The following is a 109,861-nucleotide window of genomic DNA, read 5'->3' as shown; positions in this document are numbered from 1 at the left end:
GTCCCGTGCAAATTGGGCGGGTTGATAGGCCTCATCGCTCAGCCGCTTCAGCCTGAGACCCTGCGCCCGCGTCATCTGCTCGCCGAGAAAAACCCTGGCGTCGTATTTACCTTGAACCTGCATCTGCGTTCTCCGTTCTGAAATCGTGACTTGACTATATGTTCTTATTTTGTTCTAACAAGCCATGGACAACAGAATTAATGAAATTCGACGTAAAATCAGAGTCTTGAGGCTCGAAATGGCCGACGTCGAGGCGTCGGTGCGCGATCTCGTCGAGCGCGGCTGCGACTGCACGGAAAGGGCCCTGGCGCAGATGGATCTGCGCCGGAGAATCAACCTCCTGATCGGCGAATGGAAGGCAGCTGGCGGCAGCGACGTTCTGCCTGACGTCCGCGACCGGGTGCGCCTTCGTCCCGCGAAGACGGGCAATCCCGTGCGCGCGAGCGGGCCCCGCTGATCAGGGAGCGCGGCGGAGGAGGAGCTGGACGCGCACCGGATTTGAAACTGCGCCCGAGTCCCAAGAGAAAGGGCCCCGCAACGGGCGGGGCCCTCGATGGATTTCCAGGGAGTGGCCTATTTGGTGTTGGTCATGCCGCCTTTGTTCGTCATGGTACCGCCCTGATCGGAGCCGGGGCCGGAGCCGCCTTGGCCGGAAGGATCAGCGCCCTTGGAAGACTTGGTGTTGGCGCCGGTGGTCTGCGACGATGACATCGAGGATCCATGCTTGGCCTTGTGTGACTTGGCCTGCACGGCGAACGGCGCGGCGGCAAGGCCGGTTGCCAACATTACGGCGAGAGCGAGCTTGGTCGTCTTCATGCGGGAAACTCCCTGAGTTAATTTGACGCAGGCAGCCAACCGCTCTTCGCCGCAGGAGTTCCCGACAAAGCATCTCCCGCGGGTCACGCGCGCTTCAAGATTGCTTGTCCTCCTCAATGATGAACACGACGCCGGTGAGCGTCGCACCGATCGCGAACGTCGTCACCAAGGTGAGAGTGAAGACCAGAATGGCCTGGCTTCCGCCGTTATTGAGCAGGTTGGCCACGGCTGGATTGGACAGGACGAGCATGAGGCTGAAGGTGAGGCCGAGGGCCGCGCCCATCATTGCATGCGTCATCAGCTTGATAAGTCCGCTGGCAGAGATCAGCTCAGACGACTTCTTCGTGCGCATGGGAGTGCATCCCGAATTGGCATGCAAACACCCGCGTGCTTGTCCGGTTCCATTCGGTTGAAATAATTGTCATCGCCCGCTTCATCCGACGTTCATGCCGGGCTTGCGAGGATGAGTGCCATCAAAACGGGAACATGGATATGGGTAAGGTCGTCTTTCTTTACCGCTCGCTGGCCTATCGCAACGCGGCTGCGGACATCCTGCGCAAGGCCCGCAGGCTCCCGCGCGGAGCAGAGCGAAGCGCGGCGCGCCGCTACGCCAGGGCCCTGCGCGATCTCGCCCGGACGGAAGCCTGGCTGGAAGGGCGGGTTCCGCGCGAACCGCGGATGGCCCAGCGCATGACGAGCGCAGTGTCCGGTTAACCGGATGCGCGCTGCAATTCTGCGGAGCCGCCGGTGTCGAACTTGCCGGGTCCGGCGGTGGCCGTCCTGCGCGTCAGCGGCACCTCCAGGCGGCACAACAGACCTTCGGCGCGCCAATCGAACTGCGCCTGTCCGCCAAGCTGGGACTCGACGCTCGCAAGCAGGCTTCGCGTTCCGAAGCCGCGAGATTTCGGTGCCATGACCAGCGGACCGCCGGATTCCTCCCAGCTCAGCGTGAGCAGCTCGTCCTCGACCTGCCAATCGATTGCAAGCCGCCCCGATCGAGTCGAGAGTGCGCCATACTTGGCCGAGTTGGTGAAGAGCTCGTGGAGCGCGAGCGCCAGCGTCTGGGCCGTCGCCGGCAGCAACTGAACTTCGGGACCGGCCAATCTGATCTGGTCGCCGAGCGAATAGGGCGCAAGCTCCTCGTCGATCAGCCTCGAGAGCTCGGCGCCCTCCCAGCTCGACAGCGACAGGATGGTGTGCACGCGCGCCAGTGCATTGATGCGTCCCTCGACGGCGTTGACATAGTCCTTGACCTCGTCCGCCCGGGTGAGGCGCACGATCGACTGCGCCAGCGCCAGCGCGTTCTTGGCGCGATGATCGACTTCCCGCGCCAGGAGATTCTGCCGTTCCTCGGCGCGCTTGCGCTCGGTAATATCGACGGTGACGCCGCTGACGCGCACCACGCGCCCGCTCTCGTCGACCGTCGCCGCCGCCGTGCCGACGCACCAGCGTACCTCGCCGTCGGGCCGCACGATGCGGAACTCAGTTTCATAGGCGCGCGTGCCCTTGTTGAATTCGGCGATCGCCTTGCGCAACTGATCGACGTCATCGGGATGCAACAGCGCCTGGACGTTGGCCGGATTGACCTCGAAGCTCTCGGGGCCGACGCCGAAGATGCGGTATTGCCCCTCGTCCCACATCCAATCGCCGCTGATCCAGTCCCAGTCCCAGGATCCCATCTTGCCGGCAGCGATCGCCATGCTGCGCCGCTGCTCGCTCTCGCGCAGCTTCGCGGTGGAGCTCTCCAGTTCCGCAGTGCGTGCGCGGACGCGGTCCTCGAGCTCGTGGTTCAGCCGTTCGAGCTCGCGCGTCTTGCGGTAGAGTTCGGCAAATACCTTGATCTTCGCGCGCAGCACCTCCGGCACGACCGGCACCGGCACGTAATCGACCGCGCCCATCTCATAGCCGCGCAACCGGTCGATGTCGCTGACCTGGATGGCCGAGATGAAGATCATGGCGGTCTTCTGGAAACGCGGATGCTCGCGGATCATCGCGGCGAGCTCGAAGCCGTCGAGCTCGGGCATGCAGACGTCGACCAGGATCACCGCGATCTCGGTCTTGAGCAGCACCTCCAGCGCCTCTCGCCCCGAGGAGGCGATCACGAGGTTCTCGCCGAGATCCTTCAGGATCACCTCATAGGCGAGCAGCTTGGCCGGCTGATCGTCGACGAGCAGGATGTTGACCTTTTCGTGGTCCATATGCGGGCCCAACTCAGCGGTGCAGCCACATGCGGATCGCAAGCAGCAATTGGTCGGTGTTGACCGGCTTGGCGAGATAATCGGACGCGCCGGCTTCGAGGCATTTCTCCCGGTCGCCCTTCATCGCCTTGGCGGTCAGCGCAATGATCGGAAGACGGGCGAAGGCCGGGTTCTCGCGGATCACGCCGATGGTCTGATAGCCATCCATCTGCGGCATCATGATGTCCATCAGCACGATCGCGATCTCCGGATTGGATTCGACCAGTGTCACAGCCTCGCTGCCGGTCGTGGCCGTCAGCACTTTCATGCCGCGCCGTTCCAGCACACTCGACAGGGCGAATATGTTGCGGGCGTCGTCGTCGACGAGCAGGGCGGTCTTGCCGATCAAGTCCTCGTCGGAACTGTTCAGCTTCTCCAGCATACGCTGCTTCTCGATCGGCAGCTCCGTGATCACGCGGTGCAGGAACAGCGCGGTTTCGTCGAGCAGGCGTTCCGGCGATTCCACGCCCTTGACCACGATGCTGCGCGCCATGGTGTGGAGTTCCGCGTCCTCCTCCGCCGAAAGCTCGCGGCCGGTGAAGACCACGACCGGGATGTTCGACAGTCGCTCGTCGTTGCGGATGTGGTCCAGCACCTCGAAGCCGCTCATGTCGGGCAGCCGGAGATCGAGCACCACGCAGTCACACGGCTGCTCGCGCAGCGTCGAAAGTGCCTCCGCGCCGGTGGCCGTCGACACGATCTCGATGTCGTCATGGTACAGCAGCTCGCGGATCGAAAGCTGCTCGGCCTCGTTGTCCTCGACGATCAGCAGCCGCTTGCGCCGCGGCCGCGCATATTCCTTGATTTGCGTCAGCGCGGCTGAGACGCCTTCAGGCGTGGTCGGCTTGTTGACGAATGAGAACGCGCCCCGCGCCAGCGCATGCTGGCGGTCCTCGTCGAGCGTGATGATCTGCACGGGGATGTGGCGGGTCAACGGATTGTGCTTGAGCTGGCTCAGCACGGTCCAGCCGAGCATGTCGGGCAGGAACACGTCGAGCGAGACTGCTCTCGGCTGATACTGCTTGGCGAGCTCCAGCGCCTCCGCGCCCCGTGCAGCGACCAGAACCTTGAATCCCTTGTCGCGCGCGAGGTCGACCAGCACACGCGCGTAATGCGGGTCGTCCTCGACGATCAGGAGGATGCTGTCGCCAGGCTCGAGGTTCAAGCGGTCGTCGGGAAGCTGCTCGATGACGCGCTGCTGCTCCGGCGCGGCCGGCTGCAGCGCAGGCGTCTGGCTGTATTGCTGCGGCGCCGGCGCGGCCCGCGGCGCGAGCGTCGGGCCGGAATATTTCAAGGGCAGATAGAGCGTGAAGGACGAGCCCTTGCCCGGTGTGCTGCGGAGATGGATCTCGCCTCCGAGCAGGCTCGCGAGTTCGCGGCTGATCGCCAGCCCGAGGCCGGTGCCGCCGTATTTCCGGCTGGTGCCGGCATCCGCCTGCTGGAACGCCTCGAAGATCAGCTTCTGCTTCTCCAGGGGAATGCCGATGCCGGTATCGGACACTTCGAACGCGATCACCGCCGGCGCGGAGTTCAGCACCGGGTGATCCGTCCCCCAGCCGCCGATCGCGCCGGCGACCTTCAGGCGCACTTCGCCTTCGGCGGTAAACTTGAAGGCGTTGGAGAGCAGGTTCTTCAGGACCTGTTGCAGGCGCTTGGAGTCGGTGACGATACTGCGTGGCAGGTTCGGATCGACGTCGATCTTGAACGACAGATTGCGGTTGTCCGCCTCGTGCCGGAACGGGCGGCCGACTGTCTCGAGCAGGTTCGCGGTCAGGATCTCCTCGGCGTCGACCGTGACCGTGCCGGACTCGATCTTGGAGAGATCGAGAATGTCGCTGATGAGGTTGAGCAGGTCGGTGCCGGCGCCGTGGATGGTGCGGGCAAATTCGACCTGCTTGGCCGAAAGGTTGCCGTCCGGGTTGTCGCTGAGCTGCTGTCCGAGGATCAGGATCGAATTCAGCGGCGTGCGCAGCTCGTGGCTCATGTTGGCGAGGAACTCGGACTTGTATTTCGAGGTCAGCGCAAGCTCGGTCGCCTTCTCCTCGAGCGCGCGGCGAGCCTGCTCGATCTCCTGGTTCTTGCGTTCCACCTCGACGTTGCGTTCGGCGAGCTGCTGCGCCTTCTGCTCGAGCTGGTCGTTGGTCTGCTGCAATTCGCGCTGCTGGGTCTGCAGCTCGCCGGCGAGCTGCTGTGACTGCTTGAGCAGGCCTTCGGTCTGCATCGTCGCCTCGATCGAGTTCAGAACGATGCCGATGGAGTCGGTGAGCTGTTCCAGGAACGTCATCTGCGACGTCGTGAAGGAGACGAGGGAGGCGAGCTCGATCACGGCCTTGACCTGGCCTTCGAACAGGACCGGCAGCACGACGAGGTTTTTCGGTGCGACGCGGAACAGCGCCGAGTTGATCGGCACCACGTCGGACGGAATGTCCGAGACCATGCGCGGCCGCTTGTCGAGGGCGCACTGGCCGATCAGGCCTTCGCCGAACTGGAGCACGCGCTGATAGGGATAGATGCCGTCGCTGGCGTAGGATGCGAGCAGCAGCAGCTGGGAATTGTCCTCGTTCTCGACCTGGTAGATCACGCCGGTATGGGCGTTGACCAGCGGCGACAGCTCGGTGAGCAGCAGCCGGCCGACAGTGGTGAGATCGCGCTGGCCCTGGAGCATGTTGGTGAACTTGGCGAGGTTGGTCTTCAACCAGTCCTGCTCGGTGTTCACGTCCGTCGTCAGACGGAGATTCGTGATCATCGTGTTGATGTTGTCTTTCAGCTCCGCGACTTCGCCGCGGGCGTCGACCTGGATCGATCGCGTCAGGTCGCCCTTGGTCACGGCGGTCGCCACTTCCGCGATGGCGCGCACCTGAGAGGTGAGGTTGGCAGCCAGAAGGTTCACGTTGCCGGTGAGATCCTTCCAGGTGCCGGCGGCGCCCGGCACGTTGGCCTGGCCGCCGAGCCGGCCTTCGACGCCCACCTCGCGCGCAACCGACGTCACCTGGTCGGCGAAGGTCGCGAGCGTCTCGGTCATGTTGTTGATGGTGTCGGCGAGGGCCGCGACCTCGCCCTTCGATTTGACGGTGAGATTCTGCTTCAGATCGCCGTTGGCGACGGCCGTGACGACCTTGACGATGCCGCGCACCTGCTCGGTGAGGTTGGCCGCCATGAAGTTCACGGTGTCGGTGAGGTCCTTCCAGGTGCCGGCGACGCCTGGCACCTGGGCCTGGCCGCCGAGCTTGCCCTCGGTGCCGACCTCGCGCGCCACGCGCGTGACTTCGCCGGCGAAGGCGTTGAGCTGGTCCACCATGGTGTTGATGGTGTTCTTGAGCTCGAGGATTTCGCCCTTGACGTCGACGGTGATCTTGCGGGAGAGGTCGCCGCGCGCCACGGCGGTGGTCACTTCGGCGATGTTGCGGACCTGCGTGGTGAGGTTCGCCGCCAGGAGGTTGACGTTGTCGGTGAGGTCCTTCCAGGTGCCGCCGACGCCGGGCACGACGGCCTGACCGCCGAGCCGGCCTTCGGTGCCGACCTCACGCGCCACGCGCGTGACTTCGGCGGCGAAGGAGCGGAGCTGCTCGACCATGGTGTTCAGCGTGTCCTTCAGGAGAAGGATCTCGCCGCGCACGTCCACCGTGATCTTCTTCGAGAGGTCGCCGCCGGCGATCGCGGTCGCGACCTCGGCGATGTTGCGGACCTGGGCCGTCAGGTTCGAGGCCATGAAGTTGACGTTGTCCGTGAGGTCCTTCCAGGTGCCGGCGACGCCGGGCACTTCGGCCTGGCCGCCGAGCTTGCCTTCGGTGCCGACCTCGCGCGCCACGCGCGTGACTTCGCCGGCGAAGGCGTTGAGCTGGTCCACCATGGTGTTGATGGTGTTCTTCAGCTCGAGGATTTCGCCCTTCACGTCCACGGTGATCTTGCGGGACAAGTCGCCGCGCGCCACGGCGGTCGTCACTTCGGCGATGTTGCGGACCTGGGCGGTGAGGTTGCCCGCCATCGAATTGACGCTGTCGGTGAGATCCTTCCAGGTGCCGGCGACGCCGGGCACGTTGGCCTGACCGCCGAGGCGCCCTTCGGTGCCGACCTCGCGCGCCACGCGCGTCACCTCGCCCGCGAAGCGGTTGAGCTGGTCGACCATCGTGTTCAGCGTGTCCTTGAGCTGAAGGATCTCGCCGCGCACGTCGACGGTGATCTTGCGCGACAGGTCGCCGCCGGCGATCGCGGTCGCCACTTCGGCGATGTTGCGGACCTGGGCGGTGAGGTTGCCCGCCATCGAGTTCACGCTGTCGGTCAAGTCCTTCCAGGTGCCTGCAACGCCGGGCACGCCGGCCTGGCCGCCGAGCTTGCCGTCGGTGCCGACCTCGCGCGCGACGCGCGTGACTTCACCGGCAAAGGCGTTGAGCTGGTCGACCATCGTGTTCAGCGTTTCCTTCAGCTGAAGGATCTCGCCCGACACGTTCACCGTGATCTTCTTCGACAGATCGCCCTTGGCGACCGCAGTTGCGACCTCGGCGATGTTGCGGACCTGGCCTGTGAGGTTCGAGGCCATCGAGTTGACGCTGTCGGTGAGGTCCTTCCAGGTGCCGCCGACGCCGCGCACGACGGCCTGACCGCCGAGCTTGCCCTCGGTGCCGACCTCGCGGGCGACGCGCGTGACTTCGCCGGCGAAGGCGTTGAGCTGGTCCACCATGGTGTTGATGGTATCTTTCAGCTCCAGAATTTCGCCACGCACGTCCACGGTGATCTTCTTCGACAGGTCGCCACCGGCGACCGCCGTCGTCACCTCCGCGATGTTGCGGACCTGCGCAGTCAGGTTGGAGGCCATCGAGTTGACGCTCTCGGTGAGGTCCTTCCAGGTGCCGGCGACGCCGAGCACGTTGGCCTGGCCGCCGAGCCGCCCTTCGGTGCCGACCTCGCGCGCGACGCGCGTGACCTCGCCGGCAAAGGCGTTGAGCTGGTCGACCATGGTGTTGAGCGTCTCCTTCAGCTGAAGGATCTCGCCGGAGACGTTCACCGTGATCTTCTTCGACAGGTCGCCGCTCGCGATCGCGGTGGCGACGTCGGCGATGTTGCGGACCTGCGCCGTCAGGTTCGAGGCCATGAAGTTGACGTTGTCGGTGAGGTCCTTCCAGGTGCCGGCCACGCCGGGCACCTGGGCCTGGCCGCCGAGCTTGCCCTCGGTGCCGACCTCGCGCGCGACGCGCGTCACTTCCGAGGCGAACGAGTTGAGCTGGTCCACCATCGTGTTGATGGTGTCCTTCAGCTCCAGGATCTCGCCGCGCACGTCCACCGTGATCTTGCGCGACAAGTCGCCGCGCGCCACGGCGGTCGTCACGTTGGCGATGTTGCGCACCTGTGCGGTCAGGTTGCCGCACATCGCGTTGACGCTGTCGGTCAGGTCCTTCCAGGTGCCGGCGACGCCCGGCACGATCGCCTGGCCGCCGAGCTTGCCGTCGGTGCCGACCTCGCGGGCGACGCGCGTCACTTCCGAGGCGAAGGAGCGGAGCTGGTCCACCATCGTGTTGATGGCTTCCTTGAGCTGCAGGATCTCGCCACGGACGTCGACCGTGATCTTCTTCGACAAGTCGCCGTTGGCGACCGCGATCGTCACCTCGGCGATGTTGCGAACCTGGTTGGTCAGGTTGTTCGCCATCGAGTTGACGCTCTCGGTCAGGTCCTTCCAGACGCCGGTCACCTCGGGCACCTGGGCCTGACCACCGAGCTTGCCCTCGGTGCCGACCTCGCGCGCCACGCGCGTCACCTCGGAGGTGAACACGCCGAGCTGCTTGATCATGGTGTTGACGATGTTCGCCGACTGCAAAAACTCGCCGCCGAGCGGACGGCCATCGACGTCGAGCTTGACGGTCTGGAGCAGGTCACCTTGTGCGACGGCGGCGACCGCGCGCGTCACCTCGCGCGTCGGCCACAGCAGGTCGTCGATCAGCGTGTTGACCGAACCTTCCATGTCGGCCCAGGAGCCTGAGGCGAGGCCGAACTTGACGCGCTGGCGGGTCTTGCCCTCGCGGCCCACCACCTGGCCGACCAGCTCGAGCTGCTGCGCCATGCGCTGGTTGGCGGCGATGATTTCGTTGAGAGTGTCGGCGATCTTGCCGTCGATACCGAGGTAGTCGCCGCTCATGCGCACCGAAAAGTCACCGCTGCGCATGGCCTGCAAGGCGAGCAACAGTTCCGCCCGGGAATCCGACTCCGACGTACCGTTGGTTTTGGGCTTTGGGACGCGACGACCGGAGCCTGATGCAGTTCCGGGATCGAGGTCGCTCATACTGATTCCCCCGCAGGCGTTCGCCGAATCCGCGGCACGACGCGTTTGGTCGAAATGAAATAGAGCGTCAGCCAAATTCGAAATCAAGCGCCAAGGTGCGGCGCGAGGAATTGGAACCCGCTTTGCTCAGCCCGATGGAATTAACAATGATCCGCCGAATTGGTTCCACGCCCAGAAGGATGTCCTGGTGGGAGCCGCCGCTCTGCTCGTCCCTTGCCCGGCATTCCATCCTTCGGAACGGAGCACCGAGCCCTAAGGTTAACCCGCCGAGAAGAACGGCTATGAAAGCAGGACTGGCCGTCGTCGCCATTACTGTGTTTGCCGCGGGATCGGCTCTGGCACAGGGCGGTGCGCCCAGCGGGCGCGGGGCCGTGACTGGCGATCCCGCCGCAAGCTCCGCCAGCCCGCGGGCGGAAACACCGACCACCGGAACGGCCAGCCAGTCGAATCCAAGCGGCAGCGGCACGTCATCTTCGCGCGGCAAGGACGACAATGGCGATGCGGGTCGGGACAAGATGCCGGAGAGTGATCGCACCGTACGGCCGCAGAGCCAGCAACGTCATCCTAACGACAAGTAGAAACGGCTACTTGTCCGCCATGGTACGCTCGGCGTCCCTGACCTGCGAGCGCAACATCGGGAGCTGTTCGCGCGCGAACGCTGCGAGCGCTGCATTGTCGGGCGCCTTCAGATAGCGCTCGAGCAGTCCGATGACCGATTCATACTCGGGAATCTGCGCGGCATAGAAACTCCTGACGTAGGTCGGACCATCCGACATCTCGGGCTCGACCAGGCTCGCGGTCGAGGATGTCGCCTTGCCGACGCGCGGCTCTGCGCCAATGGCCTCCTGGACCTTCTTCAGGCCCTTGTCGCGCTTGGCCGCTTCCTCGGCGCGCAGGGCAGCGAGGTTCTTGACCTCTGCATTGCCCTTGAGGTCGGTATTCTCGAGAAGACCCTGTTGAAATCGGCTGAAATTGTAGACGCCGCTGATAACCTCAATCGCGGTCGGTGGCCGTTCGCCGGGCTTTCGCTCGCCGGTGCTGTCGGCAAGCGCCGCAGTGTTGATGAACGCCAGGATGAGGACGGCAAGAACTCGCATCGGTATCAATGATGAACGGCTTGCGAAGTTCCCTGACCATTACGATCCGGTAAGCGGGTTGCGGCGCAAGAGTTCCGTCCCCACGTCATCCACATGAAACAGTCTGACATCTTCAGGGATAACGCCGACAATTGTCTTCAGCTTGCCGAGCGAGCCGAGGGACAACCCGCCCATAAGCGCTATTCGCGCATGGCCGACGCCTGGACGGCACTCGCCGACGAGCAGGATTGGCTCGACGGCGAAGTCCCGCCCGTTGCGGTCCGCGCTCCTCCAAAGCGGAAGGCGTGAGACGCTCGTTCTCGTGAATCTGCGTGTGAGACCGCTCACGGAAGGCAAGCGACCGATCTGCGACCATCCGGGAACATTCGATCGCGTCGATTTCCAGTTCAGAAGGAGGTTTTGGCGATGGCTCCACGTCTGGCTCTTCTTTCCCTCATTCTCGCCTTTGGCGTCTCGGTCGCATTCGCAACGGTGACGACGTTGCGGCAGGTGCATCTCGAGAACGCATCTGCCGCGATCCACGCGGTGCGCAGTTAGCGCTGTACCGGAACATTCGACGCCGCGGTGCGTAGGCGTTCCGAGACACCAGAACAAGCGAGAACCCCACCATGGCCCATTCCGACCAAGGCATCGTCAAGGACAAGCGCGGGGAGGAGCAGCCGCGCGACAAGGAGCGTGCACAGTCCGTGCACAAGACGAACCCGAAAGGTTCGCCTTCGCGTGAAGCGACGCGCGATCCCAAGCTGAACGACAATAGCAAGACGCCAGGCTCCGGCGTAATGCCGGACGGCTCTAGCGACGCGACAGGTTAATTCTCACGGAACGAATCCCCGCGGGAAGAGTCGACGGATTGCTTCCGGTTGTCATGCCCCCGGTGCGCCGGAAGCAATCTCCAAGGACGGCCCTGGCACCCACCGTGCCAGGGCCGTTTCCTATGGGCAGAGGGCCTTCTGTGCGTGCGTCAGCCGCTGGTGCCGCTCTCTGGATCTCCCTGAGTATGTCCGTCAGGTCCGCGACCGAGCACGCCAAAGCTGCTTGACTTCACGCCCACGGCGGCATCGACGCCGACGGCTGTCAGTCCGAACCTGAGGAGTTCGCGGACTGCGGCCGCCCGCGTCGGCATTCGGTGCTTGAACCGGAAATCGTCGATGGCGGCCAACTCTTCCGGCGAGAGCATGACCTGAAGGCGCTCGGCGCGAAGGTCGTTCATGGCGATCACGCAAATTGAGTAAGTTGAGTAGTTTACTCAACGAACAAAGCTGGCGGGAGTTCCGCCAGAGTCGGCAAAGTCTCTCAATGAGTAAAAATACACAGTAAAATCAATAAGTTAATTTTGGAAACATATCCTGCCATGGCGCATTCTTCTCGAAAGGGAGGAGAGGCCATGACGGACGAAGTCACGTTACCTCGCAAGCTTTCCGAAGAGCCGGAAGCGTCCAAGGAAGCGTCCAAGCCGGTGCGGCCAAGCCACCAGAAGATCATCGATCAGGTCGAGCGCTGGGCCAACAGCCCGGGGCTCCAGCCGCCGCAATCGCAGACGTCGACGACGGCGAAAGCGGGCTAGTTCAGGGCTTCACGAAGCGGGAGCCCTCCGCCGATGGCGAGTGGGTACCGCGACTGTGCGAGACGATGCGAAGCTTGCGCCTAAGCCACCAGGCCGTCACGGAAACGCTGACCCAGACCGTCAACGCGGCGATGAAACCGAGTGCGACGCTTGTACCGACGGTGGCATGGAAGACGACAGCGAACGCCGCGAGGCCGATGCCGCCGAGTGCTGCGCCTGCGGCATCGAGCGCTGCGGCCTTCTGTCCGCGACGCCGCCCGTTCAGCCCGGCCTTCTCCTTGGCGTGACGCTCATGGCTTTCGATCAGCGTCGCGCTGGCACAGAAGATGGCCGGAAGTGCAAGAAAGAGCCCGCCGACAGAAACGCCGAAATGCGAGCCGATAACTCCCGCGAGCACCGTCGCGCAGCCGCCGAGCAGGAAGCGAACGGCGTATTCGTACCACCGCGTCTGTTTCAGTGCCGATGACGACAGCTTCACCAGCATCAGGCGGCACCTCCCAAACCCGCGAGCAGACCGAAGGCAACCCCGAGCCATACGACAAATGCAAGGACCGTCGCGGGGAGCGCGCCGAGACGGATCCTCATCAGGAGATGGCAGACGACGAGGCTGTAGCAGGCGAGCGCGATGGCGCCATAGATCATCGTCCAGCTCGCGGCCGCGGCATATTGCGGGCCGTGCTGGACCACGGCGATGCCAAGGGTGGCCAGCGCGACCGACGGAGCTGCGCCGAGAAGCCCGGCAAAGCTCTTTGGCCGCAGCATGTCACCGAGGATTGCAAAGATGGATACGATCAGCCCGCCGGCGACGAAGCGCACGAGATATTCCGTCATGGCCGTACCCGCGAGGCTTCGGTCCGCTGCTGCGGTGATTTCGCCAGCGTGAACCGTCTGAACAGTCGCTCGATGACGATGCCGAGCGCGAAGCCTGCCACCACGTCGCTGATCCAGTGCGCCAGCAGCGCCACGCGCGTCAGCGACAACGCCACGGCGAGCGAGCGTGCCACGCGGCGCGAGGCCGGTGGCAACAGGCCGGCCGCCGAGGCGAGGGCGCCCATATGCACGGCGTGACCGGAGGGAAACGCGTCGTGGGGGCGTCCCGAACAAGGAATACCGTGCCGGTGGCCGCTCACGGTCAGCCGGTCAGGCCTCGTCTGGTCGAATACGGATTTCAAGAGATGCGGCACTATCGCCGTCACCAGCGATACCATCAGGACGTGATCGGCAACGGGACGCCGCTGCGGATGCAGGAGGCAGGTGTAGAGCCATCCGGCAGCAGCGAGCGCGAGCAGCACATGCTCGTCGGCGCCCCAGGTCATTGCCTGGGCGGTCTGCTCGAGGCCTGAGTTGGTATTGCGTGCGATCTCGTTGGCGATCGCCGTATCGATCCGGGTGGGGTTCACTGTTACGAGCGCCATCGCTCCGCCGGCGAGTTTTCCTCCATGACAGTTTTGTAAAGCCCGGAGAGAAAGAAGGTTCCTGAACTCTCACGGGGCCTTAGCCCGCCGCGCCGCAACTACGGTTGTCCGAAGCCGCCGGCGGCGCCAAAGACCTGTCCCGTCGCATAGCTTGCATCGGCGGCGGCAAGCTGCACGTAGATCGACGCGAGCTCGACAGGCTGGCCGGGACGGCCGAGCGGTGTCATGCCGCCGAATTTTTCGAGCTTGTCCATCGTGGCACCGCCGGAGACCTGAAGCGGCGTCCAGATCGGTCCGGGCGCGACGGCATTGCAGCGTTTCCTTGCGCTGCTGAGGACGCCAGCGAAGCCGCCGCGAGTGTCGCGCTCGCGGCGTGGACGACGTGCCGGCGGGACAGCGAGGTTTTGCCGTGGTTCGACATCATGCTCTCCGCGATGTTCGAACCTCAATGCGCGGAGACGGTCGTCGTTGCCAAGCGAAGGATGCCGGACGCGCCGGCGTCCTTCAGCAATGCGTTACTTGGTTTGACCGACGCTCGGCGCCTTGCCGAGCTCCTTGGCCATGTCGAGGTGGTGCTTCAGTGCCGGCAGGGTCTTGCCGGCCCAATCCTTGAGCGCGGCACTATCGCCGCCCTTGGCATAGCGTTCGAACAGGGAGACGGCGTCCTCATGCGCGCTGACCTGATAGGAATTGTAGTCCGAGCTGAAGTCCTTGCCGGAGGCGTTCTTGAGCTTGTCGAGCTTGCTCTGATGGGAGCTGTCGAGCGCGGTCGGTAGCGTCGCCTGCAACTTGCTGTCGTTGACAAGCCCCTTGAGCTCGGTGCTGGTCTTGGTGTGATCGGTCACCATCTGTTGGGCGAAGCTCTTTTCCTGCGCGTTGCCCTTTTGCTGGGCGAGCTTGCTCGATTCGATCTCGAACATGTCGCTGATCGCCACCTGCTTGACGAAGTCGGCAGTGGATGGCGCGACGCCGAGCGCCGAGTTGACGCCGGTCTTCTCGCCGAGCGACTGGGCGAGCCCGGGGCCCGCGAGAGCCACGCAGGCAAGTGCGATGATGGTTCGCTTCATGGTCAGATCCCTCCGATAAGTCGCGCGGCCGTTTGCCGGCGAATGTGCGCCGACCAACACGTCGCAACAGCCGAGGTTCCTAATCACCGGCCCGCAGGACGGCGACCGGTCCGCGGATTGAGCGGATCGGTCGCCTTTCGCCGCAGCCGCTCCGGAAGGAAAGGCTCCGCCGGCGTGGGGGTCGCATCAGCGCGTACGTCCGCGTGGTGCTGCGCCCGCTCATGCGGCGTGCGATTGTCGTTGATCTGCCGCTTGACGTCGAGGCCCCCGACCGGATCGTTGACGCCGTGCTGGATGTCGCGGAAGTCACTCATTGTTCACCTCATTGCTTCCCGGGCAGGATCGATTCGAACATCTGGCGCGCCGCACCCTTGATCATCCCGCTCTCGTTCGGATCGCCCTTCATCAGGGCGAGCGAGAAATTCTTCGCCTGCTGGAGCGTGATGTGCGGCGGCAGCGGCGGCACCTCGGGATCGGTTTTCACCTCCAGCACGACCGGCATCTCGCTCGCCAACGCCTGCTCCCAGGCCGGGCCGAGCAGCTGTGGGCTGTCGACGAAGACGCCGGTGAGGCCGATCAGCTCGGCGAAGCGCGAATAGGAGACATCGGGAATGCGCTGCGAAGCCTCGAATTTGGGATCGCCGTTGATGATGCGTTGCTCCCAGGTGACCTGGTTGAGGTCTTCGTTGTTGAAGACGCAGACGATGAAGCGCGGATCCCGCCACGTGCGCCAGTATTTCGCCGCCGTGATCAGTTCGGCCATGTTGTTCATCTGCATCGCGCCATCGCCGACCAGCGCGATCACCGGCCGGTCCGGCTGGGCGTATTTCGCGGCGAGCGCATAAGGAACCGCGGCGCCCATCGAGGCGAGACCGCCGGACAGCGAAGCCGTCATGCCGCGCCGCATCTTCAGGTCCCGCGCGAACCAGTTGGCACACGAGCCGGAATCGCTGGTGATGATGGCGCGGTCGGGCAGGCGCGGGGACAGTTCCCAGGCGACGAGCTGCGGGTTGACGGGCGCCGCGGGCTGATGTGCGCGGTCATCCAGCGTCTTCCACCATCTCGCAACATCGTCTTCAATGCCCCGGCGCCAGGCGTCGTCAGCCCTGGGCGCGAGTCGCGGCAGCAATGCGCGCAGCGTCTCGGCGGCGTCGCCGACGAGACCGACGTCCATGGGAAAGCGAATCGACAGCATGCTGGCGTCGATATCGATCTGCACGCCGCGCGCGATGCCTTCCTTGGGCAGGAATTCGGCGTAGGGAAAGGCCGAGCCGACCATCAGCAGCGTGTCGCACTCCATCATCATGTTGTAGCTGGGCTCGGTGCCGAGCAGGCCGATCGAGCCTGTGACCCACGGCAGGTCGTCGGGCAGCGCGGCCTTGCCGAGCAGTGCCTTGGCGCAGCCGGCCGACAGCCGCTCGGCAACCGCGATCACCTCGTCGGTGGCGTGAAGCGCGCCAGCGCCGACGAGCATCGCGACCTTCTTGCCGGCGTTGAGCACCTCCGCGGCGCGGTCGAGATCGGCCTCACGCGGCGTGATGCTGGGTGGGCTATAGCCAATGCCGGAATGCAACGTGCCGTGTTCACGGGGCGGATCCTCGTAAGGCTCCTCCTGCAGGTCGTTTGGCAGGATGATCACGGTCGGAGTCCGCCGCGCCAGCGCAATCCGCACCGCCCGGTCGATCAGGTGCCGCACTTGCGCAGGCGAGGATGCCTGCATGACGTAGGCGCCGGCAACGTCCTTGAACATCGAGAGAAGATCGAGTTCCTGCTGATAGTGGCCGCCGAGGGCGTTGCGCGACTGCTGGCCGACAATCGCCAGCACCGGCTGGTGATCGAGCAGCGCATCGTAGAGCCCGGTGACGAGATGCGAGGCGCCGGGGCCGGAGGTCGCGATGCAGACGCCGAGCTCGCCCGAGAATTTTGCGTAGGCGGTCGCCATGAAGGCTGCCATTTCCTCATGCCGCGACTGCACGAAGCCGATCTTGCCGCCGGCCCGGTTCATCGCGCCGAACACGCCGTTGATGCCGTCGCCGGGATAGCCGAAGATGTGGCGCACGCCCCATTGATGCAGACGCTGGACGATGAAGTCGGAGACGGTCTGGGACATTGCGTGTGGCCCTTGATTTGTCTGGTGCATGAAACTCAGAGAACGGCTCGTTTGGTGCGATGTTCCTGACCGCTCGCGGAACATGCACCGGAACGATCCCGTGCCTATCCGGTTGGTTTTGCACGTGGCCGAGTGGAGAATTGCGATGTTGAACCAAGACGAACTGGATCGCAGTGAGACGGGCCGTTTGATCGGCAGCGACAAGGTTGAGGGAACATCGGTCTATGGCGCCGATCGCAACCGGATCGGTTCGATCGAACGCGTGATGATCGACAAGATCAGTGGCAAGGTTTCCTACGCCGTGCTCGGCTTTGGTGGATTCCTGGGACTGGGCAACGACCACTATCCGTTGCCTTGGCAGTCGCTGAAATACGACACCGAGCTTGGCGGTTATGTCACCGGCATCACCACCAAGGAGCTGGAAGGCGCGCCCAAATATGGCTCACGAAGCGATTGGAACTGGAGCGATGACGCGGCCGTGCGTGGTATCAACTCCTATTACGGCGTCCCCTTGGCTTGACGTTTCAGGAAAGGGAGATCGATGAGCAAGGAACGGCCCAACGACGATCCCCGGAAGCAGAACGACTGGGGTTCGCATCGACAGACGGACAAGCCCTGGAAGGGCAACCCGGAGAAGGAGCAGGGATCGGACAACGTCAAACCCGATCTCGAGAAGTGGCACGAGGCGAAGACGCACTGAAGGTGCGTGCGCCCCATGGCAACCCAGTGAGCAAGCGCGGCGTCCATGGTGCCGGGCTGCTCCTTTGAGCCGTGCGATCACCAATGACAGCGCTGCTGTTGCAGGGCGGGGCGACGAGCGCGGCCGGCCGCTGCTGCACGAGCACAAGATCTGCGGCAAGCTGTTCGATCCCGTGATGGTGTGCTCGGAATGCGGCGAGCCGCTGCACGCCAAGCAGGCGCATGTGCATGCGGGGCCGGGGCGGGACCAGGCGGTGGGGTGAGAAGGTGCGGGATAGCGAACAGGGCTCTTCGTCCAGCGTGTCCCACTTCATGGTGCGGTCTCCGGCGACAGTCAGTCCAAAAAAGGAGCTGACATTAAGAGTCAATGCAGTACCGAAACAATGCTCCCAATCTTCCCTTGAGTTTGACAGTTCTATTTCAGAACTATAGTCTTCGGCACACTGCCCGCCGCATGCCCATAGCGGCTCACCGGAGGAGGCGACCTTGCCCAAGCGAAACGCCACAGCGGCCGTCATCGGGGCCGGCGATTTCATCGGCTCCGAAATCGCCAGGAAGTTTGCCGCCGAGGGGTTCTCGATCTTCGCCGGCCGCCGCAATGGCGACAAGCTCTCGCCATTGGTGCAAGATATCGAAGCCGCCGGCGGTGACATCCACGCGCGCTCGCTCGATGCGCGGAAGGAGGATGAAGTCATCGCCTTCCTCGATGACGCCGACAAGCACGCGCCGCTGGAAGTCTGCATCTTCAATGTCGGCGCCAACGTCAATTTTCCGATCCTCGACACCACCGAGCGCGTGTTCCGGAAAGTGTGGGAGATGGCCTGCTATTCCGGCTTCCTTGCGGGGCGCGAGGCGGCGCGGCTCATGCTGCCGCGCGGCGGCGGCAACATCTTCTTCACTGGCGCCACCGCCTCCTTGCGCGGCGGCAGCGGCTATGCCGCCTTCGCCAGCGCCAAGTTCGGCCTGCGCGCGGTGGCGCAGGCGATGGCGCGCGAGCTCGGGCCGGAGAACATCCACGTCGCCCATCTCATCATCGATTCCGGGGTCGACACCGAATGGGTCCGGCAGCGCAGGCGCGAAGCACTCGGGCCGAATGCGCTCGACAATCCCGATCTGTTGATGCCGCCGTCGTCGGTCGCGAACGCCTATTGGCAGCTCTACCAGCAGCCGAAGAGCGCCTGGACCTTCGAGATGGAGATCCGCCCGTTCGGAGAGAAATGGTGACCGCGGTGCAAAAGTCCGGCTAGACTGATCTCAACATCAAGCAAATTCCGGGAGGTACTTAAGTGAAGACCGCGATCACCGAACTGTTCGGCATCGAGCACCCCATCATTCAGGGCGGCATGCATTTCGTCGGCTTTGCCGAACTGGCCGCCGCCGTCTCCAATGCCGGCGGGCTCGGCATCATCACCGGTCTCACGCAGAAGACGCCGGAATTGCTCGCGAAGGAGATCGCGCGCTGCCGCGACTTGACCGACAAGCCGTTCGGCGTGAACCTCACCTTCCTGCCGACCTTCTCGGCGCCGCCCTATCCCGAGTACATTGCGGCCATCGTCGAAGGTGGCATCAGGGCGGTGGAGACCGCAGGCCGTAGCCCGGAAGCCTACATGCCGGCCCTGAAGGCGGCCGGCATCAAGGTCATCCACAAATGCACCTCGGTGCGCCATTCCCTGAAAGCCGAACGCATCGGCTGCGATGCCGTCAGCGTCGACGGTTTCGAGTGTGGCGGACATCCCGGCGAGGACGACATTCCCAACATGATCCTGCTGCCGCGCGCGGCGGAGGAGCTGAAGATCCCGTTCGTCGCCTCCGGCGGCATGGCCGATGGACGCAGCCTGGTCGCAGCGCTCGCGCTGGGCGCGGCGGGCATGAACATGGGTACACGTTTCATCGCCACCAAGGAAGCTCCGGTGCATCAGAACGTGAAGAATGCGCTCGTCGCGGCGTCCGAGCTCGACACCCGCCTGATCATGCGGAGCTTGCGCAACACCGAGCGCGTGCTGAAGAACGCCAATGTCGACCGCCTGCTCGAGATCGAGCGCGAGAAGGGCGACAAGCTCACGATCGACGACATCCACGATCAGGTCGCGGGCGTCTATCCCAGGATCATGCTGGACGGCCAGATGGACGCCGGCGCCTGGAGCTGCGGCATGGTCGCAGGCCTGATCCACGACATCCCATCCTGCAAGGAGCTGATCGATCGCATCATGGCAGAGGCGGAGACCATCATCCGCAGCCGTCTGATCGGGTTCCTGGACGGGACGGGAGCGGCGCGAAAGGTCGCCTGACACCGTCAAACTTCTTAACCACGGCGGCATTGGACCGCTGGAATTGCGCGCGGCGCCTCCTAAATAGGGGTAAATTACCCCTTTAATGAATCAATTTCAGGAGGCGTCCGTGGTCCTGAAAAACGTTCCCTTCGCAATTGCCTTTGCCCTTGTGATCGCAGGGGGCGGCATTGCGCGCGCTGACGACTACAAGCCCGGCGAATATCTCGGCCTCGATCTCTCCAAGGCCGTCCTGTCGCCGAAGCGTCTCGGGCCGGAGACGCGCTTCGCGCCGGTGGCACTCGAAGCGCGCGGCGGCAACGAGGCGCAGGCTCGAGTTGAGCCTGTCGACGTGCCGAAGAAGGTTGCTGCCGAGCGCGTTCGTGTTGCCGAGCCAAAGGCCGCTCATACCAGGAGCGCACAGGCGCGCGGCGCGTCCCGTGCGAAGCTTGCGCGCCGCCACGGCAATCCGCTCGACGCGCAGGCAATGGATACCCGCATCCAGACCTGGCCATGCCGCTCCGGCGGTATCTGCAACTGGAAGCGTTAGTCGAGGCCAAAGCCGTCATCGCCGCGTCGCAAAACCGTAGGCGCGGAGTCAAGAAACCGTAAGCTGGGAGTTAAGGAGCGCAGGCACCTTTCGTCGTGATTCGACGAAGGTTTCCTGAATGGCAACGCTCCGCGCTCCGCGCGCATGGACCCGGCGGCAGTTCCTGGTCCGCTCCGCCTCCAGCCTCGCGATCGCCTCGCTTGCGAAGCCCTCCATCAGTCGTGCCGTCGACCGCCCGCAGATCGCGGGCGGGATCCAGTCCGGCGACGCCTCGGAGGGCTCGGCCGTGATCTGGGCGCGCGCCGACCGGCCTGCGCGGATGCAGGTGGAGTGCTCGACCGTCGAGAGCTTCAAAACGATCATTGCGTCGGCTTCCGGCGATGCGCTGCCCGACGCTGATCTCACCTCAAAACTGCTGCTGACGGATCTGGCACCGGGCCAGGATATCTTCTACCGCGTGTGCTTCGACGACATTGCCACTGGTGTCGCCGGCGAAAGCCGGCTCGGCCATTTCCGCACGGCGCCGATTGCGGGCCAGTCGATATCGTTCCTGTGGTCCGGCGATACCGCGGGGCAGGGCTGGGGCATCGACGTCTCGCGCGGCGGCTATCGCAGCTATCGCACCATGCTCGACAACCGGCCAGATTTCTTCATCCACTCCGGCGACCACATCTATGCCGACTGCCCGATTCCTTCCGAGTTGAAACTGCCGAACGGCGAGACCTGGCGCAATGTCGTGACCGAGGAAAAGTCCGAAGTCGCGCATACCCTGGCGCAGTTCCGCGGCAATTACAAATACAACCACCTCGACGAACACTTCCGTGCCTTCCACGCCGAGGTGCCGATGTTCGCGCAATGGGACGATCATGAGGTCACCAACGACTGGTCACCGATCGGAAGTCATGATGATGCCGGTTACGCGGATGACGGCACCCCGCGCCTGGTCGCGCGCGCCCGCCGCGCCTTCTTCGACTTCATGCCGATCCGCGACATCGGCGCGCGGCAGGGCCGGGTCTATCGCAAGATCGCCTACGGCCCGCTGCTCGACGTCTTCATGATCGACATGCGCAGTTTTCGCGACGAGACCTGGAACAAGGGCGATGACCATCGCGGCTGGATCCTCGGAACCGAGCAGCTCGCCTGGCTCAAGCGGGAGCTCGTCGCCTCGCGCGCAACCTGGAAGGTCATCGCGGCCGACTTGCCGATCGGCCTGATCAGCCTGGACGCCGTCGCGCTCGGCAACGGGCCGCCCGACCGGCGCGAGCACGAGATCGCCGATCTGCTCTCTTCCATCAAGCGCGCCGGCATCCGCAACATCGTCTGGCTCACCGCCGACATGCACTACACCGCTGCGCACTACTACGACCCGAGCAAAGCGCAGTTCCAGGATTTCGAGCCGTTCTGGGAGTTCGTCTCCGGTCCGTTGCATGCCGGCAGCTGGGGGCCTGGCGAGCTCGACGACACCTTTGGCCCGGTCGCGATGTATCAGCAGGGCTGCAGTGCAGCGCAGGGCGAGAACCTCGCGCCATGTTTCGGACTGCAGTTCTTCGGCAGGGTCGACATCGATGGCCGTAGCGGTGTGATGACGGTGACCTTGAAGGATGTGGAAAATCGCGATCTCTGGTCGGTTGAGATCGATCCGCAACCGCAAGCGCGTCCGGCATTGGTCGCAGAGCATTCGTAGGCCGCTAACCCGATCTTGACTGGCCGCGCCACGCCTCCCGCGCTATGGTGACTATCCCGCCACCCACTCTTCATCACCGAAAAGTCTGGTCCCGCGGCTATCCTGCGGGCTGAAATGCGTCAGGAGCTGCTTCATGGACCATCTGAGAACGCAGGGCATCAGCTTGCCCAAGCTCGGCCTCGGTACCTTCCGCATGCAGGGCGATGCCTGCCGCGCCGCAGTCGAGAGCGCGCTGTCGATCGGCTACCGCCATATCGATACTGCCGAGATGTATGCCAATGAGGAGCCGATCGGCTCGGCCATCGCGTCGTCTCGCGTGCCGCGCGGCGAGCTGCACGTCACCACGAAAGTCTGGCACGAGAACCTCGCCCCTGACGCGATCCGGCGTGCGTTCGATGCCAGCCTGAAGAAGCTCAGGCTCGACCATGTCGATCTCTATCTCGTGCATTGGCCGTCGAAGGCTGCGAACTGGGGCGCGGTGTTCGAGACGCTGATGAAGCTCAAGGAGGAGGGGCGCACGCGGGCCATCGGCGTTGCCAATTTCACCACGGCGCTGCTCAAGGTCGCGGTCGAGGACATCAAGGCGCCGATCGCCTGCAACCAGGTCGAATATCACGCCATGCTCGATCAATCGAAGGTGCTGGCCTATCTCCAGGCCAAGTCGATTCCGCTCGTCGCTTATTGTCCGCTGGCGCAGGGGCGCATCGCCTCGGATCCGGTGCTGGCCGAGATCGGCGCCAGGCACGACGCGACCGCCGCGCAGGTCGCGTTGAAATGGCTGCTCGACCAGAACGGCGTCGCCGCAATCCCGAAGGCCTCGCGCCGCGAGAGCCAACAGGCCAATCTCGACGCGCTGAAGATCACGCTCGACGATTCCGACCGCAAGAAAATCGCCGCGCTGTCGAAGGACAGGCGCTGCGTCAATCCCGGCTTCGCGCCGGCGTGGGATTAGCTCGCGTGCTTGGGCAACAGAAATGGCCCCGTGAGGGGCCATTTTCATTCGCGTTGCGCATTAGTCCCAGTGATGGTGGCGGTGGCTGCGCTTGATCACGACCACTCGGTCTCCGCGATGGTGGCGATGCCAGCCGCGGTCATGGTGGTGCATACGATATTCGGCGCGGGCGCCGTGCGGACCGTGATGATGATGACCGCGCTTGATCACCACCGTCTCTGCGCTTGCCAGCGTCGGCGCCGCGATCACGAGCGCACCGAGAGCTGCAACCACATAACCAAGCTTCTTCATGATGTCCTTCTCCAAATGAATGCACATCTAAACCGTGTATTCACGCGAACGTTCCGGAGGAACGGGGAGAGAATTCTGAATGGATGTTCAGGTGAGCATGATCCGGACTCAAAGAGCCGCGTCAGGGCAAAGTGTGCGGCGGTTTCCGATCAGATCATGCCTGGGAATGACGGCTAATCGCAGCGTTGCTGCGCGGGCGTTGGTGCGCCGGTGGCGACGTACTTGCCGTCTTTGATCGTGTACTCGCCGCGCTCGCTGCGATTGTAGATCGCGCGCAGGCTGCCGTCCTTCTGCAGCAGGAGCCCGAATTCGCGCGTCTGATGCAGCGAGGGGAAGAACACCATCACGTCGAGCAGGCCCTCGGCATTGACTGTGGCCGACACCAGCTCGTTCTCGTCTTTGGCTTCGCCGAAATTGCGCCGGTACATCACCCGGCCATCCTTCCTGATCTCGTAGGTCAGGAGCGCGCCCTTGTCGCGGTCCGGCCGGGCCGCGCAGTCGACCGCCCACGAGCCGAGCAGGCCCCATTGCTCGACGGTCGCGGCCAGCGTCTCGGCACCGGCCATGGAGGTGAACGCAACCCACAGCACTACAGCCGCGATCCAGCGGTTCAAACGTCGCATCATGTCCTGAAAAACCCCGCCTCGAAGACTTCCAAAGTGTAGCATCGCGCCGGCGGCCGTTCCACGGCGGCCGGCGATCGCTCGCGAATTTGATCCGCGTCAATGAGGCAGGGCATTTCGAGGGTAGGATGGCATTCCCGAAGGCGAACGTGGATAGACCAATGCTGAATCAAGTCGTGGATTTTGCGGGCGAAGTGCTGCCGGGGAGCTGCGCCGTACCGCCTTATTCCGAAGCGGCGTTTCTGACCGAGCTGGGCGATCGCTTACGGTCCTCGCGCATGCGCTGCGATCTCTCGCGCCGCGAGCTGGCCCGCCGCTCCGGAATCTCCGAGCGCTATATCGCCCAGATCGAGGCCGGCAAGGGCAACGTCTCGATCGTCCTGTTGCTGAGGCTCGCCTCCGCGATCCACAGCAGTCAGCCGCAGGCGGCCTGACGCTTCGAGGTGACGGCCATGGGGCAGCTCGTACTCGCGGCCAAGGTCACCCATGTTCCATCACTGATGCTGTCGGAGCAGCCCGGCAGCCCGCTGCGTGCCGCGCGCGAGCCGGCGGTCAGCTCCTTGCGCGAGCTCGGCCGGCGGGCGAGAGAGCGCGGCGTCTCCTGCTTCGTGGTGTTCGATACCCACTGGCTCTCCAATTTCGGCTACCACGTCAATGCCAATGCGCAGCATCGCGGCTCGTTCACGAGCCACGAGGCGCCGCAGATGATCCAGGATCTGCGCTACGATCTGCCGGGTGATACGCGCCTCGCCGAGGCAATCGCGGGCAGGGCGGCAGATGCGGGTCTCAACGTCACCGCCCACCAGGTGGCCAGCCTCGGGCTCGAATACGGCACGATCGTGCCGATGCACTACATGAACCCGGACGGTTTTGCGAAGGTGGTCTCGGTCGCCTCGCCCCTGTTCACCTCGTTCGAGGAGAGCCGGATCCTCGGTGAAGCCACTCGCCGCGCAATCGATGAATCCGATGAACGGGTCGCCGTCCTCGCCAGCGGGTCGCTCTCGCACCGGCTTTGGCCGAACAAGAAGCTCGGCCCCGAGGCGTGGACGTCGGTCGCCAGCGAGTTCAATCGTCAGGTCGACCTGCGCGTGCTCGAGCTGTGGCAGAGCCGCCGCTATCGCGAATTCCTCGACATGCTTCCGGACTACGCCACCAAGTGCAACGGCGAGGGCGGCATGGCCGACACCATCATGCTGTTCGCCGCGCTGGGCTGGTATGACTACCGCGGCGCCGCCGAGCAGCTTTGCGACTATTTTCCATCCTCCGGGAGCGGCCAGGTCAACGTGGAATTTCACGTCGGGGCGTGAGGCAGCAGCTTCAGGCCCGCCTCTCCACATTGGCACTACGGGTAGGCACGCCGAATTCCTTGCGGCAGACCTCGGCCAGCACGGCGACGCCCTCGCGGATCTGCTGATGCGTGGGGCTTGCAAAGCACAGCCGCAGCCGCGAGCTGGAATGGCTCTTGTTGGTCGACCATTCCGGCCCCGGATTGATCGAGACGCCGGCGGCGAGCGCGGCCTGGTACAGCTTCAGCGTATCGACCTGGTCGGGCAGCTTCACCCACAGGAAGATTCCGCCCTTGGGCTCCTCGAACTCGGCCGCCGTGCCGAACTGCTCGTTGAGCGCTTCCATCAGCGTGTCGAGCTTGGTGCGCAAGGCCTTCGTCAGGGCCGGCACGTGGGTTGCAAAATGCGGCTTGCAATAGGTGGCGAGCACCATCTGCTCGAGCGCGCCGGAGCCGGCATCCGTCTTCAGCGACAGCATCCGCGACATCACCTCCCAGGGCGCGACGATGAAGCCGACGCGCAGCGCCGGCGCGATCGACTTCGAGAACGAGCCGATATGGATCACGCCGCCGTTCGGGCTCATCGCGTAGATCGCCGGCGGCCGCTGCCCTGACCACACGAGGTCGGCATAGCAATCGTCCTCGAAGATGGGGACGCCGTATTCGGCCGCGAGCCGCACCAGCTCAGTGCGCCGGCTCTCGGGCATGATGCTGCCGGTGGGGTTCTGCACCGTTGGAATTGTGTAGATGTATTTCGGGCGGATGCCGCGGCTCTTCAGGTCGGCCAGCGTCGTCGCCAGCGCGTCCATGCGCATGCCCTCCTTGTCGAGGGGAATGCCGACGACATTGACACCGAGCCGCGCCAGGCGGTTCAGCGAGCCCTGATAGCTATCCTGCTCGAAGATCACGGTGTCACCGCGCGCCAGCAGCGTGGCGTTGACGAGATCGAGCGCCTGGAGGGAGCCCGAGACGATCAGCAGATCGTCCACCGTGCAGGTGATACCGGCATCGCACTTGAGTTTCGTCACCAGGAATTCGCGCAACGGGAGGTAGCCCTGCGGACCGTGTGCCAGACCGTAAGTGGCCAGCGAGCGGCCCTCGCGCCGCAGCACCGTGTTGGTCGCTTCGATCAGCTCGTCGAGCGGCACCTGTTCGGAATCATTGTTGCCGCCGACGAAGCTGTATTTGGCAAGGCCCGTCCAGCGCGCAGAGGGGGCCGGCAGCCCTGCCGGAAACAGGGGCGCGAAATCGAAGCTGGACGTCATGGGAGCGTTCCTCGTTTTGTTCTTGTTGAGCGGCGGCTTTGCACCGGCCGCCTTACTTCTTGCCGGCCGTCCTGGTCGGGCGGCCCTGGCTGATGAAAGCGTAATGCGCATTGGCGATGCCGCCAACCATCAGGGCCTCGACCACCGGCTCGGCGATCTCGCCCGTGGCGGCCCAGTCGACCAGGAAGTTGGCCCCGGTCCCGCCGCGCACGTCATCGGTCGGAATGAAGATCGAGACGGTGGCGAGCGGCTTCAACGCGACCGGCGCGTTCAGATAGCTCTCAACCTGCTTGCCTGCGGTGTCGAAATAGGCGATGCGTTTGACGACCAGCGGCTGGGTCTCGGAGGCGTTGTGCACGCTCAAGGTCACCGAGAAGTCGACGCGCAGCTTGCCCTGGCTCATCGCGACGCTGGAATAGGCGGGCACGTAGAACCCACCGGAAACGGCGAGGTCCTCCTTCGGTAGAGCGGTGAGCGAATCGGCAAAGTTTTGTTCGATATTGACCTTGGATTGCGCGGCGAGCGAATCGGCAAAGGCGAGGGGACCTAGCAGCATGGCTGCGACGAGCGCTCTCAGCATGTGACGAATTGCTCGCTTGCCGCACCGCAACCCGCCTCTAGGGTGCGGCAAAACGGACCAATTTGGCATGCACGAGCTCATTCGCGACATCACTCTCTCTATCCTGTTTGCCTGGATGCTGGGCCTGCTCGCCCATTTCTCCCGGCAACCGCTGATCCTGGCCTACCTTATCGCCGGCTTCTGCATAGGTCCATTCGGCGCAGGCTGGGTCCATTCGCAGGAATCGATCAGCGTCATCTCCGAGCTCGGCCTGATCTTCATGCTGTTCATGATTGGGCTCGAAATCGACCTGAAGAAGATCGTGCGGGCAGGGCGGGTGATCCTGTTCGCGGCGGGCAGTCAGCTGCTCGGCGGCTGTCTGCTCGGGGGCCTGTTCTTCGTCGGCATTGGCCTGTCGCTCGGCGGCGGGCATTTTGATGCGGTCTATCTCTGCGTCGCCTGCGCGCTGTCGAGCACGGTCATCATCGTCAAGGTGCTCTACGAGAAACGCGAGCTCGACACGCTGCCGGGCCGCATCACCCTCGGCGTCCTGGTGCTCCAGGACATCTTCGCGATTCTATTCCTGGCAGTGCAGCCGAGCCTGGCCAATCTGCAGGTCAGCGTCATCCTGCTCTCGATCGGTCGCGTCGCGGTCCTGGTTGCCGCCGCGCTTCTGGTCAGCCGCTATGTGCTGCCGCGCCTGTTCCATCAGATCGCCCGGCGGCCCGAGTTGATCCTGCTCGGCGCGCTGGCCTGGTGCTTCCTCGTTGCCGAGACCGCCGAGCGGCTCTCGCTGTCGCGCGAGATGGGTGCGCTGATTGCCGGCGTGTCGCTCTCGACCTTCCCTTACGCCCTCGACGTGACCGCCAAGGTCACCACGCTGCGCGACTTCTTCATCACGCTGTTCTTCGTCGCGCTGGGGATGACCATCCCCGTGCCCGGCCTCTCGGTGATCGGACTTGCCTTGATGATCGCGGCGTTCACGGTGGTGAGCCGCCTCGTCACCACCTTCACCCCGCTCTACCTGATGAAGCAGGGCTTGCGCGCCAGCCTGTTGCCGGCGCTGAACCTCGCGCAGATCTCCGAGTTCTCGCTGGTGGTGATCCAGACCGGTATCGCCGACCACCATATCGCCGCGGAGACGGCAAATGCCGCCTCCTTCGCCTTCGTGGTGCTGGCGGTGCTCTCGACCTTCGTGATGACCCGCAGCGACGAGATCACCCGCTGGGCGATCGGTCCCCTGAAGCGGATCGGCCTGCGCGACCTCGATCACGGCAGCGGCCATGCCGAGGACGGTCACGAGGGCGGCCATGGCGAAGCCCGCCGCGTCGTCATCCTCGGCTTTTTCCGTGCCGCGAGCGCGCTGCTGGCCGAGATCGAGCGGCAGGCGCCGGTGCTGCTGGAGCAGATCACGGTGGTCGACTTCAACCCCAATGTGTACCAGACCCTGCTTTCGCGCGGCCTGCACGTGATCTACGGCGACATCAGCAATGTCGATACGCTGCTCCATGCCGGCATCGGCAAGTCCGAGATGATCATCCTCAGCGTGCCGGATTCGCTGCTGAAGGGCGCCACCAACGAGAAGCTGGTCCGCCACGTCCGCGCGCTCAATCCGACCGCCCTGATCGTCGCCACGGCCGACCTCCTGGCCGACGTCGGGGCGCTCTACGAGGCCGGCGCCAGCTACGTCACCGTGACCCGGCTCAGCGACGCCCATGAGTTGTTTACCGTGATCGAAGCCGCCCAGGCCGGCCTGCTCGCCGACAAGCGTGCCGAACTCGATCAGCGGCTCGGCGAGCGGCGCGAGGTGCTGCCCTGACGGCGTCCGGCCGCCTTCTTTGCGGGCCCTGCGCGCCTATATCCCTGGTATCTTCGGTGCAAGCCTGAAACCGCGTGGACGGGCCTGCCCCGGGGCATATGCGGTTGCGTCCAGGACACTAGCATCCGGGGCCAAGTCCAGCTAAGGCGTCCGGCTGAGCCTCCGGCCCATAACCGATAGAGATTGGGAATGCCCGATACCGTCCAGGAAGTCTTGCAGGCCTTTGCCCGGGGTGAGCTCGTGGTCGTCACCGACGACGAGGACCGCGAGGGCGAGGGCGATCTGATCGTCGCAGCCTCGCTCTGCACCGCCGACAAGATGGCCTTCATCATCCGCCATACCTCCGGCATCGTCTGCGCTCCCGTGACGACCGAGGATGCGCGCCGCCTGCGGCTCGATCCGATGGTCGCCCACAACGATTCCGCGCACACCACCGCGTTCACGGTCTCGATCGACTACAAGCCCGATGGCGGCACCGGCATCTCCGCCGAGGAGCGCGCCTCGTGCTGCCGCGCGCTCGCCAATCCCAATGTCGGCGCCAACGACTTCGCCCGGCCCGGCCACATCTTCCCGCTGATCGCAAAGGATGGCGGCGTGCTGCTGCGCTCCGGCCATACCGAGGCTGCCGTCGACCTCTGCAAGCTCTCGGGCCTGCCGCCGGTCGGCGTCATCAGCGAGCTCATGAACGACGACGGCAGCGTGATGAAGGGCGAACAGGTCGCCCGCTTCGCCGCCCAGCACAAGCTCAAGCACGTCACCATCGCGGATATGATCGCTTACCGCCAGGCGCGCGAAAAGCTGATCGAGCGGGTCTCGACCTTCGTCACCGAGAGCCCGATCGGTCCCTTGCAGGGCTATGCCTACCGCTCGCCGTTCGATTCCATCGCTCACGTCGCCTTCGTCTATAACGGCGTCGGCGACGGCAAGAACGTGCTGACGCGCTTCCACAAGCCGAACATCGTCAAGGACACCTTCACCGGTCACAAGCGCATGGCGGCCGTGCTCGAGCATTTCAAGAAATCGGGCCGCGGCGTGCTGGTTTACCTGCGCGATGGCGCGGCCGGCGTCCCCGTGGCGCCGCTGCCGGACGAGTCGTCGACGGAGGCCGACCGCAACCGACAGTGGCGCGAGGTCGGTGTCGGCGCGCAGATCTTGCGCGACCTCGGCGTCACCTCGATCCGGCATCTCACCTCCTCGGTGCACGACTACAAGGGTCTGTCGGGCTTCGGCATCGAGATCGTCGCCAACGAGCAGCTCGAAAGCTGACCAGAACGTTTCCAGGTTCAGGCCGTGGCGCGAGCCGGAATGACCGAAACCAGGATGCAATTGAACTTGTTGCCGCGGCGCTTTAGTTTGTCGGGCAATTATTGACGGAACCAGACGCGAAAGGACGTTTCATGAGCGTGCGCCCTCAGGCCAAGGACAAGCCGGCTGCGGCTTCTTTCCAGTGGGACGATCCGTTCCTGCTCGACGAGCAGCTGACCGAAGACGAGCGCATGGTGCGCGACACCGCCCGCGCCTACGCCCAGGACAAGCTGCTGCCGCGGGTCTCCAAGGCCTATCTCGAAGAGAAGACCGACCGCGAGATCTTCAATGAGATGGGCGAGCTCGGCCTGATCGGCATCACGCTGCCTGAGGAATATGGCTGCGCCAACGCGAGCTACGTGGCTTACGGCCTCGTCGCACGCGAGATCGAGCGGGTCGATTCCGGCTATCGCTCGATGAACTCGGTGCAGTCCTCGCTGGTGATGTACCCGATCTACGCTTATGGCGACGAGAACCAGCGCAAGAAGTACCTGCCGAAGCTCGCCAGCGGCGAGTGGGTCGGCTGCTTCGGCCTGACGGAGCCTGACGCCGGCTCCGATCCCGCCGGCATGAAGACCCGCGCGGAGAAGGTCTCGGACGGCTATCGCCTCACCGGCAGCAAGATGTGGATCTCGAATGCGCCGATCGCCGACGTGTTCGTGGTCTGGGCCAAGTCGGCCGCGCACGACAACCAGATCCGCGGCTTCGTGCTGGAGAAGGGCATGAAGGGCCTGTCGGCGCCGAAGATCGGCGGCAAGCTGTCCTTGCGCGCCTCGATCACCGGCGAAGTCGTGATGGACGGCGTCGTGGTTCCGGAAGACGCCCTGCTGCCCAACGTCTCCGGCCTGAAGGGCCCGTTCGGCTGCCTCAACCGCGCTCGCTACGGCATCTCCTGGGGTGCGTTGGGGGCCGCCGAGGACTGCATGCATCGCGCCCGCCAGTACACGCTCGACCGCAAGCAGTTCGGCAAGCCGCTCGCCGCGACCCAGCTGGTGCAGAAGAAGCTCGCCGACATGGAGACCGAGATCGCGCTGGGCCTGCAAGCCTCCTTGCGCGTCGGCCGCCTGATGGACGAGGGCAAGTTCGCGCCCGAGATGATCTCGATCGTCAAGCGCAACAATTGCGGCAAGGCCCTCGATATCGCCCGCACCGCCCGCGACATGCACGGCGGCAACGGCATCTCGATCGAGTACCACGTGATGCGCCACGTCCATAACCTCGAGACGGTCAACACCTATGAGGGCACCCACGACGTCCACGCCCTGATCCTGGGCCGTGCGATCACGGGCATCCAGGCGTTTTTCTGAGCCAAAGCGGCTAGGGGTGGTAGGCAAGAGAACTCGCCAAAAACTCCGTCATGGCCGGGCTCGTCCCGGCCATCCACGTTCTGGCCCAAGCGACGAACGTGGATGCCCGGCACAAGGCCGGGCATGACGAAGTCAGCAAGATATGAGCAAGCCATGTCCGACAATGACGACGTCCCGTTCAACCGCAACTTTCCGCTGAAGCCCGGCATCGTCGAGGAGGTCCGCCCCGGCGTGCGGCGTGTGCTCTGCAACAATCCGAGCCCGTTCACCTTCACCGGTACGGTCAGTTACATCGTGGGCAAGGGCAATGTTGCCATCATCGATCCCGGTCCGGACGATGAGGCGCATGCGGCTGCGCTGCTCGATGCCGTGCGCGGCGAGACGGTGAGCCATATCTTCGTCACCCACACCCATCGCGACCATTCGCCGAACACCGCGCGCATCAAGCAGGCGACAGGTGCGCCGGTCTATGCCGAAGGCCCGCATCGCGCCTCGCGCCCGCGTTTCGAGAGCGAGAAGCACAATCCGGAATCCGGCGTCGACCGCGATTTTGCGCCAGACGTCAACCTCGCACATGGCGACGTCGTCGAAGGCGACGGCTGGCGGCTCGAGGCAGTGGCGACGCCGGGCCACACGGCCAATCATCTGGCATTCGCCTGGCCCGAGCGAAAGTTCAACTTCGTCGGCGATCATGTGATGGGCTGGTCGACCTCCATTGTGGCGCCGCCCGACGGCTCGATGATCGACTACATGGATTCGCTGGACCGGCTCGCGGCACGCGAGGAGGATCTCTATTTCTCGGGCCACGGCCCCGAGATCCCCGAGGGTCAGCGCTTCGTGCGCTTCCTGATCCGTCACCGCAAGGCGCGTGAGGCCTCGATCCTGCACCGCCTCGCCAAGGGCGAGACCGACATCCCGACGATGGTCCGCGCGATCTATATCGGTATCGATCCGAGGCTGACGACGGCCGCCGGCTACTCCGTGCTGGCGCACCTCGAAGACCTGGTCGCACGCGGCGTGGTCGCGACCGATGGCGATCCCGTGATCGGCGGGACGTATCGGCTGGCCTAGGGGCGAATGGCGAATAGGGAGTGGCGAATTGTGTTTCTCCATTCGCTATTCGCCACTCGCCAATTCGCTATTTTTTCACCGTCTTCGCCGGCGCCTTGGGCGGCGCGACCGGCGTCTTCTTCACCGGCTTGAGCGCGTCGGCATCGGCGGCGGTGTTGAGATCGTCGATGAACTTCTTGATGCGCGCGGCGTTGCTGCCGAGATCGCTGTCGAAATTGCGCGAAGCGGAGCGCATGTCGACCCGGGAATCATCGCCATCCGGCACGACCCTTATCGAAACGTCCTCGCGAAAACCCATGATCGGCGTGCGCGCCACCGCCTCGATGCGGCCGATGCGGCGCGGCGGCTGCGGCGCGCGCTCGTCGATGACGATCCATTTGCGCTTGTGCACGAGCTGGAGCGCGATCGCATAGGCGCGGTCGACGGAAATCTCGAGCTCGACGGGCACGATTTCGGGATAGAAGCGGCGCTGCTGCTCCGCCGAGTAGAGGCCGGCATAGACCGCGGTGTTGGTGCCCTCGCCGGTGCGCAGCCGCGCCATCGCGTCGAAGCGCGGCGGATCGATCGGGTCGGTGGTGATGTCGTAGATCGACGGCAGCTTGCGATATTGCAGGCCGAGATAGGCGGGATAGGCGAGGATTGCCCCGTCGATCAGGAAGGCGAGCAGGATGCGCGCCATGCCCCGCGAGCCGTTCTGCCAGATCGCGGCAAAGCCCGCGAGCCCGAACAAGATCGAGAGGCCTGATATCGCGAGCCCGCCGAAGAAAGTCGCAAGCGCCGGCTTCGGCTCCAGGAAATCGAAGCGGACGACGATGACCGACACCACCACCGCCACCACCGCGAACACGGCCAGATTGCGCGCCCAGCTCGCCAGGCTGGACACGGGCTCCGACTGGTAGGGAGCGGAAAACCTGCGGGCCATCGGGTGAGCTCTGCCGGATGTTGAGGGCGGCGCCGGCCGATCTGGCGCGACGATACGCCGTTGAGACCACGGCCCGAGAGCAAATTCAAGGGAGACCGGACTGTTACTGGCCCGTCATTCCGGGATGATGCCAACGGCATCGAACCCGGAATCTCTGGATTCCCCGGTGCGCAATTGCGCACCTGAGGTCTGGTCCTTCGGACCACCCCGGAGTGACGGAGTGTGGCTTCGCGTGCTAAGCGGCCGCGTTCGGGAAGCGATAATCCTTGAACTGGTCGCGCAGCGCCGTCTTCAGGATCTTGCCGGTGGCCGTATGTGGAATACCTTCGACGAAGGCGACGTCGTCGGGCATCCACCATTTGGCGATCTTGCCGTCCATGAACTTCAGGATGTCCTCGCGTGTGGCCTGCTGGCCCTGCTTGAGCTGCACGATCAAGAGCGGCCGCTCATCCCATTTGGGATGGAATACGCCGATCACGGCGGCTTCCGCCACGGCCGGATGGCCGACTGCGAGGTTTTCGAGGTCGATCGAGGAGATCCACTCGCCGCCGGACTTGATCACGTCCTTGGAGCGGTCGGTGATCCGCATGTAGCCGTCCTCGTCGATCGTCGAGACGTCGCCGGTGTCGAAGAAGCCTTCCTCGTCGAGGATGTTGGTGTCGACGCGGTAATAGGCCTTGGCCACCGCGGGACCGGAGACCTTGAGCCGGCCGAACGTCTTGCCGTCCCAAGGCAGCTCCTTGCCGGCATCGTCGGTGATCTTCATCTGCACGGCGAAGGGCGCATAACCCTGCATCTGGAGCACGTCGAGCAGCGGCTCTCCGGTGGCATTCTGGAACGGCGGCTTCAGCGCCGCGACGCTGCCGATCGGGCTCATCTCGGTCATGCCCCAGGCGTGACGGACGTGGGAGCCCATGTCGAGGAAGGCCTTGATCATCGAGCGCGGCATCGCCGAGCCGCCGCAGATCACCATCTTCAGATCCGGCAGCTTGAGATTGTTGGCGGCCATGTGCTGGAGCAGCATCAGCCACACCGTCGGGACGCCGGCGGTGTGCGTCACCTTCTCGGTCGAGAGCAGCTCATAGACCGAGGCGCCGTCGAGCTTGGCGCCGGGCATGACCAGCTTGGTGCCCTGCGAGGGCGCGGAAAAGGCGATGCCCCAGCTGTTGGCATGGAACAGCGGAACCACCGGCAGCATTGTCTCGGACGCGCTGGTGCCGAGCGCGTCGACATTGTTGGCCATCAGCGCGTGCAACACGTTGGAGCGATGCGAATACAGCACACCCTTGGGATCGCCGGTCGTGCCGGAGGTGTAACACATCGCGGCTGCCGTGTTCTCGTCGAACTCCTTCCACTTGAATTTGCCGTCGGCCTCGGCGATCCAGTCCTCGTAGGCGACCACGTTCTTCAGCGTGGTCTCCGGCATATGCGCCTTGTCGGTGAGCACGACGTAGCGCTCCACGCTCGGCAGCTTGTCGGCGATCTTCTCCAGGATCGGAACGAAGGTGATGTCGGTCATCACGATGCGGTCCTGCGCATGATTGATGATCCAGGCGATCTGCTCCGGGAAAAGGCGAGGATTGACCGTGTGGCAGATGGCACCGATCCCCATGATGCCGTACCAGACCTCGAGATGGCGCCAGGTGTTCCAGGCGATCGTTGCGACCCGGTCGCCGAGCTTGATACCGTCGCGCTCCAGCATCTGCGAGACCTTGAGCGCGCGCTTGTGGATCTCGGCGTAGGTGGTGCGGTGGATCGGTCCCTCGACCGAGCGTGTGACCACCTCCTGCTTGCCATGAATCCTGGCGGCGTGTTCGATGATCCGGTGGCAGAGCAGGGGCCAATCTTGCATCAAACCAAGCATTCCGACGTTCCTCCGAAAAGTCGCTGGGCGCGTTGTCGCTCTCAGCATTGGGCCAAAGACTTGTCATGACTTTTAGCGTGCCGGACTTTCGCCGCAAATGGTCTTGTCGCGGCTATATGTCCGTCGGCGCGGCAATGGTTACCGCCGCGCTCGGGCTGCTGCTCGTGCCTGCCGAGAGGGCAGAGGCACGGAAATATCCTGCGCCATTCGATATCTTCGGCCTTGGTACACCACGGCCGCGCGCTGCCGCTCATGCCGCCAAGATTCCGCTGCCAAGACCGCGCCCCGAAGAGGCTCCCAAGGCACCGAGCAAGGCCTCGGACGAGGCCCCGCCGGAGGCAGGGGGAAAGTCGTCTCCAGACCAGCCGAGCGCCGACAAGCCTGCCGAGGCTGCGCCGTCACCCCAGAAACAGGCCTCAGCCTGCCGCCTCGCGCTGACAGAGGATATTGCGATCGCGCCCTCGATCCCGGACATCCGCGGCCCCGGCGCCTGCGGCGGCGAGGATCTGGTGCGGCTGGAAGCCGTCGTGCTGCCGGACAAGCGCAAGGTGACGGTCAAGCCGGCGGCCATCCTTCGCTGCGCCATGGCGTCCGCGATCGCCGATTGGCTGCGCAAGGACATGGTGCCGCTGGCCGCCAGCCTCGGCTCGCCCATCAGCGACCTCGACAATTTCGATTCCTTCGAGTGTCGCGGTCGCAACCGCGTCGCTGGCGCGCTGCTGTCCGAGCACGGCAAGGCCAATGCCATCGACATCCGCGCCATCAAGCTTGTCAATGGGCAGTCGATCGGCCTCACGGACCGCACCCTGTCGCGCGACGTTCGCGAGCGCGTGCTGCACTCGGTCTGCGCGCGCTTTTCCACCGTGCTCGGTCCTGGCTCGGACTGGTACCATGAGGACCACATCCATCTCGATCTGGCGCAGCGCCGCAACGACTACCGCATCTGCCAGTGGAACGTCTGGGATCCTCTGCCGCAGGTCGCCCCGCTCCTGCCGGCGGAACGTCCCGAGGAGGCGCCGCCGCGCGAGGTCGCGGCCAAGCCTGAGGCGAAGGAAGGCGCTGACGACGAGCCGGCGGAGAAATCGTCTTCACCTGAAGAGAAATCGCTCCCCGCCAAGAAGTCTCAATCGTCCAAGCAGGCAACAAAAAAGCGCCGGTAAAACCGGCGCCTTTTGTTGTCCAGAGATCGGAGGCGATCAGTAGCTGGCCGCCTGGCCGGTTTGGCTGTTGCCGAGCGCCAATCGCGAATTGTACGGCGAGTCGCCGTGCTTGGGCTCGAGCACCACGACGAGGGTGCCAACCTTGACGCGATCATAGAGATCGATCGCGTCCTCGTTGGTCAGGCGGATGCAGCCTGACGAGATCGAGGCGCCGATATATTCCGGCTGGTTGGTGCCGTGGATGCGGAACAGCGTGTCCTTGCCCCCCGAATAGAGGTACAGCGCGCGGGAGCCCATCGGATTGTCCGGGCCGGGGGCGACATAGGTCGGTACGCCCAGACGCGAAATTTCGCCGGGGGTGGGGTGCCAGGCCGGCCACTCGGTCTTGCTGCCCACCTTGGCGATGCCCGACCAGGCCATGGCTTCTTCGCCAACGGTGATGCCGTAGCGGATCGCCTTGCCGCCATCCAGCACGTAATAGAGGTAATGGTTGTCGGAATCGACCACGATCGAGCCCGGCGATTCCTTGCGGTGGTATTCGACGATGGCGCGGCGGAACGGCTCTGCGACCGGGGTGTTCTCGTATTTGACCTTGGCGAGCAGTTCCTTGTCCTTCGGCTTGAAGGCCTTGGTGTCGGTCGCCTCATAGTGAGTGGCCTGCATGCAGCCCGACAGCATCAGGCCGGCGGCAAAAATCCCAAACATAACTTTCAGCGACGACATGGTTTGGTTCCAATCAAAACAATACCGCACGGAAGGCTTGAGCTTGGCGCCCAAGTTCCTCGACTCCGTTAAGCCCATTATCGTTGAAATCCGCCACAATTCCAGCTCTGAAGGTCTTTTCCCGCGCTACGAGACCCTAGCTGTGGCTTTTCTGCCGCAAATTTTGCGGTGTTGTGCGGTTTTTTCGGCGAGATGCGGCGAACTGTCGATTCCGTGCCACAGTTGAGCCTCGGGTCGCCGCAAGTCCAAACGCTCCGTTAATGTAGTTGTCATCGTGAACCTGCCAGAATCGCGCTAAGGGCTGGCTGTCGCAGGATCTCTGGAGCTTTTCATGTTTTCGGTGTTTGTTCCCTCCGAGTCCGCCCTCAAGAAGGCGGTCATCGAGGATCTTGCGGCCGTGCCGGAGAACGCCGTCTGGATCGACCTCGTCAATCCGAGCGCGGCCGAGGACAAGGCCGTGGAGCGGCTCGCGGGCATCGCCATCCCGACCCGGGAAGATATGCAGGAGATCGAGATCTCCAGCCGCCTCTATATGGAGAACGGCGCGCGCTACATGACTGCGACGCTGATGTGCCATTCCGATACCGACATGCCCCGGACCACGGCGGTGACCTTCATCCTCGGCGACCACCGCCTGGTGACGGTGCGATATGACCAGCCGAAGCCGTTCGCGCTGGTCGAGGCCAAGCTCTCTCGCTCCTGCACGCCTTCCGTCACGGGCGAGATGGTGCTGATGGAGCTGCTGGATGCGGTGATCGACCGCTGCGCCGATATTCTGGAGCGTTGCGGCGCCGAGATCGATCAGGTCTCGCACGACATCTTCGAGCCCGAGAGCGCGCGCCACGGGCAGGCAAAGAGGTACTCCCAGATCCTGATCTCGATCGGCCGCAAGGGTGATTTGACCTCGAAGGTTCGCGAGAGTCTGGTGTCGATCGGTCGCGTCGTGACGTTCCTGTCCGCGGTGGTCGAGGGTGTGAAATGGTCGAAGGACATGCGCGAGCAGCTCAAGACCATGCAGCGCGACGTCGCCTCGTTGACCGACCACGCCTCCTATCTCTCCAACAAGATCACCTTCGTGCTCGACGCCATGCTCGGCGTCGTCAATCTCGAGCAGAACAACATCATCAAGCTGTTCTCGGTGATGGCCGTCGTCCTGATGCCGCCGACGCTGATCGCTTCGGTCTACGGCATGAACTTCAAGGTGATGCCGGAACTCGAATGGGTGCACGGCTATCCGATGGCGCTGGTGATGATGCTGGTCGCCGCGGTCGTCCCGTACTGGATCTTCAAATGGAAGAAGTGGCTGTAGGAGTCGTGCTCGAGCGAAGATACCTACCGAGACCTTACGCCGCTCGCGGAGACACAGTAGAACGTGTCGCAGAATAGATCGGGATTGAGGCGGTGCCGTGATGTCCGCGCCGTGCCGCAATTCCTCCGGTAAAATTTGAGCGGTGGGCTGAACGTTTGCGCGAAACTTGTCTGCGATAAGCAGTGCGTAGCCGCGAGGAACAGCCATGGTTGAGAAACACATAACGACGCCCCGCAACGTCATCGATCTGGCGAACTATCGCCAGGTCCTGGCGAGCGGCAAGGCGCCGTCGATGTCGGCACGCATGTGCCGGCACTGTGGTGCTCCGCTGCTCGATGGTGAGAACGACGACGACTGCTCGACTGCATTCAGCACGGCCGCTCCGCGGCCGCGCGAGAGGTCGCGTCGGATTCGACTCGATTGAGGAACGGAAGGTAAGGGCGATCCAGGCCTTGCGGCGGCGTTGTCTGGATCGCCTTGCTTCCCGAACGCTGGTTCCAATTCCGTCATTGCGAGGAGCTCTTGCGACGAAGCAATCCAGAGTCTTTCCACGGAAAGATTCTGGATTGCTTCGCTGCGCTCGCAATGACAGTGACGCCTACACGTGCTGGCCGCCGTTGATGTGGATCTCGGCGCCGTTGACGTAAGAGCTGGTGTCCGTGCACAGCACGTAGATGATTTTTGCCACTTCGTCGGGCGTGCCGAGGCGGTGCATCGGGATCTGCTGCTCGACGATCTTCTCGGTGCCCGGCGACAGGATCGAGGTATCGATCTCGCCCGGCGCGATCGCGTTGACGCGGACGCCGATGCGGCCGAAATCGGACGCCATCTCGCGCGTCAGCGAGGCGAGCGCCGCCTTCGAGGTGGCGTAGGCGGCGCCCGCGAAGGGGTGCACGCGCGAGCCCGCGATCGAGGTGACGTTCACGACCGAGCCCTTGGCCGCCTTCAATTCCTCGATCAGCCCGCGTGCCATCATGATCGGCGCGAAGAAGTTGACATGGAAGACATGCGTCCAGGTGTCGAGGTCGGTGTCGACCGAGCCGAGCCGGGAGCCGCCCGGGCCCTTCGGCGAGATCGCGGCGTTGTTGACCAGCGCATGCAGCGTGCCGCCCTCCAGCCGGTTGCGGATATCGGAGATCGCGCGCGCAGTGTCCTTGGGATCGCCGAGGTCGACTTGAATGTGGTCCTCGGGCCCCGCGTCCCACGGGCAGTCCTCCGGGAAAGGATGCCGCGAGCAGGTGATGACGCGCCATCCCGCCGAGGAAAAGCGGATCACGGTGGCGTGGCCGATGCCGCGGCTTGCTCCGGTCAGGAGCAGCGTGCGGCGCGGCGCATTGGACGAATGCGGCATGGACATCTTTCAGTTCGGCCCAAGGCTAAAATCAAGGCTAAAGATCAAGGCTAAGATCAAGGCTCAAGGATACATCCGCGTCTTGGACCACGGCTGGCCGGCAGCGTCACGGCGAAATTCGATGCGGTCGTGCAGGCGGAACGGGCGGTCGTGCCAGAATTCGATCCGCAGCGGCGTGATGCGCCAGCCGCTCCAGCCCTGCGGCCGCGGCACTTCGCCGATGACATATCTGGCCGCAACCTTGGCGATGGCCTGCTCGAAGGCGAAGCGGCTCTCAAGCTCTTGCGACTGCTTGCTCGCCCAGGCGCCGATCTGGGCCTGCTTGGGGCGGGTGGCGAAATAGGCGTCGGCCTCGGCTTCGGTCACCGGCGTCACGTTGCCGCGGATGCGGACCTGACGGCGCAGCGACTTCCAGTGAAACAGTAACGCTGCCTTAGGATTTGCGGCGAGTTCGCGGCCCTTCTGGCTGGCGATGTGGCTGTAGAAGACGAAACCCTCGGTATCGAAGCCCTTCATCAGCACCATGCGGACGTCCGGCAGCCCGTCAGGGTCGACGGTTGCGAGCGCCATGGCATTCGGATCGTTCGGCTCGCTCTTGGTCGCCTCGTTCAGCCAGGCCTCGAACAGCGCAAATGGCTCGTCGGCGGCGGTGAAATCACCGGATGTTAAGGGTGTCTGGTGTTTCATCGAGGTCGTGTCGGTCATGTCTGGAGTCCGAGTTGCGTCCCGCGGCCCAAAATGCGTCCTTGTCCGCTACCGCCCTATATAGGGCATGGGATCACGTTGGCCTATCGGCGATCCGGCCCTCCGGCCTCGTCGTGACGATGATTCTGATCGGGCTCGGCACCGGCGGCTGCAGCTTCTCCCGCAATGAGACGAGTGCCTACGCCAAGACTGACGACAGCGATCTCACCGGCTCGATCGCGCGGCCGGCGAGAGACGCGGCGCCCACCGAGACCGATCTCGCCTTCGCGCGCAATGCCGCCTCGGACGTCCTCAGCAAGGGCGACAAGGATTCCAGCCAGCACTGGGAGAATCCGGAGACCGGGGCGCGCGGCTCGGTGACGCCGATTGCCCAGTCCTATGCCGCCGAGGACGGACGCAGATGCCGCGACTTCCTGGCGAGCTATGTCAACGGCACCACCGAAAGCTGGCTTCAGGGCGCCGGCTGCCAAAGGAGCCGTGGCCGTTGGGAGATTCATACGCTAAAGCCGTGGCGGAGCTAAGTTCACCACGCTGCTAGTTGCAAAAATGCCACTCTCTTCCCACATGATCCGCAGGTGGGGCGGGGAGCCCTTTGAACAATTCGATTTCTTGAAGGAGACGTGACGAATGCGCGACCCCTATGAGGTCTTGGGGGTGCCGCGGAGCGCCAGCGCTGCCGCGATCAAGAGCGCCTATCGCAAGCTGGCCAAGAAGCATCATCCGGACAGCAACAAGGGTGATCCGAAGGCCGCCGAGCGCTTCGCCGAGATCAACTCGGCCAACGAGATCCTCGGCGACGAGGACAAGCGCAAGCAGTTTGACCGCGGCGAGATTGATGCCGAGGGCAAGCCGCGCTTCCAGGGTTTTCCTGGCGGCGGGGGGCCGCGCGGCCGCGCGGGTCCCGGCGGGTTCGAAAGCTATACGTTCCGTAGCGGCGGTGCGGGTGGCGGCCCGGGCGGCGGCGCGTTCGAGGATATCCTCAACAGCATGTTCGGCGGCGGGGTGCGCGGCGCCCGGCCTGGGGCCGGCGGCGGCGCCCAGTTCGAATTCGATACCGGCGGCATTGGGCTCGATCTCGATGTGAATGTCGCCATGTCCGTCTCGCTGGAAGAGTCGGCCAAGGGTGGCGAGAAGCGCGTCCGGCTGCCGACGGGCAAGGAGCTCAACGTCAAGATTCCGGCCGGCGTCACCGAGGGCCAGCAGATTCGGCTCCGGGGGCAGGGCGAGAGCGCGCAAGGCCATCCGCCCGGCGATCTCCTGATCACCATCAACATCGCGCCGCACCCGTTCTTCAAGGTCGAGGGCGCCGACCTCAGGATCGACCTGCCGGTGACGTTGTATGAGGCGGTGCTCGGCGGCAAGGTCCGCGTGCCCACCCTCGGCAATGCCGTGGAGCTTTCGGTCCCGAAGAACACCTCCAGCGGCCGGACCTTCCGCCTCAAGGGCAAGGGCTTGCCGAAATCTGGTGGAACCGGGGATCTCTTCGTGACCATCAGGATTATGCTACCGGACGGGAACGACGCCGAGCTCGAAGCATTGATGGAGAAGTGGCGGGACCACCACCCCTACAATCCGCGTAGCGGGCTCGGCTAGGGCGCTATCCGAGGCCACCTCGACGATCGGAGCATTCTCTCCCGAAAGGATGATGCTCAACTTGGGTCTGAAGCGCAGCGCGCTTCGACGCTGACTTCAAGACATGTCGGCTGTCGGGCGGGGCAGCCGTGCATAAGGTGCGGCCTCGAGAGGGGGACCAGCGCGGTACCAAAAGCCCCAATCGAGGCCGCCCGCGTCGATCGGCGGATCGAACGCTGCTCATTTTCGCGTGATCATCCGGTGCGATAATGAGACGCGCCGATGTCTTGATTCCAAATTTTCAATGACGGAATCGAGGCATCCGCGTCGCGAAGCACGTCGAGAGCGTGGCTTCGGCCATGGCGCTGCTGTCAGGTGCCGTTTTTCTCTGCCTGGTCGTACACGGCCTGCGCCACCTTGGTCAGCCGCTCGCGATCGCCGCCGCCGCTGACGACGTAGCCGACGCCGCGTTCGGCCCAGAACAGCGCTCCGTCCTTGTCCGTTCTGGCGTAGCGCATCTGCGTCGCACCATTCTCGGTCTTGGCGGTGTAAATCGTGTACCGCTCACCCGAGGCGCCCTCATACATCAGGAACGACGCCGGACCGCTCGGCCCGGGCAGAAGCCGGCCGCCGACAAGCTTCAGCCCGCTCGCCTCCAGGTTCGGAGCGAACACCGTCCAGCCGCAGCGCCGGGTCAGCCAGGCCTGGAGATGGTCACGCTCGTTGCCGCCGACTTCGACGGGATGGCGGACCTCGACGACGTAAAGGCGGTGGGCATCGAGCGCGTCTGCCGTAAGGCTCTGGAACGTGGAGGGCGCGTTGGCGGCGCCATGTGCCACCCAGCCGGCCGTGCCGCCGGCAACGAAAGCAACCAGCACGGCCGCGGCGGCGCCATAGAGCCATTGCCGCGGGCGGCGCTCCAGCCGCTCCAGCTCCAGCCGTGCCGGCACCGGCTCCTGCGCGACGGAATCGTAGCGGGCGTGCAGCATCTCGGCCATGGTCCGCCAGGATTGGACCCGCTCGGCATCGTCAGGGTGGGCGGCGAGCCAGGCCTCGACATCGGCGCGACGTTCCGCCGGCAGCTCGCCGTCGACATAGGCGTGCAGTTCGTCTTCGGTCACCGGGATATTGCGGTCGTTCATATCGATCGTCTCTGGCTCTGCGGCCCAAAAAATCGTTCGTGGCTCAACTTCGCTCGCGTCCTCGGCCGGCTGCGAGCGCACGATGTGCGATGCATCACGCTGTCCTCATTTCACCCGCCTGAGCGCCGGGCGCTCACCCTCCAGCGAGGCTTTAACGTGGGCCCGTGCGCGTGCCAGGCGCGACATCACGGTGCCGATCGGCACGCCCTGGATGTCGGCGACCTCGCGATAGCTCATGCCTTCCAGCATCACCAGGAGCAGCACCGAACGCTGTTCCTCGACGAGGGTGGCCAGCGCCTTCTCGATGTCACGTCCTTCGGCCTCGGTCCCGCTGGCATCCGGGTTGTTCTCCGTCAGCGGCATGAACTGCGGCCGCCTTGCCAGTGAGCGCCGCCGGTTCTTGTTGAGGTTGGTCAGGATCGTATAGAGCCAGCTCCTGACGTCGCCTCCGAGAAACAGGCGTTCCGAACGCAGCGCGCGCACCAATGTATCCTGCACCAGATCGTCGGCCGCATCCGCATCGCGCGTGAGCGCGCGGGCGTAGCGGCGCAACGCCGGGATCATGACTTCCACACTCTGGCGAAACGCGTTCATTGCGGTCTTGAAGTCCCAGCGTTCGGCGCGAGCGCCTCAACGATCATAACACCCGAGCGGAACGGCTATTCCGGCACTCGAAACAGCGTTAACGCCGCGTATTAGGGCTGTACCGCAGGGGAGGGCTGGTGTACCTCCAGACCTCAGCGAGAGTTCGACGGGACGTTCAAAAATGGCGCAGAATTCAGGTCTGATGCAAGGCAAGCGCGGGGTGATCCTCGGTGTTGCCAACAACCGCTCGATCGCCTGGGGCATCGCCAAGGCATGCCACGCGGCCGGCGCCGAGCTCGCCTTCACCTATCAGGGCGATGCGCTGAAGAAGCGCGTCGAGCCGCTTGCCGCCGAGATCGGCGGTCTCGTGCTCGGCCATTGTGACGTCACGGATGCCGCGACCATCGACGCTGCCTTCGCGGTGCTGAAGGAGAAGTGGGGCAAGATCGACTTCCTGGTGCACGCGATCGCCTATGGCGAGCAGCTCGACGGCCGCTACGTCGACACGACGCAGGAGAATTTTTCGAAGTCGATGCTGATCTCCTGCTATTCGTTCACCGCGGTGGCGCAGCGCGCCGAGAAGCTGATGACGGATGGCGGCTCGCTCATCACGCTCAGCTACTACGGTGCCGAGAAATGGATGCCGCATTACAACGTGATGGGCGTCGCCAAGGCGGCGCTGGAGGCCAGCGTGCGCTATCTCGCCGCCGATCTCGGCGAGAAGAACATTCGCGTCAACGCCATCTCGGCGGGACCGATCAAGACGCTCGCGGCATCCGGCATCGGCGACTTCCGCTATATCCTGAAGTGGAACGAATACAACGCGCCGATGCGGCGCAACGTCTCGACCGAAGACGTCGGCGGCAGCGCGCTGTACTTCCTCTCCGACCTCTCGCGCGGCGTCACCGGCGAGGTGCATCACGTCGATTCCGGCTATCATGTGCTCGGCATGAAACGGCCGGATGCGCCGGACATCTCGCTGGGCGGGAAGGACTAGCCCTGAGCCGGAATGCCCGTGCCCACGATCTACTTCCTTCGCCATGGCGAGACCGAGTGGAACGCGCTCGGGCGACTCCAGGGCACCAAGGACGTCCCGCTGAATGCGCGTGGCCGGGCCCAGGCCGTGCAGGCGGCCAGCATTCTGGCCGATCTGTTCAGGCGCGAGGGCAGGGACAGGGCGGCGCTGCCTTACGTGTCGAGCCCGCTCGGCCGTGCGCGGCAGACCATGGAACTCGCGCGCGAGAAGCTTGAATTGCCGGCTTCGGACTATTCGCTCGACGATCGCCTGCGTGAGATCGGCTACGGCGTCTGGGAGGGGCTGACGCTGGCCGAGAGCGAAGCCTCCGATCCGGACGTCTATGCGAGGCGCCTCGCCGACAAATGGACCGTCGCGCCCGCGGGCGGGGAGACCTACGCGGCCGTGCAGCTGCGCATGCTAGACTGGTACGAGTCGCTTCTGGTCGATACCGTCGCAGTCGCCCATGGCGGCACCTGCCGGGCTCTGATGGTGGCCCTGGGCATCGAGACCCCTGGCAGCGCTGCGGAGCTCTTTATCGAGCAGGGCGCAGTGTACGTGTTCCGCGACGGCCGGCTGGAGAAGTTTAGCTAGGCTCCTCACCGTCATTCCGGGGCGCCCGAGCGGCGAACCCGGAATCTCGAGATTCCGGGTTCGATGCTGCGCATCGTCCCGGAATGACGGGAACGGGGTTGAACGCCGTGTTCCCGGGCGCTACCACAAGTCAGCACTGACTTACGAGCTAGCGAGCAGCGATGTCCTTCAACACCTTCGGCCACATGTTCCGCGTCACCACCTTCGGCGAGAGCCACGGGGGGGCGATCGGCTGCGTGGTCGACGGCTGCCCGCCCATGATCCCGCTCACCGAGGCCGACATCCAGCGTGATCTCGATCGCCGGCGGCCGGGCCAGTCGCGCTTCACCACGCAGCGTCAGGAGCCGGATCAGGTGAAAATCCTGTCCGGCGTGATGGCGCATCCGGAGACCGGCGTACAGGTGACGACGGGCACGCCGATCGGACTCCTGATCGAGAACACCGACCAGCGCTCCAAGGACTATTCCGAGATCAAGGACAAGTTTCGTCCGGGCCATGCCGACTTCACTTATGAGGCCAAGTACGGCCTGCGCGACTATCGCGGCGGCGGCCGCTCCTCCGCACGCGAGACCGCGATGCGCGTTGCCGCCGGCGCGATCGCGCGAAAAGTCCTGCCCGATGTGAGGGTGCGCGGCGCGCTGGTGCAGATCGGCCCGCACAAGATCGATCGCGACAAGTGGGATTGGGACGAGATCGCCAAGAATCCCTTCTTCTGTCCCGACAAGGACAAGGCCGCATTCTTCGAGACCTATCTCGACGGCATCCGCAAGAGCGGATCCTCGATCGGCGCGGTGATCGAGGTCGTCGCCGACGGCGTGCCGGCAGGTCTCGGCGCGCCTATCTATGCCAAGCTCGATTCCGATCTCGCGGCCGCGATGATGAGCATCAACGCTGTGAAGGGCGTCGAGATTGGCGCCGGCTTTGGCGCGGCCGAGCTCACCGGCGAGGAGAACGCGGACGAGATGCGCACCGGCAATGACGGCACGCGCTTCCTGTCCAACCATGCCGGCGGCGTGCTGGGCGGCATCTCCACCGGACAGCCGGTAGTGGTTCGCTTCGCAGTGAAGCCGACCTCGTCGATCCTGCAGCCGCGTCTCACCGTCGATCGCAAGGGCACTGATACCGAGATTTTCACCAAGGGCCGCCACGACCCCTGCGTCGGCATCCGCGCCGTTCCCGTCGGCGAAGCCATGATGGCGTGTGTGCTGGCCGATCACCTCCTGCGAGATCGCGGGCAGGTTGGACGTTGATGTCGCCGGACTAACCCACCGCGCAGCTTGACGGGCCCACCACTTCATCCGCAAATGGGCCATGAACAATTCCGAGCTCCAGCGCGTCTGCAACTGGCTGATCGACGGCGCCTGGTCGGTTGAGCCGGCCGAGATGATCACCGAATTCTGCGAACGTCTGGTCGCGGTCGGCCTGCCGGTGTGGCGGTTCGGAATCTTCATCCGCACGCTGCATCCCGAAGTCTTCGGCCGCAACTTCATCTGGCGGCAAGGGCAGGAGTTCGAAATCGGCAGCGTCGCCTTCGAGATCCTGGAGACTCCCGAATTTGCCCGCAGCCCCCTCCGCATCGTGTTCGAGCAGGGGCTGGAGGTCAGGGGGCGCGCGAACGATCCCGATGGTAAGCGCTTTCCGTTTCTCGACGACATGCGCGCCGAGGGTGCGACCGACTATATTGCGATGCCGCTGCCGTTTCTCGATGGCTCCATCCACGCGACGAGCTGGATCACGCGGCGTCCCGGCGGCTTCAGCGACGACGACATCGCGTCGATCCGGGCCATCATCGCGCCGCTCGCGCGTGTCAGCGAGATCATCACCCTGCGCCGCACCGCGGAGATGCTGCTCGACACTTATGTCGGTAATCGCGCCGGCGCACGCATCCTCGGCGGCCAGATCCGCCGTGGTCATACCGACACCATGCAGGCGGCTATCTGGCTCTCGGACCTGCGCGGCTTCACTGCGCTGTCGGACCGGCTGCCGGCCGAGACCGTGGTCGAGATCCTCAACGGTTATTTCGACTGCCAGGTCAGCGCGATCCTCGCACATGGCGGCGAGGTTTTGAAGTTCATGGGCGACGGCTTGCTCGCGGTGTTTCCGATCGACGAATATGTCGGCGATGCCGCGCATGTCTGCACGCAGGTGCTGGAGGCGGCGCGCGAGTCCCGCGCCAGTGTCGAGGCGCTCGCCTTTCCGGTCGGCGACGTCGTCGAACGTTTCCGCTTCGGCGTCGCGCTCCACGTCGGCAACATTCTCTATGGCAATATCGGCGGCGGCAACCGCCTCGACTTCACCTGCATCGGCCCTGCCGTCAATCTCGCCGCGCGGCTGGAGAAGATCGCGAGCCGGCTCGGCCGCACGATCGTGGCCTCGGAAGGCTTTGCCAATGTCTGCCGGCACGATTGGCAGGAGCTCGGTGAATTTCCGATTGCGGGATTTTCGAAGGCGCAGCGTGTGTACGGGATTTCGGATGAAGCGCCGGCGATCATGGCCTAGCGGACAGCGCATGTGCAGCGTTCGTCCCAATCGCATCGCGCTTTAGCTGCCGCGAAGATATGACTGCTTCAGGCCCAGAGTTATGATCCTCAGAGTGATCCACAGCCTCAGCATCGCGAAGCTGAAGATGAACACGAAGTAGACCAGGTTCTTGGTGAACTGTGTCGCCGACGAGGTCTGCCAGAAGTTCCAGATCGCGCTGCGCACCGCTTCCTGCCCATAGGCGAGGGCGACGTTGATGACACCGAGCACGATCACGCTGACGCCGAGCCACACGCCGCGCCGCGCGAACTCACCGATGGCGGCGAACAATGCGATCTTGCCGTCATTGCGCTCGGCATGGACGATCATGAGGAGCACCAACGTCGCGATCAACGCGCTCCAGAATCGCCCGAGATGCGTGAACTGGTCGAAAGCAACGCCATCGAGGCCGGCCATCAGGTGAGGCGCAAACGCGACGTGGCCCGCGGCTGCGGTGCCGAGCGCGGCCGCGATCATCACCAAGGCGATCCGCCACAGAACCGAGAAGGACAGCTTCAACTGTTCGCCGAGCGTCAACTCACCGAGGGAGGATTGGCCTCCGGCCGCCTCGATCGATTGATGTGCCGTGGCAAAGAAGGCCAGCAGCACCGAAATGTCCGCGACGACAATTGCCGGCAAGGCGACCGCGCCGCCGCCAAATGCGATCACCCGCATGGCGGCTGCAAGGATCAGCCAGGGCAGGGCATGCAGCAGCCTGAACGGACCGAAAGAGGTCTCGGGGCGGGCCGGCCTGAGGTCGAGCCGTTTGCGCAGTGCGACTGTCATGTCGCCGTGGTGACACAGGAGATTGAAGCCGTGGTAGCGCGGATCTGTAAAATTGATCCGAAGTGGAAGACCGCGTCCTATTCCTCCGGCTCGGTCGTGAACAGCAGCGGATAGCCCTTGGCGCGGCCGGCGTCGGTGGCGCGCGTCGCCTTGGTCTCGGCAACATCCTTGGTGAACACCGCGACGACGCAGGCACCCAGCTTGTGCGCGGTGATCATCACCTTGTAGGCCTGATCCTCCGTCATGCGGAATTCGGCCTTCAGCACCATGGTGACGAACTCGCGCGGCGTGTAGTCGTCGTTGATCAGGATGACCTTGTGCAGCCGCGGCCGCTCGACCTTGGTCTTTGTCCTGGTTTTCGGCTTGGTGACGGTGTCGTTCATCGTTTCCTGAAACCCGGCCCTGATGAGCTCCAGCCCTCTCATCATATTGCAGGCGCCCGGGCTTCTCCAAGGTGGTCGGTGCGCCGCCATCATGTCGTTGCAGACGGGCAGGGATGCGCCGGTTGCGCTGCGCCCTACGGAAGAGCGCGAACAAACTGCATTGCGGCGATCAGCGCCCCCACGGACAGCACCACCGATGCAATCATGTAGACGGCCGAGGCGACGGTCTGACCGCGCTCGATCAGATACCAGGCATCCAGCGAGAACGTCGAGAATGTGGTGTATCCGCCACAAATCCCCACCGTCAAGAATATCCGGGCGGTCTGCGGCAGGTTCCATCTCGTCGCGAACAGCGCAGCGAAGATGCCGATCAGGAATGATCCCGTCACGTTGATGATCAGGGTGCCCCAAGGAAAGTCGGTGCCGAAAGCGCGGCCCGAACCGATTGCAACGAGGTAGCGCACGACCGCGCCGAGCGCTCCGCCGGCGGCTACAGCCAGAATGTAATGGATGTTCAACGTCTCGTTCCCTGGTTTGTGACCTGCATTATTCGTCCTTGGCCGCCGCCAGCCCGTTGCCGACCGTGAGCAGCCCGACGAGCGAGACCAGCGCGAAGCCGAGCCCTGCGAGGAACGTGCCTTGGGGACCATATGCGTCCCAAAGTGCGCCGGCGATCACGCTCGCGGCCAGCAGGGCAAGCCCGGTGAAAAGGTTGAAATAGCCGAATGCGGTGCCGCGCAGGCTCGGTGGCGCAGCGTCGGCGACGAGGGCCGAGAGCAGCCCTTGCGTCAGTCCCATATGCAGCCCCCACAGCACGACCCCGAGCGCGAGGCCGGCCAGATTCGGCAGCAGCGCCAGCGCGAGGTCGGCGCCGGCGAGGAAGACCAGACCGAGTGCGAGCAGGCCGGTCCTGCCGATCCGGTCCGACAGCACGCCGGCCGGATAGGCCGACAGGGCATAGACGATGTTCATCAGCACCAGCACCGCCGGCACCCACATGGCGCTGAGTCCGATGTTCTGTGCGCGCAAAATCAGGAAGGCCTCACTGAAGCGCGCGAGCGTGAAGACGATTCCGATCGCGACGACGCGCCAGTACACCGCTCCAAGCTGCCGCATTGCGGCGAGATTGAGCGGATTCTTCGCAGGCCCCCGGCTCGGGTCGGGCTCAGGCTCGTTCACAGCGAAGGCGATCAGTCCAAACGACAGGAACGCCGGCAGCACTGCCACCCAGAACACGATCGTAAAATTATCGACCGTCCACCACATCAGGCCGATCGCTGCGAGCGGCCCGACGAAGGCCCCGATCGTGTCGAGCGATTGCCGCAGCCCGAAACTCGCGCCGCGCAGGCCGACCGGGGCGATATCGGCGATCAGCGCATCGCGCGGCGCGCCGCGAATGCCCTTTCCGACGCGGTCGATGAAGCGCGCCGCCACCAGCCATTCGACGCTGGGCGCAAGCGGGAATAGTGGCTTGGTGAAGGCGGCCAGCCCGTAGCCGAGCGCGGCGAGCAGCTTGCGGCGACCGAGCCAGTCCGACAGCGCACCGGAGAAGATCTTCGTGATCGAGGCGGTGGCCTCCGCAATGCCTTCGATGAACCCGACGGTGAGCGTGGAGGCGCCGAGCACGGTGACGAGATAGATCGGCAGCAGCGCATGGATCATCTCGGAGGAGATGTCCATCAGCATCGAGACGAAGCCGAGCACCCAGATCCCTCTGGGCAGCGTCGTGCGCGCAGCATTCGGTGTCGGCATCGTCACGTCGTCGTCTTCTCCTGGCCTTCTCCGGCTGGCCTTCGTTACAAGGCAACAAAAAACCCGCCATCGGCGGGTATGTCCATGCTCCCGCCAAAGGCAGAGGCCTTGAGATTGCCTCTCCTCGAGCAGGAGTCATCAGCCAAGCACGGTCATCGACCGCCGGGCGGTTGTCGGGGGACTCCATCCCCATCTGTGCGACCAACCCTAGCATGGAAATCGTGCCGGACAAGTGGGCGAGCGTACACTCCAGGCTCGCCGCCGCCATTCCAGGGCTCGCGAAGCGAGAACTCCGGCGCGCCCCTTGCGCGCCTGAGAATCTCACCATTACCGCTTCGGCTGTTCGAGCCGCCCCGGATTGACGAATCCTGTGATCGCGCGTGTTCCGGCGACGCAAGCGCGGCGACACGGCGGCAGTTTCGCGCTGGCACGCAAATTCTTAACTCGAATGTGAAGCGCAAGCGATCTTCGGCCTTTGCGGCAAGGCAATTGCATGTCACCATCGCGTCATACGACGGGAGACTGCGATGCGTTTGCTGTTCTCGATCGGGGCTGTGCTGTTAGCCGGCATGTTTGCCGGAGGGGACGTCGCGGGCATCGCGGCACCGGGACCCAAATTCGAATCGCCCGAGAGTCGATCGCAATCGCAGCGGCTGGCGGCCGACAAGGACGCGCAGATGGTCGACGTCGAACTGATCCTCGCGGTCGACGTATCCTACTCCATGGACATGGACGAGCTCGCGGTCCAGCGTGAGGGCTATGCGCAGGCAATCCAGTCGAAGGAGTTCCTGCAGGCGCTGAAGTTAGGCCCGAACGGCCGGATCGCGGTGACCTATTTCGAGTGGGCGGCCTCCAGCGACCAGAAGATGATCATCCCCTGGCGCCTGGTCGACGGACCGGAGACGGCGGACGCGGTCGCCGCCGAGATCATGAAAACGCCGATCCGGCGCGCCTCGCGCACCTCGATCTCCGGTGCGATCACGTTCGCGATGCCGCTGTTCGATGAGGATCCCTATCGGGGCTTGCGCCGTGTCATCGACATTTCCGGCGACGGTCCCAACAACAATGGCGGTCCGGTCACGGTGGCGCGCGATGCCGCCCTGGAGAAGGGCATCGTCATCAACGGCCTGCCGATCATGGTCAAGGAGCCGTCCTACTCGACCATGGATATCGACAATCTCGATTTATACTATGAGGACTGCGTCATCGGAGGTCCCGGCTCCTTCGTCATCACGATCAAGGATCGCGACAAGTTCAAGGAAGCGATCCGCACCAAGCTGCTGATGGAAGTCGCCGGCCGCACGCCGGAGCGCCCCGTGATGCGCGTTGCCGACAAGGAGCCGCGCGTCAACTGCCTGATTGGCGAGAAGATCTGGTCCGACCGCTGGGGACGTTAACGTCCCGGCTGAGACCTTTTGCCCATCCCAACCGGAAGTTGAACTTAACTGCCCATTAACCGGTGCATGGCCCTAATCAGACTGTTTCCTTCCGTTTCCAGCCGGCATCCCGACATTGCTGGAGCGAACGAAAGCGGGTTTTTCCAACCTGCCTTTGAGCAAGCCATGGCCATCGTCACATCGAGCACCAACCAGATTTCGCCTGCCAACGAGCGGATGTATCGCCAGAGTGCTCTGGTCGGTGACTGGAAGGGCAATTGGGTGGGCAACAACCAGCCCGTCGGCTTCAAGGTCGTGAACATCCGCGGTGCCCGGGCGCAGGTCGAGTACACCCATAATGGTCGAACCGAGCGCGGCTTCGGCGAGGTCAAGGGCACGCTCATCACCTTTGGCGGAGTCACGGTCGGCACCAAGGACGGTAAGAGTATGGTGCTGCTGTTCTCGGTCGGCGGCGTTGGCAAGCAGACCGCGAATTTGGAGAAGCAGGAGCCGCCGGCTTCCGACAGCCGTCTCATGGGAAGCTGGGGTGGCTATTCCAGCGACAACGGCAAGAGCGCGAGCTTCAAGGTGCTCTCCGTCAACGGCAAGGAAGCGCAGGTCAGCGTCACCACCGACGGCGTCACCCGCCAGGGCACTGGCATCGTCTACAAGAACGTCATCATGTTCGGACAGACGCAGATCGCGACCGACGACGGCAAGAACGGCAAGGTCATCTACCAGGTCGGCACGAAATCCTTCGTGGTGCCGGTGACGAAGTATCCACCGGCGGATTCGTCGTCCTCCGTCGACAAGACGGCATAGCCGTTCACAGCGTCGTTCCGCCGGATCGTATCAGCGCCTTCAATTGCTGATCGACCTGCCGCAGGATCGCGCAGGCCTGTGCCAAGCCGCCATGCCCGATCAGCCGCCAGATTTTCTCGGACCGCTCCACCAGATCGGGAATCGTCAGTGGCAAGCCGGCCGTCTCCAGGAGTGCGCCCTTTTCGTTGATGAGATATCGACGGTTCAATGCAAACAGCACCTGCGCGATGCACGCGAGCGCCCTGTAGGCGCAGCCCGCGACGTGGGTCCGCTCGTTGCCAGCTGTCGCCAGTTCCGCATTGTCGATGCTGAAAAGGATTTCCCATTGAAAGCGCCGCAACAAGGCGCGGCCCAGATCCTCCGGATAGGGGAGCGCGATTGTTTTGAGACGCGCGATCAGACCTTTCGGATCGTGCAGAGGCTGACAATATGCGATCTCACCCATCCAGATTGCCGAGCAGAAGCCGTGTGGATGGCCGGGCTGGTAGGCCATGAGGACTGCACCGTTTCGGCAGTCCATCATGACGCGCTCGACGTTGTCGGCGTGACGGTACAGCAGATCGACCTTTCGTCCCTCGACCGACAGCCACGCGCCTCCGACGATCCACGGGCCCCATTCGTCATACCTCGTCACGGTCGCAGCGCCGGGATCGTCGGCGATTTCCGTCACGGCAGTCAGGAGCCGGTCCGTATCGAGCGGGCCCGCGCTAGAGCAATACAGCCCGATGTCGTAGTCGGAGGAGGGATGCGCGCTGCCCCGCGCGCGCGAGCCGCCGAGCACGACGGCCTGAACGCCCGGTACCTCGGCAAGAACGGATGTCAGGCGGGTGAGCAACGGATCGTGCGGCATCAGGTGCAGTTCCCCGGGAGACCTGCAGCCGTGACCCCGGCGCGGTCGCTCCGCTGGCATTGATGATGTTCGCGGAGTATAGTTTGCGAAATTGTTGACGGTAATCTGAATGTTCAAGCTTGCACTTTCATGTGCTCTTGCAGCTCTCGCAGTGCTCTGCCTCGGCGGAGAGCGGGTTCATGGGCAAGTCGCGCCGCTGAGATATTGGATTCCCGGCGGACCTTTCGGCCTCAGCGGGGGTGCCGGCCAGAGCTCCGACAGCTACGGCAACTTTGCGAGCTTCAATGCCGGCGATGCCGATTGGCGCACCAGTTCTGCGAACGGTTTCTTCGTCGGCAGCCAACGCGGCAATCTTGGTTTGAGCGGCTTCAGTCAGGTGGGCTCGATCGGCAATTTCAGCGCGCTCTCTTATGACAGCACGCAGTTCGGCTATAACATGAAGACTGCGGGTGGCATGCCCGTCACGTTCTTTGCCGGTTTCGACACGCTGAAGTTCGGCAACGGCATTGGCAGCTCGCTGGCGCCGCTCACCTCCAGCGCTGCACCCGGCTATGGCGGATTTGCGGGTGTTGAATTCAAGCCGACCTCCAACCTCAGCCTGTCGTTTGGGGCCGGGTTCATCCAGCAGCAATCGGGACTCATGGACAGTGACATCAACTCGTCGATGCTGCCCGGCGAGTCTCCTGCGCTGGGCGGCCTTCGGCGCTAGAACATGATAAAGCGGCTTTCCGAAAGATCATGCTCAAACAAAGATCCAAAGCGAGCTGACGGTTCGTGCAGATCTCATCGCGCTCTAGGATTGCATCACCAGCTCCGGCGGACGCCGCAGCGATCTCGGCAGATCCGGACCGGTTCCGAAACGCATCACGATATCGGGACGCCGTTCGCCGAGGCCGAGTGAGGCCCCGAATTGCTGCCTCAGCGCCGCCACCTCGACCGGCTGGTTGATGAAGGAATATTTGAGTCCCAACGCGGTCGCCTGCAATCCGAAGCGCTGGCAGGCGCGGCCGACCGCGATCCAGTGCGACTTGTCGCTGCGATCGGCAGCGAGCACGACGACGCCCGCAGAGCTGTCGAGCTCTTCGCGATATTTCTTGTTCTCCCCGCTCTCGGTGAAGAAGAGCTTGAGAAGCGGCCGCGCCACCCACGAGGGCAGCGAGGGGTTTCCGGACGCGGGCGAGAACAGCCCGTCCAAGGTCGCGAGTGCCTCCGCCTCGTTGAAGCGAATCCAGCTGACGAGCTCGCGCATGAAGGCCTTGTCGCGCATTTGCGCCGAGTTGCCTTCGAGTACGTAGTCGGTGACCCCGGCGATCGCGGTGCGTTCGGTCATCAGGATCGCCGCGACGTTGGGTTCGCGACAGGCATCCTCGAGCCGACGCAATGTCTCCGGTGCGGCCGGCCTGCCGTCGAACGCAGCACGGGTGCATTGCCTGATCGGAATCGCGGCCGCCAATGCCGATGTGCCCTGTGGGGCCTCCTCGAGCGTGATCACGATGCGGTCGCCGCCGACGGCGGCATCGGCGTGCCAGCCCAGCGTGGACGCGGCGAGGATGAGATTTTCGGCGGCACAGCCGAGACTGACGAACAGATGATGATCGTCCGGGTCGACGGCCGGACAGCGGCGTGTGAAGTCAGGTGCAATCGCGATGACGTTGCCGCGGACCGAGAAGATCCACGGCTGGGTGTTGTGGCTGTTGGCCGCGAGGGTGGCAAAGCGCACGAGCTCGCGATCCCTCGGCACGGTTTGCAGCGGAGCCCGTGACGATTTTACCTCCTCGTCATAGGTCTTCGCCGCCGCTGCGGCAGAGGGGCTGGTGATGGTCGCTGCGGAGAGCCCCAGCGACGTCGCGATGAATTGTCGTCGGTCGAGCACGAGCGTCCGCTCCGCATCTCGTGGCGCGGAACGCTTTTAGCGGCAGCGGAGGGCAGAGCGATTGACTGGTATCAAGGTTGTCGGCTCGATGCGGATTTCGCAGCCTATCGCGCAAACCGCGCCACCAGCTCGACATGCGAGGTGTGGCGGAACTGATCGACCGGCACCACCGCCTCCAGCCGATAGCCGCCGTCGATCAGCAGCCGCGCGTCGCGGGCGAAGGTCGCGGCGTTGCAGGACACCGCGATCACGACGGGCACCTTGCTCGCGGCGAGCTTCAACGCCTGCGCCTGCGCGCCCTGGCGCGGCGGGTCGAACACCACCGCGTCGAAGTCGCGCAGCTCCGGCGGCACCAGCGGGCGGCGGAACAGATCGCGCGGCTCAGCCTTGATCGGTTTCAGGCCCGGTGTGCGCGCGGCCTTCGCGAGGGCCGCGACGGCGCCGGCGTCGCTGTCATAGGCCGTGACGCGGGCCTTCTCGGCAAGCCGCAGGGCGAACGGGCCGACGCCGCAGAAGAGATCGGCGACCTCCTTGGCCTTGCCGATGCGCTCGGCGACCAGTGCGGCGAGTGCCTCTTCGCCCGCCACCGTCGCCTGCAGGAACGAGCCCGGTGGCAGCGTCACCTCCGCGCGGCCCATCTTCACCGTCGGCGGCAGGCGCTGCAGCACCAATTCGCCGTGCCGCGTCAGCCGCGCCAGGCGATGCTGCTCGGCGACGCGCGACAGCGCCGTGACCAGCGGGGTCGGCAGCGGGCCGGAGCCGCGCACGTCGACATCGAGGCCGTTGGCGGTCGCGGTGACCTGGATGTCGAGCGGCTTCGTCACCGGCATCCTGGACGTCAGCGGCTCGGCCAGCGCCCAGGCCGCGTCGAGCGCGCCGTCGAGTCCGGGATCGAGGATGGGGCAGCGATGGATCGGGATGACGTCGTGCGAGCTCGTGGCGGAGAACCCGACCTTGAGGATGTCACGCGTGCCGAACCGGCCGTGCAGCGTGATGCGCCTGCGCCCGGCGCCATGGGCGTCGACCAGCGGCGCCACCTCGCAATCAATGCCGGCCTGCGCCAGCGTTTCCACCACGATGTTGCGTTTCCAGGCGCGATACGGCTCAGTCGCCCAATGCTGGATCGCGCAGCCGCCGCAGACGCCGAAATGCGGGCAGAACGGTTCGATGCGCTCGGGGCTTGCGACATCGACCGCGAGCAGCTTGCGGCGATCGGGATGATGGCCCGGGACGTGATCGACCTCGACGGTCTCGCCGCCGAGCGTATAGGGCACGTAGACCGCATCGCCCGCGGTGAGGCAGACGCCGTCGCCGCGATGGCCGACATGGTCGATCTTGACGCGCTCAACCACGGCGCGCGCCCAGGAAGAATTCGACATTGCCGTCGCCGCCGGTGATCGGCGAGGGGAATATCTCGATGTCGGTGCAGCCGAGCGAAGCGGCAAAGGCCGCGATATCGGCGCAGATCTCCTGGTGCACGGCGGGGTCGCGGATGATCCCCTTCTTGTTGTGCTTCCGGTCCGCCTCGAATTGCGGCTTGATCAGCGCCAGCAGGCTCATCGGCGCGGCCGCGAGCGACAGCGCCACCGGCAGCACCGCCTTCAGCGAGATGAAGCTGACGTCGATCACGACGACATCGGGCCGCGCCGGCAGGCGCTTGCCCTCATAGCTGCGGATATCGGTCTCTTCCATCGACACGATCCTGGGATGATCGCGCAGCGAGGGATGCAGCTGGCTGCTGCCGACATCGATCGCGAACACCAGGCTTGCACCGTTCGCCAGCAGCACCTCGGTGAAGCCGCCGGTGGAGGCGCCGACGTCGAGGCAAACATGGTCCTCGATTTCAATCGGGTAGCGCTCCAGCGCCCCGGCGAGCTTGACGCCGCCGCGGGAGACGTAGGGATGTGCCGGCTCGGCCTGGATCATCGCGTCCTCGGCGATCGTCTCCGACGGCTTTGAAACCTGCTTGTCGTCGGCCGTGACGAGCCCGGCTTCGATCGCCGCGCGTGCCCGCGCCCGGCTCTCGAACAGGCCGCGCTCGACCAGCAGGACATCCGCGCGCTTGCGGGGAGGGGGCATCGAAACTCCGAAAGACGACTGAAGAGCTTATGTAGCGATCAATCGCGCGGCCGCCATCCGGACGCAAGCCTCGAACGCGGCGAGGTCGTGCCAGACGTCGATCGGCATCGTGGCCGGTGTTACCAGCGGGCAGCCGCGCAGCTCCAGCGCATGGATCATCATGAGATTGTCGACGAGGCCAAAGTCCTCGACTATCAGCCCCTGTGCATCGACCAGCCGGCCGTCCTCCGTGGTGACGTCCATGAAACGGCCGACACGGTCGGCATAGGCTGCGCCGTCATTGGAATAGGCGAGACAGAATTTGCCGCGGCCGGCCATGTAGCCGAGTTCGTAGACGGTACCGGGATCGGCGCCGGCGCCGCGGAACGGGGTGAGGTTGGCAATGATGGCAACCGCCTCGTCCATCATCGCCTCGTTGCCGCAAAAGATCTGCCGCGAGGCGTCGGGCGCGGCGAGGTCGATGGCGTTGTCGAGCGGATAGAGGCCGGTCAATCCGTGAGCCGCGCAGATATCGACCTTGCGCCGGCCGATCTCGACCGCGTCCGGCAGGAAAACGTCGGGGCCTGCCAGGTAGATTTTCATGGGAGCCAAAGCCGAGCAAGTTTGGATCGAGGTGCGAGCCGCGCGGCGTGCTCTGCTCCCTCCCCGCACGCGGGGGAGGGTTGGGGAGAGGGGGACTCCTCAATCGAGAACCCCCGAGAGGAAAGAGCCCTCACCCGACGCTTCGCGTCGACCTCTCCCGCAAGCGCAAGCGGGAGAGGTGAAGAAAGCGGCCGTCAGGCCAACTTCACCGTCTCGGCCTTGACGTCCTTGCCGAGCGCCTCGAACACCTTGGCGACGATGCCCTTGGCGTCGAGGCCGGCGCGGGCGTACATCGCGGCGGGCGTGTCGTGATCCTGGAACACGTCGGGCAGCACCATCGAGCGGAACTTGACCATGCCGCTGTCGAGCACGCCCTGGTCGGTCAGGAATTGCGCGACATGCGAGCCGAAGCCGCCGACCGAGCCTTCCTCGATCGTGATCAGGATCTCATGGTCGCGGGCGAGCTTGAGCACCAGCTCGGTATCCAGCGGCTTCATGAAGCGAGCATCGGCGATCGTGGTCGAGAGGCCGTGGGCGGCAAGCTCGTCGGCGGCCTTCTCGCATTCGGCGAGGCGCGTGCCGAAGGAGAGCAGGGCGATCTTGCTGCCCTGACGGATCACGCGGCCCTTGCCGATCTCGAGCGGAACGCCGACGTCAGGCATCTCGACGCCGCGGCCTTCGCCGCGCGGATAGCGCAGCGAGCTCGGACGGTCGTCGATCGCGACCTGGGTCGCCACCATGTGCACGAGCTCGGCCTCATCCGCCGCCGCCATGATCACCATGTTGGGCAGGCAGCCGAGATAGGCGTTGTCGAACGAGCCGGCATGGGTCGCGCCGTCGGCACCGACGAGGCCGGCGCGGTCGATCGCGAAGCGGACGGGCAGGCTCTGGATCGCGACGTCGTGCACGATCTGGTCGTAGCCGCGCTGCAGGAAGGTCGAGTAGATCGCGCAGAACGGCTTGTAGCCTTCGGTCGCAAGACCGGCGGCAAAGGTCACCGCGTGCTGCTCGGCAATGCCGACGTCGAAGGTGCGGTCGGGGAAGGCCTTGTTGAAGATGTCGACGCCGGTGCCCGACGGCATCGCCGCGGTGATGGCGACGATCTTGTCGTCCTTCTGCGCTTCCTTGACGAGGCTCTGGCCGAACACGTTCTGGTAGGCCGGCGCATTCGGCTTGGCCTTGGCCTGGGTGCCGGTCGCGACGTCGAACTTCACGACGGCGTGGTACTTGTCGGCGGACGCTTCCGCCGGGCCGTAGCCCTTGCCCTTCTGCGTCACGACGTGGACCAGGATCGGGCCTTCTTCCATGTCGCGGACGTTCTTGAGCACCGGCAGAAGATGGTCGAGGTTGTGGCCGTCGATCGGGCCGACATAGTAGAAGCCGAGCTCCTCGAACAGCGTGCCGCCGTCCATCATGAAGCCGCGGGAATATTCCTCGACGCGATTGGCGCGGTTGGCGAGGATCTTGGGCAGCCGCTTGTTGATCTGCTTGGCCGCATCGCGCAGCGTGCGATAGGTCTTGCCGGAATAGAGCCGCGACAGATAGGCGCTCATGGCGCCGACCGGCGGGGCGATCGACATGTCGTTGTCGTTGAGGATGACGATCAGGCGCGAGTTCATCGCACCCGCATTGTTCATGGCCTCATAGGCCATGCCGGCCGACATCGCGCCGTCACCGATCACGGCGATAACGTTGTTGGTGCCGCCGGAGAGGTCGCGCGCCACGGCCATGCCGAGGCCGGCGGAGATCGAGGTCGAGGAATGCGCCGCGCCGAACGGATCGTAGTCGCTTTCGCTGCGCTTGGTGAAGCCGGACAGGCCGCCGCCGGTGCGCAGGGTGCGGATGCGGTCGCGCCGGCCGGTGAGGATCTTGTGCGGATAGGCCTGATGGCCGACGTCCCAGATCAGCCGGTCGCGCGGCGTGTCGAACACGTAATGGATCGCAGTGGTGAGCTCGACCACGCCGAGGCCCGCGCCGAAATGACCGCCGGTCACCGAGACGGCATCGATGGTCTCCTGCCGCAGCTCGTCGGCGACCTGGCGAACCTGCTCGACCTTGAGCTTGCGCAGGTCTTCCGGCGTCCGGATGGTGTCGAGAAGCGGCGTCTTACTGTATGCGTTCACGGCGATTTCCAATTTGTCAGCGCCGGAAGGTCATTCCGGTGCGCGATGGGTTTGCACAATATCGGCGCAGCGCGAGTCCTCAAACCGTCGGAGCCACCTGCATGGGGCAAGGCCCCGTCTTCAAGCTTAGGTAAGCTTAAGTGCGCTCCGGTTCAGTCTCTGTGATCCCTGTCACTCAGATCGGCTTCGCCCGTCCCAAGCCAATTTCATTAGCAGTTTGAAGCGCTTGTCTTCGGCAATCGGTGCCTAAGCAAGGCTTGCAAAAAGCCACACTCCGCGCAGCTTTACACCAAAGCTTGGGCCAAAGCCAACCCGCCGCACCGATGAGTGGTATGCAGGTGCAACTTGCGGGCCGGATTGGTTAACCCTGGCCCGGGATGAGGGGTTCCGGCCTTGCTGGGTTCCGCGGCAGGCTTTTTTCACCTGACGGAGAGCTTTTTTGCCCTCGGCGGCCGAATCCCGAGAGGGTTTGGCATTGGCCCGCCCGCCCGAAACCACGGTGTTCGGTGGAACAGCCCCGTGCGATCGTGAAAGCGACACAGGAACCACGCCCCGCGAAGACGTTTTTGCGGGCCGCCGGTCGTCAGGCGACCGAGCGGGGAAAGTTCCCGGCTGACTTACTGGACGTCGAGCGGCGCGGTGCCGGTGGCCTGGCCGCTGGCATCGGTGGTGATCTTGTCGACGCGCGCCTCGGCCTGACGCAGCAACTCCTCGCAGCGCCGCTTCAGGGCCTCGCCGCGTTCATAGATCGTCACGGATTCTTCGAGCGGGACCTTGCCGTCTTCGAGCCGCTTCACGATCGTTTCGAGTTCCTCGATCGCGCGCTCGAAGGTGAGCCTGGAGACGTCGACTTGAGTATTTTCGGCCATATCCGTTTCCGATTGCCCGATTCGCTTGCCTTACAGTGAAGGCGGGTTTTGCGGGCTTAATGTGGCGGGCGTCCTCAGGCGCCCATCAAGGCGCCGACATGCGCCGTAACAGATTCTTTCAGTCCTTGCAGGTCATAGCCGCCCTCGAGCACCGAAACAACGCGGCCGCCTGCGGTCTTGTCGGCGAGGTCCATCAGCTTGCGCGTCACCCAGGCATAGTCCTCGGCGCGCAGGTTCAGCGAGGCCAGCGGGTCTCGGTAATGCGCGTCGAAGCCGGCGGAGATGACCACCAGCTCGGGGCTGAATTTTTCGAGCTGCGGCAGGATCAGGTTCTCGAACGCGGATCGGAATTCCGGCCCGCCGTCTTCGGAAGCGAGAGGCGCGTTGACGATGGTGTCGTGATCGCCGCGCTCGCTCTTAGCTCCGGTGCCTGGAAACAGCGGCATCTGGTGCGTCGAGCAGTACATCACGGTCGGGTCCGACCAGAAAATGTCCTGCGTGCCGTTGCCGTGATGCACGTCGAAATCGACGATGGCCGCGCGCTTGATGCCATATTTGCGCTGTGCGTGGCGCGCCGCGATGGCGACGTTGTCGAAGAAGCAGAAGCCCATCGGCTTGCCGATCTCGGCGTGATGACCGGGTGGGCGGATCGCGACGAAGGCGTTGCGGTGCTCGCCCGCCATCACCGCCTCGGTCGCCGCGACTGCGCCGCCGACGCCGCGCATCACGGCCTCCCATGTGCCCGGCGACATCGAGGTATCGCCGTCGATATAGATCTGCCCGCTGGACGGGGCGATGTGGCGCAGCTCGGTGACGTAATGCTCGTTGTGGCACAGCGTGACGAGATCGAGGTCGCCCTCGGGCGCCTCCTCTCGCACCAGGAACTGGAAACGCTCTTGCGACAGCGCTTCTTCCACCGCGCGCAGACGATCCGGCCTCTCAGGGTGTCCCGGCGGCGTGACATGGTCGAGGCAGGCCTTGTGGGAAAGGAGAAGCGTGCTCATCAGGTCGGCCTCATGGGATGCGGACTTTTGACGTCGTTGGCGCATCCAGCGCCAAAACGCAATGCAAAACCCAATCTAAGCGCTTGGCCGGGAATGGCAAAGCGCCGGCGGTTTGATCCGGATCAATTCACGCGCAGGATGCGGGTCGGCGGCAGCGGACCGACCGGCCCGTGTGCCCGGAAGAAGGCGAACAGCGCGTCCGCGTCGTAGCCGCCATATTGCGGCGCCGTGCCTTGTTTTGCGACGCTAAAGCCGTCTCCGCCGACGGCGAGGTAGTCGTTGAGCGTGACGCGGTAGCCGTTTCCAGGTTCGATCAGCCTGCCGTTGAGCGTCATCTTGGCGGGGATGACGCGCTCGCCGAATGGCTTCGATGCATCCCAAGTATAGCTGAAGCCGTTCGAGACCTGGAGAATCCGCGGTCGCTTCGGATCGAGCCATTGCTGCTCGAGCATGTCCTTGAGCTGGCTGCCCGTCAGCGTCATGGTGACGAGCCGGTTGCGGAACGGCTGGCTGGCGAAGACATCGCCGAACGTTATCGCGCCATTTTCCCTGGGAACGATGTCGGTGCGGATGCCGCCGGGATTGGTCAGCGCGATGACAGCGCTGCCATCCTTCGCGTCGCGGGTTGCGAGCAATTGCGCGTCGGCAATGATATTGCCGAGCGGGCTTTCGCCGGCCTCGTTCGGCACACGCGACAGCGTCTGCGTCACCGAGCCGGCCGGCCGGTTGGCGATCGGCGCAGACAGCTTGTCGTAGGCGTCGATCAATGCGGTCTGCTCGGGATCCTTGGCCAGCGAAGCGTTGGCGACGATCACATTCTCGGCTTTGGAGCTGACGATGTCGCGCGTTGCGGGATCGAGCTTGAGGTCGATCGCGGTGACCAGCGTGCCGTATTTGTCGCCGCTGGTGACGAGGCGCCCGTCGATATCGCAGACATAGGCGCGGTGGGTGTGGCCGCTGACCACGACGTCGACGGCACGATCGAATTTGTGGACGATGTCGACGATCGGCCCCGCAATGCCCGGACATTCATTGTAGTCGCCGGCGGGCTCGCCGCCCTGATGGATCAACACCACGATCGCTTCGACGCCACGCGCCTTCAGCTGCGGCACGAGCGCGTTCACCGTCTCGGCCTCGTCGCGGAATTCGAGCCCGGCAATGCCCGATGGCGAGACGATGCCGGCGGTCTCCCTCAAGGTCAGCCCGATGAAGGCGACGGGAACGCCGTCGAATTCCCTGATCTCGTAGGGCGGCAGCACGCTCTTGCCGGTCGTGGTCTCGATGGTGGAAGCCGCGAGATAGCGGAATTTGGCGCCCGTGAAGGGATGCGGTCCCTGGCAGCCGTCGACGGGATGGCAGCCGCCGTTCTGCATTCGCAAGAGCTCGGTTTTGCCCTCGTCGAATTCGTGATTGCCGACCGAGCTGATCGCAAGGCCCATCATCGAGAGCGACTCGATCGAAGGCTCGTCGTGGAACATCGCCGACAGGAAGGGGCTCGCGCCGATCAGATCGCCGGCGGCGACGAAGATGGTGTTCTTGTGCCCCTCGCGCAGCTGCTTCACCAGCGTCGCCATGTACTCGGCGCCGCCGGCCGCCACCGTCACCTTCTTGGTCTTGTCCTCAGGGTCATTGATGCGGATGCCGCCCGGTGGCGGGCGCAGATTGCCGTGGAAATCGTTGATCGCGAGCACGCGCAGCTCGACTGGAACGACGGTTTGGGCCGAGGCAGGGACGGCGGCGAGGACGGTCAGGATCAGGAAGACGTATCGCATGGGACAAGACTAGACGCAGCGCGCGAAGATTTCACGATGCTTTGTCGTGAACACGCGTGTCGAGACGTATGAAATCCTTGATGTCGGCGGTAAAGTCGCTGGAGCCGGCGGCGATGATCATGCAGCGGATATCGCGCGCCGCGACGCTCGCGGGTCTTGCGAAGCATCAGCCTGCATCATCTCGCAGGCGTGCCAATGCGCCGCTCAACCTTTTCGACGCCGACGTCCGATAATTTTGATGCATGGTACCCGCTGCCGTCGCGTGTCGCAACAATTGGCTACAATGTTTCATTTGAATAACCTTTGGTTGTGGTGCATGATCTCGCGCCGTTCCATGGCCGACCGCCCGATTGATGATTGCCGCAACCCGGATTGACGAATCCTCGCTGCACTATCGCGGCTGGCGTGTCGTGCTGGCCTGCTTCCTGATGGCCTTCTTCATGTTCGGCTTCGGTCTCTACGGCCAGGGCGTCTATCTTGCCGAGCTTCAGCGCGCCCACGGCTGGCCGGGCACGCTGGTCTCCGCGGCAAGTACTTTCTCGTTTCTCCTGAGCTCCGTCCTCGTAATCTTCACCGACGATCTGCTCGAGCGCATCGGGCTGCGCTCGCTGATCCTGAGCGGCCTGACGGCGCTCGGCGCTTCGACCGTGCTGCTGGCGTTGATGCAGACGCCTTGGCAGCTCTATCTCGCCTATGCGCTGATGTCGGTCGGCTGGACCGGCATGGGGACCGTGGTGATCGCGACCGTGCTCAATTCCTGGTTCGAGCGGCGCCGCGGGCTCGCGCTCAGCCTTGCCTTCAACGGCGCGACCTGCGGCGGCATCATCCTCGTCCCGCTGCTGCTGTCGCTGACCGGCAGCATCGGCTTCCGTTCCGCCATGTTGGCGGTCACGCTCGCGATGATGGTGCTGCTGTTGCCGGTGGTCGTGACCTTCATCGGCTGGCCGGCACGGATGTCACCGGCATCGGACGGAGGCCGGACCGCTGGCGGCGCGGCCGCGCCGGGCCATTCCCGCAAGGCGCTGCTCGCCAACGCGGCGTTCTGGACCATGGTGCTGCCGATCGCGATGGCGCTGCTGGCGCAGATGGGCTTCATCATCCACCAGGTGACGTTTCTCGAACCGCTGATCGGCCGCTCCGCGGCAGGGCTCGCGGTCACCATCATGGCGGCGATGGCGGTGGTCGGGCGCCTGTCGCTTGGCCTGTTCGTCGACCGGCTCGACCCGCGTCTCGCCTGCGCTGCGTCGATGACGAGCCAGGCGGCGGCGTTGTTCGTGCTTCTCCAAAGCACGAGTCCGACCGTGCTGCTGGCCTGCTGCGCCGTCTACGGCTTCTCGATCGGCAACATGATCACGTTCCCGCCCTTGATCATCCAGCGCGAGATCGGCTCTACCGCCTTTGCCGCCGCGATGGGGTTGGGCACTTCGATCAGCGGTGTCGTCAGCGCCTTTGGCCCGGGCATCGTCGGTGTCGTGCGGAGCTTGACGGGCAATTACACCACCGCGTTCGCGCTGTGCGTCGTGCTCGATCTCGTCGCGACGGGCATCGTGCTGTGGCGGCCGGGGAAGAGCGCAGCCCGAATCTCCGCAAGCTAAGGCCAGGCTAACGGGAAGGCTCGCGCAAGACATTCGAGGTCGTGGCGAGCCGATCCGACTTACCCCAGCAGCACCGCATCCGCCGCCGCGACCGATTCCGCGCTTTCCGTGACCGTGCGCTCGAGTGCGCCGGCCTGCACCGTGATGTTCTCGGCAAAGAAGCGCGCCAGCGTGACGTAGCGCGCAGCGTCCGAATTGCCGTCGGCCTTGGCGGCGAGCGCCTCGGAAGCGAGCAGGCAGCCGCCCAGCGTGGCGCCGAACTGCTGCAGATAGGGCGTCGCACCGGCGAGCGCCTCGTTCGGTGCGGAGGCAACGCGCTCCAGCAGCCATTTGCTGGTGCGCCCCAAGGCGTTCAGCGCCTCGCGCAGCTTTGCACCCGTGGTGCCGAAGCCGGGATCGTTGGAGGCCTCGACCTGGCTGACGGTCGCTGCGAGCTCGTCGAGCAGCGCCCACACCGACGCGCCGCCATGGGCTGCGAGCTTGCGCGTGACGAGATCGATCGCCTGGATGCCGTTGGTGCCCTCGTAGATCGCGGTGATGCGGGCATCGCGGTAGTGCTGAGCCGCGCCGGTCTCCTCGATGAAGCCCATGCCGCCATGCACCTGCACGCCGAGATAGGCGACCTCGTTGCCGATGTCGGTGGAATAGGCCTTGGCCATCGGCGTGAGCAGCGCCGCGCGTGCTGCCGCATCGGCGCGCACCTTCGGGTCCTTGGCGCGCGTCGAGACGTCGATCGCAACGGCGGTCGCATAGCAGATGGTGCGCGCGGCCGCGGTCTGCGCCCGCATCCGCATCAGCATGCGCTTGACGTCGGGATGCACGAAGATCGCATCGGAGCCGTCGCCCTTCTTGCCGACGGCGCGGCCCTGCTTGCGTTCCTGCGCATACGACAAGGCCTGCTGGTAGGCGCGGTCGGCAACGCCGACGCCCTCCAGGCCAACGCCGAGGCGGGCCTGGTTCATCATCGTGAACATGCAGCGCATGCCCTGGTTCTCTTCGCCGATCAAGAAGCCGATGGCGCCGCCGTGATCGCCCATGGTCATGGTGCAGGTCGGGGAGGCGTGCATGCCGAGCTTGTGTTCGACGCCGGAGGCGTAGATGTCGTTGCGCTGACCCAGCGATCCGTCGGCATTCACCATGAACTTGGGGACGAGAAAGAGCGAGATGCCCTTGGTGCCGGCGGGCGCGTCCGGCAGACGCGCCAGCACGAAATGCACGATGTTGTCGGTCATGTCGTGCTCGCCATAGGTGATGAAGATCTTGGTCCCCTTGATGCGATAGGTGCCGTCGGCCTGCCGATCAGCCCGGGTGCGCAACGCGCCGACGTCGGAGCCGGCCTGCGGCTCGGTCAGCTGCATCGTGCCGGTCCATTCGCCGGAGACGAGTTTTCCGAGATAGATTCTCTTCAGCTCGTCGCTGCCATGCGTGTCCAGCGCCTCGATCGCCGAGGCGGTCAGCAGCGGGCAGAGGCCGAAGGCGACGTTGGCGGCGCTCCAGATCTCGGTGCAGGCGGCGTTGATCGCGAGCGGCAGGCCCTGGCCGCCGAAATCTTCCGGGCCGGACACCGCGTTCCAGCCTCCCTCGGTCCAGCGCTTGTAGGCATCCGGCCAGCCGGGTGCGGTCGTGACCTCGCCGTCGCTCAGCTTGATGCCGTGCTCGTCGCCGACCTTGTTGAGCGGCGCCAGCACGTCCGAAGCGAACTTGCCGGCTTCCTCCAGCACGGCGGCCGCGAGATCGGCGTCGAAATCGCCGTAATGGCCGGCCTCCACGGCGGCCTTGAGGCCCGCGCCATGGTTGAGCGACAGTAGCATGTCAGAAATCGGCGCGCGGTAGGTCATGGCTCACTCCCGGGGGACAAATATTGACGCCGTATTCTCACGAAACGGAGGCAGTCTCAATGGTCGGAAGGTGGGCAGGGGCCGGCCGGAAACGGAGCCGGTTCGGGTCCATAGAGCATCAAGCGCGGCCGATCCCGGGCCTGCGGTATTTTGCCCCTCCAGACGGTTGAAATGCCGCCCCGCTCCCTATAGACCGGCTGCGACTGGAGAGAATCCGCGGTAGCCCGATCTTCCGCCATTCCGTCAGTCGCCTGGTGGGGCGTAGCCAAGCGGTAAGGCAGCGGATTTTGATTCCGCCATTCGGAGGTTCGATCCCTCCCGCCCCAGCCAGATCGCCCGCCCGCCTGACATCACTCGCGGGGAGCCGCGGCATGGCCCTGCGACGCATCACTGCCGCGCATGCTTCCGCGGAATGAAGCTCGCCCCCGTTGAAGCTGGAACGCGGTCATCGCGATGTCGCGCTCACATCGGGATGCGCTTTCGCAAATCCGGATCCTATCAACTCACGTACGGCTTCGCCGAGGATGTGCTGCGCGAATTCCGGCGACGCGTTGCCTCGGCGCACCGAGCGGGGCGAAACGGTCTCGTTGCTCTCTCCGATGAGCCGAATTGGCGGGCGTCTGCGCCCGGTCTCTTCGCCAGGCCGGGATCGACGTCATCATTGGCGCAGTCATTCGATCGGTATCCCGCGGCACCAATAGATTCGAGAGCTTGTTTGTTCAGCGGCGCAGAGCGCCACCGCCTGCGTGATTTCCCATTCTGTCAACTCGCAGGGGCCATCGATCTGCCGACTGCATCCCGACCATTGATCGAGATCAACGAACCGGAGGTATCCGCGCCGATGCTGAGCGTGGCCAACAGGGGCGACAAGCCCTCCTGGCGCTGAGCCATGGAGACGACGCGGAATGCAGCTCTGGCTGATACCATCCCTCTATGCCGCTGCGAGCATCGTCGCAGGCTTGTTGGTGCCGCGGCTGGAAGCCAGGTTCCTGGCGTCTAGTCTTGATCTCTCGACATCATCTGCCCAGGCGTACCTCTCGGCCGTCGCTTCCGGCATGATGGCGTTGACCGGCATCGTCTTCTCGATCGCCTTTGTGCTCGTTCAGTTCAATGCCATCGTCTACTCGCCGCGGCTGGTGGTCTGGTTCGCGCGCGACCGGCTGCTGTTTCACTCGCTGGGCATGTTCGTCGCGACCTTCATGTACAGTCTTGCGACGCTGGCCTGGGTGGATCGCCAAGGCACTCAAGGCGTTCCTTTGTTGTCCGCAATGATTGTCGGTGCCATGCTGATGGCGAGCGTCTTGATGCTTGCACAGCTGGTCCAGCGCCTGAACAACCTTCAGATCACACGCGTGCTGCAGTCGCTGGGCGATTCCGGAAGGGAGGTCATCGCAAGCACATATCAAGAAGTGCAGTCGTCGACCGCAGCAAGCGCAGGTCCCGCCCCACGGCACTCCGAGGTACCGGCGCTAGCCATCCGGCACGTCGGAAACCCGCAATCGGTGACCTCGATCGATGTTGCGAAGCTGGTCGGGCTTGGCCGCCGGATGGACGGCCTCGTCGTGCTGGAGTGCGCCGTCGGCGATACCCTGCTTGAAGGCACCGTAATCCTGCGTGTTCGCGGTGCGGCCAGCGCCGGGTTCGAGAGCCAGCTGCGCGCGTCCATCCATCTTGGCGACCAGCGGACATTCGAGCAGGATCCGAAATATGCCATGCGCCTGCTGGTCGATATCGCCATCAAGGCCCTGTCTCCAGCCATCAACGATCCGACGACGGCCGTCCAGGCCATCGACCAGATCGAAGACCTTCTGCGCCGGCTGGCCAAATGCGATCTGGAAGCCTGTCGGGCGTTCGACGAGGACGGCATTCCGAGGGTGATCTATCGAATGCCGACATGGGAGGATTACCTCGCACTCGCATTCGACGAGATCCGGCAGTTCGGATCGACGTCCATCCAGGTGATGCGTCGCCTTCGATCGGCCCTCGTCGAACTTGCCGAATGCGTCGACAGCGAGCGCGCACGAACGGTCCACGCCTATCTCGGTCATCTGGATTCCGGAATCGAACGGTCCGGCTTCGATCCGGAGGATCGCGCCGCGGCCCGCATCGAGGATCGACAGGGCCTCGGCCTGTCTCATCGCCAGGAGGAGAACGACCCGATCAGCCTCGGGGGACAGGGGCGGGCGGCATCATGAGCGCCGGCTCCTCAGGATTGACGCGCGTGAGGTTGCGGGCGCCACGCGTCGCTGCAGTAGCCTACACCGGTCTCACGCCGGGGTGGCTCGCTTGCGGCGGATTTCACATCGCCGCGGTTCTTCCCCTCGGGAATTCCTACATTGACTGGAGCGGTGTCGTCCTTCTGTTCCGGGGTCTCCTGGTGAGCATCAGCATCTGTCTCCATCGAGATGGCGGAGAGGGGCGGTCATGAGGACACTCCTTCAACGCCTCACCGGCGAAGACACAATCCAGCTGTTGATGCGCCTTGGATTGCTCGCTCTGTTGATCTTCTGGACATTCTACCTGGTCCGCCCGTTCGTGACCATACTGGTCTGGGCCCTCGTGCTTGCGGTCGCGCTCCATCCCGCCTTCGTCCTGCTCGCCAACGCTTTGGGCGGGCGCCCAAAGCTCGCGGCGGCCATCTTCACCGCAATCAATCTCGCCATCTTCATCGGCCCTGCGGCCTGGCTCGGCATGGGTGCGGCGGATGGCATCAAGGACTTCGCCGCCGAGCTGGCCGCGGGTGAACTGACAATTCCATTGCCGCCGCAGGCCCTCAAGACCTGGCCGCTGATCGGAGCGCAGCTTTACGAGCTGTGGGAGCAGGCCTCAACGAATCTTCGCTCGGCCCTGCAGCAGGTCGCGCCTTATCTGAAGCCGTTCGCCGGCACGCTGCTCGGTCTGGTGGGTGATGCTGGCGTGGGAGCCGTCAAGTTCCTGCTTTCGGTCGTCGTCGCTGGCGTCATGCTTCCCTATGGCCAGCAGCTCGTGGCCGCGGGCCGAGGCTTTCTCGCGCGGATCGTGCCCGAGCAGAGCGAGCATTTCCTGGATTTGGCGGGAGCGACCATTCGAGCGGTATCCCAAGGCGTGATCGGTATCGCGGTGGTCCAGGCGCTGCTGGCCGGTATCGGCTTCAAGCTCGCGGGCATCCCGATCGCCGGCCTGCTGGCGGTTCTGGTCCTGCTGCTCTCGATCGTGCAGGTCGGCGCAGCTCTCGTCATGATTCCCGTGATCGTCTGGATCTGGACCGACAAGGACGTCACCACCGCATTGCTGCTGACCTTCTTCCTCGGAATCGTCAGCATCCTCGACAACGTCTTGAAGCCCCTGGTGATGGGACGCGGCTTGACCACGCCGACACTCGTCATCCTGATCGGCGTGATCGGCGGAACGCTGGGGCATGGAATCATCGGTCTCTTCATCGGCCCCATCATCCTGTCGGTCGCCTGGGAGCTTGCGGTCGCCTGGATCAAGACGGACGCCGCCCAACTGCCGTCCGTCGTCGAACGTTGACTTAAATCAACGGTGGCGCCTCGCGGAAGCGCCTTCTGAATGCGTACGACAGCGAGATCGGGACATGACGATGGAAAACTTGAACCTGCCGGGTGGTCCCCTGTCCGGGGTCGTCGCCGCGGCCGTCGAATACATGGTCGATGCAGGGCAGCGGAGCGTGTTGTTTCTGGACATCATGCGCCAGCGCGGCGACCAGTATCGCGAGCACGTCGCGCAGACGGCGCCGCATGTCCTCCAATATGCCGCTGAACTGATCATCGATGGGCGCAAGCTCGACGAGCCCGTCAACTACGCGCTGGTGCGCATCATTCCACCCAAGGGGGTCGAGATCGATCTCGAACGGCGGCCGTTCATCGTGGTCGATCCGCGCGCGGGACACGGTCCGGGAATCGGCGGCTTCAAGGCGGACAGCGAGATCGGCGTTGCCATGAAAGCGGGGCATCCCTGCTACTTCATCGGCTTCCTGCCGGAGCCGATGCCGGGGCAGACCATCGAGCGCATCGCGCGCGCCGAGGCGCTGTTCATCGAGAAGGTCATCAGCCTGCATCCGAAAGCCGACGGCAAGCCCTGCGTGATCGGCAATTGCCAGGCCGGCTGGGCCGTCATGATCCTGGCGTCGCTGCGGCCTGAATTATTCGGGCCATTGATCATCGCCGGCGCGCCGCTCGCTTACTGGGCCGGTGTGCACGGCAAATATCCGATGCGTTATTCCGGCGGCCTGTTGGGAGGGAGCTGGCTGACTGCATTGACCAGCGATCTCGGCGCCGGAAAGTTCGATGGCGCCTGGCTGGTGCAGAACTTCGAGAACCAGAATCCATCCAACACGCTCTGGACCAAGCAATACAACGTCTATTCCAAGGTCGATACCGAGGCCGATCGCTACCTGGATTTCGAGCGCTGGTGGGGTGGGCACGTCAACCTGAACGCCGAGGAGATCCAGTTCATCGTCGATGAGCTCTTCATCGGCAACAATCTCGCGGCCGGCAAGATCGAGATGTCGGACGGGCAGAAGGTCGATCTGCGCAATATCAGGTCGCCGATCGTGGTGTTCTGCTCCAAGGGCGACAATGTCACGCCGCCGCAGCAGGCACTGGACTGGATTCTCGATTGCTATGCAGACGTCAACGAGATCAGGGCATATGGACAAACCATCGTCTACACCGTTCACGAAAGCATCGGGCACCTCGGCATCTTCGTCTCCGGCGGCGTCGCGAAGAAGGAGCATGCGGAGTTCTCCAGCAACATCGACCTGATCGATATCCTGCCGCCTGGACTTTATGAAGCGACGTTCGAGGCCAAGGGTGAGGAGACCACGAGTTCCGATCTCGTCGTTGGACAATGGGTGATGCGCTGCGAGGCGCGAACGCTCGACGATATCCGCGCCATGGGCGGCAATTCGCCCGAGGACGAGCGGCGCTTTGCGGCCGCAAAACGCGTCTCCGAGATGAATCTCGCGGCGTACCGGAAGTTCGTGCAGCCCTGGATCAAGAAGATGGTCACGCCACAGATGGCGGAGACCATGCGCAACCTGCATCCGCTGCGATTGCAGTACGAGGTCCTCAGCAGCCGGAATCCCTGGATGGGCGCCGTGAAGACGGCCGCCGAGGAGATCGAGGAAAAACGCAAGCCTGTGGCAAAGGACAATCCGTTCCTGGCCTTCCAGGAGCAGATGTCCAAGCAGATCGTTCATGCGCTGGATAGCTGGCGCGACGCACAGGAAGCCCTGAGCGAGACGATCTTCCTCAATGTCTATGGCTCGCCTGCACTTCAGGCGGCGGTCGGGATCGATCCGAACTGGGAGTCTTCGCGCAAGCGCGAGATGTCGGCGGAGCACCGGACAATGCTCGAGAAGCGAATCGCCGAACTGAAGTCCAGGGTGGGCGAGGGCGGTCTTCGTGAAGCCGCCATTCGCGGCCTGCTCTATATCGGCTCGGCCCGCGGAATGGTCGACGAGCGGAGCATCGAGGCGCTGCGTCAGATACGCCGCGATGCCGGCGGTTCGCGTTTGACGCTGCCCGAGTTCAAGATGCTGGTGCGCGAGCAGTTCTTCATGCTGTTGCTCGACCAGCAAGGCGCCCTGGCCGCGATCCCGAAGATGCTTCCAGAAGATGTCGCGCAACGACTCGCGGCATTCACAATGATCCGCGAGGTCCTTTCCGCGAGCGGCGAAATCACCGGCGAGCGTGCAAGCCGCCTGCAGCGTATTGCCGCGCTGTTCGGCGTCGAGGCGGAAGGGGGAACGTCAAACATTACCCCTTTCGACCCAAAGGCGAAAGCATCTTAGGCGTTCATGGAAGAGGCGGGAGCGAGATCATGTCAGCCGATACGAGGCCAGCGCAGTCTCCCAGCAAGTACGATCGCTTGATTGCGGCAGCGAAGGCCGTGCCGCCGGTGCCGACCGTGGTGGTGCATCCTTGCGATGAAACCTCGTTGCGCGGAGCCGTCGATAGCGCGCAAGCCGGGATCATCCGACCGATCCTGGTCGGACCCGAGAGAAAGATCAGGGAGACGGCGGGCAGGCACGATCTCGATATCTCCGGCTTCGAGATCGTCGATGCCGCGCATAGCGAGGAGGCCGCGTCCAGGAGCGTCGAGCTGATCCATGCAGGCAGGGGCGAGATGCTGATGAAAGGTAGCCTGCATACCGACGAACTCATGCGCGCCATCACGGCCAAAGTGGGCGGCCTGCGCACCGACCGCCGTATCAGCCACGTCTTCGTGATGGATGTTCCGGCCTATGCCGACACGCTGCTCGTCACCGACGCCGCCATCAACATCTTTCCCGATCTCGATGCCAAGCGGGACATCATCCAGAACGCCATTGATCTGTACAACCAGGCCGGCTTTGGAAAATCGCCGCGCGTGGCGATCCTGTCGGCCGTGGAAACCGTGACATCAAAGATCCCATCGACGATCGAGGCGGCCGCCCTGTGCAAGATGGCCGACCGCGGCCAGATCAGTGGCGGCGTGCTCGACGGGCCGCTGGCCTTCGACAACGCCATCGATCCCGAGGCGGCACGGATCAAGGGCATCAAGTCCGAAGTTGCCGGGCGAGCCCAGATCCTCGTCGTTCCCGATCTCGAAGCCGGCAACATGCTGGCGAAGAATCTCGCCTACTTCGCCAAGGCCGACGGCGCCGGCATCGTGCTCGGCGCCCGGGTGCCGGTCGTGCTGACGTCCCGGGCAGACACGCCCCGTGCGCGCATGGCGTCCTGCGCGGTGGCGTCGCTCTATGCCAACGCCCGGCGCCAACATGCGCCGACAGTCGCTGCGTGACCGCGATGGATACGATCCTCGTCGTCAACGCAGGTTCCTCGAGCGTCAAGTTCCAGATCTTTTCTGTCGAGGGAGAGGGTATCCTTCGCCGGCAGATCAAGGGCCAGATCGACGGCATTGCCAGCCGACCACGGTTGCGGGCGAGTGGTGCGAACGGTGAGACGCTGGCCGAGCGAGCGTATCCGATCGAGGCCGTCGCGGACGTTCCGGCGGCGATGGAGATCGCCGGGAGCTGGTTGCGGGACGAGCTTCGCATCCACCCGATCGCGGTCGGACACCGCGTCGTGCATGGCGGCCCGGACTTTGACCGGCCGGTATCGATCGATCACGGCGTTGTCGCCCGCCTGGAACGCTTCGTCAATCTCGCACCACTGCACCAGCCGCACAATCTGGCGCCGATCCGGTCGATCCTTGCCGGCTTCCCGAGCTTGCCGCAGGTGGCCTGCTTCGATACCGCCTTTCATCGAACGCACAGCGCGGTCGCCGATCACTACGCGATCCCGCATCAGCTCCATGCCGAGGGGGTGCGCCGCTATGGTTTCCACGGGCTGTCTTACGAATATGTCGCGAAGGCCCTGCCGCAGATTGCGCCCGACATCGCGAACCGGCGGGTCATCGTGGCTCATCTGGGTAGCGGCGCCTCGATGTGCGCGCTCAACGAGGGACGAAGCGTCGAAAGCACCATGGGCTTCACGGCGTTGGACGGGCTGCCGATGGGCACGCGGCCCGGCCAGCTCGACCCCGGTGTCGTGCTCTATCTCATCTCCGAGAAGGGCATGTCGGCGTCGAACGTTCAGGACTTTCTCTATCGCGATTGCGGACTGAAGGGACTCTCGGGCGTCAGCAACGACATGCGGGAGCTCGAGGCCAGCGACGACGCCAAGGCCAAGCTGGCGATCGACTATTTCGTGTATCGGATCTGCCTCAATGCCGGCATGCTCGCGGCCGCATTGCAAGGTTTGGACGCCTTCGTCTTCACTGCCGGCATTGGCGAGAATTCCGCGACGATTCGCGCCCGTGTGGTCGAGCAGCTCGGATGGCTCGGTGTCAGCCTCGACCGCGCCGGCAATTCTCGCAATTCGCGGCTGATATCGCGTGCCGAGAGTCGTATCCCCGTCTATGTCGTACCGACCGACGAGGAGCTGATGATCGCGCAGCACACGCTGTCGCTGCTGATGAAACAGCCATCGAGCAACTCCAGACAAGAGAGGGCGTCATGATCCCCGTGTTCCCGGATACCAAGGTTGCCCTGAAGGGTAAAAAAGGCCTCATCGTCGGCATCGCCAACGACCAATCCATCGCCTGGGGCTGCGCAAGGGCGTTTCGCGCCCTCGGGGCGGAGCTCGCCGTCACCTACCTCAATGACCGTGCCAAGAAGCATGTCGAACCGCTCGCGCATGCGCTGGAAGCGCCGATCTTCATGCCGCTGGACGTCATGGTGGAAGGCCAGACCGAACAGGTGTTCGAGCGGATTGCAAGCGAGTGGGGGCAACTCGATTTCCTGCTGCATTCGATCGCATTTTCGCCGAAGGAGGCGCTGCACGGCCGCGTTGTGGATGTCGGGCGCGACGGTTTCCTGAAGACGATGGATGTCTCCTGCTGGTCGTTCATGCGGATGGCGCATCTCGCCGAGCCGCTGATGAAGAACGGGGGCACGATGTTCACCATGACCTATTACGGCAGCCAGATGGTCGTGAAGAACTACAACGTGATGGGGGTGGCCAAGGCGGCGCTTGAAGCGGCGGTCCGCTACATTGCGGCCGAACTCGGCCCGAAGGGCATCCGGGTTCACGCGATCTCACCGGGGCCGCTCGCCACGCGCGCGGCATCGGGCATCCCGGAATTCGATGATCTCATGGACAAGGCGCAGTCCACCGCGCCGACCCGCAGCCTCGTCAGCATCGAGGACGTCGGCAATGCCACGGCGTTCCTGGCGCTCGACGGGGCCAAGCTGATCACCGGCGGCGTTCTCTATATCGACGGCGGCTATCACATCATCGACTGATTGACGGAGGAGGTTCAGGTGCGTGCGCTTGGGTTGAGCCTGTTTCTGCTCGCGATCCATTTCGTGCCGGCGCAGGCACAAACCTACGATCCCCGCTACGCCGTATGCATGAAGGTCTATGAAGGGTCCTTGGGCGGAGGCGAATGGATCGATTGCAGCTACACATCGCTGCCGCAGTGTCAGGCTTCAGCATTCGGTCGAGCCGCCACATGCGTGATAAACCCGTACTTCGCTCAGGCTTTCCCCCGTGGGGGATACCCGCGATATCCACGAGCCTATTGACGGCATCCTCCGGATTGCGGCAGCCCAGCCGTGGCTGCACACCTAGCGATAATGCAGCGCGATCAGCTCGGCGACGCAGGCCGGCTTCTTGCCGCCCTCGATCTCGATGACGAGATGATAGTTGACGCGCAGGCCGTCCGGCGGCACGTCCTCGGCTTCGGCGACCGTGATCCGCCCGCGCAGCCTCGATCCGGCGGGGACGGGGGCAAGATATCGGATTCGATCCGCGCCGTAGTTCAGGGTGTTGCGCAGGCCCTTCAGGTCCATCACCGAACGAATGAAAAGAGGCGCGAGCGACAGGGACAGCAGGCCGTGCGCGATGGTGGTGCCGCCTGGCGCTTCCCTCCTGGCGCGCTCCTGATCGACGTGGATCCACTGCTCGTCGCAAGTCGCCTCGGCGAACTGGTTGATGCGATCCTGCGTCACCTCGATCCAGTCGCTGACGCCGATCTCGGTACCGACCGCGGATTTGATCTCGTCGAAGTTGCTGAATATGCGCATGATGGTGGCCCGCTCAGATCTTCATTTCCGGGATGTCGTCGGGCACGACGAGTTCGGCGTCCGTCACCGCCATGACCTCGCCCACGCTGATGCCGGGAGCAATCTCCAGCAATGTGGCCTTGCCGTCAGGAAAGCCGATCACCGCCATGTCTGTCACGACCAGCTGCACCGGCCGGACCGACGTCAACGGCAGCGTGCATTTGGCGACGATCTTGGACTTGCCTTTCGCAGCGTGCTGCATGGCGACGATGACCCGCTTGGCGCCGCTGACGAGGTCCATCGCGCCGCCCATGCCCGGAACCATCTTGCCGGGGATCATCCAGTTGGCGAGAAGTCCGTGTGCATCGACCTGGAGCCCGCCGAGCACGGTGACATCGACGTGGCCGCCGCGGATCAGTCCGAACGACATCGCGCTGTCGAAGGTGCTGGCCCCCGGCAGCGCGCTGATCGGGCGGCCGCCGGCGTCGGTCAGAAGAGGGTGCTCCAACCCTTGCTCCGGAATCGGGCCCGTGCCGATCAATCCATTTTCCGACTGAAAGAACACGCTCAGCCCCGCCGGGACGTAATTGGCGACGAGCGTCGGAATGCCGATGCCGAGATTGACGAGGTCGCCGCTTCTGAGCTCCCTGGCGACGCGTCGGGCGATGATCTCCTGTGCGTCCATGGCTTCACCCGTTTGGGTTGGTAATGAGATAGTCGACCAGCGGCGCCGGCGTCACGACGTGGTCGGGCGCGATGACGCCAACGGGCACGATGTGTTCCGCCGTCACGATCACGGTGTCCGCCGCCATCGCCATGACCGGATTGAAGTTGCGCGCGGTCAGCGCATAGGAGAGGTTGCCGAGGTAATCGGCGAGAAAAGCGTGCACGAGCGCGAACTGCGCCCGCAATGCGGTCTCGAGCAGGAACGGCTTTCCGTCGACTTCGATCTGGCGCTTGCCCTCCGCGACCAGCGTGCCGACGCCGGTCGGCGTGAGGACGCCGCCGAGACCACATCCGCCTGCGCGGATGCGCTCGACGAAGGTGCCCTGTGGAATCAAATCGACTGCGATTTGCTTGGCCAGCATCTGTTGCTGCGCCTTCGGATTGAGGCCGATATGGGTCGCGGTGAGACGCGAGACCAGTTCCGCATCGAACAGCTTCCCGACCCCCTTGCCGGGCAACGCAGCGTCGTTGCTGATGATGGAGAGCCCTGCCTTTCGTTGCCGGACGAGCTCGTCGAGCAGACGCAACGGCGTGCCGACCCCCATGAAGCCCCCGACCATGATGCTTGCGCCTGCCGGGATCATCGCGACGGCTTCTTCGATGGAAACGGCCCTCATGGTTCCAACTCCAGTCGGCAGAGATCAAGGAAGCGAGGGTGGAATGCTCGCTTTGCGTTCATCCCGGTCCCTTGATCTGCGTCAAGGCTTCTCATGATTCGTGGACCGCGATGCCGACGCCTTGGAGCGCGCTGGTCCATAGCTTGCGAATCTCGACGTGGCGATGTTCGAGCGCAGCGCTGACAGCGTCGCGATGGGGCAGTAGTTCCGGTCCTTTCAGAAACAGGATTTGCGCCTGCAGCAGCCTGCCGCTCTCCAGTTCGATGCGCCGCAAGGCCATGACGAAGGGATCGTCGGCATTGGCTTCCCTCGGGAGCAAAGCTGCCGGCCTTATGCCGGCATGCACGGCATGCGCGAGTGTTGCCAGGCCGACTGCCCGCGCCAGCGGCTGATCCGGAATGCCTTCGGCTGGTTGCGGAAACCATGCCGTCTCCCAGGACATCGATAGGTACCCCAGCGCAAGGTCTGGGACCCAGGACGTCGCCCGAAGCAGCAGGGAGACGATCTCCGCCTCATGGTAGACCTGCGCGTTCAATTCGGTCTGCCAGGCGGACACGAGCTTTGCGGGCAGCGCGAACGCGAACTGCCGCGCCAACGCGCCATGGGCGGAGGTCAAGAACGCGGCGACGCGAGTCTGCTGCTGCGGCGGCACACGGCCTTGCGGGTCGAGCGGTCCAAGGAATTCGCTCATGTGGCCGGTCCCTGCACGGGAATGGCACGCAGATGATCGTAGCCGGCGGGAAACGCAATGAGCTCACCGCCGGCCTCTTCCGGCGCGATCCAGACAGCCTTGTTGCCCTGCCAGTGGCCGGCCAGCACGCCCTCGGCGAAGCGGGCGAGCAGGTCTGCGGTCAGCGCCGGCTTCTCCAGTGTGAAGGCGTGATAGGCGCGCTGGATGATCACGAGCGCGCTGTTCGGAATCTCGGCGCGCAGGGTCTCATGGACTGCGCGGGGCGTCAGGAAGTCGAACTCGCCGTTCAGGATCATGGTCGGCAGGGTGATCGACGACAGTTGCGGCGTCAGCGGACGGAAGTCGAGGAAGGACTCCATCAAGTTTTGCAACGCGAAGACGTCGTTGACCAGCCAGCCCTGCCGTTTCACGCTGTCGAGCTTGTCCAGTACAGGCCCTAGCCATTGATCGGAGACGTTCATTGGCAGCAACAAATCCTGCAGGTAGCTGGTGCCGCCCAGGATCAGCCCGGTGCGGAGTGCGTTGCCAAGCAGGAACAGTTGCGGCGGAAGCTCCGCGAAGCAGCTCATCGGCGCCAGCCCGGCCAGCCGCTCGCCGTGCTCGATCGCGTAGCGTAGCGCGATCAGGCCGCCGAAGCTGATACCGGCGAGAAAAATGGGTCCGTCGCCGAGTTCGTCGACCAGGAGATGAAGCGCCGCCACCTGATCATCCTGGCTGATGAAGAGAGCGGGCTTGTCGGACTCCCCCTGGCCGAGCAGGTCGAACGTCGCGACGCGGAATTGCCGCGCAACCAGGGCTTCACGATACGCGGCCCAGAGCGCGGCATATTGTGTAAGCCCGTTGACCAGCACATAGGCGGGAGCGTTCGCTGGCCCGTCAAGCTCATAGCGGATGCGATACGAGCCGTGACTGAGAAAGGGCATTGCGAGGTCCGGACCAGATGGATGGCAACCACAATGCTCGTCCACGAAGACAGCGATCCATTGAGTTAGATCAAGGGTCGGCCACGATCGCGTACCTAGCCTTTTGACAAAATTGCCAGGAGGAAGCCGCCATGGCCGGAAAGAATTTCATTCGGCATTGCTGTGTGAGTCTGCTGTTGCTGTTGGTGGGGACCGCGTTGGCGGTCGCGCAGCCCTACAGCCGCCGCTCGTCGCAGATGCAGCATGATGAGCTGAAGAAGACGGTCGAGATCCCGAACTTTCGCCTCGGCGGCAAGTACGATCTGTCCGATCCGTCGAAATGGGAGAATGGTGGCGAAGGCGGCGTGACGCTGGAGTCGCTCGGGGCGGGCAAGCTGCACTCGGCCTACATCGCCGTCGGCACGCCGCGGCGCAATGCTGCCGGGGAGATCACCAATGCCGTGATCATCAACTCGTACTATTCCGGCGATTCGACGGACATGTACGAGCAGTGGGTCAAGGGTGCTGCCTTGTCGGGTGGCGTGCCGATCATTGGGCCGGGCCGGCCGATCGACACCAATCGCTACTATGTCGTCATGGTCGATCCGCTTGGCACCTGGGGCGCGAGCAAACCGTCCGATGGTCTCGGCATCAAGTTTCCGCAATACAGCTACTACGACATGGTCCAGGCGAACTACCGCATGCTGCGGGACGGCTTGAAGATCGCCCGCGCTGCCTTGGTCACCGGCGTCTCGATGGGAGGCACGCAGACCTATGTCTGGGGCGTCATGCATCCGGAGTTCATGGGCGGCTTGATGCCGATCGGTGGCACCACCCAGTCGGATTCCGAGGACCCCGTCGGCAACTGGACCTTCCAGCTCATGACCGCCGCGATCGAGGCCGATCCGGTGTGGCAGCAGACCAAAGGCGATTACTACAAGCTGCCGAAAGAGAAGCACCCGATTCCCGGCATCGCCTTCGGCTGGTCGGTGCTCGGCCTGACCGGCTACGACTTCGCTTTCCGCACGACGCAGAGCTTTGCGGCCGTGCAGCCGGAAGTATTCTACTGGGACCCGCCGAACGAGAAGGCCGCCAGCAGCGTGATCACGCGCGCCAAGCTCTACGACGCGGTCGATCTCGTCTGGCGCAACAGGGTGGGTGAGATTCACAACGTCAATCCCTATCTGGGCCGCATTCAGGCGCGCACGATGGTGATGCACATCACCAACGATGGCTGGCTGAACTTCAAGCTTGCCGAGCGCGCCGTCGATCGCGTGCCGGGGGCCCAGCTGATCTCCGAGGAGAGCCCGGTCGCCCATTACGGCGTGTTCTCGATCGTCAACCACCGCAAGCACGATCCGAAGTTCGTCGCCTTCATGGACGACGTGGCGAGCCTCGACCGCGCGCAGAAATACGTCGACAAGAATTATCGCGCGCCCGGCGTGGCCGCGAACATCGATCCGGGCAAGTCGTTCTGGAAGGACTTTGTGACCTACCCTTATCCTGTCAAATACGCGACCACGAAAGACAAGCGGGGCACGTCCTGGCAGATCGGCTACATGGACGAGTACGCGGGCACCGATAAGGATCCAAAGGTGCTCGTCATCATTCATGGCAAAGGCGCGTTCGGCGGGCACTACGGTAACGTCATGCAATATGCCCTGCGTAGCGGCCTGCGCGTGATCGTGCCGGACCTGCCGCACTACGGCATGTCCGGTCCCGGTAATCTCGATAAGAGCCCGGCGCGGACGATGCAGGACATGCGCGAGGCCGTGTACGATCTCGTGGTCAATCAGCTCGGCGTCAAGAAGGCCTATTACCTCGGTCATTCGCTCGGCGGCCAGGTCGTCATGGGCTATGCGCTCACGTGGCCGGACGCCGTCCTGGGCCTTGCGCTCGAAGCACCCTCGGGCCTTGAAGAGTATCCGCGCGACATCACGATCGCCAAGGACAAGAAGGCGCGCCTGTTCGATCAGGTGTTCGATCATGATTTCGACAAGTGGAAGGAAACCTGGGGTCCGACCGGCATCCTTGCCGCGGAGGTCGGACGCCCGGAGCAGAGTGTCCGCGACTTCTTCTATTTCAAGAAGCGTGATCCGGAGACCAACGCCGTGTCGGCGGCGAAGAGCGGCTATTTCTACAGCGACAGCGAATATGCCCGCTTCCACACGGAGCAGCGCGTCGGGCTCATCAAGGGCAACCCGAAGGAGCTCGAGCAATGGGCCAACGTCTTCATTTACGACATCTATTCGATAGGGTCCGAGCTGCAGCAGGATGACCCGAAGAACCTCTACCAGCGGGTGGCCCAGATCAAGGCGCCGATCTTCATCTCCTTCGGCGACAAGGAGCCGTTCATCCCGACGCCGGCGTTCAACGGCTTGACGGACCTCGGACGCGACGTCATCACGCCGTTCATGTCGCGCATGACCAGTGCGGGCAACCGGCCGATCCTCAAGATCTATCCGGAGACCGGTCACTTCATCCACACCGACAATCCGGTGGAATTCCCGGTCGACGTGGTGGACTTCGTGATCAAGGGAACGGTCGATACGTCATCGCCGCTCGGTACGGATCGGATGATCAAAGGTTCGGCCGTCTCGGCCTTGCCGGTGGCGCCGACTCCACCGGGCGCCGCACCGACGGCCGGCCTGAACAAATAGGCCGGACCATGTCAACGGTTGAGGCGGGTGAGGTCCGGTTGGGCTGGCGAGAGTGGGGCCAAGGCGATGTCACCGTCGTCTTCATCCACGGCAATCTCGCCAGCAAGGACTGGATCGAGCTCGCTGCGCCGATGTTTCCGAGCGGACTGCGCGTGATCGGAATCGACTGGCGCGGCTGCGGCGACAGCGATCGGCCGAAACCCGCGGCCGACTATGCCAACTACTCGATGCAGCAGCATGCGCACGACATGCTGGCGGCACTGGATGCGCTGGGCGTCGGATTTTGCCATCTCGCGACCCACTCGACCGGCGGCATCATCGCCGCAAGGATGCTGCTGATGCAGCCGCAGCGGTTCGGGCGGGTGTTTGCGCTCGACCCGGTCACGCCGCTCGGAATGTCCTTCAATGCCGATCAGATCGGCCTTTTCCGGGCGATGATGGCGAGCAAGCAGCTGACGCGGACGGTGATGGCCACCGCGGCATCCTCGCTGTTCGTGCCTGAAAGCCTTGCGCCGAACGCGATCCCGCGATTCCGCGAGGGCCTCGGCGAGATCCCGGCGCTATTCGATCGCATCATTGAGCAGACTTTTGGCGTCTCCGAGGGCATCTGGATCGGCACGCCGGTCAACCTCAACCGGGAAAAGGAAAGCCGGGAGCTGGAGCGCCGCATGCCGGAAATCCAGCATCCGCATCTCGTGCTCTGGGGCGAGCAGGACGGGTGGATACCGCCGGCGGATCTCGAAAGCATGGCGGCGGCGATGCCGGACTGCCGGCTCGTGACCGTACCCCGGATGGGTCATTCCATGAATCTGGAGCTGCCGGCGCTTTATGCCGGCTATTTCGGCGCCTGGTTCGGAGGATTGGCGCAATAGCAATTGTTCAATGGAGGATGCGCATGGCTGAAACCAAAAAGCTTTCCGTCGAGAAGGCGCTCGACAAGCTGCGCGGCGAAGAGCAGACGAAGTCGAGGACTGAGCGGCAGGACGAGAAGACCGAAGCGCTTCACGAAGAGATCAAACGCATGAGAGCTCAACGGCTGCGCCTCGACCGGAAGCCGGGTAAGCAAGGTTGAAGTGCGCTCACGCCATCGGGCGGGCAAGCCTGGCGACCGGGCACGCGGGGAGGAGGGACAATGGTGCTTCAATTCCTGCTTGGCACCATTGTCAGCCTGATGAACATCATGATCCACGCGCTGGTCACGGTCGGCGCGATCGGGATCGCCCGTTCGGCCGGGCTGCGACATACGGTATGGCCGAGACTGCACCTGATGGCCGTGATGGTCGTCACCGCCGCCGTTCTGATGGTGGCGCATACTTTGGAGAGCGTCGTCTGGTCGGCGGCTTACCTGATGGCCGGCGTGGCGCCTGCCGGGAGTGACTTGGTCTATTTTGCCTTCGTCAACTACACCACGCTCGGCTATGGCGACATCACGCCGGTCGAGGCGCGCCGCCTGCTGGGCCCCATGACTGCGATGAACGGCATCCTGTTGTTCGGCTGGTCGACCGCCGTATTGTTCGAGGTTCTGCGCAAGACCGTCAAGCACCTGGCGGCGCTCGAGATCCGCGACTGATCTATCGCTTCAGCTTGATCCCTTCGCGGGCCCGGTAGTCGTTGAAGACAACGTCGATCGCCTGGATGACTTTCTTGCCGGGATTTGCCTTGCAATGGACGATGATCTCGTGCTCGAGCGCCTTGGTGCGGTCGACGCGCATCAGATGCTTCTTGCCGAGACCGTTGTACCAGCCGCTGTACCAGACCATCAGGTAGTCCGCGTCCTCCTGGAAGGTGTTGGCCAATTGAGCACAGGTCAGCGCCTGGACGTCGATATAGCCGTCCGCATTCGCGTAGGTCTTCAGTTCGACCTGTGCAACCGCGGGTACAGCGGCGAGCATGGTGCCGCCGATGGCAATCCAGATCATGCGTGACATCTCTTAGCTCCTGATGCGAGCGAACGAGGACGACTGGTCGGTTTCAGCGACGGCCAACTCGATTGACGGGCCCCCCTCGGTTCGCCGGGGTTCCAGGTCGCACTGCTTCGCGGGCGATCGGGCGCGGCCGTAGAACGACCCCGGCTCTCGCGACGCAACTCGGCGGATAATCCACGTACTGGCAGTAAACGACGGCTCCGGCCGGCCGAGTCGTCGCCATCAAGCTCGAAAATGCCACCGTTGTCCCGATGGCCAAGGAGGCCAACGTGAACGAGGCCGAAAATGAGTTGCGCGAACGCATGAATCCCTCCCTGAAATGTCGTACTTCGCGTTCGAAGTATTCCGACCTTGCTACCTGGACGGTGAAGCCGTCATCTTTCGTTGATTGAAATCAACCGCCAAGTACGGTTGGCTGCATGATCACGGCGTAGGTTGCGACCAACGACTCGCGGCTTCAGCTCTGGAGGTCGAGGCTGGCAAGCTTCGCCCGGTCTTGCAGCACGATCTGCCGTTGGGTATTGCCGACGAAGCCGAGAACGCCCAATTCGTGCAGCCGCGACAAAGCGCGGGACACCGTCTCCAGCGTCAGGCCGAGGTAATCCGCAATGTCGCGCCGCGACATCGGCAGCGCGATAACGCCCGCGGCGGTCAGGCGCTTATCCATCTCGAGCAAGAAGGCTGCAACCCGCTCAAGCGACGTCTTGCGGCCCAGGAGCAGCATGTGGTCCTCGGCATGATGGAGATTGGCGGTGGTCATGCGAAACAGGTTCTTGGCGACCATGACGTCGCTCTTCGCCACCAATTCAAGACTTTGGCGCCTGATCAGGTGAACGGTGGTGTCGATGATGGCTTCCGCCGTGAAGCGATGAGCTCCGCCATTCTCGAGGCCGAAAATGTCGCCCGGGAGGTGAAACGCGCCGATCTGGCGCCGGCCGTCGGTCAGCAGCTTGTAACTTCGCACTGCACCAACCTTGACCTGATAGACGTACTCGGCCGGCTCTTTCTCCCCGTAGACTTCAGTGCCCTTCTTGTAGGTGAATTCGCTTAGACTGACGATCGTATTCGAATCGCTGGTCATTCCGAAGTCACGGAGAGAATTGGGGCGCGGGGACCGGTCGGTTGCGATACGCACAAACATGGACCGCCTCCTCTGGTCGCTTGACTGGTTCGTCGCTGAGATTATTTCGCTGCCGGGAGCGCCTCGCTGTTTCCCGGACGATTGGTGTACGATGAAGGCCGTGTTATAAGCCATTGTCTCTCAGGTCATTGTACCAAGGGGCAGGGCGGAATACGTTGCACGACATGAATTGCCTCAGACGCATTTTTCTTTGGTTGCTTTTGTTGCGCATTTGAAGGTTGCGGACCCCCCCAGGAGGTCAAATGCCCGGCTTGGTTCACGTGGTAGACGACGACGCCTCCTTCCGCACGGCCGTCGAGCGCCGGCTGAAGCTCGCTGGTTATGAGGTCGCCACCTATTCATCGGCCCAGGACCTGCTCGAGCGGCTGCCGGACGGCGATGGCCCCGGATGCATCTTGCTCGATGTGCAGATACCCGGGCTCTCCGGTCCCCAGCTGCAGAGCCACCTCACCGGGCTCGGGTCCACGCTCCCGATCGTGTTCGTGACAGGCTACGCCGATACGGCGACGACCGTGCGCGCCATTAAAGCCGGAGCCGAAGATTTTCTCACCAAGCCCGTCTCGTCGGAACAGCTGCTCGATGCGCTCGCGCGTGCCTTGATCCGCCAGCAGGCCGACCACATCCAGCGCACGAAGCTCAGTTTGCTCCAGATGCGGCTGAAGTCACTGACGCCGCGCGAACGCCAGGTGTTCGAATTGATCGTGCGCGGCAAGATCAACAAGCAAATTGCCCACGAACTCGGCACCGCCGAACGCACCGTAAAGGCCCATCGCCATCAGGTGATGGAGAAAATGCAGGTGCAGTCTCTGGCGGAACTTGTGTCGATGGCGGAGCGGCTGGGCGTACTGGATCCCGAAGCCAACCGGCCCGGCTGACGACGCCTGTGGTTCCGGCGGGTCTTCACCAAGCAACCTGCACACAAGGACTATTTCAAAGCTCGGCAAGGGTATGCTGTAGTCCGGATGCGCGGGCTGCAGTCGGGCTTGTTGTCCGACTGGATCCAAATCGTCCGGCAAACTGACGCCAGCCAATACCTGGAAGGACCGCCGAACTTGTCCTCGTGCAAGCCTGTTCTTGTCGTCGACGACGACGCGTCGATGCGCATGAGCATCAAGCGCCTTCTGCGCGCGCACGGCTTCACTGTGCTGCTGTTCGACTCGGCACATGCGCTGCTCGGCCATGGCGGCTGCGGCGAGGCAGCATGCATCATCATCGACATCAATCTGGACGATGCCTCCGGGATCGAGTTGCGCCGCAGGCTTGCTGAGCATGGCGTTGCGGCACCGGTCATCTATATCACCGGCAACGACAACCATTCGAGCCGCACGGCCGCAATCGAGTCCGGATGTATTGCCTATCTGACCAAGCCTTTCGCGGCAAAGGCGCTAATCGACCCCATCCATCGCGCCTGGTCGGCGGCAGACTAGCGGCCAGCGATTGCCTCTTCATCCCGAATTGGGGGTGTCGGTTGACGCGGATCAACCCCATCATCCGTGGCGCTGGATATTGAAGTCTGCTTCTCAGTGGGAGCAATCGCCTATGCAGGGAGATGAGGTATGAAACGCTTATTGATGGTCACTGGCATGGCTGCTGCGCTGACGTCCGGCGCGGCGCTCGCCCAATCGGTTGACCTTACCGGCACTTACACATGCGTCCAGATGTGCCGTGGTGATTTGCCGGCCCACGTTACGCAGAACGGACCCGAGCTCAATCTCACCACCGAGGCGGGCGTGCCGTCGCGCGCATGGCCGGACTGGTACTCGCCAGCGAGCCGCATCTGGATCGATGCTTACGACATAAGCGCTGTTTATACGCCTGACGGCATGACGATCCAGTTCGACAACGGGACCATCTGGCAGCGCTATGTGCCGCCGCCTGCGCCGTCACGTCGCAGGGCGAAATGAGCCAAATCCGTCGACAAGACCCTGTGGCGGCTTGATGCCGACCAACATGGCTCGACCACCAACCTATATAAGAAGGGCGTAGGGCCCAATTGCGCAAACTTCCCCCCATGGTGGCGCAGAGCAGCACATGGCCTTTCGAACTCCTGGTGCCCGTCCTCGCTCGCCGCGGGCAATCACGTAGCCACCGCTTGGAGTTGAGCTAGATCAAATGCGCTCGTATGCTATTGCCTAAAGTTCCCGAATTCACTGCCAATTCAATTTGTAGGGAGTTCTGCAATGTTGATCAGGACCAGGACAGTGAGCCGTCCTGCCAATGACGGGCAATTGGCGGCCCTCGCCGGCGAACAGGTCTTTTGCAGCGAGTTCACTTATCGGAGGGGAACGGAAGTCTTTGGAGAGGGCGAGGAGGCCGGGTACGTCTACCAGATCGTGTCTGGTGCGATCCGGACCTACAAACTGCTCTGCGATGGCCGCCGGCAGATCAACTCGTTCCATCTTCCGGGCGACCTGTTCGGGCTGGAGAACGGCGCGGTTCATCGTTTCACCGCAGAAGCAGTCATTCAGACCAAGGTTCGCATCACGAGCCGGCGACACTTGCTCGACAGGATCGAGCACCAGGAGGAGGGCCAGGCAAGCCTGCTCACCCTCGTCACGCGCAATCTTCAGCACGCGGAGAACCACATGCTTCTCCTGGGCCGGAAGACGTCCGTCGAGAAGGTGGCCGCATTCCTTCTGGAAATGGATCGGCGACAGGATCATCCAGACGTGATGAGCTTGCCGATGAGCCGCCGCGACATCGCTGACTATCTTGGATTGACGCTCGAGACGGTATCGCGCGCTCTCTCGATCCTGCGTGATGACAACATGCTGCGGTTTGACGGGCAGACGCAGCGCCAGCTCGTGCTTCTGGATCGCAAAGCGCTGGCGCAGCTCGATGCCTGACGGTACAGGGACGATGTTCGGTGGGTTCGCCGTTTCATTCGTCGATGTCCTGCTCGAGCATCTGCGCCGGAGCCCCCTTGTGGACAGAGCCGAACTGCGCCAGCGGCAGCGAAGTCGTCAGCGACAGCAGATTGGAATCGACCACTTCCAACAGGAGAGCCTTTCCCGCTTCCATGTCTCTGATGATCCTTGGGTCTGCGACATCCGCCGCGATGCAGGCGTTGCTGAGGCACCAGGTGTAGGGGAAATGATAGGAATTGCCCTGATCGACCGTGAGCTTGACAGGGTGCTGCAAGTACATGCCGACGGGCACGAACACTTGCAGGCGCCCGTTGCGGTCGCCGTCGCGCTCGATCAAGTCCACACGGACGGCTATCTGACCGGTTGGAAAGGTGCCGGTAATCGAGGTCCGGCACAGCGTCGGAGCTCCAGCTGCCTTGAAGCACAGCTTGCGCCAGCTTCCGTACGTGATGTCCTTTGCCTCGCGCTGGCCCCGGGGTGCGACTTCGGCAGGCTTGGCCGCGCGCGGCTTTTCGCGCGCGACCGCCTCCACAACCGGCGCCGTCGTGACGATGGATGCAATCAGCCAGGCCGACAGGCAGTAGCGTGCGGTGATCATGGCCGTGTCTCCAAACATGGCAATTCGGCTATTTTCGAGCCTCGAGAAACTTCGCGACGAGCGGCGACCAGATCGGGATTGCGTCCGGCGATCCTATGAAGAAGTGGCCCTCGTTGCCGAATGGCGGCATCAGGTGATATTCGGCGCTGCCGCCTGAGGCGGTGAATGCGTCGTGCATGCGCTTCGACAATGCGGGGCCGAAAAACGTATCGTTCTCGATATAGATCCAGAGCATCGGTATGCGCGAGGTGCGACCGAATTCACGGGTTGCTTCGACCAGCTTGTCGGGCGCGCAGTTGTTGTTCGGCTTGCCGTCGACACGGCCGCCGCGGCCGGCCGCAAAGGTGATGATCGCCCTGACCTGAGGCGGGTTGAGACTGGACAAGGCGATAGACCCCCAGCCGCCCGCCGATTGCCCGACGACGATGACGTCCTTGGGCATGATGCGCTTGTCGGTGACCATGTGGTCGATGATCCACAGGTCGGCCTGTGCGAGCGCCATGCCGGCGGAGCGGAAGCTGGGGTTGCTGCACTTGCCGATCTTGGCGAAGAACGGGCCGTACAGCGCGCGCTCCGGGATGTCGATGGCGGAGGCGCCATAACCGGTTCCGACCGGTGCGACGACGAAATGGCCGCGCATGGCGAACCATTTGGCAGCATCCCGGAATTCCACCAGCGGAAAGAAGCTGCGCTCCGTCGGATTGAGCGACACGCCATGGTTCATGATGACGAGCGGAAACGGACCGTCACCGATTGGGCGCACCACGTAGGCGAAGGTCGGCAGCGGCAGCGGCAGCGCCCAGACCTCTTCCTGGATGCGGCGTGAAGCGGCTTGATCGTCCGCGCGGGCCGGCGCCGCGATGCAGGCCAGAAGCAGCAACGTTTTCAGGAGCAGTCGAACGCTTTGATGACGGCGAGACTTCATGCTTGTGTCCTCACCCGGTGAACGTGCAGGCCACGATGATCGGTCCGAGCACGGTCAGGACGACGTTGCCGACCGCATAGGGAACGGCCACGCCGAGCACCGGCGTCTGACTTTCGGCAACCTCGCAGCATCCCGTCACGGCCGCATCGACCGTCATGGCGCCGGCGAGCGCTCCGCAGGTGATGACCGGATTCATGCGAAGCACGTGATAGGCAAACAGGGTCGCGACGATCAGTGGAACCAGTGTGACGACGAGGCCCATGCCGACCAGCATCACGCCGTGCTCCTGGATCGCGAGCCAGGCAGCGTGTCCATTCGCAAGGCCGATTGCCGCGATGAACCCGCCGAGGCCGAAGTCGCTCAGGGTCTGCTGCGCGGCCGGCGGCATGGCGCCGATGGTCGGCCGGCGCGAGCGCAACCAGCCGCAGACGAGGCCCGCGATCAGCGCGCCGCCGCCGCCGCCGAGCGTCAGCGCGATGCCGCCGACGTTGAAGCTGATCAGCCCCGCGAGCAGACCAGCGGCGATCCCGGCCGCGAGGAATGCGATATCGGTGCGGTCGCCGGAGCGCACGATCTGTCCGACCTGGGCGGCGGCGCGCTCGATGTTGCGGGTGGTGCCGACCATCGTCATGACGTCGCCGACATAGAGCCGCGTGTCGGGGCTCAAGGGAACCTCGCGGCCCATCCGGGTCAACGCGCGCAGAAAGACGCCGCGTGCGTCGTTGCCAAGGCGATCGGCGACCTCCTGGAGGGAACGGCCGTGGAGCTTGCGATTATCGACCAGGACGTCGACCACGTTGCCTGGTATCGCCTTGAGAATCTCATCGGCATCGATCTCGGTCCCGATGATGGGTCGAGCGGCGACGATGGCGGCCGTTCGCCCGGCAATGACGATGTCGTCTCCGGTTTCGAGCACAGTATCCAGATGCGGCTCGATATCGGCGCCCTGGCGCACGATGCGTTCGATGACGGTGCGGCTGCCGATCTCCTGCTCGATCGCCTTGACGGTGCGGCCTGCGGCGGCGGCAACGCGATAGGCGCGGGCCTGGAATTTGCGATAGTGCAGGTTCTCTGTCTTGGGTGGTTCGCCGCCGGAGAGTTCAGCCTCGAGCTTCTTCGCCTCGACCTTCAGGTCGATCCCCATCACCTTCGGTGCAAGCAGCGGGACGTATATCAGCGTGAGAATATAGCCCAGCACATAGGTGACGGCATAGCCGGCAGCGATATTCGCCTCCTGATGCTCCAGCACGTCCTTGGGAAGTCCGAGCTGGGCCAGCGCACCCGAGGCCGTGCCGATCACCGAGGACTGCGTCAATGCGCCGGCGGCAAGTCCCGACGCCGTGCCGGGATCGAGACCGAAGCTGAAGGCGAAGACGAGCACGACGATCAGGCCGGTGCCCCCGAGCACCAGCGCGAGCGCGACCTGTGCCAGCGTTCGGACGCTCAGAGAGGCGAAGAACTCAGGCCCGGACCGATAGCCGATGGTGAACACGAACAGGCTGAACAGCACGATCCTGAGCACGGAGGGGAACGTGAAGGTGCCGAGCTGACCGATCAGCACCGCCACGATCAGCGTGCACGCCGTCGTGCCGAGGGAGAATCCGCGAATTTTGAGGCGGCCGAGAATGGTCCCGAGCGCCATCGACAATAGCAGAAAGATCTCCGGCGCAGTTGAAATGATTCCCCTGACTGCGTTCATCGTCGTGGATCCCGGCGCCTCGTGGCGGGCCAAGCTGGGCTCGCAAGCGGCCGGGATGGTTGATCCAAGTCAACCCTTTCGCGGGCGGGACCACTCTTGATGGTCCAATGCACCCGCGACGAACCACGCCACGAACATGAGCCTGACGAATACCGCCAGTCCTTCGCTGCGCCGCGACGAGACGGTGTCGATCGCGCTGCTGCTGGCTTTCGTTGGCGGCTATCTCGACGCCTACACCTGGATCATCCATGGCGTGATGGCGAATGCCCAAACAGCAAACCTCGTTCTGCTATGGGTCCATGGTTCGGCCGGGAATTGGGACGATGCGCTTCATTTCGTGCCGCCAATTCTCGCATTTGCAGTCGGCATTCTGCTGGTGACCTGGCTTCGCGGCGTCATCGGACAGCGCATCAGCGCCATCGGCTCACTCCTCGAGATCCTGCTGCTGGTGACGATCGGCATCCTGCACAACCGCCTGCCGGATCTCGCCGGCACGCTCGGAATCTCGTTCGTTGCGGCGATGCAGACGGCCGCTTTTACCAAGGTCGAGGGCGTGGCCTACAGCTCGGTGATGATCACCGGCAACATGCGCCAGGCCATTGAAGGCGTTCTCATGGCTCTTTCGGGTGGCGGTCCGCCCGGGCCGCTGCGACGCTCCGGCATATTTGCCGCGCTTTGCGTCGCCTTCGGCGTGGGCGCGGCCGTCGGGGCCTTTGCGACCAAAGGCATTCCCGATCTCGCGCTTGGCATTCCCGTGACCGCTCTGCTGATCATCCTGTTGCGCTGCGAAATCGAACGGAGCGAGGTGCCCGCATGAACTCGCCGCCCGACCGACCCGTGGGATGGTCGCGATTCTTCCCAGTCTCCGGCTGGCTTGTTGCCTATCGTGGCGAATGGCTGGCATCGGACGCAGTGGCCGGCATAACACTGGCCGCGTACGCGATTCCCGTATCGCTGGCCTATGCGACGCTCGCCGGCCTGGCGCCGCAGGTTGGCATCTATGGCTACATGCTCGGCGGTATCGGCTATGCGCTGCTCGGGTCGTCGCGGCAGCTCGCAATCGGTCCGACTTCGGCGATTTCGCTGATGATTGCCTCCACGGTCGGGGTGCTCGCCGGCGGGGACGCGGTGCGATACGCGCAGATCGCCAGTCTTGCGGCTTTTGCGGTCGCGGTCCTGTGCTTCGTCTGCTGGCTGTTTAAGCTCAGCGTCCTCGTCCGCCTGGTCAGCGACAGCATACTGGTTGGCTTCAAGGCCGGCGCCGGGCTCACCATCATCATGAGCCAATTGCCGAGCCTGTTCGGCGTCGCGGGCGGTGGGCATAATTTCTTCGATCGTGCGTTGCGACTCGTCGCGCAGATCGGCGACACCAACCTTCTCATCGTGACGATCGTCGCGCTGTCGATCCTCGCTGCCACACTGCTCTCCCTTCCGGCCGCCGGCGTACCGGTGACTGGAAAGATCCCCGAGGGATTGCCGACACTGGCTCTGCCGACGTTTGGTCTCCTGCAGTTTGACGATCTCTTTCCGCTCGCCGCAGGCTGCGTGCTGCTGGCCTATATTGAGGGCGTCTCCGCTGCTCGCAGCTTCGCTGCCAAACATGGCTACGCACTGGACGTGCGGCAGGAATTCCTGGGGTTAGGGGCCGCGAATCTCGCTGCGGCTTGTGGTCACGGCTATCCCGTCGCCGGCGGGCTGTCGCAATCCGCTGTCAACGACAACGCGGGGGCGCGCACGCCACTGGCCCTGCTGATCTGCTCGATCGCGCTGGCGCTGTGCCTGCTGTTCTTCACGGGACTTCTGACGAATCTGCCGAAGGCCGTCTTGGCCGCCATCGTCTTTGCCGCAGTGTATCGGTTGGTGGACGTCCAGGCCCTGCTGCGGATGTGGAAGGTCAGCAGGCTCGACTTCTATGCTGCGGCGATTGCGCTCGTGGCCGTGCTGCTGCTCGGCATCCTGCAGGGTGTCCTGCTTGCGTCGATTGCATCGATCTTCCTCCTGCTGGCCCGCGCATCGCAGCCGAACATTGCATTCCTCGGCAGGCTTCCGGGAACCGGACGCTATTCCGACAACGCCAGGCACGACGGCGTCGAGCCGCTCGTTGGCGTCATTGCGTTCCGTCCTGAGGCGTCGCTCCTCTACATCAATGCCGAAACCATCCTGGCGGTGGTCCTCGAAGCCCTTCACAAGTCGTCCGACATCAGGCTGGTGGCCTGCGACCTCTCCGCATCGCCCTACATCGATCTGGCTGGCGCGCGCATGCTGCGGGATCTCCATGACGAGCTCGCCTCCCGTCGCATCGCCTTCTGCATTGTTGGCGCTCATGCGCAATTGCGCGACCTGCTGCAGGCGGAGGGGCTCGCGGAGAAGACCGACAGCTCGCAGTGGCTGCGATCGCTCGACAGCGTCCTCGGTGACTCTCAAGTCAAATAGCCTCTGCTGCAGCGCGAAGCGTCCGAGCGAGAAGTCACCAGCGCGTCTCCGATATCTCGCGACCGTTGATTTGGATCAAAGGAGCGGGCCCCCCGCCGTCCACGGTCCATCATCACCTTCCACGCGAACCGATAATAATCGGGAGATACATATGTCGAAGGACGCCAAGCCCACGCAGAAGCGCATTGATCAGTTCTTTTCGGGGCCCGGTGCACGGGCTGACGATTGGCGTGATCTGGTGGATGCTGCCAAAGCGTGGGCCCGCGGCGGCGACCGCGCGAAATACGATGCGGCGCTGGCCGATCTCTCGGTCACGGAGGAGTTTCACGGCTATCCCGGCCTGCAATTGATGGGGGCGCTACGCGAAGCAGCGGCGGCCGGCGATGGGGCAACCTCGCTTGCCCTTGCGACACGGATCACCCAGGCGTTGGCGACGCGATCCTTCCGCCAGCATTCCGGCGACTGGAGCGCGAAGGACGAGGGCGACGGCGATGTGCCCGAGCTGGTCCCACCGACCTTCGGTGCGCATACGACGCGCAGGCCCTATTTCGAGACGCTGATCGTCACCGGGCTGTCTCCCGGCCACTGGCCGGCGCTCGCTGCCGAATGGCGCAAGCTGCGGCGCCCGGTCGATGCCTTCGTCTATGAGCCGGTCATCGTCGGCAGCCTCGAAGACGCCTTCTGCGCGACGATGCTCAACCCCAACATCGGGGCCGTCATCATCAACGAGGGGTTTGGCCTGCGCTCGCGGCACAATGCGCCGGTGCTCCGTTCGATCACGGCGTCGGCTGGCCTCAACGACGAATCCGATGCCTCCGCGCTGCGGCTTGCACAGATCATCAAGCGCGTCAGGCCCGAGCTCGATCTGTACATGATCTCGAATCGCGACGTCGAGGAGCTGGCCGGAAATCCCGAAGCCAGCGTCATCCGCCGCATCTTCTATTCGGTCGAGGAACTGCTCGAGCTGCATCTGTCGATCCTCGAAGGCATCCAGGATCGCTACGACACGCCGTTCTTCGACAATCTCAAGAAATACGCACAACGCCCGATCGGGACGTTCCATGCGCTGCCGATCGCCCGCGGCAAATCCATCTTCAAGTCGGACTGGATCCGCGACATGGGCGAGTTCTACGGCCCGAACCTGTTCCTGGCCGAGAGCAGCGCCACCACCGGCGGCCTCGACAGCATGCTGGAGCCGACCGGCAACATCAAGAAGGCGCAGGAGAAGGCCGCCCGCGCGCTCGGCGCCGACCGCGTCTTCTTCGTGACCAACGGGACCTCGACCTCGAACAAGATGGCGGTGCAGGCGTTGCTCGCGCCGGGCGACATCGCGATCGTCGACCGCAACTGCCACAAATCGCACCACTACGGAATGGTGCTCGCAGGCGCACAGCCGCTCTATGTCGAAGCCTTCCCGATGACGGAATATTCGATGTACGGCGCCGTGCCGTTGAAGACGATCAAGCAGGCGCTGCTCAGCGCCAGGGCCGACGGCCGGCTCGAGCGGGTCAAGATGCTGGACCTCACGAACTGCACCTTCGACGGCCACATCTACAACACCCGGCGTGTCATGGAGGAATGCCTGGCCATCAAGCCCGACCTGATCTTCCTGTGGGACGAAGCCTGGTTCGGCTTCGCGCGCTTCTCGCCCTTCCTGCGCCGGCGCACAGCCATGGGGGCTGCCAACGAGATCGAGGCCTGGATGCATGATCCGAAGTCGGTCGCGGCCTATGAGAAACAACAGGCCGAGCTCGGCAAGAGCCCGTCGGACGAGGTGCTGCTCAAGACGCGGCTGATTCCCGATCCGCGCCAGATCCGGTTGCGCGTCTATCAGACCAACTCGACCCACAAATCGATGTCGGCGATCCGGCAGGGCTCCATGCTCTCGGTCAAGGACGTCGAATTCCACACGGTCGAGCAGCAGTTCAAGGAGGCCGTCTTTACCCATGCCTCCACCAGTCCGAACCAGCAGCTCATCGCTAGCCTCGACATCTCGCGGCGGCAGATGGAGCTGGAGGGCTACGGCCTCGTCGCCAACGCGATGGAAATCGCGCTCGCCATTCGCCATGCCGTCAACAACAACCCGCTGCTGTCGAAATATTTCCGCATCCTCGGCGCCGACGCCATGGTGCCGGCGCAATACCGCCAGAGCGGCTTCACCGACTATCTCGCACCGGGCGTCAACTGGGTAAATTCTCTGAAGAGCTTCGACGAGGACGAGTTCTGCCTCGATCCGACCCGGATGACGCTGGTATGCGGCACGGCGGGCTACGACGGCACCCAGTTCAAGGGCATCCTCGCCAACGAGTACAACATCCAGGTCAACAAGACCTCACGCAACTCGGTGCTGGTCCAGTCCAACATCAACAACACCCGCAGCGACGTCGCGCATCTGATCCGAGTCCTCGCCGAGATCGCGGGCGAGGTCGATCGCGGGCTCGCGCAAGGCGGCGCCAACGCGAAGAAGACTTTCGAAGCGCGGGTCAAGAGCTTGATGACCGACGTGCCTGACTTGCCGAACTTCTCGCATTTCCACCCGAGCTTCCGCGGCGATGCCGGCACCAGGACGAACGAGGGCGACATCCGCACCGGCTTCTATGCCGCCTATGATGTGGCGGGGTGCGAGCATATCCGCCTCGACGATCCCGAGATCGACCGGCGGCTGAAGGCCGGGCCCGAGCTCGTCTCCGCCAATTTCGTGATCCCGTATCCGCCGGGCTTCCCGATCATGGTGCCGGGCCAGGTCATCACGCAGGAAACCATCGACTTCATGCGCAAGCTCGATGTGAAGGAGATCCACGGCTACGACGCCAAGGAGGGGCTGAAGCTCGTCCGCACCGAAGCGTTGGCGAAGCTGGGCCGACCGAAGCCGGCCGCTCCGTCGAAGCTCAAGGCCGCGTCATAAGAGGGGACGATCATGCAGGGCTTTTTCACGTTCTTGCAGCAGAATCCCTATCTGCTGCTGTTCTTTGTCGTCGGGCTCGCCGTCTACATCGGTCGGGTCAGCATCAAGGGCTATGGCCTCGGCATGGTCGCCGGTGCCATCGTGGTAGGCGCGGGGCTCGCGGTCTGGTCTTCGAGCTACGGCGTCAAGCTCGAGCTTAACAACTTCACCAAGAGCTTGTTCTACTACCTCTTCATGTACGGTGTCGGCTTGCGAGTCGGGCCATCCTTTGTCAACAGTTTGAGGGGCGACGGCATCAAATTCGTGTTCCTGGCGGTGGTGTCGAGCGTTCTGGGCCTCGCGCTGGTCGTCATATTCGCGAAGCTTTTCGATCTCCCGACCGGCGCCGCTGGCGGCATGTTGGCGGGTTCGCAGACCATGTCGGCTGCGATCGGCTCGGCTGAACAGGCCATCACCTCGGGTGTCGTCAGGCTTCCTGATGGCATGAAGCCCGAGGACGCGACGGGCATGATCGCGCTATCCTACGGTATCACCTATATCTGGGGCACGGTCGGCATCATCCTGATCTGCAAATACCTGCCGCGCTGGTGGGGCGTCGACGCCAAGGCGGCGGCAAAAAAGTACGAGAAGGACTTCGGCGTCAAGGATCTCGAGGGAGGAGGCCTGACCGGTTATCGCCAGTTCGGCCTGCGTGCTTATCGACTGGAAAATCCGGCGCAGGTCGGCATGAGCATCGCCAAATTCCGCTCGATCCATCCGGAATACCGCATCGTCAACGTGGCTCGCGGCGGCGAGCCACAGGGAGCCGATCCCGAGTTGGTGCTGCAAAAGGGCGATGTCGTCGCACTCGGCGGCTCGACGGAGCATCTCACCGACAAGATGGGCCTGATCGGGCCTGAGGTCGCTGACACTACGGCGCTGGGCATTCCCATGGATCAGGCGGACATTCTTGTCACGAACAAGGAGATGGTCGGGCGCACCTTTGAATCCTTCCGCGACACGGCGATCGCCGGCCAGCTGCAGGTCACCAAGGTCGAGCGCGGTGGTGTGCCGCTTGCCGCCGGTCTCAAGACCGAATTGCAGCGGATGGACATCGTTTCGGTGGTTGGCCTCAAGTCTGCCGTCAACGAACTCGGCGAGATGTGGGGACGCATTGCGCGGACCAACACCTCGACCGATCTGCTGACGCTCGCCGTCGGCATGATCATCGGCTTCCTGATCGGCATGATCGAATTTCCGGCCTTTGGCGCCAAGATCGGCCTCGGCAATGCAGGCGGCCTGTTGCTTTCGGGCGTGATCGTCTCCTCCCTGGTCTCGCGGCTGCGCTTCTTCGGCAACACGCCGAACGCGGCGCGCAACGTGCTGGAGGATCTCGGCCTCGTCGTCTTCGTCGCGATCGTCGGTGTCAACGCCGGTGCCGGGCTGCTGGCGCAGCTCACCGGTGCGGTTGCCCTGAAGATCTTCGTTGCCGGCTTCATCGCCTGCACGATCCCGCCCTTCGTCGTCTGGGCGATCGGCTTCCACGTCTTCAAGATCAACCCGGCCGTGCTGATGGGCGGCGTTGCCGGCGCCCGGTCGCATTCCGGGCCATGTCGTGAAGCGGCGGTTGAAATCCAGAGCACGGTGCCCTGGATCGGATTCCCGGTCGCCTATGCGGTCTCGGGCATCCTGCTCACCGTGTTTGGCTACTTCGCGATGCTGCTCGCCCAATAGTCCGGCGTCAAACTCCAAGAGGAAACGAAAACCATGAGAAAGCCTGTTGTCTATGCGGCCCTGATCGCCTCCCTCACCGGTGTCGTCGGATTCAGCACGCCGTCGCGTGCCGAGACCGGCGAGGTTTCGGTCGTCTTCACCAAGGGCGGCTTCATCGTCGGCGTCGGGGGTGGCGAGGGGGTTCTGCTGCTTCGGGGCAAGAGATATCCCTTCACGGTGTCGGGCATGAGCGTCGGCTTCACGATCGGCGCCTCGACCACCAAGCTGGTCGGCCGCGCTCTCAACCTGAGGGGCCCCGCTTCGATCGAAGGCTCCTATGCCGTAGGCGGAGCGGGCGGGGCGGTTGCCGCGGGAGCCGGCGCGGTTCAGCTGCAGAACGCGAACGGCGTCATCCTGCAGCTGAGCGGCCCGAAAATCGGCGCGGAGGTCTCGGCTGCCGTGGGCGGTGTCACCATTCGCCTGAAATGAGCGGGACGACGGGCCGCGTCGATGCGTGGCCCGTCCTCCTGCGCGGTGGGATGCGTTTCATGGATCCATCTTTCTGACGGTTTACGACAGGAGCGAGCGATAGCATCTCATGAGCCTCGATCGGCTTCATCAGAAGCCATTGCCGAATCCCTAGAAAAATCTCCATTGCCGCGCGACCTGAAACGTGGGCGGCATCGTACGCCTGTGCGCAATCTTGCGGTTACGTTGCGGCTTTGCGTCTCGCACCTTCTGCGCAAGCGGTAGCTGGATCGCGTTCGGCGGAGGCAACAGCGCCATTGCGTCCCGCGCCGTGGCGGGCATGTCGGCGGCCAATGCCGGCGCAGCGACGCCGGCCTTGCTCGAGACTTGTGGAGGAATGACTAGCGGGGCGCTCGTATCAAAAACGATGCGCTCCGGCCATGTCCGATCGGAGTGAATGCGGATGACGGGCGAGGTGTCCTCCGCGCTGTCTGTGACCTGCGATCTCGCAAAGTATGCGCTGGAGACGAGCAGCAGCGCAAACAAGCTTGCGCCGACAAAGAGAAAATACCGTGCCAGGGGCATCTTGGCTCCTTCGTCCCCGCCCTGATCTGAAGAAAATGCCATATGCGTGTCGATTGAGGGGTGATGCCGATCTCCCAATCACGCTGAGTGCCGCGGTATCGGCGGCAGGCCGGTCCCCTCAATCGGGGACAGGCCTGTGAGCGTAGTCTAGTAGCAAGGCGGGTATGGTGCGTATCCGCAACGTACATAGGCTCCGGTCGCGGCGGCTCCGACCGCAGCCGCCCCGACGCCGACCGCCACTCCGCGGCGTACTGGTGCCCGGGTGACGCCAACACCGGGAGCGCCAACGCCAACCCCTGGGCGTCCGACGCCCGCGGCGCCGCGTCCGGCGCGTGCAAATGCGTCAGTTGAAACCATCGCAATGCAGCTTATTCCCATAATCGCCGATGCGGCGAGGCAGGTAATGATTTTACGTGACATGATTGATCTCCTTTCTAAGGCTGATCAATTGTCACGCTATTCCTCTTGTGCAGGCTGGGATTGACGTAGAACAAAAAACTGATCACCCGCCGTCACGCATTGTGCGCGTTGTGCTCTGCACGCTTGAACTTGCCGGCATGCAATGCATGCCCTCGGGCACTCCAGGTCGATGGATATATGAGGGGACGTAGAATCCGATCGGCAGTCTGAAGATCTCGCATCATGGCAGCCGTGCTGACAATTGATGCGGATCAACCTGAGGGCTCGACTTACGGCCAGCTTGGCGCGGCGGCAATGCAGCCTGGGGCAGCCAATGGTCTTCACCTGGTACGTCACTTTTGAAGTTCACAAGCGCGGTGCTCTGCCCAAAAGGCGAAGCCCGCGGGAGACCAGAACGTTTGAAACGGAGACGCAAGCCAAGAACTTTGCGCGAGCCAAATCCGACCAGGGGCTGATCGTCTACGCCGGCACGATCAACCCATCGATCCCGAGACGATTGATTCCCTCTGGTGAAATCTCGCATTGGATTGGAGAGGATCGAGGGATCCTCGATCCGGATAGCGAAGGCACCGGCTAAGCTGGAGCGGCAGCCGCTTGTCCGCGAGGGCAGCCCGCTTCATGCGGAGCTGGGCGAGTGGAGCTGCGAGTTCAGCAGGAGCGCTTCGGTTCAACCTCGGCGGTGCGACGTGCTTGCACTCTGGCCTGGGCTCGAAGGCGACGAGCAGGCCGGCAACATCATCCGAACGGATGTCTAAACGATCGATTTGCCGTTTTTTCCCGCGTGTGGCCATTTTGATACATGGTCGGCGGGACGACGTACGTACTGTCGTGAATTGGAAGCGCGCATTGAAAAAATCAACCGTCGTTCAAATCCGAACGGACCAGCGATGAGCAGGGAGACTTAGATGAAGACGTATTTTTTGGTCACGGCTGGGGTGCTGGCATTGTTGGGTGTGGCGCCCGCGTCTGCGGCAGATATGGCCGTCAAGGCAGCACCGCTCCCCGTCATGGCTCCGGTCTACAACTGGACCGGCTTCTATATCGGCGCCAATGGCGGCTGGGGTCAAAGCCATAATTGCTGGGATTTCGTGACGCCCGGAGGAGTGGTCGCCGACGGCTGTCGGGACCGGTCTGGAGGTGTCATCGGCGGCCAGCTCGGTTATCGCTGGCAAGCCGGTCAATTCGTGTTCGGCCTTGAAGGCCAGGGCGATTGGGCCGACCTCAGCAGTTCACGCACCAGCTTGATCAACCCGGCCTTCTCCACCCGCACCAGGACCGACGGCATCGGCTTGTTGACCGGCCAGATCGGCTACGCCTGGAACGCCGCCCTGCTGTACGTCAAGGGAGGCGCGGCCGTCACCGGCAATACCTTCGACGTATTCAACGCGGCGGGAGTTAGCGTCGCCTCCGCGAGCTCGACTCGATGGGGTGGCGTCGTGGGCGTCGGCTTCGAGTATGGCTTTGCTCCGAATTGGTCGGCAGGCATCGAATACGACCACCTGTTCATGGGTGACGCGAACAACTCGTTCTCGGTCGCAAATCCGATCGTTGCGGGGGCGATAAATCGGATCAGCCAGGACGTGGATATGGTCACCTTGCGCATCAACTACCGGTTCGGCCCCATGTCCCAGCCGGTGGCAAGATACTGACCGATCCGGCTTCGTATCGCTTGGAATGCGGGCCGGCAGAGATGCCGGTCCAGTCGGGATGCGTGATCGCGCCGCTCGGAGGATCGTCTGCCGAGGGGCAGGATGTTCGTTGAGCGTCGCTGCGGTCAATATCGCTCGGCGACGAAGTTCATTCCGCGCAAGCCCGCCTGGTCATTGTAACGCCCCTTACCGGAGCGTCGCGGCAGCTTGACCTTGTCCTTCTTGATCCGCTTGTAGGGGATTGCCTTCAGCAGATGCGCGATGCAGTTCAACCGTGCCCGGCGCTTGTCGTCGGAGCGGATGATGTACCATGGCGCGTGCTTCGTACTGGTCCGCTTGAGCATGAGGTCGCGGGCCCGCGAATAATCGTACCAGCGACGATAGGATTCGAGATCCATCGGGCTCAGCTTCCATTGTCGTACTGGATCATCGATCCTGGCCCTGAAACGGCGTTCCTGCTCGTCCATTCCGACCTCGAGCCAGATCTTGACCAGGATAATTCCGCCGTCGATCACGTATTTTTCCATTTGGGGACAGAGCGTCAGAAACCGGTCGTGCTCCCTGGGCGTGCAGAAGCCCATGACATATTCGACCCCAGCGCGATTGTACCAGCTCCGGTCGAAGATCACGATCTCACCGCCGGCGGGAAACTGTTCCATATAGCGCTGGAAGAAGAGCTGCGTCTTCTCCCGATCGGACGGCGCCGGAAGCGCGACGACGCGAAACACCCGCGGACTGACCTTCTCCGTGATGGCCTTGATCGTGCCGCCCTTGCCGGCGGCGTCTCGGCCCTCGAAGAGGACGATGACCCGCAGCTTGGTCGCCTTCACGAAGTCCTGCAGCTGGCACAGCTCGACCTGAAGCTTTTCGAGCTGCTTCTCATAGTCCTTGCGCTTCATTCGTTCCGCAGGTTCGTTCTTTGCCATGCGTCCCTCTTCGTAGCTTCTGTTCGGACGGCCTCCGGAAAGCGCTACTCGTCTCCCCAGGAGATGGTCACGCCGATGTCTCCCGGCATGCCGCCCGGGAAATCGATGATCTGGTAGGCGATGCGATAGCCGCGCGGCTTCAGATAATCCGTCCAGAGCTGGAAGATCTCCTTCGGAATGCCGGTCAGCGTGTTCTCCCAGCCGGGCTCCATCTGGTTGATGGCGCGCCCCTTGTCCGTGCACAGCGTGTTGGGAAAGCGGTAGACCTGAACTTCCGTGAGGCCGTTTCGCACCGCACGCTGAATGACGGTCGAGGCGAGCTTGATCTTCTCCTCCTCCGACTTCCCGGATGGTTTGGTCAGCCGCTCGATCAGGGCCTGCTTCTCGGCCTCGGCGGCGGCGGCGAGGCGGACATACTGCTCCGCCTTCTCGGCCTCCTTCAGCGCGGCTTCCTTCCGGATCTGCGTTGCACTGGGAATGAGATCGTCAATGCCTGGCATGGCGGCGGCTCCTGATTGCTGGTTTGTTCCGGAGATCGAGGCTAGGCGGGGCGAAGTGCATTCCCTTGATGCAAATCAAGCAATTCGGGGCCGGGGTCGTCACTCTCGGCGCAATTCAGGGGGACACGCGGTCCCGGTCAGGAGGGAACGTTGAGCGAGCAGCTGCACCCGTTGGGCCCGCATCATCTGCCCTTCTTCATTGTCGCGCCCGGTGAGACCGATTGGCTGATGGTGGTGACCGGGCTATTCTTGATCGGCGCAGTTTTCAGCGTCGGGCTGTTTTACTTGTATCTGCACAGCCTGCCCGAGCGCATGGCCCACAAGACGCAGAAGCTGCAGTTCGAGATTGTGGCAGTGCTGGCCCTGATCGCGCTGTTCACGCACGAGCATCTCTACTGGATTGCAGCGTTGGTGCTCGCGATGATCGAGCTTCCGGATTTTGGGACGCCCTTGCGCAGCATCGCAGGATCGGTCGAACGGATTGCGGACGGTGCGTCGCCGAGCGACGACGATCGGGTGACCGCCGTTGATACGCCTTCGACGGAAACACGGCCCCAAGAACTGCATCCGGCGGCATCCAGCAGCAAGGTACCCAGCCATGCTTGAGCTTACCATCTGCTCGCTCTTGACGATTCTTCCGGACTATCTCTATCGGCGTTTCGTGCAGGGCAAGCGGTTCGGCAAAGAGATCACGCTCTTCTCCGTTTGGTACGAGCTCAGATGGGGCATCACCGGCTGCCTGATGCTGACGGTGGCGTTGATCACGAGCGTCTTCTTCTTCCATCCGGCGACCCAGAACGCGGCGCTGTTGTTCCGGACCGTCCCGATCCTGCCCGAGGGCTCGGGGCGCGTGGTCGACGTCAATTTCGGCTACAGCGCGGCGGTGAAGAAGGGCGACGTCCTGTTCACGCTGGACAGTTCGAAGCAGAAAGCCGCGCTCGAAACCGCCACGCGCAAGGTCGCGGAAATCGATGCCTCACTGGAGACCGCGAAGTCCGACGTGGCCAAGGCTGAAGCGCAGCTTGGGGAAGCGAAGGCCAACTATCAGCAGGCAAAGGACGAATTGGACGTCAAGATCGAGCTGCAGCGCCGAAATCCCGGCATCGTGCCGCAGCGCGATATCGAGAAGCTGCAGGTCATGGTCGATCAGCGGCAGGCGGGAATTGACGCGGCGACGGCCACGTTGCAGTCGGCGGCCTTGCGGGTCTCGACGCTCTTGCCGGCGGAGAAGGCGAGCGCTCAAGCCGCGCAGGCCGAGGCTCAGGTTGACCTGGACAAGACCTTCGTTCGCGCCGGCGTCGACGGACGCGTTGAACAATTCCTCATTCGCTCCGGCGACGTGGTCAATCAGTTGATGCGGCCGGCCGGTATCCTCATTCCCGAGGGGGCCGGTCAGGCCAAGTTGCAGGCCGGATTCGGCCAGATCGAGTCCGGCATCATGCGGGAGGGGATGGTCGCCGAGGCGACCTGCATCTCGAAGCCATGGGTAATCATCCCTCTGGTGGTGACGTCCGTTCAGGACTACATCGCAGCGGGTCAGTTCCGGTCCGGCGAGCAACTCATCGAGGCGCAGAACCTTGCCAAACCCGGCACCATTCTCGTGTTCCTCGACCCGCTTTTCAAAGGCGGTCTCGATGGGGTGACGGCCGGCAGCAGCTGCATCGTCAATGCCTACACCAGCAATCACGATGAGATCGTCGACCCCAAGACGTCGACCGGCCGCAAGATCGCACTCCATGTCATCGACGGCATCGGGTTCGTGCATGCCTTGCTGCTGCGCATCCAGGCTTTGCTGCTGCCATTCAAGACGCTGGTGTTCGGGGGCGGTCACTGATGCGGAATGGATGCATGCATGATGTGAGAGCGCTGGTCGCGGGAGCAGCGCTATCGCTCGGCGCCATGTTCGCATCAGCCAGTGGCGCGGGGGCCGTCGAGCTGAACGGCGCCTGGGCGAGCAGCGCGGATCAATGCGACAAGGTGTTCACTCGCGAAGGCGGGAAGCTCGGCTTCACGGACATGTCCGAAGTCTACGGCGGCGGCTTCATCGTCGATGGCAGGCAGCTGATCGGCAAGTTCGCGCGGTGCACGGTCAAGGCACGAAAGGACGATGGTCCAAATGTCAATCTGGTCGCGTCCTGCGCGACGGACATCATGCTGTCCAGTGTTCAGTTCAGCCTGAAGCAGCTCGATGCGAACAGCATCGCCCGGCTGTTTCCGGGAATGGCGGACATGGAGATCATCTATCATCGCTGCCCGTTCAATTGAGCAAGCGGTCGCGCAGGCTTGATGCATGTCAAGCAACTGCGTGCGTGCAGGCGTCAAGTGCCGTTCATCCCGGGAGGATAGACATGAAATCCAACAGACGTGTTCACAAGACGATCTACGCGATGCTCGGAGCAGCGACGGTTGTGGTCGCTCCTGGCATCCGGGCGCACGCGGACGATCCGGCCAAGATTCTCAAGTCGATGTCGGACCATCTCGCCGGTCAGAAGACGCTGTCCGCGTCCTTCGACAGCGACATCGAGATCATCACGCCCGAACTCCAGAAGATCCAGTTCGCGAGCTCCGGCGAGATCAAGATGAGCCGCCCGGACAAGCTCCGGGTCAGGCGCACCGGCGGTTATGCCGATGTCGAGCTGGTCTATGACGGAAAGCTGATCTCGATCTATGGCAACAATGCCAAGAGCTATGTTCAGGCAGACGCGCCCGGGACCATCGACAAGATGATCGACGCGCTTCAGGCGCGTTCCGGCGCCGGGATGCCGGGCGCCGACCTGCTGCTCTCCAATGCGTTCGACGAGCTGATGGCCACCGTCATCGAGGGCAAGCATATCGGGCAGGGAGTCGTCGATGGTGTCGAGTGCGAGCATCTTGCGTTCCGCACGCCGGACACGGACTGGCAGATCTGGATCGAGGCCGGCGCCAAGCCCGTGCCGCACAAATACGTCATCACCAGCAAAACACTCGCCGGGGCGCCGCAATACACGCTCCGGATCAAGGATTGGAAGACTGACGCTCTGAACGCCGATGCCTTCGCATTCGTCGCGCCGGCGGGCGCCACCAAGGTCGATCTGGAGGGTGCCGCAATTGCAGATTTCGACGAGCTTCCCGCTGGTACACCGACAGGAGTAAAGAAATGATCGCGCTTCGAAAAGTCATCCTGTTTGCCGCAGGGGTCACCGCCTTCAGCGCCGGATTGTCCTCGAATGAAACAAACGGCCTCATCGAAGGAAGGTTCTTTGCCGAGGCCCAGGCGAGGGTCGGGCGCCCGTTGACTCCCATGAGCTATGCCGGTGTTGCCCGGAGAACCACACGCCGCGCGGTCGCCGTAGGAGCGGCGGGAGTTGCTGCCGGTGCCTACTACGGCTCGTCCTGCGTGCAGGTCGTCGATGCCTATGGCCGGGTCGTGACGCGCTGCTGACAACACCCGGCAGGGCGAGACGCTTCTTCCGTGCGGCCGTGCTCGAATTGTGCTTTGATGAGAGCCGTTCGATCATTGTGGCCGCCGAAAGAGAGCATGAGCGGACGTGTCCCCAGTGCTGCAGGCGCCTCGTCCGGCCGGGCCGCGTGTCTCGCCGCTTGCCTGGTCGCCTTTCTGGTCGTCGTCGCCGCGCCGGCGATGGGGGCCGAGCGCAGCGCGCCCAAACGGATCTTGTTGCTGCATTCCTTCGGGCGAGACTTTCGCCCATGGAGCGAGTATGCGCTAAGCATCAAGGCCGTGCTGGAGCAGCAGGCGCAGTGGCCGCTCGACGTCCAGGAGCACACCCTGCTGACGGCACGGTTCAACAACCCCGGGCCGGAAGAGCCGTTCGTCAACTATCTCCGCTCCCTCTACGCGGGCGTCCCCCCGGATGTTGTTGTTAGCATCGGCGCGCCGGCTGCGCGATTTGCCCAGAAATATCGCGATCAGCTTTTTCCCGATACGCCGATGGTTCTGACCGTGGTCGAAGATCGGCTGGTGAACCGCGCGGACTTGACCGACAACGACACCGTGATCTCCGTCCAGAACAACTTCTCGGCTGCCTTCAACGGCGTCCTCAAGGTCCTGCCGGACACGAAGACGATCGCTGTCGTGATCGGCGCTTCTCGCCTGGAAAAGTTCTGGCTCGACGAGATCAAGCGCGAGACGACACCTTTCGAAGGGCGCGTGGCCTTCGTCTGGTACAATGAACTGTCGTTCGACGAGATTCTGAGGAGAGCATCGGTGCTTCCGCCGCACACGGTTCTGTTCTGGGGCTTGATGTCGGTCGACGGGGCCGGCATTGTCCATGAAAGCGATCTCGCCCTGCGCAGCCTTCGCGCCGTCGCCAACGCTCCGATATTTTCCTACCAGGAGCCGTTTTTCAACGGCTATACGGTCGGCGGGCCGATGCATTCGATCGGCGCGACCACCACGAAGACGGTCGATGCCGTGATCCGCATCCTGGCCGGCGAGAGACCAGGCACGATGAAATTCGAGCCCCTCCAGTTGGGGTCTCCGAAATACGATTGGCGTGAAATGCAGCGCTGGGGCATCAGCGAGAGCGACCTGCCCGCTGGAAGCGAGGTTCTGTTTCGGCAGGCTGGCCTTTGGGAGACGTACCGCTGGCAGATCGCAATGCTCGCCGCCGTCATCCTGATCCAGGCGGGTCTGATCGGCGGCCTGCTTTACGAGCGACGCCGGCGGCTCGTGGCCGAGGTCGAGTCCCGGCAGCGTCTTGCGGAGCTGGCCCACGTCAACCGGTACGCGGCGGCAGGGGAGCTGACCACGTCGATCGCCCACGAGCTGAATCAGCCGTTGGGGTCGATCCTGACGAATACCGAGACGGCGGAGCTGATGTTGAAGAGCGAGTCGCCCAATCTGGCGGAAATCGGAGAAATTCTCGCCGATATCCGGCGCGACGATCAGCGGGCCAGCGAGGTGATCCGCAGGCTGCGCAGCATCCTGAAGAAGACGCCGTTCGAGATCGCCAACATCGACCTCAACGACACGGTGGGCGAGGCAATCAGGCTGTTGTCCGCTGTCAGCGATGGGCGCCGAATTGCCCTGAAGTTTGCGCCATCCGCCAGCGTGCTGCGGGTCAAGGGCGATCCCATTCAGCTGCAGCAGGTCATTCTCAACCTGATCATCAACGCGATCGACGCGATCTCGCAGGCCGGTGCGACGGAGCGGGAGATCAATGTGGCAACGGCCCAGTCCGATGCGTTTGCGGAGATCCGGATCGGCGACAGCGGGCCGGGAATTGCTCCCGCGGACGTGAAGAATATCTTCAACCCGTTCTTCAGCACCAAGCCGCAAGGCATGGGCATGGGCCTTGCCATCGTCAGGACCATCGTTGAAGCCCACGGCGGCAAGATCGTTGCCGAGAACCAGCCATCGCGCGGTGCGCTGTTCACGATCCGGCTGCCCATCGCGCATTGACCGTCGGTCGCCGAACTGTCGACGGGCGCATCGCAGCAAATCGCATGCGCGCGGTTTCTTTGATCTTTGTCAACGAAGGCCGGCTTGGCGCACCGATGCTGACACTTGCCTCGACGATGGAGGATGCGATGTTTCGTAGCGGCAAGACCCTGATTGCGCTCATGATGCTTATGGCGACACCCGTCGCAACGTTCGCGCAGACGTCTGACAAGCCGGCGGCCCCGGCGATGCAACCGGCGAGCCCGGCCGCGCCGTCCGCGGAACTGCTGAAGCCCGAGCAGATCGAAGCTCTCGTGGCACCGATCGCTCTTTACCCGGACGATCTGCTCGCAAACGTGCTGGCCGCCTCCACCTACCCACTTGAGGTGGTGCAGGCAGACCGATGGCTCAAGGAGCGCAAGTCACTGAAGGGCGATGCATTGAAGACCGAGGTCGACAAGCAGCCCTGGGACGACAGTGTCAAGGCGCTCGCGAGCACGGCGGACGTTCTCGCCATGATGAGCGACAAGATCGATTGGACCAAGAATCTGGGCGATGCGTTCCTCGCCCAGCAGCCGGACGTGATGGACGCGATCCAGCGCCTGCGCACCAAGGCCTATGACAACAAGAAGCTTGTTACGACGAAGCAGCAGAAGGTCAGCGTTCAGACCCAGGAGAACAAGCAGGTCGTCGTGATTCAGTCGGCGGATCCCGAAGCGATCTACGTGCCGTATTATGATCCGGCAACGGTCTATGGGTCGTGGCCCTATGCGGAGTATCCTCCCTATTACTTCGGATATCCGTCGTATATCGGCGCCGGCGTAATCGCCGCGGGTCTCGCGTTCGGTACGGCCTGGGCGATCGGACGCTGGGGCAATTATTGGGGAGGCGGCTGCAATTGGGGCAACCGCAACGTCTACGTCAATCACCGGGCCACCAACATCAACGCCGGCTGGCAGCATAATCCGACGCATCGTCAGGGCGTGCGCTACAACAACGCGAACGTATCGCAGCGTTTTGGCAACAACAATATCAAGGCCGGCGCGTCGGACCGGATGGATTTCCGCGGCCGCGATGGCAATCAGGTGCTGCGTCCCAATCAGGGTGCTGGAGATCGCGCGGGTGACCGTGCAGGTGACCGTGCGGGCGATCGCGGCGATCGTCAGAGAGCAGGGGATC

113 protein-coding genes, 1 tRNA gene, 2 pseudogenes and 1 riboswitch (2 of these 117 running past the window's edge) are annotated in these 109,861 nt (G+C 63.8%); of the genes and pseudogenes, 64 read left to right on the top strand and 52 right to left on the bottom strand.

Annotated features, from left to right (window positions below; all coding sequences use genetic code 11):
* Positions 1-123: the 5' portion of a DUF3072 domain-containing protein gene (locus tag AC1RQP_RS22585; RefSeq protein ID WP_239621949.1), read on the bottom strand. It extends 72 nt beyond the left edge of the window; the window shows 123 of its 195 coding nt (coding positions 1-123); it begins with the start codon at positions 121-123; its stop codon lies off the left edge, out of view.
* Between the two features lie 115 nt (positions 124-238).
* Here AC1RQP_RS22585 and AC1RQP_RS22580 point away from each other — a divergent pair, with 115 nt between their 5' ends.
* Positions 239-457 carry a hypothetical protein gene (locus tag AC1RQP_RS22580; RefSeq protein ID WP_239621950.1) on the top strand — a complete coding sequence of 73 codons (219 nt, stop codon included), beginning with the start codon at positions 239-241 and terminating at the stop codon, positions 455-457.
* Positions 458-573: 116 nt separating this feature from the next.
* Here AC1RQP_RS22580 and AC1RQP_RS22575 read toward each other — a convergent pair whose 3' ends face one another.
* Positions 574-816 carry a hypothetical protein gene (locus AC1RQP_RS22575; protein WP_028176958.1) on the bottom strand — a complete coding sequence of 81 codons (243 nt, stop codon included), beginning with the start codon at positions 814-816 and terminating at the stop codon, positions 574-576.
* Between the two features lie 94 nt (positions 817-910).
* Positions 911-1,168, bottom strand: coding sequence for a hypothetical protein (locus AC1RQP_RS22570; RefSeq protein WP_239621951.1), 258 nt, complete (start codon positions 1,166-1,168; stop codon positions 911-913).
* Between the two features lie 140 nt (positions 1,169-1,308).
* On the opposite strand from AC1RQP_RS22570, the gene AC1RQP_RS22565 reads away from it, so the two are divergent.
* Positions 1,309-1,530, top strand: coding sequence for a hypothetical protein (locus AC1RQP_RS22565; protein WP_239621952.1), 222 nt, complete (start codon positions 1,309-1,311; stop codon positions 1,528-1,530).
* Here the strand turns inward: AC1RQP_RS22565 and AC1RQP_RS22560 are convergent.
* Together AC1RQP_RS22560 and AC1RQP_RS22555 are read right to left on the bottom strand one after the other, a co-directional pair.
* A complete protein-coding gene (locus tag AC1RQP_RS22560) occupies positions 1,527-3,014 on the bottom strand; it encodes an HWE histidine kinase domain-containing protein (RefSeq protein WP_492938558.1) in 1,488 nt (495 codons plus the stop codon). The two genes, AC1RQP_RS22565 and AC1RQP_RS22560, sit on opposite strands and share 4 nt — an antisense overlap.
* 13 nt (positions 3,015-3,027) lie before the next feature.
* On the bottom strand, positions 3,028-9,324 hold the full coding sequence (locus tag AC1RQP_RS22555) for a HAMP domain-containing protein (protein ID WP_492938557.1): 6,297 nt from the start codon (positions 9,322-9,324) through the stop codon (positions 3,028-3,030).
* A 281-nt stretch (positions 9,325-9,605) separates the two neighbouring features.
* On the opposite strand from AC1RQP_RS22555, the gene AC1RQP_RS22550 reads away from it, so the two are divergent.
* Entirely contained in the window at positions 9,606-9,902 is a 297-nt protein-coding gene (locus AC1RQP_RS22550) for a hypothetical protein (protein WP_492938556.1), read from the top strand.
* A gap of 6 nt (positions 9,903-9,908) precedes the next feature.
* On the opposite strand, the gene AC1RQP_RS22545 is transcribed toward AC1RQP_RS22550, so the two are convergent.
* Positions 9,909-10,421, bottom strand: coding sequence for a DUF4142 domain-containing protein (locus tag AC1RQP_RS22545; protein ID WP_492938555.1), 513 nt, complete (start codon positions 10,419-10,421; stop codon positions 9,909-9,911).
* A gap of 93 nt (positions 10,422-10,514) precedes the next feature.
* Between AC1RQP_RS22545 and AC1RQP_RS22540 the strand changes: the two genes are divergently transcribed.
* The 3 genes from AC1RQP_RS22540 (at position 10,515) to AC1RQP_RS22530 (ending at position 11,233) form a co-directional block, all read left to right on the top strand.
* Positions 10,515-10,709, top strand: a complete 195-nt coding sequence (locus tag AC1RQP_RS22540) for a hypothetical protein (protein WP_492938554.1) — start codon at positions 10,515-10,517, stop codon at positions 10,707-10,709.
* Between the two features lie 117 nt (positions 10,710-10,826).
* On the top strand, positions 10,827-10,958 hold the full coding sequence (locus AC1RQP_RS22535; RefSeq protein WP_256456330.1) for a hypothetical protein: 132 nt from the start codon (positions 10,827-10,829) through the stop codon (positions 10,956-10,958).
* A gap of 71 nt (positions 10,959-11,029) precedes the next feature.
* Positions 11,030-11,233: a hypothetical protein gene (locus AC1RQP_RS22530; protein WP_131866421.1), complete on the top strand. Its 204-nt coding sequence runs from the start codon at positions 11,030-11,032 to the stop codon at positions 11,231-11,233.
* Positions 11,234-11,382: 149 nt separating this feature from the next.
* Here AC1RQP_RS22530 and AC1RQP_RS22525 read toward each other — a convergent pair whose 3' ends face one another.
* Positions 11,383-11,631 carry a hypothetical protein gene (locus AC1RQP_RS22525; RefSeq protein ID WP_239621956.1) on the bottom strand — a complete coding sequence of 83 codons (249 nt, stop codon included), beginning with the start codon at positions 11,629-11,631 and terminating at the stop codon, positions 11,383-11,385.
* Between the two features lie 174 nt (positions 11,632-11,805).
* Between AC1RQP_RS22525 and AC1RQP_RS22520 the strand changes: the two genes are divergently transcribed.
* The gene (locus AC1RQP_RS22520; RefSeq protein ID WP_239621957.1) at positions 11,806-11,985 is read left to right on the top strand and encodes a hypothetical protein; all 180 of its coding nucleotides are present in this window, start codon (positions 11,806-11,808) and stop codon (positions 11,983-11,985) included.
* Between the two features lies 1 nt (position 11,986).
* Here the strand turns inward: AC1RQP_RS22520 and AC1RQP_RS22515 are convergent, their stop codons facing one another.
* The 7 genes and pseudogenes from AC1RQP_RS22515 to AC1RQP_RS22485 form a co-directional block, all read right to left on the bottom strand.
* Positions 11,987-12,469, bottom strand: a complete 483-nt coding sequence (locus tag AC1RQP_RS22515) for a hypothetical protein (RefSeq protein WP_492938553.1) — start codon at positions 12,467-12,469, stop codon at positions 11,987-11,989.
* Positions 12,469-12,816 carry a DUF3147 family protein gene (locus tag AC1RQP_RS22510; RefSeq protein WP_239621959.1) on the bottom strand — a complete coding sequence of 116 codons (348 nt, stop codon included), beginning with the start codon at positions 12,814-12,816 and terminating at the stop codon, positions 12,469-12,471. The genes AC1RQP_RS22515 and AC1RQP_RS22510 overlap by 1 nt, the downstream gene beginning before the upstream one ends.
* Positions 12,813-13,400: a phosphatase PAP2 family protein gene (locus AC1RQP_RS22505; RefSeq protein WP_492938552.1), complete on the bottom strand. Its 588-nt coding sequence runs from the start codon at positions 13,398-13,400 to the stop codon at positions 12,813-12,815. Before AC1RQP_RS22505 ends, AC1RQP_RS22510 begins: the two co-directional genes overlap by 4 nt.
* A gap of 98 nt (positions 13,401-13,498) precedes the next feature.
* A pseudogene (locus AC1RQP_RS22500) lies at positions 13,499-13,750 on the bottom strand (SDR family oxidoreductase); the annotation flags it as partial.
* Positions 13,751-13,915: 165 nt separating this feature from the next.
* Entirely contained in the window at positions 13,916-14,467 is a 552-nt protein-coding gene (locus tag AC1RQP_RS22495) for a DUF4142 domain-containing protein (protein WP_492938551.1), read from the bottom strand.
* Between the two features lie 83 nt (positions 14,468-14,550).
* Positions 14,551-14,781 carry a hypothetical protein gene (locus tag AC1RQP_RS22490; protein WP_061878420.1) on the bottom strand — a complete coding sequence of 77 codons (231 nt, stop codon included), beginning with the start codon at positions 14,779-14,781 and terminating at the stop codon, positions 14,551-14,553.
* Between the two features lie 8 nt (positions 14,782-14,789).
* Positions 14,790-16,577, bottom strand: a complete 1,788-nt coding sequence (locus AC1RQP_RS22485; protein ID WP_492938550.1) for a thiamine pyrophosphate-requiring protein — start codon at positions 16,575-16,577, stop codon at positions 14,790-14,792.
* Positions 16,578-16,722: 145 nt separating this feature from the next.
* Between AC1RQP_RS22485 and AC1RQP_RS22480 the strand changes: the two genes are divergently transcribed.
* From AC1RQP_RS22480 to AC1RQP_RS22445, 8 genes and pseudogenes are all read left to right on the top strand, one after another.
* Positions 16,723-17,097 (top strand): PRC-barrel domain-containing protein, encoded by a 375-nt coding sequence (locus AC1RQP_RS22480; RefSeq protein ID WP_492938549.1) that lies wholly within the window; start codon positions 16,723-16,725, stop codon positions 17,095-17,097.
* A gap of 21 nt (positions 17,098-17,118) precedes the next feature.
* Entirely contained in the window at positions 17,119-17,277 is a 159-nt protein-coding gene (locus AC1RQP_RS22475) for a hypothetical protein (RefSeq protein ID WP_492938548.1), read from the top strand.
* 112 nt (positions 17,278-17,389) lie between these two features.
* A pseudogene (locus AC1RQP_RS22470) lies at positions 17,390-17,539 on the top strand (winged helix-turn-helix transcriptional regulator); the annotation flags it as partial.
* A gap of 223 nt (positions 17,540-17,762) precedes the next feature.
* Positions 17,763-18,500, top strand: coding sequence for an SDR family oxidoreductase (locus AC1RQP_RS22465; RefSeq protein WP_492938547.1), 738 nt, complete (start codon positions 17,763-17,765; stop codon positions 18,498-18,500).
* A gap of 62 nt (positions 18,501-18,562) precedes the next feature.
* Entirely contained in the window at positions 18,563-19,564 is a 1,002-nt protein-coding gene (locus AC1RQP_RS22460) for an NAD(P)H-dependent flavin oxidoreductase (RefSeq protein WP_492938546.1), read from the top strand.
* Positions 19,565-19,673: 109 nt separating this feature from the next.
* Positions 19,674-20,093 (top strand): hypothetical protein, encoded by a 420-nt coding sequence (locus AC1RQP_RS22455; protein ID WP_492938545.1) that lies wholly within the window; start codon positions 19,674-19,676, stop codon positions 20,091-20,093.
* 118 nt (positions 20,094-20,211) lie between these two features.
* A complete protein-coding gene (locus AC1RQP_RS22450; RefSeq protein ID WP_492938544.1) occupies positions 20,212-21,777 on the top strand; it encodes an alkaline phosphatase D family protein in 1,566 nt (521 codons plus the stop codon).
* 133 nt (positions 21,778-21,910) lie between these two features.
* Positions 21,911-22,729 (top strand): aldo/keto reductase, encoded by an 819-nt coding sequence (locus AC1RQP_RS22445; RefSeq protein WP_239621969.1) that lies wholly within the window; start codon positions 21,911-21,913, stop codon positions 22,727-22,729.
* A gap of 60 nt (positions 22,730-22,789) precedes the next feature.
* Here AC1RQP_RS22445 and AC1RQP_RS22440 read toward each other — a convergent pair whose 3' ends face one another.
* Together AC1RQP_RS22440 and AC1RQP_RS22435 are read right to left on the bottom strand one after the other, a co-directional pair.
* Positions 22,790-23,020, bottom strand: coding sequence for a hypothetical protein (locus tag AC1RQP_RS22440; protein ID WP_061878705.1), 231 nt, complete (start codon positions 23,018-23,020; stop codon positions 22,790-22,792).
* Positions 23,021-23,193: 173 nt separating this feature from the next.
* Positions 23,194-23,643: a hypothetical protein gene (locus AC1RQP_RS22435; protein ID WP_492938734.1), complete on the bottom strand. Its 450-nt coding sequence runs from the start codon at positions 23,641-23,643 to the stop codon at positions 23,194-23,196.
* Positions 23,644-23,804: 161 nt separating this feature from the next.
* On the opposite strand from AC1RQP_RS22435, the gene AC1RQP_RS22430 reads away from it, so the two are divergent.
* Both AC1RQP_RS22430 and hpaD read left to right on the top strand, forming a co-directional pair.
* Positions 23,805-24,077 carry a helix-turn-helix domain-containing protein gene (locus tag AC1RQP_RS22430; protein WP_239621971.1) on the top strand — a complete coding sequence of 91 codons (273 nt, stop codon included), beginning with the start codon at positions 23,805-23,807 and terminating at the stop codon, positions 24,075-24,077.
* An 18-nt stretch (positions 24,078-24,095) separates the two neighbouring features.
* Positions 24,096-24,950, top strand: coding sequence for a 3,4-dihydroxyphenylacetate 2,3-dioxygenase (hpaD, locus tag AC1RQP_RS22425; protein WP_492938543.1), 855 nt, complete (start codon positions 24,096-24,098; stop codon positions 24,948-24,950).
* 10 nt (positions 24,951-24,960) lie between these two features.
* Here hpaD and AC1RQP_RS22420 read toward each other — a convergent pair whose 3' ends face one another.
* Positions 24,961-26,193 (bottom strand): aminotransferase-like domain-containing protein, encoded by a 1,233-nt coding sequence (locus AC1RQP_RS22420; protein ID WP_492938542.1) that lies wholly within the window; start codon positions 26,191-26,193, stop codon positions 24,961-24,963.
* A 52-nt stretch (positions 26,194-26,245) separates the two neighbouring features.
* Entirely contained in the window at positions 26,246-26,773 is a 528-nt protein-coding gene (locus tag AC1RQP_RS22415; RefSeq protein WP_492938541.1) for a DUF3124 domain-containing protein, read from the bottom strand.
* 67 nt (positions 26,774-26,840) lie between these two features.
* On the opposite strand from AC1RQP_RS22415, the gene AC1RQP_RS22410 reads away from it, so the two are divergent.
* The 4 genes from AC1RQP_RS22410 (at position 26,841) to AC1RQP_RS22395 (ending at position 32,254) form a co-directional block, all read left to right on the top strand.
* Positions 26,841-28,571: a cation:proton antiporter gene (locus AC1RQP_RS22410; protein ID WP_239621974.1), complete on the top strand. Its 1,731-nt coding sequence runs from the start codon at positions 26,841-26,843 to the stop codon at positions 28,569-28,571.
* 189 nt (positions 28,572-28,760) lie between these two features.
* Positions 28,761-29,837 (top strand): 3,4-dihydroxy-2-butanone-4-phosphate synthase, encoded by a 1,077-nt coding sequence (gene ribB, locus AC1RQP_RS22405; RefSeq protein ID WP_239621975.1) that lies wholly within the window; start codon positions 28,761-28,763, stop codon positions 29,835-29,837.
* Positions 29,838-29,968: 131 nt separating this feature from the next.
* Positions 29,969-31,183, top strand: a complete 1,215-nt coding sequence (locus AC1RQP_RS22400) for an acyl-CoA dehydrogenase (protein ID WP_024340297.1) — start codon at positions 29,969-29,971, stop codon at positions 31,181-31,183.
* Between the two features lie 153 nt (positions 31,184-31,336).
* A complete protein-coding gene (locus tag AC1RQP_RS22395) occupies positions 31,337-32,254 on the top strand; it encodes an MBL fold metallo-hydrolase (protein WP_492938540.1) in 918 nt (305 codons plus the stop codon).
* 67 nt (positions 32,255-32,321) lie between these two features.
* On the opposite strand, the gene AC1RQP_RS22390 is transcribed toward AC1RQP_RS22395, so the two are convergent.
* Both AC1RQP_RS22390 and AC1RQP_RS22385 read right to left on the bottom strand, forming a co-directional pair.
* Positions 32,322-33,176 carry a DUF1499 domain-containing protein gene (locus AC1RQP_RS22390; protein WP_239621978.1) on the bottom strand — a complete coding sequence of 285 codons (855 nt, stop codon included), beginning with the start codon at positions 33,174-33,176 and terminating at the stop codon, positions 32,322-32,324.
* Between the two features lie 235 nt (positions 33,177-33,411).
* The gene (locus tag AC1RQP_RS22385) at positions 33,412-35,040 is read right to left on the bottom strand and encodes a fatty-acid--CoA ligase (protein WP_492938539.1); all 1,629 of its coding nucleotides are present in this window, start codon (positions 35,038-35,040) and stop codon (positions 33,412-33,414) included.
* 65 nt (positions 35,041-35,105) lie between these two features.
* On the opposite strand from AC1RQP_RS22385, the gene AC1RQP_RS22380 reads away from it, so the two are divergent.
* Positions 35,106-36,200, top strand: coding sequence for an extensin family protein (locus AC1RQP_RS22380; RefSeq protein WP_492938538.1), 1,095 nt, complete (start codon positions 35,106-35,108; stop codon positions 36,198-36,200).
* 36 nt (positions 36,201-36,236) lie between these two features.
* On the opposite strand, the gene AC1RQP_RS22375 is transcribed toward AC1RQP_RS22380, so the two are convergent.
* Entirely contained in the window at positions 36,237-36,923 is a 687-nt protein-coding gene (locus AC1RQP_RS22375) for a L,D-transpeptidase (protein ID WP_239621981.1), read from the bottom strand.
* A gap of 331 nt (positions 36,924-37,254) precedes the next feature.
* Between AC1RQP_RS22375 and AC1RQP_RS22370 the strand changes: the two genes are divergently transcribed.
* Positions 37,255-38,232 (top strand): magnesium transporter CorA family protein, encoded by a 978-nt coding sequence (locus tag AC1RQP_RS22370; RefSeq protein ID WP_239621982.1) that lies wholly within the window; start codon positions 37,255-37,257, stop codon positions 38,230-38,232.
* Between the two features lie 205 nt (positions 38,233-38,437).
* Positions 38,438-38,656: a hypothetical protein gene (locus tag AC1RQP_RS22365; RefSeq protein ID WP_239621983.1), complete on the top strand. Its 219-nt coding sequence runs from the start codon at positions 38,438-38,440 to the stop codon at positions 38,654-38,656.
* Between the two features lie 174 nt (positions 38,657-38,830).
* On the opposite strand, the gene AC1RQP_RS22360 is transcribed toward AC1RQP_RS22365, so the two are convergent.
* Positions 38,831-39,583, bottom strand: coding sequence for an SDR family NAD(P)-dependent oxidoreductase (locus AC1RQP_RS22360; RefSeq protein WP_239629609.1), 753 nt, complete (start codon positions 39,581-39,583; stop codon positions 38,831-38,833).
* Positions 39,584-39,646: 63 nt separating this feature from the next.
* Complete coding sequence (pdxH, locus tag AC1RQP_RS22355) at positions 39,647-40,288, bottom strand: pyridoxamine 5'-phosphate oxidase (protein WP_492938537.1); 642 nt, start codon at positions 40,286-40,288, stop codon at positions 39,647-39,649.
* 119 nt (positions 40,289-40,407) lie between these two features.
* On the opposite strand from pdxH, the gene AC1RQP_RS22350 reads away from it, so the two are divergent.
* Positions 40,408-40,809, top strand: a complete 402-nt coding sequence (locus AC1RQP_RS22350) for an RT0821/Lpp0805 family surface protein (RefSeq protein WP_492938733.1) — start codon at positions 40,408-40,410, stop codon at positions 40,807-40,809.
* A 106-nt stretch (positions 40,810-40,915) separates the two neighbouring features.
* On the top strand, positions 40,916-41,881 hold the full coding sequence (locus AC1RQP_RS22345) for a DnaJ C-terminal domain-containing protein (protein WP_239621986.1): 966 nt from the start codon (positions 40,916-40,918) through the stop codon (positions 41,879-41,881).
* A 350-nt stretch (positions 41,882-42,231) separates the two neighbouring features.
* Here the strand turns inward: AC1RQP_RS22345 and AC1RQP_RS22340 are convergent, their stop codons facing one another.
* Together AC1RQP_RS22340 and AC1RQP_RS22335 are read right to left on the bottom strand one after the other, a co-directional pair.
* A complete protein-coding gene (locus AC1RQP_RS22340) occupies positions 42,232-43,002 on the bottom strand; it encodes an anti-sigma factor family protein (protein ID WP_492938536.1) in 771 nt (256 codons plus the stop codon).
* Between the two features lie 105 nt (positions 43,003-43,107).
* Positions 43,108-43,596: a sigma-70 family RNA polymerase sigma factor gene (locus tag AC1RQP_RS22335; protein ID WP_028180365.1), complete on the bottom strand. Its 489-nt coding sequence runs from the start codon at positions 43,594-43,596 to the stop codon at positions 43,108-43,110.
* 172 nt (positions 43,597-43,768) lie between these two features.
* Between AC1RQP_RS22335 and fabI (AC1RQP_RS22330) the strand changes: the two genes are divergently transcribed.
* The 4 genes from fabI (AC1RQP_RS22330) (at position 43,769) to AC1RQP_RS22315 (ending at position 47,695) form a co-directional block, all read left to right on the top strand.
* Entirely contained in the window at positions 43,769-44,584 is an 816-nt protein-coding gene (fabI, locus tag AC1RQP_RS22330; protein WP_028180364.1) for an enoyl-ACP reductase FabI, read from the top strand.
* A gap of 12 nt (positions 44,585-44,596) precedes the next feature.
* Positions 44,597-45,196, top strand: coding sequence for a histidine phosphatase family protein (locus AC1RQP_RS22325; RefSeq protein WP_239621988.1), 600 nt, complete (start codon positions 44,597-44,599; stop codon positions 45,194-45,196).
* 161 nt (positions 45,197-45,357) lie between these two features.
* Positions 45,358-46,446, top strand: coding sequence for a chorismate synthase (gene aroC, locus AC1RQP_RS22320; protein ID WP_492938535.1), 1,089 nt, complete (start codon positions 45,358-45,360; stop codon positions 46,444-46,446).
* Positions 46,447-46,507: 61 nt separating this feature from the next.
* The gene (locus tag AC1RQP_RS22315) at positions 46,508-47,695 is read left to right on the top strand and encodes an adenylate/guanylate cyclase domain-containing protein (protein WP_492938534.1); all 1,188 of its coding nucleotides are present in this window, start codon (positions 46,508-46,510) and stop codon (positions 47,693-47,695) included.
* A gap of 42 nt (positions 47,696-47,737) precedes the next feature.
* Here AC1RQP_RS22315 and AC1RQP_RS22310 read toward each other — a convergent pair whose 3' ends face one another.
* The 4 genes from AC1RQP_RS22310 to AC1RQP_RS22295 all read right to left on the bottom strand — a co-directional run bounded on the left by AC1RQP_RS22310 (position 47,738) and on the right by AC1RQP_RS22295 (position 50,637).
* Entirely contained in the window at positions 47,738-48,502 is a 765-nt protein-coding gene (locus tag AC1RQP_RS22310; protein ID WP_492938533.1) for a hypothetical protein, read from the bottom strand.
* A gap of 77 nt (positions 48,503-48,579) precedes the next feature.
* Positions 48,580-48,885, bottom strand: coding sequence for an ATP-dependent Clp protease adapter ClpS (gene clpS / locus AC1RQP_RS22305; RefSeq protein WP_061878702.1), 306 nt, complete (start codon positions 48,883-48,885; stop codon positions 48,580-48,582).
* Between the two features lie 134 nt (positions 48,886-49,019).
* Positions 49,020-49,403 carry a fluoride efflux transporter CrcB gene (crcB, locus tag AC1RQP_RS22300; RefSeq protein WP_239621992.1) on the bottom strand — a complete coding sequence of 128 codons (384 nt, stop codon included), beginning with the start codon at positions 49,401-49,403 and terminating at the stop codon, positions 49,020-49,022.
* 28 nt (positions 49,404-49,431) lie between these two features.
* Positions 49,432-50,637, bottom strand: a complete 1,206-nt coding sequence (locus AC1RQP_RS22295) for an MFS transporter (protein WP_239629611.1) — start codon at positions 50,635-50,637, stop codon at positions 49,432-49,434.
* A 122-nt stretch (positions 50,638-50,759) separates the two neighbouring features.
* Positions 50,760-50,837, bottom strand: a riboswitch (Fluoride riboswitch).
* Positions 50,838-51,164: 327 nt separating this feature from the next.
* On the opposite strand from AC1RQP_RS22295, the gene AC1RQP_RS22290 reads away from it, so the two are divergent.
* Positions 51,165-52,034 carry a DUF1194 domain-containing protein gene (locus tag AC1RQP_RS22290; protein ID WP_239621993.1) on the top strand — a complete coding sequence of 290 codons (870 nt, stop codon included), beginning with the start codon at positions 51,165-51,167 and terminating at the stop codon, positions 52,032-52,034.
* Positions 52,035-52,199: 165 nt separating this feature from the next.
* On the top strand, positions 52,200-52,835 hold the full coding sequence (locus AC1RQP_RS22285) for a hypothetical protein (RefSeq protein WP_492938532.1): 636 nt from the start codon (positions 52,200-52,202) through the stop codon (positions 52,833-52,835).
* A 4-nt stretch (positions 52,836-52,839) separates the two neighbouring features.
* On the opposite strand, the gene AC1RQP_RS22280 is transcribed toward AC1RQP_RS22285, so the two are convergent.
* On the bottom strand, positions 52,840-53,685 hold the full coding sequence (locus AC1RQP_RS22280) for a nucleotidyltransferase domain-containing protein (protein ID WP_492938531.1): 846 nt from the start codon (positions 53,683-53,685) through the stop codon (positions 52,840-52,842).
* 109 nt (positions 53,686-53,794) lie between these two features.
* Between AC1RQP_RS22280 and AC1RQP_RS22275 the strand changes: the two genes are divergently transcribed.
* Positions 53,795-54,394 (top strand): hypothetical protein, encoded by a 600-nt coding sequence (locus AC1RQP_RS22275; protein WP_492938530.1) that lies wholly within the window; start codon positions 53,795-53,797, stop codon positions 54,392-54,394.
* 84 nt (positions 54,395-54,478) lie between these two features.
* On the opposite strand, the gene AC1RQP_RS22270 is transcribed toward AC1RQP_RS22275, so the two are convergent.
* The 8 genes from AC1RQP_RS22270 to AC1RQP_RS22235 all read right to left on the bottom strand — a co-directional run bounded on the left by AC1RQP_RS22270 (position 54,479) and on the right by AC1RQP_RS22235 (position 63,987).
* A complete protein-coding gene (locus AC1RQP_RS22270) occupies positions 54,479-55,558 on the bottom strand; it encodes an Acg family FMN-binding oxidoreductase (RefSeq protein WP_492938529.1) in 1,080 nt (359 codons plus the stop codon).
* 104 nt (positions 55,559-55,662) lie between these two features.
* Entirely contained in the window at positions 55,663-56,910 is a 1,248-nt protein-coding gene (locus AC1RQP_RS22265) for a class I SAM-dependent RNA methyltransferase (protein ID WP_492938732.1), read from the bottom strand.
* Positions 56,903-57,637, bottom strand: a complete 735-nt coding sequence (locus AC1RQP_RS22260; RefSeq protein ID WP_492938528.1) for a TlyA family RNA methyltransferase — start codon at positions 57,635-57,637, stop codon at positions 56,903-56,905. Before AC1RQP_RS22260 ends, AC1RQP_RS22265 begins: the two co-directional genes overlap by 8 nt.
* A gap of 27 nt (positions 57,638-57,664) precedes the next feature.
* Positions 57,665-58,219, bottom strand: a complete 555-nt coding sequence (locus tag AC1RQP_RS22255) for a nucleoside 2-deoxyribosyltransferase (RefSeq protein WP_131866513.1) — start codon at positions 58,217-58,219, stop codon at positions 57,665-57,667.
* A 194-nt stretch (positions 58,220-58,413) separates the two neighbouring features.
* The gene (gene dxs / locus AC1RQP_RS22250) at positions 58,414-60,342 is read right to left on the bottom strand and encodes a 1-deoxy-D-xylulose-5-phosphate synthase (RefSeq protein WP_239622000.1); all 1,929 of its coding nucleotides are present in this window, start codon (positions 60,340-60,342) and stop codon (positions 58,414-58,416) included.
* Between the two features lie 617 nt (positions 60,343-60,959).
* Positions 60,960-61,211 carry an exodeoxyribonuclease VII small subunit gene (locus tag AC1RQP_RS22245; protein ID WP_008132970.1) on the bottom strand — a complete coding sequence of 84 codons (252 nt, stop codon included), beginning with the start codon at positions 61,209-61,211 and terminating at the stop codon, positions 60,960-60,962.
* 74 nt (positions 61,212-61,285) lie between these two features.
* Positions 61,286-62,215 carry a histone deacetylase family protein gene (locus AC1RQP_RS22240; protein ID WP_239622001.1) on the bottom strand — a complete coding sequence of 310 codons (930 nt, stop codon included), beginning with the start codon at positions 62,213-62,215 and terminating at the stop codon, positions 61,286-61,288.
* A 122-nt stretch (positions 62,216-62,337) separates the two neighbouring features.
* Entirely contained in the window at positions 62,338-63,987 is a 1,650-nt protein-coding gene (locus tag AC1RQP_RS22235) for a bifunctional metallophosphatase/5'-nucleotidase (protein WP_492938527.1), read from the bottom strand.
* Between the two features lie 353 nt (positions 63,988-64,340).
* Between AC1RQP_RS22235 and AC1RQP_RS22230 the strand changes: the two genes are divergently transcribed.
* Positions 64,341-65,582 carry an MFS transporter gene (locus AC1RQP_RS22230; protein ID WP_239622003.1) on the top strand — a complete coding sequence of 414 codons (1,242 nt, stop codon included), beginning with the start codon at positions 64,341-64,343 and terminating at the stop codon, positions 65,580-65,582.
* Positions 65,583-65,641: 59 nt separating this feature from the next.
* On the opposite strand, the gene AC1RQP_RS22225 is transcribed toward AC1RQP_RS22230, so the two are convergent.
* Complete coding sequence (locus AC1RQP_RS22225; RefSeq protein WP_492938526.1) at positions 65,642-67,420, bottom strand: acyl-CoA dehydrogenase family protein; 1,779 nt, start codon at positions 67,418-67,420, stop codon at positions 65,642-65,644.
* 255 nt (positions 67,421-67,675) lie between these two features.
* Between AC1RQP_RS22225 and AC1RQP_RS22220 the strand changes: the two genes are divergently transcribed.
* From AC1RQP_RS22220 to AC1RQP_RS22185, 8 genes are all read left to right on the top strand, one after another.
* Positions 67,676-67,750 (top strand) — tRNA-Gln (locus AC1RQP_RS22220).
* A 575-nt stretch (positions 67,751-68,325) separates the two neighbouring features.
* The gene (locus AC1RQP_RS22215) at positions 68,326-69,615 is read left to right on the top strand and encodes a DUF2254 domain-containing protein (RefSeq protein ID WP_492938525.1); all 1,290 of its coding nucleotides are present in this window, start codon (positions 68,326-68,328) and stop codon (positions 69,613-69,615) included.
* A gap of 229 nt (positions 69,616-69,844) precedes the next feature.
* Positions 69,845-70,930 (top strand): AI-2E family transporter, encoded by a 1,086-nt coding sequence (locus AC1RQP_RS22210; RefSeq protein ID WP_239622006.1) that lies wholly within the window; start codon positions 69,845-69,847, stop codon positions 70,928-70,930.
* Positions 70,931-70,994: 64 nt separating this feature from the next.
* Positions 70,995-73,214 carry a DUF3141 domain-containing protein gene (locus tag AC1RQP_RS22205; protein WP_239622007.1) on the top strand — a complete coding sequence of 740 codons (2,220 nt, stop codon included), beginning with the start codon at positions 70,995-70,997 and terminating at the stop codon, positions 73,212-73,214.
* A 29-nt stretch (positions 73,215-73,243) separates the two neighbouring features.
* On the top strand, positions 73,244-74,206 hold the full coding sequence (locus tag AC1RQP_RS22200; protein WP_239622008.1) for a phosphate acetyltransferase: 963 nt from the start codon (positions 73,244-73,246) through the stop codon (positions 74,204-74,206).
* A 5-nt stretch (positions 74,207-74,211) separates the two neighbouring features.
* Entirely contained in the window at positions 74,212-75,426 is a 1,215-nt protein-coding gene (locus AC1RQP_RS22195) for an acetate/propionate family kinase (RefSeq protein WP_492938524.1), read from the top strand.
* Complete coding sequence (fabI, locus tag AC1RQP_RS22190; RefSeq protein WP_239622010.1) at positions 75,423-76,211, top strand: enoyl-ACP reductase FabI; 789 nt, start codon at positions 75,423-75,425, stop codon at positions 76,209-76,211. Before AC1RQP_RS22195 ends, fabI (AC1RQP_RS22190) begins: the two co-directional genes overlap by 4 nt.
* 18 nt (positions 76,212-76,229) lie before the next feature.
* Positions 76,230-76,493, top strand: coding sequence for a DUF3551 domain-containing protein (locus AC1RQP_RS22185; protein WP_239622011.1), 264 nt, complete (start codon positions 76,230-76,232; stop codon positions 76,491-76,493).
* A 42-nt stretch (positions 76,494-76,535) separates the two neighbouring features.
* Here the strand turns inward: AC1RQP_RS22185 and AC1RQP_RS22180 are convergent, their stop codons facing one another.
* The 5 genes from AC1RQP_RS22180 to AC1RQP_RS22160 all read right to left on the bottom strand — a co-directional run bounded on the left by AC1RQP_RS22180 (position 76,536) and on the right by AC1RQP_RS22160 (position 79,930).
* Positions 76,536-76,994 carry a MaoC family dehydratase gene (locus AC1RQP_RS22180; protein ID WP_492938523.1) on the bottom strand — a complete coding sequence of 153 codons (459 nt, stop codon included), beginning with the start codon at positions 76,992-76,994 and terminating at the stop codon, positions 76,536-76,538.
* A 13-nt stretch (positions 76,995-77,007) separates the two neighbouring features.
* The gene (locus tag AC1RQP_RS22175) at positions 77,008-77,658 is read right to left on the bottom strand and encodes a 3-oxoacid CoA-transferase subunit B (protein WP_239622013.1); all 651 of its coding nucleotides are present in this window, start codon (positions 77,656-77,658) and stop codon (positions 77,008-77,010) included.
* 4 nt (positions 77,659-77,662) lie between these two features.
* Positions 77,663-78,316, bottom strand: coding sequence for a CoA transferase subunit A (locus AC1RQP_RS22170; protein WP_239622014.1), 654 nt, complete (start codon positions 78,314-78,316; stop codon positions 77,663-77,665).
* Between the two features lie 91 nt (positions 78,317-78,407).
* Positions 78,408-79,007, bottom strand: coding sequence for a hypothetical protein (locus AC1RQP_RS22165; protein ID WP_492938522.1), 600 nt, complete (start codon positions 79,005-79,007; stop codon positions 78,408-78,410).
* Entirely contained in the window at positions 79,004-79,930 is a 927-nt protein-coding gene (locus AC1RQP_RS22160; RefSeq protein ID WP_239622016.1) for an alpha/beta fold hydrolase, read from the bottom strand. The genes AC1RQP_RS22165 and AC1RQP_RS22160 overlap by 4 nt, the downstream gene beginning before the upstream one ends.
* A gap of 131 nt (positions 79,931-80,061) precedes the next feature.
* Here AC1RQP_RS22160 and AC1RQP_RS22155 point away from each other — a divergent pair, with 131 nt between their 5' ends.
* The 4 genes from AC1RQP_RS22155 to AC1RQP_RS22140 are packed head-to-tail and all read left to right on the top strand — an operon-like array spanning position 80,062 to position 84,139.
* On the top strand, positions 80,062-82,569 hold the full coding sequence (locus AC1RQP_RS22155; RefSeq protein WP_492938521.1) for an alpha/beta hydrolase: 2,508 nt from the start codon (positions 80,062-80,064) through the stop codon (positions 82,567-82,569).
* An 8-nt stretch (positions 82,570-82,577) separates the two neighbouring features.
* Entirely contained in the window at positions 82,578-83,441 is an 864-nt protein-coding gene (locus AC1RQP_RS22150; RefSeq protein ID WP_239622018.1) for an alpha/beta fold hydrolase, read from the top strand.
* A 23-nt stretch (positions 83,442-83,464) separates the two neighbouring features.
* Entirely contained in the window at positions 83,465-83,641 is a 177-nt protein-coding gene (locus tag AC1RQP_RS22145) for a hypothetical protein (protein ID WP_492938520.1), read from the top strand.
* Positions 83,642-83,701: 60 nt separating this feature from the next.
* Entirely contained in the window at positions 83,702-84,139 is a 438-nt protein-coding gene (locus tag AC1RQP_RS22140; protein ID WP_239622020.1) for a potassium channel family protein, read from the top strand.
* Between the two features lies 1 nt (position 84,140).
* Here the strand turns inward: AC1RQP_RS22140 and AC1RQP_RS22135 are convergent, their stop codons facing one another.
* Positions 84,141-84,497 (bottom strand): HdeA/HdeB family chaperone, encoded by a 357-nt coding sequence (locus AC1RQP_RS22135; protein WP_492938519.1) that lies wholly within the window; start codon positions 84,495-84,497, stop codon positions 84,141-84,143.
* 454 nt (positions 84,498-84,951) lie between these two features.
* Positions 84,952-85,635 (bottom strand): helix-turn-helix domain-containing protein, encoded by a 684-nt coding sequence (locus tag AC1RQP_RS22130; RefSeq protein WP_194389054.1) that lies wholly within the window; start codon positions 85,633-85,635, stop codon positions 84,952-84,954.
* 242 nt (positions 85,636-85,877) lie between these two features.
* Here AC1RQP_RS22130 and AC1RQP_RS22125 point away from each other — a divergent pair, with 242 nt between their 5' ends.
* The 4 genes from AC1RQP_RS22125 (at position 85,878) to AC1RQP_RS22110 (ending at position 88,481) form a co-directional block, all read left to right on the top strand.
* Positions 85,878-86,510: a response regulator transcription factor gene (locus AC1RQP_RS22125; protein ID WP_239622022.1), complete on the top strand. Its 633-nt coding sequence runs from the start codon at positions 85,878-85,880 to the stop codon at positions 86,508-86,510.
* Positions 86,511-86,621: 111 nt separating this feature from the next.
* Positions 86,622-87,062, top strand: a complete 441-nt coding sequence (locus AC1RQP_RS22120; RefSeq protein ID WP_492938518.1) for a response regulator transcription factor — start codon at positions 86,622-86,624, stop codon at positions 87,060-87,062.
* A 129-nt stretch (positions 87,063-87,191) separates the two neighbouring features.
* Entirely contained in the window at positions 87,192-87,539 is a 348-nt protein-coding gene (locus tag AC1RQP_RS22115) for a hypothetical protein (RefSeq protein WP_239622023.1), read from the top strand.
* Positions 87,540-87,815: 276 nt separating this feature from the next.
* On the top strand, positions 87,816-88,481 hold the full coding sequence (locus tag AC1RQP_RS22110) for a helix-turn-helix domain-containing protein (protein ID WP_239622024.1): 666 nt from the start codon (positions 87,816-87,818) through the stop codon (positions 88,479-88,481).
* A gap of 34 nt (positions 88,482-88,515) precedes the next feature.
* On the opposite strand, the gene AC1RQP_RS22105 is transcribed toward AC1RQP_RS22110, so the two are convergent.
* The 3 genes from AC1RQP_RS22105 to AC1RQP_RS22095 are packed head-to-tail and all read right to left on the bottom strand — an operon-like array spanning position 88,516 to position 91,724.
* The gene (locus tag AC1RQP_RS22105) at positions 88,516-89,100 is read right to left on the bottom strand and encodes an invasion associated locus B family protein (protein WP_492938517.1); all 585 of its coding nucleotides are present in this window, start codon (positions 89,098-89,100) and stop codon (positions 88,516-88,518) included.
* Positions 89,101-89,128: 28 nt separating this feature from the next.
* Positions 89,129-90,025: an alpha/beta hydrolase family protein gene (locus AC1RQP_RS22100; RefSeq protein ID WP_492938516.1), complete on the bottom strand. Its 897-nt coding sequence runs from the start codon at positions 90,023-90,025 to the stop codon at positions 89,129-89,131.
* A gap of 10 nt (positions 90,026-90,035) precedes the next feature.
* Entirely contained in the window at positions 90,036-91,724 is a 1,689-nt protein-coding gene (locus AC1RQP_RS22095) for an aspartate-alanine antiporter-like transporter (protein WP_492938515.1), read from the bottom strand.
* A gap of 136 nt (positions 91,725-91,860) precedes the next feature.
* On the opposite strand from AC1RQP_RS22095, the gene AC1RQP_RS22090 reads away from it, so the two are divergent.
* The 5 genes from AC1RQP_RS22090 to AC1RQP_RS22070 all read left to right on the top strand — a co-directional run bounded on the left by AC1RQP_RS22090 (position 91,861) and on the right by AC1RQP_RS22070 (position 99,243).
* Complete coding sequence (locus tag AC1RQP_RS22090; RefSeq protein ID WP_492938514.1) at positions 91,861-92,541, top strand: YoaK family protein; 681 nt, start codon at positions 91,861-91,863, stop codon at positions 92,539-92,541.
* The gene (locus AC1RQP_RS22085) at positions 92,538-94,157 is read left to right on the top strand and encodes a SulP family inorganic anion transporter (protein ID WP_492938513.1); all 1,620 of its coding nucleotides are present in this window, start codon (positions 92,538-92,540) and stop codon (positions 94,155-94,157) included. Before AC1RQP_RS22090 ends, AC1RQP_RS22085 begins: the two co-directional genes overlap by 4 nt.
* A 151-nt stretch (positions 94,158-94,308) precedes the next feature.
* Positions 94,309-97,062: a decarboxylase gene (locus tag AC1RQP_RS22080; protein ID WP_492938512.1), complete on the top strand. Its 2,754-nt coding sequence runs from the start codon at positions 94,309-94,311 to the stop codon at positions 97,060-97,062.
* Positions 97,063-97,074: 12 nt separating this feature from the next.
* Positions 97,075-98,775, top strand: coding sequence for an aspartate:alanine exchanger family transporter (locus AC1RQP_RS22075; RefSeq protein ID WP_239622031.1), 1,701 nt, complete (start codon positions 97,075-97,077; stop codon positions 98,773-98,775).
* A 33-nt stretch (positions 98,776-98,808) separates the two neighbouring features.
* Entirely contained in the window at positions 98,809-99,243 is a 435-nt protein-coding gene (locus AC1RQP_RS22070) for a hypothetical protein (protein WP_492938511.1), read from the top strand.
* A 150-nt stretch (positions 99,244-99,393) separates the two neighbouring features.
* Here AC1RQP_RS22070 and AC1RQP_RS22065 read toward each other — a convergent pair whose 3' ends face one another.
* A complete protein-coding gene (locus AC1RQP_RS22065; RefSeq protein WP_492938510.1) occupies positions 99,394-99,768 on the bottom strand; it encodes a hypothetical protein in 375 nt (124 codons plus the stop codon).
* Between the two features lie 772 nt (positions 99,769-100,540).
* Between AC1RQP_RS22065 and AC1RQP_RS22060 the strand changes: the two genes are divergently transcribed.
* Positions 100,541-100,804 carry a hypothetical protein gene (locus AC1RQP_RS22060; RefSeq protein WP_492938509.1) on the top strand — a complete coding sequence of 88 codons (264 nt, stop codon included), beginning with the start codon at positions 100,541-100,543 and terminating at the stop codon, positions 100,802-100,804.
* Between the two features lie 328 nt (positions 100,805-101,132).
* Positions 101,133-101,876 (top strand): outer membrane protein, encoded by a 744-nt coding sequence (locus AC1RQP_RS22055; protein ID WP_239622035.1) that lies wholly within the window; start codon positions 101,133-101,135, stop codon positions 101,874-101,876.
* Positions 101,877-102,001: 125 nt separating this feature from the next.
* Here the strand turns inward: AC1RQP_RS22055 and ppk2 are convergent, their stop codons facing one another.
* Positions 102,002-102,802 carry a polyphosphate kinase 2 gene (gene ppk2, locus AC1RQP_RS22050; RefSeq protein WP_492938508.1) on the bottom strand — a complete coding sequence of 267 codons (801 nt, stop codon included), beginning with the start codon at positions 102,800-102,802 and terminating at the stop codon, positions 102,002-102,004.
* A 44-nt stretch (positions 102,803-102,846) separates the two neighbouring features.
* A complete protein-coding gene (locus AC1RQP_RS22045) occupies positions 102,847-103,302 on the bottom strand; it encodes a hypothetical protein (RefSeq protein ID WP_131866622.1) in 456 nt (151 codons plus the stop codon).
* Between the two features lie 150 nt (positions 103,303-103,452).
* Between AC1RQP_RS22045 and AC1RQP_RS22040 the strand changes: the two genes are divergently transcribed.
* The 7 genes from AC1RQP_RS22040 to AC1RQP_RS22010 all read left to right on the top strand — a co-directional run.
* Complete coding sequence (locus AC1RQP_RS22040) at positions 103,453-103,908, top strand: hypothetical protein (RefSeq protein ID WP_492938507.1); 456 nt, start codon at positions 103,453-103,455, stop codon at positions 103,906-103,908.
* Entirely contained in the window at positions 103,901-105,136 is a 1,236-nt protein-coding gene (locus AC1RQP_RS22035; RefSeq protein ID WP_239622038.1) for an HlyD family secretion protein, read from the top strand. The genes AC1RQP_RS22040 and AC1RQP_RS22035 overlap by 8 nt, the downstream gene beginning before the upstream one ends.
* Positions 105,137-105,150: 14 nt before the next feature.
* Positions 105,151-105,567 (top strand): hypothetical protein, encoded by a 417-nt coding sequence (locus AC1RQP_RS22030; RefSeq protein ID WP_492938506.1) that lies wholly within the window; start codon positions 105,151-105,153, stop codon positions 105,565-105,567.
* An 83-nt stretch (positions 105,568-105,650) separates the two neighbouring features.
* A complete protein-coding gene (locus AC1RQP_RS22025; protein WP_492938505.1) occupies positions 105,651-106,442 on the top strand; it encodes a DUF2092 domain-containing protein in 792 nt (263 codons plus the stop codon).
* Positions 106,439-106,723 (top strand): hypothetical protein, encoded by a 285-nt coding sequence (locus tag AC1RQP_RS22020; protein WP_061878346.1) that lies wholly within the window; start codon positions 106,439-106,441, stop codon positions 106,721-106,723. The genes AC1RQP_RS22025 and AC1RQP_RS22020 overlap by 4 nt, the downstream gene beginning before the upstream one ends.
* Positions 106,724-106,819: 96 nt before the next feature.
* On the top strand, positions 106,820-108,703 hold the full coding sequence (locus tag AC1RQP_RS22015; RefSeq protein ID WP_492938504.1) for an ATP-binding protein: 1,884 nt from the start codon (positions 106,820-106,822) through the stop codon (positions 108,701-108,703).
* Positions 108,704-108,831: 128 nt separating this feature from the next.
* On the top strand, positions 108,832-109,861 hold the 5' portion of the coding sequence (locus AC1RQP_RS22010) for a DUF3300 domain-containing protein (protein WP_492938731.1). It continues 629 nt past the right edge of the window; the window shows 1,030 of its 1,659 coding nt (coding positions 1-1,030); its start codon is at positions 108,832-108,834; the stop codon falls past the right edge of the window.

Source organism: Bradyrhizobium sp. GW821-FHT13H06, from assembly GCF_058803975.1.
This window is presented reverse-complemented; position numbering and strand designations above follow the sequence as displayed.

Coding starts and splice junctions, on each gene's coding strand:
- AC1RQP_RS22580 (WP_239621950.1), top strand. CDS start 239: ATGGCCGACGTCGAGGCGTCGGTGCGCGATCTCGTCGAGCGCGGCTGC.
- AC1RQP_RS22575 (WP_028176958.1), bottom strand. CDS start 816: ATGAAGACGACCAAGCTCGCTCTCGCCGTAATGTTGGCAACCGGCCTT.
- AC1RQP_RS22570 (WP_239621951.1), bottom strand. CDS start 1,168: ATGCGCACGAAGAAGTCGTCTGAGCTGATCTCTGCCAGCGGACTTATC.
- AC1RQP_RS22565 (WP_239621952.1), top strand. CDS start 1,309: ATGGGTAAGGTCGTCTTTCTTTACCGCTCGCTGGCCTATCGCAACGCG.
- AC1RQP_RS22560 (WP_492938558.1), bottom strand. CDS start 3,014: ATGGACCACGAAAAGGTCAACATCCTGCTCGTCGACGATCAGCCGGCC.
- AC1RQP_RS22555 (WP_492938557.1), bottom strand. CDS start 9,324: ATGAGCGACCTCGATCCCGGAACTGCATCAGGCTCCGGTCGTCGCGTC.
- AC1RQP_RS22550 (WP_492938556.1), top strand. CDS start 9,606: ATGAAAGCAGGACTGGCCGTCGTCGCCATTACTGTGTTTGCCGCGGGA.
- AC1RQP_RS22545 (WP_492938555.1), bottom strand. CDS start 10,421: ATGCGAGTTCTTGCCGTCCTCATCCTGGCGTTCATCAACACTGCGGCG.
- AC1RQP_RS22540 (WP_492938554.1), top strand. CDS start 10,515: ATGAAACAGTCTGACATCTTCAGGGATAACGCCGACAATTGTCTTCAG.
- AC1RQP_RS22535 (WP_256456330.1), top strand. CDS start 10,827: ATGGCTCCACGTCTGGCTCTTCTTTCCCTCATTCTCGCCTTTGGCGTC.
- AC1RQP_RS22530 (WP_131866421.1), top strand. CDS start 11,030: ATGGCCCATTCCGACCAAGGCATCGTCAAGGACAAGCGCGGGGAGGAG.
- AC1RQP_RS22525 (WP_239621956.1), bottom strand. CDS start 11,631: ATGAACGACCTTCGCGCCGAGCGCCTTCAGGTCATGCTCTCGCCGGAA.
- AC1RQP_RS22520 (WP_239621957.1), top strand. CDS start 11,806: ATGACGGACGAAGTCACGTTACCTCGCAAGCTTTCCGAAGAGCCGGAA.
- AC1RQP_RS22515 (WP_492938553.1), bottom strand. CDS start 12,469: ATGCTGGTGAAGCTGTCGTCATCGGCACTGAAACAGACGCGGTGGTAC.
- AC1RQP_RS22510 (WP_239621959.1), bottom strand. CDS start 12,816: ATGACGGAATATCTCGTGCGCTTCGTCGCCGGCGGGCTGATCGTATCC.
- AC1RQP_RS22505 (WP_492938552.1), bottom strand. CDS start 13,400: ATGGCGCTCGTAACAGTGAACCCCACCCGGATCGATACGGCGATCGCC.
- AC1RQP_RS22495 (WP_492938551.1), bottom strand. CDS start 14,467: ATGAAGCGAACCATCATCGCACTTGCCTGCGTGGCTCTCGCGGGCCCC.
- AC1RQP_RS22490 (WP_061878420.1), bottom strand. CDS start 14,781: ATGAGTGACTTCCGCGACATCCAGCACGGCGTCAACGATCCGGTCGGG.
- AC1RQP_RS22485 (WP_492938550.1), bottom strand. CDS start 16,577: ATGTCCCAGACCGTCTCCGACTTCATCGTCCAGCGTCTGCATCAATGG.
- AC1RQP_RS22480 (WP_492938549.1), top strand. CDS start 16,723: ATGTTGAACCAAGACGAACTGGATCGCAGTGAGACGGGCCGTTTGATC.
- AC1RQP_RS22475 (WP_492938548.1), top strand. CDS start 17,119: ATGAGCAAGGAACGGCCCAACGACGATCCCCGGAAGCAGAACGACTGG.
- AC1RQP_RS22450 (WP_492938544.1), top strand. CDS start 20,212: ATGGCAACGCTCCGCGCTCCGCGCGCATGGACCCGGCGGCAGTTCCTG.
- AC1RQP_RS22445 (WP_239621969.1), top strand. CDS start 21,911: ATGGACCATCTGAGAACGCAGGGCATCAGCTTGCCCAAGCTCGGCCTC.
- AC1RQP_RS22440 (WP_061878705.1), bottom strand. CDS start 23,020: ATGAAGAAGCTTGGTTATGTGGTTGCAGCTCTCGGTGCGCTCGTGATC.
- AC1RQP_RS22435 (WP_492938734.1), bottom strand. CDS start 23,643: ATGCGACGTTTGAACCGCTGGATCGCGGCTGTAGTGCTGTGGGTTGCG.
- AC1RQP_RS22430 (WP_239621971.1), top strand. CDS start 23,805: ATGCTGAATCAAGTCGTGGATTTTGCGGGCGAAGTGCTGCCGGGGAGC.
- hpaD (WP_492938543.1), top strand. CDS start 24,096: ATGGGGCAGCTCGTACTCGCGGCCAAGGTCACCCATGTTCCATCACTG.
- AC1RQP_RS22420 (WP_492938542.1), bottom strand. CDS start 26,193: ATGACGTCCAGCTTCGATTTCGCGCCCCTGTTTCCGGCAGGGCTGCCG.
- AC1RQP_RS22415 (WP_492938541.1), bottom strand. CDS start 26,773: ATGCTGAGAGCGCTCGTCGCAGCCATGCTGCTAGGTCCCCTCGCCTTT.
- AC1RQP_RS22410 (WP_239621974.1), top strand. CDS start 26,841: ATGCACGAGCTCATTCGCGACATCACTCTCTCTATCCTGTTTGCCTGG.
- ribB (WP_239621975.1), top strand. CDS start 28,761: ATGCCCGATACCGTCCAGGAAGTCTTGCAGGCCTTTGCCCGGGGTGAG.
- AC1RQP_RS22400 (WP_024340297.1), top strand. CDS start 29,969: ATGAGCGTGCGCCCTCAGGCCAAGGACAAGCCGGCTGCGGCTTCTTTC.
- AC1RQP_RS22395 (WP_492938540.1), top strand. CDS start 31,337: ATGTCCGACAATGACGACGTCCCGTTCAACCGCAACTTTCCGCTGAAG.
- AC1RQP_RS22390 (WP_239621978.1), bottom strand. CDS start 33,176: ATGGCCCGCAGGTTTTCCGCTCCCTACCAGTCGGAGCCCGTGTCCAGC.
- AC1RQP_RS22385 (WP_492938539.1), bottom strand. CDS start 35,040: ATGCTTGGTTTGATGCAAGATTGGCCCCTGCTCTGCCACCGGATCATC.
- AC1RQP_RS22380 (WP_492938538.1), top strand. CDS start 35,106: ATGACTTTTAGCGTGCCGGACTTTCGCCGCAAATGGTCTTGTCGCGGC.
- AC1RQP_RS22375 (WP_239621981.1), bottom strand. CDS start 36,923: ATGTCGTCGCTGAAAGTTATGTTTGGGATTTTTGCCGCCGGCCTGATG.
- AC1RQP_RS22370 (WP_239621982.1), top strand. CDS start 37,255: ATGTTTTCGGTGTTTGTTCCCTCCGAGTCCGCCCTCAAGAAGGCGGTC.
- AC1RQP_RS22365 (WP_239621983.1), top strand. CDS start 38,438: ATGGTTGAGAAACACATAACGACGCCCCGCAACGTCATCGATCTGGCG.
- AC1RQP_RS22360 (WP_239629609.1), bottom strand. CDS start 39,583: ATGCCGCATTCGTCCAATGCGCCGCGCCGCACGCTGCTCCTGACCGGA.
- pdxH (WP_492938537.1), bottom strand. CDS start 40,288: ATGACCGACACGACCTCGATGAAACACCAGACACCCTTAACATCCGGT.
- AC1RQP_RS22350 (WP_492938733.1), top strand. CDS start 40,408: ATGATTCTGATCGGGCTCGGCACCGGCGGCTGCAGCTTCTCCCGCAAT.
- AC1RQP_RS22345 (WP_239621986.1), top strand. CDS start 40,916: ATGCGCGACCCCTATGAGGTCTTGGGGGTGCCGCGGAGCGCCAGCGCT.
- AC1RQP_RS22340 (WP_492938536.1), bottom strand. CDS start 43,002: ATGAACGACCGCAATATCCCGGTGACCGAAGACGAACTGCACGCCTAT.
- AC1RQP_RS22335 (WP_028180365.1), bottom strand. CDS start 43,596: ATGAACGCGTTTCGCCAGAGTGTGGAAGTCATGATCCCGGCGTTGCGC.
- fabI (WP_028180364.1), top strand. CDS start 43,769: ATGGCGCAGAATTCAGGTCTGATGCAAGGCAAGCGCGGGGTGATCCTC.
- AC1RQP_RS22325 (WP_239621988.1), top strand. CDS start 44,597: ATGCCCGTGCCCACGATCTACTTCCTTCGCCATGGCGAGACCGAGTGG.
- aroC (WP_492938535.1), top strand. CDS start 45,358: ATGTCCTTCAACACCTTCGGCCACATGTTCCGCGTCACCACCTTCGGC.
- AC1RQP_RS22315 (WP_492938534.1), top strand. CDS start 46,508: ATGAACAATTCCGAGCTCCAGCGCGTCTGCAACTGGCTGATCGACGGC.
- AC1RQP_RS22310 (WP_492938533.1), bottom strand. CDS start 48,502: ATGACAGTCGCACTGCGCAAACGGCTCGACCTCAGGCCGGCCCGCCCC.
- clpS (WP_061878702.1), bottom strand. CDS start 48,885: ATGAACGACACCGTCACCAAGCCGAAAACCAGGACAAAGACCAAGGTC.
- AC1RQP_RS22295 (WP_239629611.1), bottom strand. CDS start 50,637: ATGCCGACACCGAATGCTGCGCGCACGACGCTGCCCAGAGGGATCTGG.
- AC1RQP_RS22290 (WP_239621993.1), top strand. CDS start 51,165: ATGCGTTTGCTGTTCTCGATCGGGGCTGTGCTGTTAGCCGGCATGTTT.
- AC1RQP_RS22285 (WP_492938532.1), top strand. CDS start 52,200: ATGGCCATCGTCACATCGAGCACCAACCAGATTTCGCCTGCCAACGAG.
- AC1RQP_RS22280 (WP_492938531.1), bottom strand. CDS start 53,685: ATGCCGCACGATCCGTTGCTCACCCGCCTGACATCCGTTCTTGCCGAG.
- AC1RQP_RS22275 (WP_492938530.1), top strand. CDS start 53,795: ATGTTCAAGCTTGCACTTTCATGTGCTCTTGCAGCTCTCGCAGTGCTC.
- AC1RQP_RS22260 (WP_492938528.1), bottom strand. CDS start 57,637: ATGCCCCCTCCCCGCAAGCGCGCGGATGTCCTGCTGGTCGAGCGCGGC.
- AC1RQP_RS22255 (WP_131866513.1), bottom strand. CDS start 58,219: ATGAAAATCTACCTGGCAGGCCCCGACGTTTTCCTGCCGGACGCGGTC.
- AC1RQP_RS22245 (WP_008132970.1), bottom strand. CDS start 61,211: ATGGCCGAAAATACTCAAGTCGACGTCTCCAGGCTCACCTTCGAGCGC.
- AC1RQP_RS22240 (WP_239622001.1), bottom strand. CDS start 62,215: ATGAGCACGCTTCTCCTTTCCCACAAGGCCTGCCTCGACCATGTCACG.
- AC1RQP_RS22235 (WP_492938527.1), bottom strand. CDS start 63,987: ATGCGATACGTCTTCCTGATCCTGACCGTCCTCGCCGCCGTCCCTGCC.
- AC1RQP_RS22230 (WP_239622003.1), top strand. CDS start 64,341: ATGATTGCCGCAACCCGGATTGACGAATCCTCGCTGCACTATCGCGGC.
- AC1RQP_RS22225 (WP_492938526.1), bottom strand. CDS start 67,420: ATGACCTACCGCGCGCCGATTTCTGACATGCTACTGTCGCTCAACCAT.
- AC1RQP_RS22215 (WP_492938525.1), top strand. CDS start 68,326: ATGCAGCTCTGGCTGATACCATCCCTCTATGCCGCTGCGAGCATCGTC.
- AC1RQP_RS22210 (WP_239622006.1), top strand. CDS start 69,845: ATGAGGACACTCCTTCAACGCCTCACCGGCGAAGACACAATCCAGCTG.
- AC1RQP_RS22205 (WP_239622007.1), top strand. CDS start 70,995: ATGACGATGGAAAACTTGAACCTGCCGGGTGGTCCCCTGTCCGGGGTC.
- AC1RQP_RS22200 (WP_239622008.1), top strand. CDS start 73,244: ATGTCAGCCGATACGAGGCCAGCGCAGTCTCCCAGCAAGTACGATCGC.
- AC1RQP_RS22195 (WP_492938524.1), top strand. CDS start 74,212: ATGGATACGATCCTCGTCGTCAACGCAGGTTCCTCGAGCGTCAAGTTC.
- fabI (WP_239622010.1), top strand. CDS start 75,423: ATGATCCCCGTGTTCCCGGATACCAAGGTTGCCCTGAAGGGTAAAAAA.
- AC1RQP_RS22180 (WP_492938523.1), bottom strand. CDS start 76,994: ATGCGCATATTCAGCAACTTCGACGAGATCAAATCCGCGGTCGGTACC.
- AC1RQP_RS22175 (WP_239622013.1), bottom strand. CDS start 77,658: ATGGACGCACAGGAGATCATCGCCCGACGCGTCGCCAGGGAGCTCAGA.
- AC1RQP_RS22170 (WP_239622014.1), bottom strand. CDS start 78,316: ATGAGGGCCGTTTCCATCGAAGAAGCCGTCGCGATGATCCCGGCAGGC.
- AC1RQP_RS22165 (WP_492938522.1), bottom strand. CDS start 79,007: ATGAGCGAATTCCTTGGACCGCTCGACCCGCAAGGCCGTGTGCCGCCG.
- AC1RQP_RS22160 (WP_239622016.1), bottom strand. CDS start 79,930: ATGCCCTTTCTCAGTCACGGCTCGTATCGCATCCGCTATGAGCTTGAC.
- AC1RQP_RS22155 (WP_492938521.1), top strand. CDS start 80,062: ATGGCCGGAAAGAATTTCATTCGGCATTGCTGTGTGAGTCTGCTGTTG.
- AC1RQP_RS22150 (WP_239622018.1), top strand. CDS start 82,578: ATGTCAACGGTTGAGGCGGGTGAGGTCCGGTTGGGCTGGCGAGAGTGG.
- AC1RQP_RS22145 (WP_492938520.1), top strand. CDS start 83,465: ATGGCTGAAACCAAAAAGCTTTCCGTCGAGAAGGCGCTCGACAAGCTG.
- AC1RQP_RS22140 (WP_239622020.1), top strand. CDS start 83,702: ATGGTGCTTCAATTCCTGCTTGGCACCATTGTCAGCCTGATGAACATC.
- AC1RQP_RS22135 (WP_492938519.1), bottom strand. CDS start 84,497: ATGTCACGCATGATCTGGATTGCCATCGGCGGCACCATGCTCGCCGCT.
- AC1RQP_RS22130 (WP_194389054.1), bottom strand. CDS start 85,635: ATGTTTGTGCGTATCGCAACCGACCGGTCCCCGCGCCCCAATTCTCTC.
- AC1RQP_RS22125 (WP_239622022.1), top strand. CDS start 85,878: ATGCCCGGCTTGGTTCACGTGGTAGACGACGACGCCTCCTTCCGCACG.
- AC1RQP_RS22115 (WP_239622023.1), top strand. CDS start 87,192: ATGAAACGCTTATTGATGGTCACTGGCATGGCTGCTGCGCTGACGTCC.
- AC1RQP_RS22110 (WP_239622024.1), top strand. CDS start 87,816: ATGTTGATCAGGACCAGGACAGTGAGCCGTCCTGCCAATGACGGGCAA.
- AC1RQP_RS22105 (WP_492938517.1), bottom strand. CDS start 89,100: ATGATCACCGCACGCTACTGCCTGTCGGCCTGGCTGATTGCATCCATC.
- AC1RQP_RS22100 (WP_492938516.1), bottom strand. CDS start 90,025: ATGAAGTCTCGCCGTCATCAAAGCGTTCGACTGCTCCTGAAAACGTTG.
- AC1RQP_RS22095 (WP_492938515.1), bottom strand. CDS start 91,724: ATGAACGCAGTCAGGGGAATCATTTCAACTGCGCCGGAGATCTTTCTG.
- AC1RQP_RS22090 (WP_492938514.1), top strand. CDS start 91,861: ATGAGCCTGACGAATACCGCCAGTCCTTCGCTGCGCCGCGACGAGACG.
- AC1RQP_RS22085 (WP_492938513.1), top strand. CDS start 92,538: ATGAACTCGCCGCCCGACCGACCCGTGGGATGGTCGCGATTCTTCCCA.
- AC1RQP_RS22080 (WP_492938512.1), top strand. CDS start 94,309: ATGTCGAAGGACGCCAAGCCCACGCAGAAGCGCATTGATCAGTTCTTT.
- AC1RQP_RS22075 (WP_239622031.1), top strand. CDS start 97,075: ATGCAGGGCTTTTTCACGTTCTTGCAGCAGAATCCCTATCTGCTGCTG.
- AC1RQP_RS22070 (WP_492938511.1), top strand. CDS start 98,809: ATGAGAAAGCCTGTTGTCTATGCGGCCCTGATCGCCTCCCTCACCGGT.
- AC1RQP_RS22060 (WP_492938509.1), top strand. CDS start 100,541: ATGGTCTTCACCTGGTACGTCACTTTTGAAGTTCACAAGCGCGGTGCT.
- AC1RQP_RS22055 (WP_239622035.1), top strand. CDS start 101,133: ATGAAGACGTATTTTTTGGTCACGGCTGGGGTGCTGGCATTGTTGGGT.
- ppk2 (WP_492938508.1), bottom strand. CDS start 102,802: ATGGCAAAGAACGAACCTGCGGAACGAATGAAGCGCAAGGACTATGAG.
- AC1RQP_RS22045 (WP_131866622.1), bottom strand. CDS start 103,302: ATGCCAGGCATTGACGATCTCATTCCCAGTGCAACGCAGATCCGGAAG.
- AC1RQP_RS22035 (WP_239622038.1), top strand. CDS start 103,901: ATGCTTGAGCTTACCATCTGCTCGCTCTTGACGATTCTTCCGGACTAT.
- AC1RQP_RS22030 (WP_492938506.1), top strand. CDS start 105,151: ATGCATGATGTGAGAGCGCTGGTCGCGGGAGCAGCGCTATCGCTCGGC.
- AC1RQP_RS22025 (WP_492938505.1), top strand. CDS start 105,651: ATGAAATCCAACAGACGTGTTCACAAGACGATCTACGCGATGCTCGGA.
- AC1RQP_RS22020 (WP_061878346.1), top strand. CDS start 106,439: ATGATCGCGCTTCGAAAAGTCATCCTGTTTGCCGCAGGGGTCACCGCC.
- AC1RQP_RS22015 (WP_492938504.1), top strand. CDS start 106,820: ATGAGCGGACGTGTCCCCAGTGCTGCAGGCGCCTCGTCCGGCCGGGCC.